The organism is Pseudomonas sp. RIT288 (assembly GCF_000631985.1).
Taxonomy (GTDB): domain Bacteria; phylum Pseudomonadota; class Gammaproteobacteria; order Pseudomonadales; family Pseudomonadaceae; genus Aquipseudomonas.
Genome location: NZ_JFYN01000011.1, coordinates 57,672 through 145,342 on the forward strand (window position 1 = coordinate 57,672; position 87,671 = coordinate 145,342).

The window sequence follows — 87,671 nt, forward strand, 5'->3', positions numbered from 1 at the left end:
AGCATGGATGAAAAAGCCCTCAGTGGTCATGAAAGTGTCGGCATTATGCCCCAAGGTGTAACAGCTTGTGCCTTGCCCGAGGCGGCCATTTCGTTATTTTTTTTACAGGCGGTCGGCCACCGAGCCCAGAGAGTCGGGCAATTGACCGCTTAAACTGGTAAAGTGCCGGCCGTTATTACTTAAGAGGATTGTTCCAATGGCGACTAACCGTTCCCAGCGTCTGCGCAAAAAACTGTGCGTTGATGAATTTCAAGAGCTGGGTTTCGAACTGAACCTGGACTTCAAAGAAGACTTGTCCGAAGAAGCCATTGACGCTTTCCTCGAAGCATTCATCAAAGAAGCCATGGAAGCCAACGGTCTGGGTTATGTTGGCGGCGATGACTTCGGTCTGGTTTGCCTGCAGAAGCGTGGCTCGGTCAACGAAGAGCAGCGCGCTGCCGTTGAAGCCTGGCTGAAAAACCGTAGCGAACTGACCGGCATGACCGTCAGCCCGCTGCTGGACGTCTGGTATCCGGAAAAGCCGATCAACGCGGCCAAGTGATACTGAAAAAAAACGGCGACCTGAGGGTCGCCGTTTTTTTTTGGAAGATCAAAAGATCGTCCGAACGCGGCCCGAACCTGCGGCAGCTCCTACATGGGAATGGTGTACACCTGTAGGAGCTGCCGAAGGCTGCGATCTTTTGCTTTAAGCTTTACGCCAATTCAGAATCAGCAACGTCAAAACCCCCGCGACAATCCCCCAGAACGCCGACCCAATGGAAAACAGCGTCAACCCCGACGCCGTGACCATAAAAGTGATCAGCGCCGCCTCGCGTTCCTTCACCTCGGTCATGGCAATGCTCAGGCCGTTGATGATCGAGCCGAACAGTGCCAGCGCGGCAATCGACAGCACCAGCTCTTTCGGCAGCGCGGCAAACAGCGCCGCCAATGTGGCGCCGAACACCCCGGCGATCCCGTAAAAAATCCCGCACCAGACTGCGGCGGTGTAGCGTTTGTTGCGATCCTCATGGGCGTGCGGCCCGGTACAGATCGCTGCACTGATTGCTGCGAGGTTGATGCCGTGGGAGCCGAATGGCGCCAGCAACAGCGAGGCGATGCCGGTGCTGGTGATCAGCGGTGAGGCCGGGACGTTGTAGCCGTCAGCGCGCAGCACGGCGATGCCGGGCATGTTCTGCGAGGTCATCGCCACCACGAACAGCGGAATGCCGATGCTGATGGTCGCGGCCAGCGAGAAGTGCGGGGTGGTCCACACCGGCGTCGCCACTTCCAGATGGAAACCGCTGAAATCCAGCAGGCCCATGAAGCCCGAGAGTGCGGTGCCGATCAGCAATGCGGCGAGCACCGCGTAACGCGGCGACAGGCGCTTGACCAGCAGATAAGTGAAGAACATCCCCAATACCAGACCGGTGCGGTGTTGCGCGGCGACGAAGATTTCGCTGCCGATCTTGAACAGAATCCCCGCCAGCAATGCCGCCGCCAGCGATGCCGGAATCTTTTTCACCAAGCGTTCGAAACTGCCGGTCAGCCCACAAATGGTCACCAGCACCGCGCAGGTGATGTAGGCGCCGATGGCCTCGCCATAGCTGACGCCACCGAGGCTGGTGATCAGCAGGGCTGCACCCGGTGTCGACCAGGCAATGGTGATCGGTGTGCGATAGCGCAGCGACAAGCCGATCGAGCACACCGCCATGCCGATCGAGATCGCCCAGATCCACGAGGAAATCTGCCCGCTGCTCAGGCCCGCCGCTTGCCCGGCCTGGAACATCAGCACCAGCGAACTGGTGTAGCCGGTCATCATCGCGATGAAACCGGCGACGATTGCCGAAGGCGAGGTGTCGGCGAGGGGGCGCAGGCGGGTGTAAGTGGCGTCGTTCATGACGGCGGTGTTCCTTATACAGATGGAGATCCCCGCAATTACGCTGAACCCTGTGTAGGAGCTGCCGAAGGCTGCGATCTCTTGATCTTGCTGCTAAAAATCAAAGTCAAAAGATCGCAGCCTTCGGCAGCTCCTACATAAGAGCAGTTGTGCGCAAAGGCGGATTCTGTGATCAAGCCTAAACTCAATCGTAACGGATCGTTGCAATACAGCCGTGGTCACAAACAGCCATACAGTCGTGTTGCCACCATCCATTGTGTACAATCGCGCTGTTTTTTACGCGATACTTGCCAGCGACCTACTGTGCCGTATTACAGTCACGGTCTATTCGCCGCAGTTCTCCCGACTCGAGTGCCCATGAACGAACAGTTGCAACCCCTCAAGAAACAACCGCGAGCAGGCAAAGCCGGCCGCAGCGGAACCCAGGACGATATTGTCTACGCGCATATCTTCGAGGCCATCCTCGAACAGCGTCTGGCGCCCGGTACAAAATTGAGCGAAGAAGCGCTGGGGGAAATCTTCGGGGTCAGCCGCACCATCATTCGCCGCGCACTGTCGCGTCTGGCCCATGAAGGCGTGGTGCTGTTGCGGCCGAACCGTGGCGCCGTCGTCGCCAGCCCGAGCGTTGAAGAAGCGCGTCAGGTGTTCATGGCCCGTCGTCTGGTGGAGCGCGCGATCACCGAACTGGCCGTGCAGCACGCCACTGCCGAGCAGATCGCCGAATTGCGTCAGATGGTCAACGACGAGCGCGACAGCTTCTCCCGTGGCGATCGCGGTGCCGGTATCCGTCTGTCGGGCGAATTCCATCTGAAACTGGCCGAAGCGGCGAAAAACGCGCCACTGATCAGCTTCCAGCGCAGCCTGGTCTCGCAGACTTCGCTGATCATCGCCCAGTATGAAAGCGGCAACCGCTCGCATTGTTCCTACGACGAGCACACCCAGTTGATCGACGCCATCGAAGCGCGCAACGGTGAACTGGCGGTGGACCTGATGATGCACCACATGGATCACATCGACAGCAAGCTCAACCTCGATGAGGAAAGTGCTTCGGATGATCTGCATGCGGTGTTCTCGCATTTGTTGCAGACCAAGAAGCCTGGGCGCCCGGCGGCCAAGCTTTAAAAGATCGCAGCCTGCGGCAGCTCCTACAGGGACGTGCGATCCAATGTAGGAGCTGCCGCAGGCTGCGATCTTTTGATCTTCCTGACAGGCAACAAAAATCCCCCAGGCTGAAAGGCTCTGGGGGATTTTTTATGCCTTGGGAAAACTCAGCGCTGATGCACCAAGGCCCCCGCCGCATAAGTCTGCTGCACCGTGCGGTCATCGCCCAGCGTCATCAGCACAAACAACGTTTCAGCAATGTTATTGGCCTGCTTCAGGCGATAGCTCAGCAGCGGTGTAGCGTTGTAATCCAGCACCAGGAAGTCCGCATCGGAACCCGGTTGCAGGTTGCCGATCTTCTCTTCCAGACGCAGTGCCCGCGCACCGCCGAGGGTCGCCAGGTACAGCGACTTGAACGGACTCAGGCGCGCACCCTGCAACTGCATGACTTTGTAGGCTTCGTTCAGCGTTTGCAGCAGCGAGAAACTGGTGCCGCCACCGACGTCCGTGCCGAGGCCGACGTTGAGCTTGTGCTTCTCGGCCATCGGCAGGTTGAACAGGCCGCTGCCGAGGAAGAAGTTCGAGGTCGGGCAGAACGAGATCGCCGAGCCGGTTTCCGCCAGCCGCGCACATTCGTCGTCACAGAGGTGCACGCCGTGGGCGAACACCGAACGCTCGCCGAGCAGCTTGTAGTGATCGTAAACGTCCAGGTATCCCTTGCGCTCCGGGAACAGTTCCTTGACCCACTCGATTTCCTTGAGGTTCTCGCTGATGTGGGTCTGCATGTACAGATCCGGGTATTCGGTCAGCAGTTGGCCGGCGAGGGTCAGTTGCTCCGGGGTGCTGGTCGGGGCGAAGCGTGGGGTGACGGCGTAGTGCAAACGACCCTTGCCATGCCAGCGTTCGATCAGCGCCTTGCTCTCGACGTAGCTCGATTCGGCGGTGTCGGTCAGGTAGTCCGGGGCGTTGCGGTCCATCATCACCTTGCCGGCGATCATCCGCAGGTCGAGCTTCTCGGCGGCTTCGAAGAACGAGTTCACCGATTGCGGGTGCACGCTACCGAACACCAGCGCGGTGGTGGTGCCGTTGCGCAGCAGTTCCTTGATGAAGATATCGGCTACATCGTCGGCGTGGGCCTTGTCACCGAACTGGCTTTCGCACGGGAAGGTGTAGGTGTTGAGCCAGTCCAGCAGTTGCTCGCCGTAGGCCCCGACCATGCCGGTTTGCGGCAGGTGGATGTGGGTGTCGATGAAGCCCGGGGTGATCAGCGCGTCTTGATAGTGGGTGATCTCGATGTCCGCCGGCAGGGTCGGCAGCAGTTCACTGGCGTGGCCGAGGGCGCTGATCTTGCCGCCATCGACCACCAGCAGGCCGTCCTCGAAATATTCGTAGGAGGCTTCGATCCCGACTTCGGCGGGGTCGGCGATGCTGTGCAGGATGGCGGCGCGGTAGGCTTTGCGAGTCAGAGGCATGAGGGTTCTCTAATCAGTTTGAGGCTTTGAGTTTGGCGGCCTGACTGCGCCGGGAAACCGGCAGCAGTCTGGCAATCGGTTCGGCGCTGGCGCTGTGCTGGCCGAAATTGGCGTTATAGGTGGCGATGATTTCGCCGGCGATGGAGATGGCGATTTCCACAGGCAGTTTGCCTTTGACTTCGCCGATGCCCATCGGACAGCGCATGCGTTGCACGACGCCGCTGTCGAAACCGCGATCACGCAGGCGATGTTCGAACTTGGCGCGTTTGGTCTTCGAGCCGATCAGGCCGAAGTAGGCGAAGTCGTTGCGCTTGAGGATCGCGGCAGTGAGTTCCAGGTCGAGCTGATGGTTGTGGGTCATGACGATGCAGTAGCTGCCGGCAGGCAGGTCGTCGATTTCATCCACAGGCTCTTCGGCGACGATTTTACGCACGCCGTGGGGGATGTGTTCGGGGAATTCCTCGTCCCGCGAATCGATCCAGCGCACCCGGCACGGCAGGCTGGCGAGCAGCGGCACCAGCGCGCGACCGACATGCCCGGCGCCGAACACCGCGATCTGCGCCTGCACCTGGCCCATCGGTTCGAACAGCAGCACGGTGGCGCCGCCGCAGCACTGGCCGAGGCTGGCGCCGAGGCTGAAGCGCTCCAGATGAGTGTCCTGCCTGCCGCTGGCGAGCATCTCGCGGGCGATCTGCATGGCTTTGTATTCCAGATGCCCGCCACCGATGGTGTCGAAGGTCTGTCTGGCGCTGACGACCATCTTCGAGCCGGCATTGCGCGGGGTCGAGCCGAGTTCTTCGATGATCGTCACCAAAACACAGGGTTCGCCCTGATTCTGCAGGTCGGCGAGGGCGTCGATCCAGTTGTACATATTCACCTCGACATTTGTCGTTGTCTGTTCGGGCCTCTTCGCGAGCAGGCTCGCTCCCACAAGGGAATGCATTCCAAAGGTGGGAGCGAGCCTGCTCGCGAAGGCCGCGCCTCGGTCTAGAGCGGAGCCAGCTCAGTTTCAGCTTCGACTGCTTTCACAGTCTTGAGCTGGCGCATCTGCTCACACCCCCACAGCACCCGCTCCGGGGTCGCCGGCGCATCGATCTGCGGTTGATGCTTATAGTCACCGAGGCTCGCCACCGCGTCCTTGATCGCGCACCACGCGGCAATCCCGAGCATGAACGGCGGCTCACCCACAGCCTTGGAATGGAACACCGTGTCTTCCGGGTTCTTGCGGTTTTCCACCAGTTTCACCCGCAGGTCCAGCGGCATGTCCGCCACGGCCGGGATCTTGTAGCTGGCCGGGCCGTTGGTCATCAGCTTGCCCTTGTTGTTCCAGACCAGCTCTTCCATGGTCAGCCAGCCCATGCCCTGGACGAAACCGCCCTCGACCTGACCAATGTCGATCGCCGGGTTCAGCGAGGCGCCGACGTCGTGGAGGATGTCGGTACGCAGCATCTTGTACTCGCCGGTCAGGGTGTCGACGATCACTTCGCAACACGCCGCGCCGAAGGCGAAGTAGTAGAACGGCCGACCACGGGCCTGGCTGCGGTCGTAGTAGATTTTCGGGGTCTTGTAGAAGCCGGTGCTCGACAGCGAGACCTGATTGAAATACGCCAGCTGGATCAGCGCTTCGAAGGTCATGATGTGGTCACGCACGCGCACATGACCGTTGTGGAATTCCACGTCTTCTTCGCTGACCTTGTGGTGCCGCGCGGCGAATTCCACCAGACGCTGCTTGATGATCTCGGCGGCGTTCTGCGCGGCCTTGCCGTTGAGGTCAGCACCGCTGGAAGCCGCAGTCGGCGAAGTGTTCGGCACCTTGTCGGTGTTGGTCGCGGTGATCTGTACCCGATCCATTTCCACCTGGAACACTTCGGCCACCACCTGCGCGACCTTGGTGTTAAGGCCTTGGCCCATTTCGGTGCCGCCGTGGTTCAGGTGGATGCTGCCGTCGGTGTAGACGTGGATCAGCGCGCCAGCCTGGTTCAAGAAGCTGGCGGTGAAGGAAATGCCGAATTTCACCGGGGTCAGCGCCAGGCCTTTTTTCAGGATCGGGCTGTTGGCGTTGTAGCGGCGGATCGCTTCGCGGCGCTCGGCGTACTGGCTGCTGTCTTCCAGTTCGGCGGTCATCTCTTCGAGCATGTTGTGCTCGACGGTCTGGTAGTAGTGGGTGACGTTGCGCTCGGTCTTGCCGTAGTAGTTGGCCTTGCGCACCGCCAGCGGATCGAGGTTGAGGTGACGGGCAATCGCGTCCATCACTTCTTCGATGGCGACCATCCCTTGCGGGCCGCCGAAGCCACGGTAGGCGGTGTTCGACGCGGTGTTGGTCTTGCAGCGGTGGCCGTTGATGGTCGCGTCACCGAGGTAGTACGAGTTGTCCGAGTGAAACATCGCCCGGTCGACAATCGAAGCTGACAGGTCCGGCGAGCAGCCGCAGTTGCCGGCCAGGTCCATGGCGATGCCGTGCAGACGCCCGGTGCTGTCGAAGCCGACGTCGTACTCGACATAGAACGGGTGGCGCTTGCCGGTCATCAGCATGTCTTCGACCCGTGGCAGACGCATCTTGGTCGGCTGGCCGGTGAGGTGCGCGATCACCGCGCACAGGCACGCCGGGCTGGCGGCCTGGGTTTCCTTGCCGCCGAAACCACCGCCCATGCGGCGCATGTCGACGACGATCTTGTTCATCGACACGTCGAGCACTTCGGCCACCAGTTTCTGCACTTCGGTGGGGTTCTGCGTCGAGCAGTAGACGATCATGCCGCCGTCTTCGGTGGGCATCACCGAGGAGATCTGCGTCTCCAGATAAAAGTGTTCCTGGCCGCCGATGTGCAGCGTGCCTTGAATGCGATGTTCAGCGGAGGCCAATGCCGAAGCCGAATCGCCACGCTGATGGGTGTGGCTGTCGAGCACGAAGTGGCGTTTGCGCAAGGCTTCGACCACATCCAGCACCGGCTCGAGATCTTCATATTCGATGATCGCCGCCATCGCCGCTTTGCGTGCGGTTTCCAGGTCTTTCGCGGCCACGGCCAGCACCGGTTGCCCGACGAATTGCACGTCATCAATCGCCAGCAGCGGATCGCCCGGCAGCAGCGGACCGATGTCTTTCAGGCCCGGCACGTCTTCGTGGGTGATCGCAATGCGCACGCCTTCGAAGGCGTAGCAGGGGCTGGTGTCGATGCGGACGATTTTCGCGTGGGCGCGGTCCGACAGTCGTGCGTAAACGTGCAACTGATTGGGAAATTCCAGCCGATCATCGATGTACTGCGCTTCACCGGACACATGCTTGGCGGCGCTGTCGTGTTTGACGCTGCGGCCGACGCCGGTGGTCAGGTCCTTGGCGAACAGTTCCGCCAATTCGGCTTGAGTCTTCTCTACGGCGTGATGGTTAGACATAAGCGGTCACCCGAGTCTCGATGTGCGGTGTTTGCAGTTCGATGAAGTATTTGCGCAGCAGGTTCTGTGCGCTGAGCAGGCGGTATTCCTTGCTGGCGCGGAAGTCCGAGAGCGGCGTGAAGTCTTCGGCCAGCGCAGCGCAGGCGCGTTCGATCACGGCGTTGTTGAACGGCTGACCGAGCAGCACGGCTTCGCAATGGGCGGCGCGTTTCGGAATTGCGGCCATCCCGCCGAAAGCCATGCGCGCGTCACTGATCACGCCGTTTTCCACGCGCAGATTGAATGCGGCACAGACGGCGGAGATGTCATCGTCCAGACGCTTGGAGACTTTGTAGGCGCGGAAACGCTGCTCGGCGGTGGCACGCGGGACGATAATCTTCTCGATGAACTCGCTTTCCTGGCGGGCAGTGACCTTGTAGTCGATGAAATAGTCTTCCAGGTTCAGGGTGCGCCGGGTTTCACCCTTGCACAACACCACCTGCGCACCGAGAGCGATCAGCAGCGGGGGCGAGTCACCGATGGGCGAGGCGTTGCCGATGTTGCCGCCGAGGGTGCCCTGGTTGCGGATCTGCAGCGAGGCGAAGCGGTGCAGCAGTTCGCCGAAGTCCGGGTACTCGGCAGTCAGCGCTTCGTAGCAGTCGGAGAGGGCGGTGGCGGCGCCAATTTCGATACGGTCATCGAAGCTTTCGATGCGCTTCATTTCGGCGACGTTGCCGACGTAGATCATCACCGGCAGGGTACGGTGAAACTGGGTGACTTCCAGCGCCAGATCGGTGCCGCCGGCCAGCAGCCGCGCTTGCGGGTAAGCGTCATACAGATCGGCCAGATCGGCGACGGTCAGCGGCACCAGGCAGCGCTTGTCGCCACTGTTGAGTTCACCGATATCGGTCGGGGCGATGGCTTTGAGGCGGGCGATGGTCTCGGCTTCGCGGGCATCGAACTGGTCCGGCTGTTTGCCACAGCAGGATTGTTCGGCGGCGGCGAGGATCGGCCGGTAGCCGGTGCAGCGGCAGAGGTTGCCGGCCAGCGCTTCATGCGCCTTGGCCTGATCCGGTGCATCGCTGTTCTTTTGCAGGGCAAACAGCGACATGACGAAGCCGGGGGTGCAGAAGCCGCACTGCGAGCCGTGGCACTCGACCATGGCTTTCTGCACGCTGTGCAGTTCGCCCTTGTGCTTGAGGTCTTCGACGCTGATCAGTTGTTTGCCGTGCAGCGACGAAACAAAGGTCAGGCACGAGTTGAGGCTGCGATAGCGAATGTGTTCGCGGCCGGCGTCATCCGTTTGCAACTCGCCGACCACCACGGTGCAGGCGCCGCAGTCGCCGCTGGCGCAACCTTCTTTGGTGCCGGATTTGCCCACATGTTCGCGCAGGTAATTGAGCACGGTCAGATTCGGGTCCAGGGCGTGCTCGCTACGGAGTTCCTGGTTAAGTAAAAACTGGATCACGGAAGGCCTCGCAGACTCATTATTGTTGTTAACCGACTTGAGCCGAATTTAGCAGGTCTGACTTTTCGGTCAATGGTTTTCTGACTTAAAGGTCAGGAAAAACGGTTTTGTCGATTAACGCGTGCTCTATTGAGTATTGACCCTGAGCGGATCCACTGCTTTTTTGCTTGAATCGTGCCAAAAAGCGCCGTGCGGGCACTCCGCCATGCACCTGCATTTGCGCTACACTGCGCCGCTTGTGCAGATCGAAGAGTTTGAAGGACAACCATGACGTTCAAGGCGCCGGACAGCCTCGCCGAGCAAATCGCTCACCACCTCGCCGAACGCATCATTCGCGGCGAAATGAAGCCGGGAGAGCGCATTCAGGAACAGAAGGTCACGCTGGCCCTCAATGTCAGCCGCGGATCAGTCCGCGAAGCCCTGCTGATCCTCGAACGCCGCCACCTGATCGCGATCCTGCCGCGGCGTGGCGCCCATGTCACCGAACTCACCGCGCACAAGGTGCAGAGCCTGTGCACGCTGATGAGCGAGCTGTACATCCTGCTCGGCAATGCGGTCGCCAACGGTTGGCAGACCCAGGCCGACATGGCGACGTTCGTACAGATTCAGCAGCGTCTGACCGCCAGCTATGAGCGTCAGGACATCCGCACCTTCGTCGACGACAGCTTCGCCGTGATGCGCGCTGCGTACCCGTTTGCCAACAACCCGTACCTGCAAGAGACCGTCGAGAACCTGCAGCCGGCCATGAGCCGTGCGTATTTCCTCGCCCTCGAACAGCGCAAGGCCGAAATGAGCGAGTTCCTCGAACTGTTCGAACGCCTGCTGGCCGCTGTGCTCGCCCGTGATTTGCCGCAGATCCGCATCGTGCTGACGGCTTACGCCCAGCGCAGCTGCGATCTGGTGGTCTCCGCCCTGACGGTTGCCTGAGCGTGCGGCTAAAGTGCATCAAACTGGCGGGGTTCAAGTCCTTCGTCGACCCGACCACGGTGAACTTTCCCAGTAACATGGCGGCGGTCGTCGGGCCGAACGGTTGCGGCAAGTCGAACATTATTGACGCCGTACGCTGGGTGATGGGCGAGAGTTCGGCGAAGAACCTGCGTGGCGAGTCGATGACCGACGTCATCTTCAACGGCTCGACCAGCCGCAAACCGGTGAGCCAGGCGAGCATCGAACTGGTGTTCGACAACTCCGACGGCACCCTGGTGGGCGAGTACGCGGCTTACGCCGAGATCTCCATTCGCCGCAAAGTCACCCGCGACAGCCAGAACAGCTATTTCCTCAACGGCGCCAAATGCCGCCGTCGAGACATCACTGACATCTTCCTCGGCACCGGCCTCGGCCCGCGCAGCTACTCGATCATCGAGCAGGGGATGATCTCCAAGCTGATCGAAGCCAAACCGGAAGACTTGCGCAACTTCATCGAAGAAGCGGCGGGCATCTCCAAGTACAAGGAGCGCCGGCGCGAGACCGAAAACCGCATCCGCCGCACCCACGAAAACCTGGCGCGCCTGACCGACCTGCGTGAAGAGCTCGAGCGCCAGCTCGAACGCTTGCACCGGCAGGCCGAGTCCGCCAAGAAGTATCAGGAATACAAGAGTGAAGAGCGCCAGCTCAAGGCGCAACTGTCGGCCCTGCGCTGGCAGGATCTGAACGATCAGGTCGGCCAGCGCGAGTCGATCATCGGCAATCAGGAAGTCAGTTTCGAAGCGCTGGTCGCCGAGCAGCGCAATGCCGATGCGGCCATCGAACGCCTGCGCGACGGGCACCACGAACTGTCCGAGCGCTTCAATCTGGTGCAGGGCCGCTTCTATTCGGTCGGCGGCGACATCGCCCGGGTCGAGCAGAGTATCCAGCACGGCCAGCAGCGTTTGCGTCAGTTGCAGGACGATCTGAAAGAAGCCGAGCGCGCGCGTCTGGAAACCGAATCACACCTGGGCCACGACCGCACGCTGCTGCTGACCCTCGGCGAAGAGCTGGACATGCTCATCCCCGAGCAGGAAGTCACCAGCGCCGCCGCCGAAGAAGCCGCCGCCGCGCTGGAAGATTCCGAAAGCGTCATGCACGGCTGGCAGGAGCAGTGGGACACCTTCAACCTGACCGCCGCCGAACCCCGGCGCCAGGCCGAAGTGCAGCAGTCGCGGATCCAGCAGCTGGAAACCAGCATGGAGCGTCTGGCCGATCGGCAAAAGCGTCTCGCCGAAGAGCGCGATCTGCTTTCCGCCGACCCGGAAGACGCGGCGATCATGGCGCTCAACGAGCAGCTCGCCGAATCCGAAGCGACCCTCGAAGACTTGCAGACCAGCGAAGAAGCGCAGGTCGAAAAACTTGAACAGCTGCGTCAGGAATTGCAGCAGGCACTGACCGCGCAGCAGCAGGCGCAGGGCGATTTGCAGCGCCTCAACGGGCGACTGGCCTCGCTGGAAGCCTTGCAGCAGGCTGCGCTCGATCCGGGCACCGGCACCGCCGAATGGCTGAAGGAACACAACCTCGCCGAGCGTCCGCGTCTCGCCGAAGGCCTGAAGGTAGAGGCCGGTTGGGAGCTGGCGGTGGAAACCGTGCTCGGCGCCGACCTGCAAGCGGTGTTGGTGGATGACTTCAGCGGTTTCGATCTGTCCGGGTTCACCCAAGGTGATCTGCGCCTGCTCAGCCCCGCCAGCGACGGCGTGCGCGTGGCGGGCAGCCTGCTGGATAAAGTCGAGGCGCAGATCGATCTGTCGCCATGGCTCGGTCAGGTCAAGCCGGTCGACAGCCTTGAGCAGGCCTTGGCCTTGCGCGGCCAGTTGAGTGCCGGGCAGAGCCTGATCAGCCGCGACGGTTACTGGGTCGGTCGACACTTTCTGCGCGTACGTCGCGCCAGTGAAGCCGAGAGCGGCATGCTCGCCCGTGGCCAGGAAATCGAGACGCTGCAGGCCGAGCGCGAAGAGCGCGAAGCCACGGTCGAAGCCATGGAAACCCGTCTGCAGACCCTGCGTGCGCAACAGCGGCAGCAGGAAAACGGCCGCGAACATTTGCGTCGTTTGCTGCAGGACGAAGCCCGTTCCCAAGGTGAATTGAAAGCCCAGTTGTCTGCCGGTAAAGCCAAGGCCGAACAACTGACGCTGCGCCGCACCCGCCTCGATGAGGAACTGATCGAACTCGGCGAGCAGCGCGAACTGGAACACGAACAGGTCGGCGAAGCGCGCATGCAGTTGCAGGAAGCGCTCGATGCCATGGCGCTGGACACCGAGCAGCGCGAATTACTGCTGGCTCAGCGTGACAGCCTGCGCGAACGCCTCGATCGCGTGCGTCAGGAAGCCCGTCAGCACAAGGATCACGCCCATCAACTGGCGGTGCGTCTTGGTTCGTTGCGTGCGCAACACGATTCTACGCGTCAGGCGTTGGAACGTCTGGAGATGCAGGCCGAGCGTCTGACCGAAAAACGCGAACAGTTGAGTCTGAATCTGGAGGAGGGCGAGGCACCGCTGGAAGAACTACGCCTGAAACTCGAAGAGCTGCTCGACAAGCGCATGACCGTCGACGAAGAGCTGAAGACTGCGCAGATCGCGCTGGAAGACGCCGATCGCGAACTGCGCGAGGCGGAAAAGCGCCGGACCCAGGCCGAGCAGCAATCGCAACTGATTCGTGGCCAGCTCGAACAGCAGCGCATGGAATGGCAAGCGCTGACCGTGCGGCGCAAGGCGTTGCAGGATCAATTGCTCGAAGACGGCTACGATCTCAATGGCGTGCTCGCGACATTGACCCCCGAGGCCAGTGAACGCGCCGCCGAAGAAGAACTCGAACGGATCAATGCGCGGATTCAGCGCCTGGGTGCGATCAACCTCGCGGCCATCGACGAATACACGCAACAATCCGAGCGTAAACGTTATCTGGATGCGCAGGACGCCGATCTGGTCGAAGCATTGGAGACCCTGGAAAACGTCATTCGCAAGATCGACAAGGAAACCCGTAACCGCTTCAAAGATACCTTTGATCAGATCAATGGTGGATTACAGGCGCTTTTCCCGAAAGTTTTCGGTGGTGGCAGCGCGTATTTGGAACTGACGGGCGAAGATCTACTCGATACAGGGGTGACGATCATGGCGCGGCCGCCAGGAAAGAAGAACAGCACCATCCATTTGCTCTCCGGCGGGGAAAAAGCCCTGACTGCGCTGGCACTGGTTTTTGCGATCTTCAAATTGAATCCGGCGCCGTTCTGCATGCTCGATGAAGTTGACGCGCCACTGGATGACGCTAACGTTGGACGCTACGCACGATTGGTTAAAGAGATGTCGCAGACCGTGCAGTTCATCTATATCACTCACAACAAGATCGCCATGGAAATGGCCGATCAACTGATGGGCGTGACGATGCACGAGCCGGGTTGTTCGCGACTGGTTGCAGTGGATGTCGAGGAGGCGATGGCGATGGTGGACGCCTAAAGGCGCTGCTGTGAGCGACGAGCTTTGAGCTACAAGCTAGAAGCTTATGGCTTGAAGCCTGAGCGAAGCGAGCCACAATTTGCGCAGCGATTTCGACAGACGGTGTAAAGTTGTCTTTGGTCGTGCTAGTTTAATGTCAATTTTTCGTATACGTGGGCAAAACGCCTGTCAGAACATAGAGTTGGCGCCACGTTTTAAAGCGGTTTGCACAATGTAAACCCCTTATTTTTCAGCATTTTTTATAGAGGCACGGGATTACATGGAAATCGGTCTGCGCGAGTGGCTGATCGTCATCGGCATCATTGTGATAGCCGGTATTCTTTTCGATGGCTGGCGCCGTATGCGCGGCGGCAAGGGAAAACTGAAATTCCGTCTTGACCGAAGTCTGTCCAACTTGCCGGACGAGGACACCAGCGCTGAGCTGTTGGGCCCGGCCCGCGTGCTGGATACGCATAAAGAGCCACAACTGGACGAACACGATCTGCCGTCGGTGAGCATGCCGGCCCGCGAAGCACGCGAGCCTCGCGAATCCGGTTCGAAACGTGGCAAGCGCGGCAGCAATGGTCCGGCCCAGGGCGACTTGAACCTCGATCTGGACCTGGACGGCGGCCCGAGCTTCAGCAGTCGTGATGATGACTTCGTCGACGACAGCAAGCCTGCGCCAGCGGTGGCTGACAAGGATCAGCCGCAAGCCGAAGAAGTCCTGGTGATCAGCGTGATCTGCCGCGACGCCGCCGGCTTCAAAGGCCCGGCCCTGTTGCAGAACATTCTCGAAAGCGGTCTGCGTTTCGGCGAGATGGATATTTTCCACCGCCACGAAAGCATGGCCGGCAACGGTGAGGTGCTGTTCTCCATGGCCAATGCGGTCAAGCCGGGCATTTTCGATCTGGACGACATCGACCATTTCAGCACCCCGGCGGTGAGCTTCTTCCTCGGCTTGCCAGGCCCGCGTCATCCGAAGCAGGCCTTCGACGTGATGGTGGCGGCGGCGCGCAAGCTGTCGCAGGAACTGAACGGCGAGCTGAAAGACGACCAGCGCAGCGTGCTGACCGCGCAGACCATCGAGCACTACCGTCAGCGCATCGTCGAATTCGAACGCCGCGCCCTGACCCAGAAGCGCTAAGGCCAAGATCAAAAGATCGCAGCCTTCGGCAGCTCCTACAGAGGAACGCGATCCCTGTAGGAGCTGTCGAGTGCAACGAGGCTGCGATCTTTGAATGATGAAACTGGAGCAGCCTCGGCTGCTCTTTTGCTTTATGAGAGAACACCCATGACCGCCGCCAAAAACCGCATTCTAGAGCTGCGCGCTGAACTCGATCAGCACAACTACCGTTATCACGTCCTCGACGAGCCGAGCATTCCGGACGCCGAGTACGACCGGTTGTTCCACGAGCTCAAGGCGCTGGAAGCGGCCAATCCGGAATTGATCACCAGCGACTCGCCGACCCAGCGCGTCGGCAGTGTGGCGCTGACCGCGTTCACCCAGGTGCGTCACGAAGTGCCGATGCTCAGCCTCGGCAATGCCTTCGAAGAAACCGACATGCGCGAGTTTGATCGCCGGGTGACCGAAGGTCTGGATCTGCCGGCTGGTGATCTGTTCGGTGGCGGCGCGGCGGTGGAATACAGCTGCGAGCCGAAACTCGATGGCCTGGCGGTCAGCCTGCTGTATCAGGACGGTGTGCTGGTGCGCGGCGCCACCCGTGGCGATGGCACCACCGGTGAAGACATCAGCGTCAACGTGCGCACCGTGCGCAACATCCCGTTGAAGCTGCATGGCACCGGCTGGCCGGCGACCCTCGAAGTGCGCGGTGAAGTGTTCATGTCCAAGGCCGGTTTCGAGCGCCTCAACGCCTCGCAACTGGAAGTCGGCGGCAAGACCTTCGCCAACCCGCGCAACGCCGCTGCCGGCAGCCTGCGTCAGCTGGATTCGAAGATCACCGCCAATCGCCCGCTGGAATTCTGCTGCTACGGCATCGGTCAGGTCTCCCACGATATTTCCGACACTCACATCGGCAACCTCAAGCAATTGCAGACGTGGGGCATGCCGATCAGCCACGAGCTGAAACTGGCCAAAGGCATCGGCGAGTGCCTGGATTACTACCGCGACATTGGTTTACGCCGTAACGCGCTGGCCTACGAAATCGACGGTGTGGTGTTCAAGGTCAACAGCATCGCCGATCAGCGCGAGCTGGGCTTCCGTGCCCGCGAACCGCGCTGGGCGATTGCGCACAAATTCCCGGCCATGGAAGAACTCACCGAGCTGCTAGACGTGGAGTTCCAGGTCGGTCGCACGGGCGCCGTCACCCCGGTGGCGCGGCTGAAACCGGTCAAGGTCGCGGGCGTCACCGTGGCCAATGCCACCCTGCACAACATGGACGAAGTGGCGCGCCTGGGCCTGATGATCGGCGACACCGTGATCATCCGTCGCGCCGGTGACGTGATCCCGCAGGTGGTGCAAGTGGTCACCGAACGCCGCCCCGAGAATGCGCGTCCTGTAGCGATTCCAGAGAATTGCCCGGTCTGCGGCTCCCATGTCGAGCGCACGCAACTGGTCAAGCGCAGCAAGGGCAAGGAAACCATCAGCGAAGGTGCGGTGTACCGCTGCGTTGGTCGTCTGGCCTGCGGTGCGCAACTGAAGCAGGCGATCATTCACTTCGTCTCGCGTCGGGCGATGGACATCGAAGGCCTTGGCGACAAGAGCGTCGAGCAACTGGTCGATGAAGGTCTGGTCAGTTCGCCGGCCGATTTGTACGCGCTGAAGTTCGACGACATTGTTGATCTGGAGGGCTTTGCCGAGGTCTCCAGCAACAAGCTGCTGGCGGCCATCGAAGACAGCAAGCAACCGGGACTGGCGCGGTTCATTTATGCGCTGGGCATTCCCGATGTCGGCGAGGAAACGGCCAAGGTGTTGGCGCGCTCGCTCGGTTCGCTGGAGCGCGTACAGCAGGCTTTGCCGCAAGTGCTGACCTACCTGCCGGACATCGGCCTGGAAGTAGCCCACGAGATTCACAGCTTCTTTGAAGATGCGCACAACCAGCAAGTGATCACCGAGTTGTTGGGGCATGGCCTGCAGATTCAGGATCAACGCGAGCTGGGCGCCGAGTTCGCCGCCAGCACCACGCTTGGCGGTCTGCTCGACAAGCTGCACATTCCCTTTGTCGGCCCGGGCGGCGCGCAGAAACTGGCGGACAAATTCGGTTCGCTGGACGCGGTGATGAATGCCGACTGGCTGGACATGCGTCAGGCGCTACCGGAGAAACAGGCCAATTCGGTGCGCGAGTTTTTTGCTGTGCCCGAGCATCGGCAGATCGCCGAGGCCGCCGAGAAACAGCTGCGTGTTTTCGGCATGCACTGGCTGAGCGAGAAGAAAGTCGTCGAAGGCCTGCCGCTGTCCGGCGAAACCTGGGTGCTGACGGGCAAGGTCGAGTTGATGAGTCGTGATGTCGCTAAAGAGCATCTGGAAAGCCTTGGCGCCAAAGTCGCCGGCTCGGTATCGGCGAAAACTCATTGCGTGGTCGCAGGGCCCGGTGCCGGTTCGAAACTGACCAAGGCCAATGAGCTGGGCGTGAAGGTGATGGATGAAGAGGCGTTTATCGCTTTCCTGAAGGGACACCGCTTGTCCGTTTAAGAGCAAAAGATCGCAGCCTGCGGAAGCTCCTACAGGATTAGTGTTTTGCCACATTGATCCCCTGTAGGAGCTGCCGCAGGCTGCGATCTTTTGCTTTTCCCCACACAAAGCGTGGGAACGATCAGCGCACGAGGATGATCTAGTCTTGGCAAGCCCCAGGGAGAGATCGCCATGTACCGCTTTTTCGAGCAGCTCAGTTCTCGCATCGTCGCGCCGTTCATGGGCGAGTCTTCACGCAACAGCAAAATCTGGCAGTGCCGCTGCGGCCAGTCGCTGTTCTTTCGCAACAGTCAGTGCCTGGCCTGCAACGCCGCGCTGGGTTATCAGCCCGAAGAAAGTCGCCTGACGTCGCTGCAGCCCGGGCCGCAGGACGGCAGCTGGACACTCGATGCCGATCCCGACGCCGGATTGTTTCGTCGCTGCGCCAACCTCGACACTCCCGCCGCGTGCAACTGGTTGCTGGCGGATAACGGCCGTGACAGCCTGTGCATCGCTTGCAGCCTCAATCGCACTATCCCCGATCTGTCGGTGCCGGAAAACCCCGAACGCTGGCGCAAAGTCGAGATCGCCAAGCGCCGGCTGGTCGCACAACTGATCACCCTCGGGCTGCCGGTCATCCCGAAAACCGTGGATGAGACCACCGGTCTGGCCTTCGACTTCATCGGCGTCGACCTTGAAGGCAACGCGCCGATGACCGGCCACGCCAACGGCCTGATCACCCTCGACATCAAGGAAGCCGACGACGTCCATCGCGAGCAGGTGCGGGCGGCGATGCATGAACCCTATCGCACGCTGCTCGGGCATTTCCGGCATGAGGTCGGGCATTATTATTGGGATCGTCTGATCGCCAATGGGCCGTGGCTTGAACCGTTCCGCAATCTGTTCGGCGACGAGCGCGCCAGTTACGCCGAAGCGCTCGACCGTCATTATCAACAGGGTGCACCACTGGACTGGCCGCAATACTACGTCAGCGCCTACGCGACCATGCACCCGTGGGAAGACTGGGCGGAAACCTGGGCGCATTACCTGCACATGATGGACGCAGTGGACACCGCGCTGGGTTTTGGCATGAGTGCGCGGGAAATGGATTTCGATTACCAGCCGTTTCCACCCAGCACTCTGTACGATCCGGAGCACCCCGGCGGCGCGGCGTTCCTGTCGTTCGTCAATGCGTGGATCGAGCTGGCGGGCATGCTCAACGAACTGTCACGCAGCATGGGCCAGCCGGATTTCTACCCGTTCGTGCTGCCGGCGGCGGCGATTGCCAAGCTGCACTTCATCCATCTGGTGATCCAGCAGGCGGGCGGCAAGGCGGACGAGGTGCTGACCCTGTAACAGCTGTCGCAGGCTGCGATCTTTTCGGGCACAGCGCATGTCCTTGAACCCGTTCATATTTTTTATCTGAAACCAACGGTTGTAACTTCATCTCAGATAGGTACAATGGCGCGGCTCGCCGACAGGTGAGTGTCGTTATGGTGACCCCATCGGTCCCCCCGCAACGATTACCCGTGAACCTGGTCAGATCCGGAAGGAAGCAGCCACAGCGGGAACATTGTGTGCCGGGGTGTGGCTGGTGGGGTTACCACCTTGACGAACAACCAACGCTTCAACAGAACTGCATGGGTTTCGCCCACTGCGGTTTTTTTATGCCCGCGATTTGGGCCTTCATGCCAGCCCTGTAGGAGCGAGCCTGCTCGCGAAGGCAGCCACCCCGATGCCTGTTCAGCCACCAAGGTTGAACAGTGGCATACTCCACCGTCTTGCTGCGCGCGTCGTTGACAAGTTCGCGCCCTGGCTACGAGGTTGTATGCACCCGGAACATCACGATTTATCCACCGCCGTGTACTTGCCCGTGACGGACGAGACTTGCGCGAGCCTGTTGCAGCCCGATGGCGCGAAAACCCTCGGCGAGCTGACGGATGCGCAACTGGCCGCCGTGCTGGTCATCCAGAATCTGGCCCAGGCCGCCGAAAAGGATCTCAGCGCCGCAGCGGCGGAGAAGGTGCTGGCGCGCCTGATCGCCTGGGCGGTCGATGGCGGGGCAGGGCTGCTGTCCGAGGCGCAACGGCTGTTCGACCCGCGCCAGTTGTATTTCGGCCTGAACGCCATCAGGGGATTGAACCTGCGATTGCTGTTGGCCGAAGAGGTGTCGGCGCAGGATTACCTGCTGCCCAGTGGCAAATGGGATGACGAGTTCAAGACGCGCCACCACGCGGTCAACAATCCGTTCAGCCAGCAGATGATCAGCCCCGCGCACCGCGAGCGCTGGCTCAGCGCCGCGCAGGACAAGCTGGTCAGAACCTTCCGCGCCAACCTCGATGAAGACCTGCACGTGCAAGGTTATGCCGGGATCGGCAAGAGCCACCTGGTCGGTGCCTTGACCGAGTGCCTGGACCCCGGGAAAACCCTGTTGCTGGCACGCACCCCGGAAAAACTTGCGACCCTGTGCCAGCGCATGGGCGCTGCCAGTGAGCGCAAGCCCGGCATCACCTTTGAGGTGTTCGCGCGCGGGCTGATTTATGGGCGCAAGCCACAGCCGGCAAGCGCCGCCGGCCGGGTCGCGAGCAAACAGAGTCTGGCGCAGGAACTGAACATCCTCGGCTTTCGCGAGCATGACGCGCAACGAACCCTGAACGTCTGCCTGGAAACTCTCGAGCGTTATTGCCACTCCCGGGATTACAGCCTGTCGGCGCATCATCTGCCGTATTTCAAGCTGTCCTTGTCCGGTCTTGAGTCCAAGGTGCTGCTGGAGTATTCAAGCCGCGTCTGGACTTACCTTGAGGCCAACCCGGCGTGGGGCCGGCAGAGCGGCTTCGAAGCGTTGTTGCTGATCAAGCGGGCAAGCCTTGCGGGCTGCGTGGTGCCGCCGCGTTATACCCACGTGCTGATCGACGAGAGCCAGGACATTCCCGCTTCGCTGCTGCAGATTATCGAGCGCGGCCGACAGGTGCTGATCACATTGGGCGATGAGTACCAGCACGCCGAGCGCGACCTGGTGAAAAGAAAGCGTGAAGTGCGCCAGAGCGATATCACCTACTCGGTGCGTTCGGGGCGCAATGTCGAGCGTCTGGTCAATCCGCTGATTTCCCGGCACTCGGAAAAGAGCAAAGTGCCCTTTGAAGGCGCGCGTGAGGCGGACGTCGGCATCGAGTTTTATCCGCAGGGCTTTGTCCCGCCGGAAGGCTGTGTGGTGTTGACGGCGTCACCGTGGGACACGATGAAGTGGGCGATGCAACTGCACGATGCCAATTGCCTGTTCTGCTTTGCCGACATGAAGGCGCAGCGCGATCTTGAGCACTTCATGACCAGCGCCATCGAGTTGTTCAAGGTCGATTACTACAGTTCCACGCACAGTGAGAAGGGGCCGCATCGCTATTTCAGCGACTTGCCCAAGTGGCAGCAGGTGCGCGATGCCAACCAGTTCGACGAAGCGTTTTTGTGGGTCGAGGCCGAGCTGGAGAAAGGCTTCAAGGTCGCTGATCTGACCCGGCTCAACCGGATGATCGGCGGCCCCGGCAAGAGCTGTCTGCTGATGCAGGCGCACGAGGCGGGCGGCATGGAGTTCGACCGGGTTCTGCTGACGCCCGAGCTGCTGACCAATGTGCAGTTCAAGGACGCCTACGCGTTCGATCAGCGGATCTGCGCCGTGTACATCGCCATCTCCCGCGCCCGGCAGCAGCTTTATCTGCCGTACGATGTGGTCGAATGGATCGAATTTCACGACTGCCAGAAATTCCGCGAGTCGCACGGCTACTGATCCCCCCTGTAGGAGTGAGCCTGCTCGCGATTGCTTCGGTTCAGTCAACATCGATGCCGACTGACATGACACTATCGCGAGCAGGCTTACTCCTACAGGGCGTTATGGGATGTCCTGGTCCCGATCCCGAGCCGAAATTTCCCCGCCAACAGCTGCTTGGCCAGATTAGACGAGGACACCGGATGCAATTTTGCCCTTGCTCCGCTAGCATTAGCCGCTTCAGCTTCCTTCGTTGCGACGGTTTTCGATGAGTTATCAGGTTCTTGCACGTAAATGGCGTCCGCGCTCGTTCCGCGAAATGGTCGGCCAGACCCATGTGCTCAAGGCTCTGATCAATGCCTTGGACAGCCAGCGGCTGCACCACGCGTACCTGTTCACCGGTACCCGCGGGGTCGGTAAGACCACCATTGCGCGGATCATTGCCAAATGCCTGAACTGTGAGACAGGTATCACTTCCAGCCCCTGCGGCGAGTGTTCGGTGTGCCGCGAGATCGATGAAGGCCGCTTCGTCGACCTGATCGAGATCGACGCCGCGAGCCGGACCAAGGTCGAGGACACCCGCGAGCTGCTCGACAACGTGCAGTACGCGCCGAGCCGCGGGCGCTTCAAGGTCTACCTGATCGACGAAGTGCACATGCTCTCCAGCCATTCCTTCAATGCGCTGCTGAAGACCCTCGAAGAGCCGCCGCCGTACGTCAAGTTCATCCTGGCGACCACCGACCCGCAGAAACTTCCGGCAACGATTTTGTCGCGCTGCCTGCAGTTCTCCCTGAAGAACATGACGCCCGAGCGCGTGGTCGAGCATTTGACTCACGTCCTCGGCGCCGAAAACGTGCCGTTCGAAGACGACGCGCTGTGGCTGCTGGGCCGCGCCGCCGATGGTTCGATGCGTGATGCCATGAGCCTGACCGATCAGGCCATCGCCTTCGGTGAAGGCAAGGTATTGGCCGCCGACGTGCGGGCGATGCTCGGCACGCTGGATCACGGCCAGGTCTTCGACGTGCTGCACGCCCTGATCGAAGGTGACGCCAAGGCGTTGCTCGAAGCCGTGCGCCACCTGGCCGAGCAAGGCCCGGACTGGAATGGCGTGCTCTCGGAAATTCTCAATGTGCTGCACCGTGTCGCCATCGCCCAGGCGTTGCCGGAAGGCGTCGATAACGGCCATGGCGACCGCGATCGGGTGTTGGCGCTGGCGCAGGCGCTGCCGGCCGAAGACGTGCAGTTCTATTACCAGATGGGCCTGATCGGTCGCCGCGACCTGCCGCTGGCGCCGGATCCCCGTGGCGGTTTCGAAATGGTCCTGCTGCGGATGCTGGCTTTCCGGCCCGCGGACACCGCGGACGCCCCGAGGCAACCGCTAAAGCCAGTGGGGATCAGCCAGGCCACAGTTGATTCCGCAAACTCAGTGGCTGCCGCGCCCAAGCCTGCGCCGGTAGTCGCTGCGGCTGTTGCGCCTGCACCGGTTGTTGCTCCAGCGCCAGCCCCGACTCCTGAGCCAGCCCCTGTGGTGGCCGCTGCACCGGCCCCTGCGCCAGAACCAGAGCCAGAGCCAGTCGCTGCCGAAGAAGTGGTTGACCTGCCGTGGAACGATCCGGTCGAGCCCGACCCCGAACCTGTGCAACAGCCGGCCGTCGAGCCGGTACTGGAAACCGCCAGCGAGCAGCCCGAGTTGCCGCCGATGCCGCTGCCGACCCCGGACAGCGTGGTGCCGGATGCGCCGGAGTGGGCAGCCGCGCCGATACCCGAGCCGTCGGTCGCCGACGTCGATGCCGCCACGCCGGGCATGGACCTCGACGACGAGCCGCCACTGGACGAAGACTACATCGAGCCGGACATGGATTCGGCCTACAGCTACCTCGACGACCTGGCCAGCGAACACACCGCCGAGCCGGCCCCGGAGCCCGAGCCGGAGCCTGCCGCCGCGCCGGCCACCGGTCTGGCGTTGCAATGGCTGGAGCTGTTCCCGCAATTGCCGATCTCCGGCATGACCGGCAGCATCGCCGCCAACTGCACGCTGATCGCGGTCGATGGCGACCACTGGCTGATGCACCTGGACCCGGCGCACAGCGCGCTGTTCAACGCCACGCAACAGCGGCGCCTGAACGATGCGTTGAACCAGTTCCACGGTCGCACGCTGACCCTGACCATCGAACTGATCAAGCCCGAACAGGAAACCCCGGCGCAGGCCGCGTCCCGTCGCCGGGCCAACCGTCAGCGCGAGGCGGAGGAGTCGATCCACGGCGATCCGTTCATCCAGCAGATGGTCCAGCAGTTCGGTGCGGTCGTGCGACACGATACTATTGAACCTGTCGACGCCTTGGTCGCCCAAGGCTAATAACTGAGGGCGTCCGGCCTCGCTGGCCGGGCGCTGTTTTGATCCAAGTACTTTTGAGGTGATTCCCATGATGAAAGGTGGCATGGCCGGCCTGATGAAGCAGGCGCAGCAGATGCAGGAAAAAATGGCCAAGATGCAGGAAGAGCTGGCCAACGCCGAAGTCACCGGCAAGGCCGGTGGCGATATGGTCACCGTGGTAATGACCGGTCGTCACGACGTGAAAAGCGTCAGCATCGACCCAAGCCTGGTTGAAGGCTTGAGCGAAGACGACAAGGAAATGCTCGAAGCCGTGGTCGCCGCCGCCGTCAACGACGCGGTGCGCAAGATCGAAGCCAACAGCCAGGAAAAAATGGGCAGCATGACCGCCGGCATGAACCTGCCAGCGGGTATGAAACTGCCATTCTGATTCGCCTTTGCGGGTTGGATGAGCTACACAAAATGCCAGGCATCGTGCCTGGCATTTTTGTTTCTGCCTCCTGGGCGTTCAGTATTCATTTGTGGCGAGGGAGCTTGCTCCCGCTCGGCGACGAAGTCGTCGTAAACCCTGAAAACCCGGTATACCTGAAAGAAAGCAGGGGGAGCGCTTCGCACTCCAGCGGGAGCAAGCTCCCTCGCCACAGGAGTCGAGTAGAAACATCGAACGCTGCGATGTCACCAAGGTCTGCTCCCTATATCCCCGAATTCATCATTCACAGGAGACGCTGACATGTCCGACCCTCTGACCCTCAACCAACGCTTTGTCCTCGCCTCGCGTCCGGTGGGCGCGCCGACTCCGGAAAACTTCCGTCTGGAGCGCGAAGCGTTGCCGGATCTCGAAGATGGCCAGGTGCTGCTCAAGACCCTGTACCTGTCGCTGGACCCGTACATGCGCGGACGCATGAGCGACGCGCCGTCCTACGCCGCGCCGGTGCAAATCGGCGAAGTGATGACCGGTGGCGCTGTCAGCCGTGTCGAGAGTTCCCGTCATCCTAAATTCCACCAGGGTGATCTGGTGGTCGGCCTCACCGGCTGGCAGAGCCACAGCATCAGCGACGGACGCAACATCATGCCGATCCCGTCCGGCCTGCCAAGCCCATCAATGGCGCTCGGTGTGCTGGGCATGCCGGGGATGACTGCGTACATGGGCCTGATCGACATCGGTCAGCCGAAAGAGGGCGAAACCCTGGTGGTCGCTGCGGCGTCCGGTGCCGTCGGCTCGGTGGTCGGTCAGGTAGCGAAAATCAAGGGCCTGCGCGCCGTCGGTGTGGCCGGTGGTGCCGACAAATGCAAATACGTGGTCGAGGAGCTGGGTTTCGATGCCTGCATCGATCACAAGGCACCGAACTTTGCCGAACAACTGGCCAAGGCCTGCCCGAACGGCATCGACATCTATTACGAAAACGTTGGCGGGCATGTGTTCGATGCCGTGGTGCCGTTGCTCAACCCCAAGGCGCGGATCCCGCTGTGCGGACTGATTGCCGGTTACAACGCCACTGAAGCGCCGCAAGGCCCGGATCGTCTGCCGATGCTGCAGCGTACGTTGCTGACCAAGCGTGTGCGGATTCAGGGCTTCATCGTCTTTGATGACTATGGCGACCGCCAGCCGGAATTCATCAGCCACATGGTGCCGTGGGTGCGCGACGGCAAGGTGAAATTCCGCGAAGACGTGGTGGAAGGCCTGGAGCAGGCACCCGAGGCGTTTATCGGTCTGCTGGAGGGGCGCAACTTCGGCAAACTGGTGGTGAAGGTTGCGCAGGACTGAGCATTTGACGCTGGCCAGAGGCGCGGGTATAAACCGCGTCTCGTTGTTTTGTCGGACTTTTTACCCATGAGCTTCAGCCCTTTGATTCGCCAACTGATCGACGCCCTGCGCACGTTGCCGGGCGTGGGTCAGAAAACCGCCCAGCGCATGGCGTTGCAGTTGCTCGAACGTGACCGCAGCGGCGGCACGCGCCTGGCCCAGGCCTTGAGCCAGGCCATGGAAGGGGTTGGCCACTGCCGCCAGTGCCGCACGCTGACCGAAGACGATCTGTGCCCGCAATGCGCCGACACGCGTCGCGACGACACGCTGCTGTGCGTGGTGGAAGGGCCGATGGACGTGTACGCGGTGGAGCAAACCGGTTTCCGTGGGCGCTACTTCGTGCTCAAGGGCCACCTGTCGCCGCTCGACGGTCTGGGGCCGGAAGCCATCGGTATTCCGCAGTTGATGGCGCGCATTGAAGAGGCGGGCACCTTTACTGAAGTCATCCTCGCCACCAACCCGACGGTGGAGGGGGAGGCGACCGCGCATTACATCGCTCAGCTGCTCAACAACAAAGGCCTGATCGCCTCGCGGATTGCCCATGGCGTACCGCTGGGTGGGGAGCTGGAGTTGGTGGATGGCGGGACGCTGGCGCATTCGTTTGCCGGGCGTAAACCGATTTCCCTCTGATCAAAGCAAAAGATCGCAGCCTGCGGCAGCTCCTACAGGGACGCATTCCAAATGCAGGAGCTGCCGCAGGCTGCGATCTTTTGCTCTTTTAAACTTCTGCATCTTGAAAACCAAGCAAGCGCTCGGTTAACGTCGGCCAACCCCTCAGTGGAGTTCGCCGATGCCTGCCTTCCAGGAATACTTCGACCCCAGCCACCAAATGGTCCGCGACAGCGTCAGACGTTTCGTCGAGCGCGAGATCCTGCCGGACATCGATGCGTGGGAAGAAGCCGAAGGCTTTCCCCGTGAGCTGTACCTGAAAGCCGGGGCGGCGGGGATTCTCGGCATCGGTTATCCCGAAGCGCTGGGTGGCAGCCACGAAGGTGATGTGTTCGCCAAAGTCGCCGCCAGCGAAGAACTGATGCGCTGCGGCTCCGGTGGTCTGGTTGCGGGCCTCGGTTCGCTGGATATCGGCCTGCCACCGATCGTCAAATGGGCAAGGCCCGAGGTGCGCGAGCGTGTCGTGCCACATGTGCTCAGCGGCGAGAAGATCAGCGCGTTGGCGATTACCGAGCCCGGCGGCGGATCCGATGTCGCCAACCTGCAGACCCGCGCCGTGCGTGACGGCGAGTTCTACCGGGTCAGCGGCAGCAAAACCTTCATCACCAGCGGCGTACGTGCCGATTTCTACACCGTCGCGGTGCGCACCGGAGCGCCGGGTTTCGGCGGCATCAGCCTGTTGCTGATCGAGAAGGGCGCCCCAGGCTTCACCGTAGGCCGCCAGCTGAAGAAAATGGGCTGGTGGGCCTCGGACACCGCTGAACTGTTCTTCGACGATTGCAGGGTGCCTGTGGGCAATCTGATCGGCGGCGAGAACATGGGCTTCGCCTGCATCATGGGCAATTTCCAGAGTGAACGACTGGCGCTGGCGCTGATGGCCAACATGACCTCGCACCTGGCGCTGGAACAAGCCCTGAACTGGGCGCGCGAGCGTGAGGCGTTCGGCAAACCGATCGGCAAGTTTCAGGTGATCAAACATCGGCTGGCCGAGATGGCCACGGCGCTGGAAGTATCGCGCGAATTCACCTACCGCCAGGCGGCGAAGATGGCGGCGGGGCAGAGCGTGATCAAGGAGATTTCCATGGCCAAGAACTTTGCCACGGACACCTCGGACCGGATCACCAGCGAAGCGGTGCAGATTCTTGGCGGCCTGGGTTACATGCGCGAAAGCCTGGTCGAGCGGCTGTATCGGGATAACCGCATTCTGTCGATCGGCGGCGGGACGCGGGAGGTGATGAACGAGATCATCAGCAAGCAGATGGGGCTTTAAAAGCAAAAGAACGCAGCCTTCGGCAGCTCCTGCAGGGAAACGCACATCCCTTGTAGGTGCTGCCGAAGGCTGCGATCTCTTGATCTGTACTATTTATCCGTCAGCGCAAACTGCGTCAGACAGAAAGTAGGGATGCCCATGTCCTCAAGACGCTGCGAACCCCCCAGCTCCGGCAGATCAATGATCGCCGCCGCCTCATGCACCCGCGCACCCATGCGGCGGATCAGGTTGGCCGCGGCGATCAGCGTGCCGCCGGTGGCAATCAGGTCATCGAACATCACCACCGAGTCGCCTTCACACAGGCTGTCGGCGTGCACTTCGAGGAACGCTTCACCGTACTCGGTCGCGTAACCTTCGGCCAACACATCCGCCGGCAGTTTGCCCTGCTTGCGGAACAGTACCAGCGGTTTGTTCAACTGGTAGGCCAGCACCGAACCGATCAGGAAACCGCGCGCATCCATCGCGCCGATGTGGGTGAAGTCGGCTTCCACATAACGGTGGGCGAAGCTGTCCATCACCAGGCGCAGGGCCTTGGGCGACTGGAACAGCGGGGTGATGTCGCGAAAGATCACGCCCGGTTTCGGGAAGTCGATCACGGGGCGGATCAGGGATTTGATGTCGAAGGAGTCGAAGACCATCGTCGAGGTGTCCTTGGCAGGGCTGCAAACGGCGCAGTATACCCGCGGCTGAAACGCTTCGCTCAACCGCGGATCGAGATCAGCCCTCGAGGGAGCCGCCGGCCAGGGCGCAGAGCTGGATCGGGTCGAGGATGTGGATCTCTTTGCCCTCGGCGGCGATCAGTTCGTTCTGCTGGAAGCGGGTGAATACCCGCGACACGGTTTCCACCGCCAGGCCCAGGTAATTGCCGATTTCGTTGCGCGACATGCTCAGGCGGAACTGGTTGGCCGAGAACCCGCGAGCGCGGAAGCGGGCCGACAGGTTGACCAGGAACGTGGCGATGCGCTCGTCGGCGGTTTTTTTCGACAGCAGCAGCATCATTTGCTGGTCGTCGCGAATCTCGCGGCTCATCACCCGCATCAACTGGCGGCGCAGCTGCGGCAGTTGCAGGGCCAGTTCGTCGAGGCGTTCGAAAGGAATTTCGCAGACCGAGGTGGTTTCCAGGGCCTGAGCCGACACCGGGTGTTTTTCGGTGTCCATGCCGGACAGGCCGACCAGCTCGCTCGGCAGGTGGAAACCGGTCAGTTGTTCTTCGCCGCTGTCGCTCAGGCTGAAGGTCTTCAGGGCGCCGGAGCGTACTGCATAAACGGAATCGAAGGTGTCGCCCTGGCGGAACAGGAACTCACCCTTTTTCAACGGGCGGCCACGTTTAACGATTTCGTCCAGCGCATCCATGTCTTCCAGATTCAGAGAAAGTGGCAGGCAGAGAGGGGCCAGGCTGCAATCCTTGCAATGGGCCTGGTTGTGAGCGCGCAGTTTGACTGGCTCGGACATTTCTTAAATCCTTGTGGGAAAACACACATAAGACGTAAGGGTAACCCACGGGGGGACATTCAGGCCAGCCTATGGCGAGTTTGTCCCGCAGGCGTAAAGCCGCAGAGCAAGTGGCCGATAAAGGGGTATCACCACGCATGCAAGGAATCGCTTCGATGGCCGTCATTGACACGCTGAACCCCGGTAACAGCGGCGTTGCGTCTGTGCCGAGCACCGCCAGGACAGGGACCGACAGCGAGCAGAATGCCGCCTCTGCGCCGTTGGCAACCCCGACCTTGGTCGAAGGCGTCAAAGTGTCGCTGTCCGGCGCCTCCATCGAAAAATCCTTCAGTGTCGGTGGCGAGAACAGCGACATCGAAGACAGCGGCTTGCCCGAGAACGTCCAGCAGTTGCTGAAGATGATCCGCAAACTGCAAAAAGAGATCGCCGAGAAAAAAGCCCGGATGGCGGCGGTCATGTCCGACAGAACCCTGACCAATGAAGCCAAGGTCAATATGCTCGCCGCGCTGCACGGTGCCATCGCTGCGCTGAATACCGGGCTGATCAGCGCCAATCTGGCCCTGTCCAAAGTCATGGATCAGTCCGGTCTCACCTCCGAGCAGAACCTCAAACTCGGCTCACTGCTGACGAAGAACTAGATCACCCGCGAAAAACGCTGGCGGTTCTGCTGCTCCAGATAGGCGTCGAACACCATGCACACCGAGCGCACCAGCAGGCGTCCGGCCGGCAACACTTCGATGCGCTCGCGTTCCAGCTTGATCAGCCCATCGTTGGCCATGCCTTGCAGTTGCGGCCACAGCGCGCCGAAATAGCCCTGAAAATCGATGTTGAACGCTTGCTCGATTTCGGCGAATTCCAGGCTGAAATTGCAGATCAGTTGCTGGATCACCGCGCGGCGCAGGCGATCGTCGGCATTGCACACCAGGCCACGGCTGGTCGCCAGTTGCGCGGCGGCGAGGGTGTTCTGGTACTGGTTCAGATCGCTGTTGTTCTGACAGTAGAGATCGCCGATCTGGCTGATCGCCGACACTCCCAGACCGATCAGATCGCAATGACCGTGGGTGGTGTAGCCCTGGAAATTGCGTTGCAGGGTCTGTTCTTCCTGGGCAATCGCCAGCTCATCGTCGGGCAGTGCGAAGTGATCCATGCCGATGTAGCGGTAGCCGGCGGCGGTCAGTTGTTCGATGGTGCGCTGGAGCATCTCGAGTTTTTGCGCAGGGCTCGGCAGCTCGTGGCTGTTGATCCGCCGCTGCGGCATGAAACGCTCTGGCAGGTGTGCATAGTTGAACACCGAGAGCCGGTCCGGTTGCAGGCTGATGACTTCCTCGACGGTGCGCGCGAAGTTTTCCGGGGTCTGCTTTGGCAGACCATAGATCAGGTCGATGTTGATCGAGCGAAACTGCAGGGTGCGTGCCGCATCGATCACCGCGCGGGTTTCTTCCAGGCTCTGCAGGCGATTGACCGCCCGTTGTACCGCCGGATCAAGGTCTTGCAGGCCGATGCTGACCCGATTGAAGCCGAGTTCGCGCAGCAGGCCCATGGTCGACCAGTCGGCCTCGCGCGGGTCGATCTCGATGCCGTAGTCACCGGAATCGTCATCCAGCAGATTGAAGTGTTTGCGCAGGTGCGCCATCAACTGCCGCAGTTCGTCGTGGCTGAGGAAGGTCGGGGTGCCGCCGCCGAAGTGCAGCTGCTCGACTTTCTGCGCCGGCTCCAGGTGACAGGCGATCAACTGGATTTCCTGCTCCAGCCGTTGCAGATACGGCTGTGCGCGCCCGCGATCCTTGGTGATGACCTTGTTGCAGGCGCAGTAGTAACAAATGTTCGCGCAGAACGGCACGTGCACGTACAGCGACAAAGGGCGCAACGCCTTGCGGCTGTCGCGCAGGGCGTGGAACAGGTCGAAGGTGCCGACCTGACTGTTGAATTGCACGGCGGTCGGATACGAGGTGTAGCGCGGCCCCGCCAGGTCGTAGCGGCGGATCAGATCAGTGTCCCAACGAATGGCGTCGAGCATGCGGGCATTCCCCCGGATAGGCTGGCAGTGTGGCGAGTCTATCGGGGTGCGGCGACGGGGCTGTTGATTTGCATCAACGGCGGATTGGTAGTGACTGCTTTTGTGGCGAGGGAGCTTGCTCCCGCTGGACTGCGCAGCAGGCCCCTGGTTTTGCTGTCAAATCGGGAGGGGGCGCTTCGCACCCCAGCGGGAGCAAGCTCCCTCGCCACAGTTTCAGTGACCCATCAACCAATGTTGGTGAGGGCCGGGAAGCGTCCAGATCCCGAACACAATCACCAACAACCCCCCGGCCATGCGCACGCTGCGTTTGCGCAGCAACGCCGTCACCCGCTCGGCCGCCAGCCCTGTCGCCAGCAGCACCGGCCAGGTCCCCAGCCCGAACGCCAGCATCAACAGCGCACTGTCCAACGCATTGCCCTGGCTCGCCGACCACAGCAGCGTGCTGTAAACCAGTCCGCACGGCAGCCAGCCCCACAGCGCACCGAGTAATAACGCGCGGGGCAGTGTCGACACCGGCAGCAAGCGATTGGCCACTGGCTGAATGTAACGCCACAAACCGCGACCAAGGCTTTCGATGCGGGTCAGGCCGCTCCACCAACCGGCCAGATACAGGCCCATGGCGATCAGCAGCAACCCGGCGAGGATGCGCATGAGCATCGCCGCCGGACTGTTCGCCACCGCCCAACCGGCCAGGCCGATCAGCAAACCTGCCGTCGCGTAACTGAGGATGCGTCCGAGGTTGTACGCCAGCAGCAGACGAAAGCGTCGGCTGCGCTGCTCCTTGGGAATCGCCAGGGTCAGCGCGCCCATCAGCCCGCCGCACATGCCCAGGCAATGCCCGCCACCGAGCAGGCCGAGGATCAGTGCCGAGACCAGCAGTGGCGCCAGCTCAAGCATGGGGTGGCGCCTTGTCCTGCGGTTTGTCGGATTTGGCTTCGTCCACGGCGGCGGTGTGGTTCGGGTCCTGATCGTCGAACAGGATGCTATGGGCCGGGCCGTCGAGGTCGTCGTACTGCCCGCTGTCCACCGCCCAGAAGAAGATGTACACGGCGATGGCCACGATCAGCAGGGCGGCCGGGATCATCACGTAAAGAGCTGGCATCGGTACTCCAGGCCCGCGCGGCTCAGGCCGGCAACGGGCGGGTTTCTGAACGGGGGCCGGCGACCGGCGCGCTCGGCAGGCGAGTCAGGCGCAGGGCGTTGAGCACCACGGTCAACGAACTGATCGACATGCCGACCGCGGCCCACACCGGGGTGATCCAGCCGAGGGCGGCGAACGGCAACATGAGGCCATTGTACAGCGCCGCCCACAGCAGGTTCTCGATGATTACCCGACGGGTTCTGCGCGCCAAGGTAAAGGCTTGCACCAGCGCGTCGAGGCGGTTGGACAGCAGCACCGCATCGGCACTGGTTTTCGCCAGATCGGTGGCCGACCCCATGGCCACGCTGATATCGGCAGCGGCCAGCACCGGCACATCGTTCACGCCATCGCCGAGCATCAACACCTTGCGTCCTTCTTGATGCAACTGTTGCAGCACCTGCAATTTGTCGTCCGGGCGCAGACCGCCACGTGCCTCGTCGATGCCCAGTTCGGCGGCGACACTGGCGACCATCGGCGAGCTGTCGCCGGACAGCAGCAGTGTGCGCCAGCCACGGGCCTTGCAGGCGGCGAGCAGGGCGGGCGCATCGTCGCGCAGGCGGTCGTCGAGAACGAACCACGCCAACGCTGCCGAGTCATCGCCGAGCAGCAGCCACTGGCCCGGTTCATCCGGCATCGCGGGCAGCGGCGAACCGCTGAGGGCACAGACAAACTCCGCCTGACCGATGCGCAAGCGCTGCGTGCCGACCCGTCCTTCGAGGCCGAGTCCCGGCGTGCTGTGCACTTCGTCAGCAGCCAGTGGCGCGCGACCGAAGGCGCGGGCAATCGGGTGTTCCGAACGATTTTCGAGGGCGGCGGCAAGGCTCAGGTACTGGTCGCTGTTCAACGTGCCCAGTGGGCGGATCGAACGCAAAACCAGCCGCCCCTCGGTGAGGGTGCCGGTCTTGTCGAAGATCACCGTGTCGATCTGGTTCAGGCCTTCCAGCACATGGCCGCGCGTCAGCAACAGGCCGAGTTTGTGCAGCGTGCCAGTGGCAGCGGTCAACGCCGTCGGGGTCGCCAGCGACAGCGCGCAAGGGCAGGTCGCGACCAGCATCGCCAGGACGATCCAGAATGCCCGCGACGCATCCAGCTGCCACCACAACAGGCCGATGGCCGCCGCCGCAATCAGCGACAACAGCAGAAACCATTGCGCGGCGCGGTCGGCGATTTCTGCCAGTCGCGGCTTCTCGGCCTGGGCGCGATCGAGCAGGCGGACGATGGCCGACAGGCGCGTGTCCTGACCCAGCGCCAGTACCTCGACGGTGAGCGCGCCCTCGACGTTCAGCGTACCGGCGGTGACCGCATCGCCCAGCGTGCGCGGTTGTGGCAGGTATTCGCCGGTCAGCAGCGATTCGTCGATGCTTGACTGGCCGTCGAGGATCTTGCCATCCGCCGGCAGGATCGAACCCGGTTGCACCAGCACCCGGTCGCCCAGGCGCAGTTCGCTGAGCAGGATGCGTTCGCTCTGGCCATTGGCGTCGAGGCGCAGGCATGAGGCCGGCAACAGGTTCACAAGCTGCGCGGTGGCAGCGGCGGTGCGTTCGCGGGCACGGCGTTCCAGATAGCGCCCGGCGAGCAGGAACAGCGCAAACATCCCGACCGCATCGAAATACAGCTCGCCGACGCCGGTGATCGAGGTCCAGATCCCGGCGATGTAGGCGCTGCCGATGGCTAAAGACACCGAGACGTCCATGGTCAGGTGGCGGGTGCGCAAGTCACGCATGGCGCCTTTGAAGAACGGCGCGCAGCTGTAAAACACGATCGGTGTGGTGAGGAACAGCGCGACCCAGCGCAGGATAGTGTGCAGTTCGGGGCTGAGGTCGATGTTGAATTCCGGCCAGGTGGCCATGGTCGCCATCATCGCCTGGAACCACAGCAATCCGGCGACGCCGAGCTGGCGCAGGGCCTGACGGTTTTCACTGGCCAGTTGCTCGCTGGCGCGGTCGGCCTGATACGGATGGGCGGCGTAACCGATGTGGCGCAGCTCGGCGAGGATCTGACTCAGCGGCAACTGCCCGTCGGCCCACTGCACATGCAGGCGATGGTTGGACAGATTCAGCCGCGCCTCGGACACTGCCGGCAGGGTGCGCAAGTGTTTCTCGATCAGCCAGCCGCAGGCGGCGCAACTGATGCCTTCCATGAGCAGGGTGGTTTCGGCGAGTTCGCCCTCGTGACGGACGAAGGGTTTTTGCACGTCGGCGCGGTCGTACAGCACCAGTTCATCGGTCAATTGCACCGGCAAGGCTTCGGGGTTGGCCGAGGCTTCGCTGCGATGCTGGTAATAGCTTTCCAGGCCACCGGCAACGATGGCTTCGGCCACGGCCTGGCAGCCGGGGCAGCAGAACTCGCGGGACTCCCCGAGCACGACGGCGGTGAAGCGACTGCCCGACGGGACGGGCAGGGCGCAGTGGTAGCAGGGGAGTGGGGTGGTCATCGAATATTCGCTAATACTGCTGAATCAACACCATCCCTGTAGGAGCTGCCGCAGGCTGCGATCTTTTGATTTTGTTTTTTTAGAGCAAGATCAAAAGATCGCAGCCTGCGGCAGCTACTACAGGGTTCGGTTTACTTCTTCAGGTCTTCGGCGCCCTGCAGCGGTTCGTCACCGAGCAGCAGATCCTTGTCGTGGCTGACCTGTTCTTCTTCGAACATGCGCCACACGTGGTCGTCCTGAGTGCCCAGCAATTCGACAAAACGCCGGCCTTCGACCTTGTCGCCCAACTGGCCGATGTAACGGCCGGCTTCGGTTTCGCTGCGGGTCAGGACGATCTTGCGATCCTTCTCCGGTTGGGTCGGCGAGATCAGGTTCAGTTCCAGGGTTTTCGGCTGGCTGTCACCGCTCAGGCGCAGGTCGACTTCGCCGGTGAGCTCATCCAGATGCACGCTGGCGCGCATCTTCAGATCCTGCGCCAGCAGCTCGCGATCCAGTGAGCGGTTGATGCCTTTGCCGGCCTCGTAGTAGTTGTCGTTGACCAGGTTGTCCGGGTTGTTCACCGCAATGGTCACCATCGACAGGGTCAAGGTCACCGAACAGGCCAGAATCCCGATGATGATCCATGGCCAAAGGTGCTTGTACCAAGGGCTGGCGGCGTTTGCTGCGGGCATGTTCAGTTCTCTCAACGGGTTTGTGGGCCGATGAATCGGCTCTTGGCTTCAACGTGGACGCTGTCGTCGTCGGCGTCCTTGAGGATGAATTTCACCTCGTTGGTGCTCGACGGCAATTGTTCCGGAGCGCTCGACAGTTCCACCGGCATGCTGAAGATTTCGCCGGCCGGCACCTTGATCTCGCGTTTGCCTTGCAGGCGCAGATCCGGCAGGCCGGCGGCTTCCAGCACGTAGGTGTGGTCGCGCTGATCCTTGTTCATGATCTTCAGGCTGTAGACGTTTTCGATTCTGCCTTCGGCGTTCTCGCGGTATAGCACGCGGTCTTTACTGACGTCGAAACCGACCAGCGAACGCATGAAGAACGCTGTCACCAGCAGGCTGATCATCGCCAGCAGCACCACTGCATAGCCGATCAGGCGCGGCCGCAGTTTATGGGTTTTCTGGCCGGACAGGTTGTGTTCGGTGGTGTAGCTGATGAGGCCGCGCGGGTAGTCCATCTTGTCCATGATTGCGTCGCAGGCGTCGATGCACGCGGCGCAACCGATGCACTCGATCTGCAGACCGTCACGGATGTCGATACCGGTCGGGCACACCTGAACGCACATGGTGCAATCGATGCAATCGCCCAGACCCATGGCCTTGTAATCGACACCTTTCTTGCGCGGGCCACGGCTTTCGCCGCGACGCGGGTCGTAGGAAACGATCAGGGTGTCCTTGTCGAACATCACGCTCTGGAAACGTGCGTACGGGCACATGTAGATGCACACCTGCTCGCGCAGCCAGCCGGCGTTGCCGTAGGTGGCGAGGGTGAAGAAACCGACCCAGAAATACGACCAGCCATCGGCCTGACCAGTGAAGAACTCGAACACCAGTTCGCGGATTGGCGAGAAGTAGCCGACGAAGGTCATGCCGGTGACGAAGCCAATCAGCAGCCATAGCGAATGCTTGGCGAGCTTGCGCAGGAACTTGTTGCCGCTCATCGGCGCTTTATCGAGCTTGATGCGCTGGTTGCGGTCGCCTTCGGTGACCTTCTCGCACCACATGAAAATCCACGTCCACACGCTTTGCGGGCAGGTGTAGCCGCACCAGACGCGGCCGGCGTAAACGGTGATGAAGAACAGACCGAACGCCGCAATGATCAGCAGCCCCGACAGCAGAATGAAGTCCTGCGGCCAGAAGGTCGCACCAAAGATGAAGAACTTGCGTTCCGGCAGGTTCCACCACACCGCCTGATGCCCGCCCCAGTTCAGCCAGACCGTACCGAAATACAGCAGGAACAGCGCGGCGCCGCCGATCATCCGCAGATTGCGAAACAGGCCGGTGAAGGCACGGGTATAGATTTTTTCTCGAGAGGCGTAAAGATCGACGCTGTTGTTCGCGTTTTTGCTCGGTGGTGTGACGTCGTGTACCGGAATCTGGTTGCTCATCATTGCATCCCACGGCAGTGGACAAATGCCTCGGTCGATACGTGCCGACCGCGGTCAGAAAGGGGTGTCGCAGTGGCGCAATGATACGCCTGTCGCTCTAACTCAAGGGTGCGACCTTTGGTCGCGTTGGGGAAAAAGCATTATTGGTGTAGCGAATGCAGTAAAGCCTGATGCAGATCAATTGACTTGTTGAGTATGGACGGTTTTGGGGTGGCGGCTAATTCATTGTTCCCACGGGTTGATCAGGGCGACGCCGCTCGAACGGAAATCACTGACATTGCGCGTGACCACCGTGAGTCCATGCACCAGGGCCGTGGCAGCGATCAACGCATCGCTTTCATTGGCCTGGTCGGGCACATGCAGGCTGGCACAACGCAGTGCCACCGCGGCATCGACCGGCAGGATTCGGGCTTCGAATGCCGGCATGACGTGACGCGTCAGCCAACTGCGCAACAGCTTTCCTTGAACAGGATCACGCCGTTCCATTCGCAGTACTCCGGTTTCCAGTTCTTTCAAAGTAATGGCGGAGATGTACAGGCGTGGGGCGATGATGCCTTTGGCCCAACTGACCACATTGGCATCGGCTTGCGGCTTGCGAAGTTCGGAAATCACATTGGTGTCGAGTAAATACATCAGGACAGATCCACGGGACGATGAATGATGACTGCGCGCTCGGTTTCGAAATCGATGTCGGCAGCCTCCGGCATGACCAACAGATCGACAATGCTCGTGTTTGCGCCACTCAGTTTCTGATATTCCTCAATGCTCAACAGGACATGAGAGGCCTTGCCACGGTCGGTGATGATCACTGGACCCAGACGCGCAGCCTTTTTGGCGCTGCTGGTGTCCTGATTGAATTCACGGCTGGAGATGGTGGTGATTGCCATCATGGTTGACCTCTCGCAATACAGATGTAGCAACGTTACTACTTCGCCTTGGGGGCGGCAATCGAGGAAGACAGAACTCAGCCGTCCGTTGGTCGGTCCGTGGCTGGCATTAGTCGAGCCACCCTCGCACAAGGCGCAGGCCGGATCGGGTTGATTCAGACGTGGCTTCAAGACTCAGGGAAGCCTGCCGCCTAGTCTCTCGAGACTGTCGGTATTTCTGTGGGGGTTTGTGGTGCTCTTGGAATCGGGTTGCAACGGATTACCGAGTGTTACGGCAATGGATTTCACGGGGTTTTCCGATGATTCGATTGGCTGATCAGATTCAGTAAGAGGCTGATCAACCGGGAGACGGGTCTTGTGGTGATTCAACATGGAGGCTTCATCCTTGAAGTGGCTCCGATGCCGATCATCGGGCTGCGGAAGACCCTACAGAGCATGGTGGATCGAGTCCATCAGGCATGTGTCTCAAGGTATGAAACGCAAGGGTGTCGCCCATAAAAAAGCCCCCGCCAGAGCACTGGCGGGGGCTTTATTTTGCGTCAGGCGTTGGCCTTACCGGGTCTCGGCTTCCGGCGCTTTTTCACCGTGGGACAGGCTGTAGACGTACGCTGCCAGCAGGTGCACCTTGTCGTTGCCTTGCAGTTGTTCCTGCGCAGGCATCTGGCCCTGACGGCCGTAACGGATGGTCTGCTGCAGTTGTGCGAAGCTCGAACCGTAGATGAACGCGGCCGGGTGGGTCAGGTCAGGCGCGCCCATGGCCGGGGTGCCTTTGCCTGATGGACCGTGGCAGGCCACGCAGTTGGCGGCGAACAGTTTCTGGCCGTTGGCCGGGTCAGCCTTGGTGCCTTCCGGCAGTTTGCGGCCATCAAGTTGAGTCACCACGAAAGCTGCGACGTCGGCTACGCCTTGTTCGCCAATGACTTCGGCCCAGGCCGGCATCACTGCGTGACGGCCGCCCATGATGGTGGTCTTGATGGTTTCCGGCTCGCCGCCCCAGCGCCAGTCGGCGTCGGTCAGGTTCGGGAAGCCGTAGGCACCCTTGGCGTCGGAACCGTGGCAGACCGAGCAGTTGGAGGCGAACAGACGGCCACCCATCTTCAGCGCTTGCGGATCCTTGGCGACTTCCTCGATCGGCATCGCCGCGAACTTGGCGAAGATCGGACCGAACCTGGCGTCCGAGCGGGCCATTTCCTTTTCCCATTCGTGCACGCCGGTCCAGCCGGTCTGGCCGTTGGCGAACGCGGTCTGCTTGTCGGTATCAAGGTAGTTGTAGCCCGGCAGCAGGCCTTTCCAGTTGCCCAGGCCCGGGTACAGCACCAGATAACCGAGGGCAAACACAATGGTGCCCACGAACAGCATGAACCACCATTTCGGCAGTGGGTTGTCGTACTCCTCGATCCCGTCGAAGGAGTGGCCCACCGTCTCTTCCGTCTGCTCGCTGCGCTGGCCCTTGCGGGTCGACAGCAGCAGCCAGGTCAGGGAAAAGATCGTACCGAGACTGAGGACTGTGACGTACAGACTCCAGAATGTAGTCATTCTTTGTTACTCCTAGAAGCTTGCTCGACGTGCTTGATGGCTTCGGGATCATCCGCAAAAGGCAGCAAGGTTGCGTCTTCAAACTCCGACTTGCGCTTGGGGCTGAATACCCATAACGCCAAACCGATGAAGGCCACCATCACGACAACGGTGCCCAGGCCGCGAATCATCCCGATATCCATGAAGAATCACCGTTTGCTTTTGATGATGGTGCCCAGGCCCTGAAGGTAGGCCACCAGCGCGTCCATTTCGGTTTTGCCCTTCACGGCATCTTTTGCACCGGCGATGTCTTCGTCGGTGTAAGGGACGCCGAGCGTGCGCAACACTTCCATTTTCTTGGCCGTGTCTTTGCCGTCGAGCTTGTTTTCCACGAGGAACGGGTAAGCCGGCATTTTCGACTCAGGCACCACGTTGCGCGGGTTGTACAGGTGCGCACGCTGCCAGTCATCGGAGTAACGACCGCCCACGCGAGCCAGGTCCGGACCGGTACGTTTGGAACCCCACAGGAACGGGTGGTCCCAGACGCTTTCACCTGCGACCGAGTAGTGGCCGTAGCGTTCGGTTTCAGCGCGGAACGGACGGATCATCTGCGAGTGGCAGCCGACACAACCGTTGGCGATGTAGACGTCGCGGCCCTCCAGTTCCAGTGCCGAACGCGGCTTCATGCCCTCAACCGGCTTGTTGGTGACGTCCTGGAAGAACAGCGGAACGATCTGGGTCAGGCCGCCAATGCTGACGGCGATGACCATGAAGAAGGCCAGCAGGCCAATATTCTTCTCGACAGCTTCATGCTTCATCAGTGAGCTCCAACGACAGCGATCTGGGCGGCGGCTTCGGCTTCAGCCGGGTTCGAGGCGCGCACGGTGCGCCAGACGTTGTAAGCCATCAGGAACATGCCGCTGGCGAAGAAAGCACCGCCCAGGGCACGGACGATGTAGCCCGGGTGGCTGGCTTGCAGCGCTTCGACGAACGAGTAGGTGAGGGTGCCGTCATCGTTGATTGCACGCCACATCAGGCCCTGAGTGATGCCGTTGACCCACATCGAGGCGATGTACAGCACGGTGCCGATGGTCGCGAGCCAGAAGTGCGCGTTGATCAGGCCGACGCTGTGCATCTGCGCACGGCCGAACAGTTTCGGGATCATGTGGTAGATCGCGCCGATCGAAATCATCGCCACCCAGCCCAGCGCGCCGGCGTGTACGTGGCCGATGGTCCAGTCGGTGTAGTGCGAGAGCGAGTTGACGGTCTTGATCGCCATCATCGGACCCTCAAAGGTCGACATGCCGTAGAACGCCAGCGACACCACGAGGAAGCGCAGGATCGGGTCGGTGCGCAGCTTATGCCAGGCGCCCGACAGGGTCATCATGCCGTTGATCATGCCGCCCCAGCTTGGCGCCAGCAGGATGATCGACATCGCCATGCCCAGCGACTGTGCCCAATCCGGCAGTGCGGTGTAGTGCAGGTGGTGCGGGCCGGCCCAGATGTACAGGGTGATCAGTGCCCAGAAGTGCACGATCGACAGGCGATAGGAGTAGATCGGACGTTCGGCCTGTTTCGGCACGAAGTAGTACATCATCCCGAGGAAGCCGGTGGTCAGGAAGAAACCCACGGCGTTGTGGCCGTACCACCACTGGATCATCGCGTCGGTCGCGCCCGAGTAGGCAGAGTAGGACTTGAAGAAACTCACCGGCAAGGAGGCGTGGTTGACGATGTGCAGCATTGCGGTCACGACGATGAAGGCGCCGTAGAACCAGTTGCCGACATAGATGTGCTTGGTCTTGCGCTTGGTGATGGTGCCAAAGAACACCAGCCCGTAGGAGACCCAGACAATGGCCAGCAGAATGGCGAGCGGCCATTCCAGTTCGGCGTATTCCTTGGTGGTGGTGTAACCCAGCGGCAAGGTAATGATTGCGCCGACGATAACCGCTTGCCAGCCCCAGAAGGTGAAGGCGGCGAGGCTGTCGGAGATCAGTCGCGTCTGGCAGGTTCGCTGCACGACATAGTAGGAAGTGGCAAACAGTGCACAACCACCGAAGGCGAAAATCACCAGGTTTGTGTGCAACGGGCGCAGGCGTCCAAAGCTCGTCCACGGCAGACCGAAGTTCAACTCCGGCCAGACCAGTTGCGAGGCGATGAAGACACCGAGCCCCATGCCAAGGATCCCCCAGACCACCGTCATGATGGCGAACTGGCGGACTACCTTATAGTTATAAGCAGTCGGACTGATTGCTGTGCTCATTCTAAGGTTCCACGGTTTGGGTGTTTTATTAGGATTAAAATCGGCCGCAAGTATGCAGAGAGCAGGGGGTCATTGCAACGCGCCATGACCTGGGTCAATGCTTTCCAACGCTGATTCTGCGGCCTTTCCATACGCCGCGTAAGGTCAAAATTGGCCTCGGACAAAATGTCGCAGCGGACGAAAAAAGCGAGGGGATCAGGTCGCTTGTAACGGGGTGTGTTCAAACGCTCAGTTCGGGTGACGGACGGTAAATGGCACGACAGCCGGTATCTACCGGCGTTTGCGGCCACATCAGTCAGCCGGTTCGCAGAACACAGCAGTCAGCGTTGACCTGGAACCAGCACAAGCCAGTCCGCATCGAGCAAGCGTAGACCCGAATCCGGGGAACCGAAAGGAGAGGGTGTGACGGGGTGCGACAATGCGTCGCAAAGGGGCGGGGTGCTGCCGCACCGAGAACGGCGCGGCATATTTGTGTGCAATGCTTACTGTTTGTTGTCTTCAGTAATCAGTTTTTCTGTATTCAGTCCGTGCGAAAGGCTGTACACATAAGCGGCCAGTAATTGCACTTTATCGTTGCCCAGCAGTTCGTTCTGTGCCGGCATGTGGCCCTGGCGACCGTGGCGAATGGTCTGCTCAAGCTGCGTCAGACTCGTGCCATAGATAAATCCGGCCGGGTGCGTCAGATTCGGCGCCCCCATGGCTTCAGTGCCGTGGCCGGTTGCCCCATGACAGGCTACGCAGGTGGTGCTGAACGCTTGCTGTCCGGCTTGCAGGTCAGCCTTGCTGTCTGCTGGCAGCGGCAGGCCGGCCAGTTCGCGACGCACATACGCCGCGACGTTCTTCACCCCGGCTTCGCCCAGCACTTCGCCCCAGGCCGGCATCGCCGCCATCCGGCCACCCATGATGGTGGTCTTGATGGTTTCGGCATCGCCGCCCCAGCGCCAGTCCTTGTCGGCCAGGTTAGGGAAGCCGAAAGCGCCCTTGGCGTCGGAACCGTGGCACACCGAGCAGTTGGACGCGAACAGCCGGCCACCCATTTTCAGCGCCTGCGGATCCTTCGCCACTTCTTCCACCGGCATGGCGGCAAACTTGGCGAAGATCGGCCCGAACTTCGCGTCAGCCTTGTTCATTTCCTTTTCCCATTCGTGGACGCCGGTCCAGCCGTCCTCGTAGCCGGGCAGAACGCCTTTCCAGTTGCCCAGGCCCGGATACAGGATCAGATAGCCCACGGAAAACACCAGCGTGCCGGCGAACAGCATGAACCACCACTGCGGCAGCGGGTTGTCGTACTCCTCGATGCCGTCGAAACTGTGGCCCATGGTCTGGTCGACGCTGCCCTTGGTCTCGCCCCGGCGGGTGCCGATCAGCAGCCAGGTCAGGCCGATCAGGCTGCCGATGGTCAGTACGCAGATCCACGTACTCCAGAAGGTGGTCATGGCCGGGTACTCCTTGGTTCAGATGCTGGGGTAATGTCGGGTTGCGGCTCGTCGGCGAACGGCAGCAGGCGCGCTTCGGCGAACTCCGGGGTGCGCTTGCGGTTGAACACCCAGATCGTCAGGCCGACGAACGCGACGAACACCACGACGGTGCCGAGGCCGCGAATCAGCCCTGCACTTATTTCAAAGCCCATTTCAGTGACCATGGCTCACCTCTTGCTCTTGATCGCAGTGCCAAGCACTTGCAGGTAGGAGACGAGAGCGTCCATTTCGGTCTTGCCCTTGAGGCTGGCGACCGCGCCGCTGATGTCGTCGTCGGTGTACGGCACGCCGAGGGTGCGCATGGTCTTGAGCTTGGTTTCGGTGTGGCTGCTGTCGACCGCTTGCGTCACCAGCCACGGGTAGGCCGGCATCTTCGACTCAGGCACGACGTTGCGCGGGTTGTACAAGTGCGCGCGGTGCCAGTCATCCGAGTAACGCGCGCCGACCCGGGCGAGGTCCGGCCCGGTACGTTTCGAGCCCCACAGAAACGGGTGATCCCAGACGCTTTCACCGGCTACCGAGTAGTGCCCGTAGCGCTCGGTTTCGGCGCGGAACGGACGGATCATCTGCGAGTGGCAACCGACGCAGCCTTCGCGGATGTAGATGTCGCGGCCTTCCAGTTGCAGCGCGGTGTAAGGCTTCATGCCTTCCACCGGTTTGTTGGTGACGTCCTGGAAGAACAGCGGGACGATCTGGGTCAGGCCGCCGATGCTCACGGCGAACACCATCAGCAGCATCAGCAGGCCGACGTTCTTTTCAATCGTTTCGTGTTTCATGGCGGACTCCTCAGGCCATCTGCGCGGCAGCAACGACGTCAGCAGGCTGCGAGGCCCGCACGGTGCGCCAGGTGTTGTAAGCCATCAGGAACATGCCGCTGAGGAAGATCGCCCCACCCACCAGACGCACGATGAAGCCTGGGTGGCTGGCCACCAGGGTTTCGACGAAGGAGTAGGTCAGCGTGCCGTCCTCGTTGACTGCGCGCCACATCAGGCCCTGGGCGATGCCGTTGACCCACATCGAGGCGATGTAGAGCACGGTGCCAATGGTCGCGAGCCAGAAGTGCGCGTTGATCAGGCCGATGCTGTGCATCTGCTCTTTGCCGAAGACTTTCGGGATCATGTGGTACAGGGCGCCGATCGAGATCATCGCCACCCAGCCGAGAGCGCCGGCATGTACGTGGCCGATGGTCCAGTCGGTGTAGTGGGAGAGGGCGTTGACGGTCTTGATCGCCATCATCGGACCTTCGAAGGTCGACATGCCGTAGAACGCCAGTGAGACCACGAGGAAACGCAGGATCGGGTCGCTGCGCAGCTTATGCCAGGCGCCCGAGAGGGTCATCATGCCGTTGATCATGCCGCCCCAGCTCGGTGCCAGCAGAATCAGCGACATCACCATGCCCAGCGACTGTGCCCAGTCCGGCAGCGCGGTGTAGTGCAGGTGGTGCGGGCCGGCCCAGATGTACAGGGTGATCAGTGCCCAGAAGTGCACGATCGACAGGCGATACGAATACACCGGACGCTCGGCCTGTTTCGGCACGAAGTAATACATCATCCCGAGGAAACCGGCGGTGAGGAAAAAGCCTACGGCGTTGTGGCCGTACCACCATTGCACCATCGCATCGGTCGCACCGGCGTACACCGAGTAGGACTTGGTGAAGCTCACCGGCAACTCAAGGTTGTTGACGATGTGCAGAATCGCCACGGTGATGATGAACGCGCCGAAGAACCAGTTGCCGACGTAGATGTGCTTGGTCTTGCGCTGCATGATCGTGCCGAAGAACACGATGGCGTAGGCGACCCAGACGATGGTGATCAGGATGTCGATCGGCCATTCCAGTTCGGCGTATTCCTTGGAGCTGGTGTAACCCAGTGGCAGGCTGATCGCCGCCAGCAGGATCACCAGTTGCCAGCCCCAGAAGCAGAACGCGGCGATTTTCGGCGCGAACAATTGCGTCTGGCAGGTGCGCTGCACCGAGTAGAACGAACTGGCGAACAGCGCGCAGCCACCGAACGCGAAGATCACCGCGTTGGTGTGCAACGGGCGGAGACGGCCGAAACTGGTCCAGGGCAAATTGAAGTTGAGTTCCGGCCAGACCAATTGGGCCGCGAGAAAAACCCCGAGCCCCATGCCGACGATGCCCCACACCACCGTCATAATGGCGAATTGGCGGACCACCTTGTAGTTGTAGGCGGTACTGATAGAAGTGTTCATGGTTCCCCATCCACGGTTCAGCCGAAGTGAGCGCGCGCAGAAAACGCCGCGAATCCTTCGTCTGGAGTTATAGGCAGACTAAAAGCGAGGCAAGCATGGACAAACAGCACAAGGCCAGTATTGACGGGGATCAATGGGCGCAGTGCGTGCGTGATCATGGGTGGCTTTGGGATGCGGCTGTTGGCGAGGCTTCGGCGACGCTGATCCTGGCTCATGGTGCGGGCGCGCCGATGGACAGTGACTGGATGAACGATACGGCTGGGCGCCTTGCCGGGCTTGGTATCAACGTGTTGCGGTTTGAGTTTCCTTACATGGCGCAGCGGCGTATCGACGGTGGCAAGCGTCCGCCTGATCCGGCGCCGAAACTGCTTGAATGCTGGCGTGAGGTTTATGGCTTGGTGCGACTTCATGTCGCTGGGGTTTTGGCGATTGGCGGCAAGTCCATGGGCGGGCGGATGGCCAGTCTTTTGGCTGACGAGTTGGGCGCTGATGCGTTGGTTTGCCTGGGTTATCCGTTTTATGCGGTGGGGAAACCGGAAAAGCCTCGGGTTGAGCATCTGGTTTCTTTGCGGACTCGGACGTTGATTGTTCAGGGGGAGCGGGATGCGCTGGGTAATCGGGACGCTGTCGAGGCTTACGATCTATCGCCGAATATTGAGGTGTTCTGGTTGGCCTCTGGGGATCATGATTTGAAGCCGTTGAAGGTTTCCGGGTTTACGCATTCGGAGCATTTGGATTCGGCGGTGGAGAAGGTTGCCGGGTTTCTTCGTTGAGGTTTGGTTGGGGGGGTATATCCGTTGCTGTGGTAACGGCGACTTAGGGTTCCGCCCTTACGGCGGGTCACCTTTTCCAAACGCCGAAAAGGTAACCCAAAAGGCTTGCTTCTGCGTTCGGCCCGCTCGCTGGGGCTCGGGGTTCCTTCGCTGCGGGATCCATCCGGGCGCATCGCCTCCGGTTTGCTTCGCTGCACCTCCTCTCGCTGTGTTTGGCTGCGCCAAACGGTCGCTGCGCTCCCACCCCCGGATGAATCCCTCCACTCAGCCTTCCGACGTCGCCCGTGGATCAAGATCAAAAGCCGCAGCCGAGCTTGCGCTCATCCTGTGTAGGAGCTGCCGAAGGCTGCGATCTTTTGATCTTGATCTTGTGGGAGCAGGCCTGCCAGCGATGGCGGCCTACGACCCGACCATTCCCTTACTGATGCACCCGACCCAACTGTAGGAGTGAGCCTGCTCGCGATGGCGCCCTGACATCTAACTAATTCCTGACAGAATGCACTCAATTCATTGTGGGAGCTGGCTTGCCAGCGATGGCGGCATTACAGCCGACCAATTCCTTACTGATGCGCCGGGTCCAAATGTGGGAGCGAGCCTGCTCGCGAAAGCTGTCTGACAGACACCATAAAAAAACAGGCCGTTTGCGGACTTTTCTGTCGGTAAACGCAATCCTGCAGGTTTGTTTAAATCACACAACCCGTTACGCCACCGGACCTACAACGCCTTGCGCCGTTGCCTACGCGTACGCCAGAATCCGCCGGCTTACACGGCTATGGGCCGGGCGATATCGTTTCCCTGTCACTGAAAATCAGTGATCGGGTTTGGTAGCCCGTCTGTAATAGCTGTATGGCAACACCTATACAGTCCCTTTTTTGGGGCTCGGTTTTATGGTGGTCATGCGTGGGGCTCATTCGTGAGCGCCGGGTTCCTATTGCAGCCGGTCTACCAACCCGCGTATGGCCGCCACCCATCGTTTGGTAGCGTGGGTGATGGCTCCTTGAAATCTGCGATAGGAGTTACATCTATGTTCAAAGCCACGCCCAACCCACCAGAAACCGATCCAGCCCCTCACGACCCAGAGCTTGAGTCCCAGAAGACAAAAGACGCCGCCGACCGCGCACTCGACTATTACCTCGGCCCCGATATCCCGAAGTACTTCCCACCCAAGGCCCGCCCCATCTACATGGTCGATCCCACGCTCGATGACGAAACACTGCTCGTCGAAGCCAGTGAATCACTGTCATCAGCCAACGCCATGGCCGGCAATATCGCCAACTCGGTGAAAGGCCCGGAGCGCAAACCGCTGCTGGCGCTGCAACAGGTGATTATGTTGAACGAGCTGCTAGTGAATCGACTGTTGGATAAGCTGCGGTTGCCTCAATAATTTTGCTGGCCGTTATGGCCTCATCGCGAGCAGGCTCACTCCTACAGGGAATCGTGGTCGGACAAATAATCTGTCGTCACCGCATAACCAATGTAGGAGTGAGCCTGCTCGCGATTGCGGTCTGCCAGGCACCATCAGTTTCAGACTGGCAATAAAAAACCCGGACGCTTTCGCCATCCGGGCTTTCAAGATCAAAAGATCGTCCGAACGCGGCCCGAGCCTTCGGCAGCTCCTGCAGGTGATCGGTGTAGGAGCTGCCGCAGGCTGCGATCTTTTGCTTTTAGCGGTTAAACCGCTCCACCAACGAGTATTGCGTGTTGGCAGTCTTGGTCAGCTCTTCACTCAGCAGCGCCGAGTTATGCGCTTGCTCGGACGTCTGGTCCGCCAGTTCCGAAATGTTGCTGATGTTGCGGCTGATCTCCTCAGCCACCGCACTTTGCTCTTCGGTCGCTGCAGCGATCTGGGTGGTCATGTCGGTGATGTTGGCCACCGCTTCGCTGATGCCGACCAGTGCCTGATCCGCTTCCAGAACCCGCGCCACACCTTCTTCCGCCTGGCGATGCCCGGCTTCCATGGTTTGCACGGCGCTGCTCGCAGTCTGCTGCAGCTTGGCGATCAGGGCATGGATCTGTCCGGTGGATTCGCTGGTGCGTTGCGCCAGTTGACGGACTTCGTCAGCCACTACGGCAAAGCCACGGCCCATCTCGCCGGCACGTGCGGCTTCGATGGCGGCGTTGAGCGCGAGCAGGTTGGTCTGGTCGGCGATGCCTTTGATCACGTCGACCACGCCGCCGATTTCGTCGCTGTCCTTGGCCAGTTGCGTGACGGTCAGGCCGGTTTCGCCGACCACCACCGACAGACGCTGGATGGCTTCGCGGGTTTCCCCGGCGATGTCGCGGCCGCGACCGGTCAGGCGGTTGGCTTCCTGCGTCGCGTCAGCGGTGCGCTGCACGTGGCTGGCGACTTCCTGAGTGGTGGCGGCCATCTGGTTGACGGCGGTGGCGACCTGTTCGGTTTCCACGCGCTGACGCTCCAGACCGCTGGAGCTGTTGTGCGCCAGGGTGTCGGACTGCTTGGCCTGATCGGTCAGGTGCTCGGCAGTGTCCTGCAGACGGGTCAGGCAGGTTTTCAGACGCGCTTCCTGGCTGAGGATCGACATTTCCAGACGCGCCTGCGCGCCACGGCTGTCGGTGTACATCTGCGCGATCAGCGGGTCGGAGGTGGTCTGCTCGGCCAGGCGCAGCAGGCGCTTGAGCCCGCGTTGCTGCCATTGCAGGCCCATCAGGCCCAGCGGCACCGACAGGACGGCAGCGAGGGCGAAGCCCCATTGCGAGTTCAGGGTTGCGCCGATCACGAAGCTCAACTGGCTGACCAGAATGAATGGCAGCCAGTCTTGCAGCACCGGCAGCCATTTGTCGCTGGAAGGAATCGCCGACTTGCCTTGGTTGATGCGTTGGTAGAGCGCTTCGGCACGGCGGATCTGTTCGGCGGTGGGTTTGATCCGCACCGACTCGTAACCGACCACCTGATTGCCGTCGAACACCGGTGTCACGTAGGCGTTCACCCAGTAGTGGTCACCGGATTTGCAGCGGTTCTTGACAATGCCCATCCATGGCAAGCCTTGTTTCAATGTGCCCCACATGTGCGAAAACACTGCAGCCGGAACGTCGGGGTGACGAACCAGGTTGTGCGGCGCACGGATCAGCTCTTCACGCGAAAACCCGCTGATTTCGACGAAAGCGTCGTTGCAGTAAGTGATCACGCCTTTAGCGTCGGTTGTGGAAATCAACCGCTGCTGAGCCGGGAAAGTCCGTTCGCGTTGTGTAATGGGCTGGTTATTACGCATGGTTTTTCAATCCGCAAGGCTTTGAAAGGTTGTCGGCGCTGTCACGAAATTATTGAAGTTTTTTTTCAGATATAAGTACGGCGTCGCAAAACCGCTCTTGCTTCAACCGGCCAGCATCGGATAGGTGAACAGCGCAAAATGCAGCAGGTTCAGCCCGAAGTGCGTGGCGATCGCCGCCGCAAGGCCACCAAAACGGTAGGCCAGACCATAGCCGACACCTGCCAGACCCGCCAGCAGCACCCAGTGCCATCCAGCGCCCAGATGTGCGAGGGCAAAGATCAGCGACGCCAGCAGCAGAGCGAGGTTGTCGCCGTGGGGCAGGTGCTTGAACAGCCGGCTCAAGCCGCCCTGTATATAGCCGCGAAACAGCGCTTCCTCGACCAGCGTCACCAACAGCAGATTGTTCAGCAGCCACAGCCACGCCTGATCGGGCCACTTCGGCGCCCAGGCAATCATGCCGAACAACAGCGCACCGCCCAGCGCCAGGACGGCGCTCAACGTCAGGGCGAGGACGCTGGCGTACACCGTCGGACGCAGCGAGCGTGCCGCGACAATCCACGGGCAGACGAGCAACAGCCAGAAGCCGAGCAAGGGTTTGTCCAGATTCAGATACATCGCGAACGGCACGGCGTCGTCGGTGAAACGCAGCGGGGCGATGGCCCGGCCATTGTCGAACCCCGGTAACCAGTGCAGCGCCAGCGACAGGGCGAGGAAGATAAACAGCGCGTGCCCCAGCAACCGCGCCACCGGCACCTGCTGCTGGCGCACGGCGAAACCGGCCACCAGCAACAGTCCGAAGGAGATCAGCGCGAGCCAGCCGAGTTGGCCAAAGCTCAAGGCCAATCCATAACCGAGGCTGAGAAGTGCCAGATAGAGCCATGGCAACGCCTTCATCGAAAGTCCTTGTGCAGAATTTTGTGGAAGGGCTTTCTACACGGGTGAGGGCGTCGGGACAAGTAAAGGTGTGGCGGGAAACGGTGACACGCCGCAATCCTCCCTGTAGGAGCTGCCGCAGGCTGCGATCTTCTGACTTTGGCTTTTCAAGATCAAAAGATCGCAGCCTGCGGCAGCTCCTACAGGGTTTTGTATTTGGCGGAGGATCAGCGCAGGTCGAGTTTCGCCGCCGCGCGCTCGGTGATTTCCGTGCGCAGTTTCAACGACGGCGCTGCACGCAGGCGGGCCTCGTCGATGACAGCACTCGACGCCGTCTGCGGGCTGCCCGACTCAAACGGCGGCGCCGGAGCATACTCAAGTTGCAACTGAATCAACTGCGCCGCCTCGGCTCCCACCAGTTCGGCGGCCAGCACCAGCGCAAAGTCGATGCCTGCGGTAATCCCGCCACCGGTAAACAGATTGCCGTCGCGCACCACCCGATCCTGCACCGCAATCGCGCCGAGCTTCGGCAGCAGTTCGTGATAGGCCCAGTGGGTGGTCGCGCGTTTGCCTTTCAGCAGACCCGCCGCGCCCAGCACCAGCGAACCGGTGCACACCGACGTCACATATCTGGCCTGCGCCGCCTGACGCTTGATGAACGCCAGCGTCTGCTCATCCTCCATCAGCGGCCCGACCCCGGCGCCACCGGGAATACAGAGCACATCCAGATCCGGGCAGTCCTCGAAGGTGGTGGTCGGTTTCAGCAGCAGGCCGGTGCTGGCGGTGACCGGCACCAGATCCTTCCAGATCAGATGCACCTGCACGTCCGGCAGCGAGGCCAACACGTCATAGGGACCGGTCAGGTCGAGTTGCTGCACCTGCGGAAACAACAGAAAACCGATCTGCAACGCCATGGTTTTTTCTCCATTTGAGGGGTGGACGGCTTCACTGTAGGCGCGTAGGTTCTGGCGTATACGCCAATAACCCCACGAATTACGCCAAATGCCCAAAGCCATTCACGTTCTCGCGTTCGCCAACATGCAGATCCTCGACGTCACCGGCCCGCTGCAAGTGTTCGCCTCGGCCAACGACATCGCCCGCCAGCGCGGCTTGCCGGTACCGTATGCGCCGTCGGTGATTGCCAGTGAAGGCGGCGCGGTGATGTCGTCGGCGGGGCTGGCGGTGCTCGCCGAACCGTTGCCGCAGCAGGCCAGCGATACCTTGATCATCGCCGGTGGCTGGGGCATTTACCCGGCAGCGGAAGACGTGCCGCTGGTGGACTGGGTGCGCGAGCATGCGGCGAAATGCCGACGCGTGGCCTCGGTCTGCACCGGCGCTTTCCTGTTGGCGGCCAGCGGCTGGCTCGACGGACGTCGCGTGGTCACCCACTGGACCCGTTGCGAACAACTGGCGCAGCAGCACCCGAAGTTGCAGGTCGAAGCCAACCCGATTTTCATCAATGACGGCCTGGTCTGGACCTCGGCGGGCGTCACCGCCGGCATCGATCTGGCCCTGGCGATGGTCGAGGAAGATCTGGGCCGCGACATCGCCCTCGACGTCGCCCGGCATTTAGTGGTGTTTCTCAAACGTCCCGGCGGGCAATCGCAATTCAGCGTGACCCTGGCTCTGCAGAATCAGGGCAATCGCTTTGATGAACTGCACGCCTGGATCGCCGAAAACCTCACCTGCGACCTCGGCATCCCGACCCTGGCCGAACAGGCCGGCATGAGCGAACGCAGCTTCGTTCGCCACTACCGCGCCGACACCGGCCAGACCCCGGCCCGCGCCATCGAACTGATCCGCGTCGAAACCGCCCGCCGCTTGCTGAGTGACACCGGGCTGCCGGTGAAACGCATCGCCGCCAACTGCGGGTTTGGCAGTGAAGAAACATTGCGCCGCAGTTTTCTGCGCGCGATTGGCGTGACGCCGCAGGCATATCGGGAGCGGTTTTCGGTCAGTGCTGGAGCGGATACGGCGCGTTTATAGAGCCACCTGAGAGTTTTTAGAGTATCGATACTTGAAGCGATCACCATAAATCGATTTGAAAACCAATTCATAGTCCACCCGCTCGTTGGCATATTTTTGCAGCATCAGGTTACTTAATGCGCATGTTTTGGGGGCTTTCGGATTGGCTTCAATAAGGCGTTCCTCGCTGCCTACTTGGAAAGCGTCGTTCGGGCGCGGGCCACCGATTAAAAAACACAGTGGATCCAGCCCAAGGGCGTTGACGGCAGAGAAGAACTTTCCGTACGGATGATCCGCGACTGCTTTTCCGTCCACGTACACTTCAAGGCTTTCAACAAAAGCGTTACCCATACCGTTGTTAAAGGCGTAGATGCCCCACTGGTCTTTGTTCCCGTTGTTGGAAAAGTACGAAGTGATTCGCGGCTCTATCGAGACGTGGTTATGTTTGATCTGGGCTTGTCCCTGCCAGATGGTTGCCCCTAGTGCTAGTGCAGCAACCGTAAGGGCGAGCTTGTCCATGTATGTTTTTGTCACACAGTAATCCGTAGCCGATAAGTTGAAAGGTACAAAAACACTCGTATGAATCAGACCTGCCTACAAAATGTGCGCTTTCTATGACTCGGCTTCCGCCACCTGATTGAAATACTTCGTCCGATCCGGCGTAAACGTCACCCGCATCTTCGTCCGCGAGCAGGTCAGTGAACGCTCTTCACCCAGGTCAATATCCAGATCCTCGCCACGCAACCCCTGCCACTGCGCCAGGTATTTCAGCGAGCCGTATTTCTCGTTTTTCTTCAGGCTGCGGCTCACGCCACCTTTCCAGCCGAGCACCGGCAGTTCGCCGGCGAGGCATTGGTGGGCGAGGTCGGGGAAGCGGGTGGCGCGCTGGCGGCCGATTTCCCAGCATTTGATCAGGCCTTTGTCGGCGGCTTCCCAGAGTTGGGTGCGAGTAAGGCCGCTGCGCAGGGGCGTGGCGATGGGGCGGTGGACGTGCTGGGTCATTCTGGTTCCTTGAATTCGGGTTTTATTGGACAGCTCCGCTGTGCCCGTTGCGGTGGATGGTAGGGGGGGATGTAACAGCTGGCAACAGGGTATTTCAGGGTGTAAGTGCAGGTTGCGGGGGAGGGATTGGGCGGGGATTGTTTAGACGAAGTAGGGGCTGAATGACCTGGCGTGTGGCGAGGGAGCTTGCTCCCGCTCGGCTGCGAAGCAGGCGCAAAGCCAGACAATACGGTTCTTCTGGAGAAATGATGGCGCAGGGATTGGGGCCGCTTCGCGACCCGGCGGGAGCAAGCTCCCTCGCCACAGAAGTTCACCAACGTTTATTTTTGTGTAGGAAATCGTCCTGCAAAACCCGAGTTGAAGGGATATTTCCGACAGAGTGCGGCGAATTTACGGCTGCCAAACACTCTTTTCCCCACTCAAACGCCGATCAAGAAAACTCGCCGCACTGATCAGCGCCAGATGCGTCAGCGCTTGCGGGGTGTTGCCCAGATGGCGGCCCTTGCTGTCGAACTCTTCGGCATACAGGCCCAGCGGGTTCGCGTAGCGCAGCAGTTGTTCGAACTCCAGGTGGGCCTTTTCCACCTGACCGGCCCGGGCCAGACATTCGACGTACCAGAACGAGCAGGCGGCAAAGGCGCCTTCGGTGCCGGCCAAACCGTCGATGTTGGCGTCATCGTTGCGGTAGCGGTAAACCATGCCGTCGCGCACCAAGTGTTTTTCGATCGCTTCAAGGGTCGACAGCCAGCGTGGATCCTTGGCGCTGACGAAGCGCACCAGCGGCATCAGCAGCATCGAACCGTCGAGCGCAGTGCCGCCCTTGTACTGGACGAAATGCCCGCGCTCTTCGTCCCAGAAGTTGTCCCAGATGTCGGCGTAGATCGCCTGCCGGGTCTGATCCCACTGGACGAACGGCGCCGGCAGCGAGCGTTTCGAGGCCAGGCGGATGGCCCGGTCAAGCGCCACCCAGCACATCAACCGCGAGTGCAGGAAGTGATGCTGCTCACCGCGCATTTCCCAAATGCCTACATCGGTGGTCTGCCAGGTCTCACACACCTGATCGACCACTTCGCGCACGTGTTTCCAGCCTTGGTGGGAAATCGCGTCGCCGTATTTATTGACCAGGTACACCGCGTCCATCAGTTCGCCGAAGATATCGAGCTGAATCTGATCGTACGCGCCATTGCCGATGCGCACCGGTTGCGCGCCGCCATGGCCGGAGAGGTGAGAAAGTTCGGTTTCCGGCAGTTGTTGACGGCCGTCGATCGCATAGAGGATGTTGAGTTTGGTTGAATGTCCCTGACAATCGCTGACCCGCCCACGCAGCCAGCCCATGTAGGCGTTGGCCTCGTCAACAAAACCCAGGCGCATGAACGCGTAGACGGTGAACGAGGCGTCGCGGATCCAGGTGTAGCGATAGTCCCAGTTGCGCTCGCCGCCGGGGGTTTCCGGCAGGCCGAAGGTGGCGGCGGCGAGGATCGCGCCGTGCTTGCGCGAGGTCAGCAGCTTGAGCGCGAGGGCCGAACGATTGACCATCTCCCGCCAGCGTCCACGGTAGTTGGACTGGCCGATCCAGTCGCGCCAGAACTTCAACGTGCGCTCCAGGCACATTTTGGCGCCGTCATCCCTGAAGCGCGGATCGTCGGCGCCACCGAGGACAAATTCGGCGTGCTGATCCTGTTTCAAACTGAAGGAAGCAATGGCCGATTCGCCATCGATGCGCAGCGCCTGATCCGCCACCAGCCGCAGTGACGGCTGGTCCTCGGCGCTGAAAATCACCGATTGGTCATCCATCTGCGCCCGGGTGTTGGCACGCGCGTAGTCATGCCGCACCGCGCAGCGCATGTGAAACGTCGCTTCACCGCTGACCACCCGCACCCGGCGCATCAGCAGCGGCAAATCATCGACACTGTCGCCGATCGGCAGCAGGTCGGTGATTTCCACCACGGCCTGTTCGCTGAGCCAGCGCGTCTGCAAAACATTGGTGTCCGGCAGGTAGATCTGTTCGCGCCGGGCGTCGGGCAAGTCCGGGGCAAGCTGGAAAATCCCCGCCTCGGGCGTGTCGAGCAGCGAACAGAAGATCGACGGGCTGTCGAATTCCGGCCAGCAGAAAAAATCCACGCTGCCCTTGTCGTTGACCAGTGCGGCACTGCGCAGGTCGCCGATGATGCCGTGGGCGTCGATCGGGCTTTGTCGTTCAGGATGATGCTCAGCCATTGCCACGAAACTCCGGATAAAGACTCATGCCGCCGTCGATGAACAGGGTGGTGCCGACGATGTAGTCGGCGGCGTCGGAAGCGAGAAACACCACCGCGTTGGCGATGTCCTCGACATCGCCGATGCGACCGTAGGGGATCAGCTCCAGCAGCTTTTCGCCGGCGGCGCCTTCGGTGGCGTCCTGATTGATTGCCGTGCGAATCGCCCCCGGCGCGATGCCGTTGATGCGGATGCGCTGATGGCTGACTTCCTGGGCGAGGGTCTGCATCAACTGATCGACGCCGCCCTTGGACGCCGCATAGTTGACGTGCCCGGCCCACGGAATGCGTTGATGCACCGAACTCATGTGAATGATCTTGCCGGCCGCGCGGGACACGCCTTCACGCACCCCTTGTCGGTTGAAAATCCGCAGCGCGGCGCGAGCGCAGAGGAACTGGCCGGTGAGGTTGACGCCGATCACCGTGTTCCAGTCATCCAGGGTCATGTCCACCGCCGGCGCATCTTTTTGCAGGCCGGAGTTGGCCAGCAGAATGTCCAGCGCACCAAAGGCGTCGAGGGTCTCGGCGAACAGCCGTTCGACTTCGTCTTCCTTTGAAATATCGGCGCCGATGGCCAGTGCCTGACCGCCGTCGGCGATGATTTGTCGCGCCAGCGCTTCGGCAGGTTCGGCCTGACGGTTGTAATTGATAACGACGGCTGCGCCGGCAGCGGCCAGCGCTTTGGCGGCGGCGTGGCCGATGCCGGAGCTGGCGCCGGTGACCAGTGCCACTTGGCGGGCGAGGGATATTTGCATGCAGGGTCGCGCCTTGAGTGAGGGCCTATTTAGCTGACTGGTCGCAAGCGGAGAGAGTTCAGAGCAAAGAGCAAAAGATCGCAGCCTTCGGCAGCTCCTACATGGAAATGCGTTCACCTGTAGGCGCTGCGGCACGCTGCGATCTTTTGCTCTTCCGGGCCTTCACATTCCACCAACAATTGCATGCTTCCACGCTCATCAACCTTTATGGCAACTTGGCGGCCCCTGATGAGGCTGTACCCATGGCAAACCCCTATCGCGAATTATTCACCGCCCCCGGCGCCCGTGCTTTTGTACTGGCCGGGATGATCGCGCGCATGCCGATTTCCATGACCGGCATCGGCGTGATCACCATGCTCTCGCAACTCAAGGGCGGGTACGCACTGGCCGGTGCGGTGGCGGCGACGTTTGCCCTGGCCACGGCGTTTTGTGCGCCGCAGGTCTCGCGGCTGGTGGATCGTTTCGGCCAGGGCAAGGTGCTGCCGTTGTCGGCATTGATCGGTGGCGGGGCGCTGTTGATGTTGTTGCTGTGCACGCGTTTGCAGGCGCCGACCTGGACGCTGTTCATCTTCGCCGCGCTGGCCGGGTGCATGCCGAGCATGTCGGCGATGGTGCGCGCACGCTGGACCGAGATCTATCGCGGCCAGCCGCAATTACAGACTGCCTACGCGCTGGAATCGGTGCTCGATGAAGTCTGTTTCATCGTCGGCCCGCCGCTGTCAGTGGGTTTGTGCGTGGTGGCGTTTCCCGAGGCCGGGCCGTTGGCCGCGCTGCTGGCGCTGGCGATCGGGGTGACGGCGTTTGTTGCCCAGCGCAGCACCGAGCCGGCGGTGCACCCGCAGGAGTCGCAGCATCAGGGTTCGATCATTCGCTCGACCGACGTGCAATGGCTGCTGGCGTTGATGCTCGCGATGGGCGTCATCGTCGGTGTGATCGATGTGGTCAGCGTCGCCTTCGCCCAGCAGCAGGGCCAGCCGGCGGCGGCGAGCATCGTGTTGTCGGTGTATGCGGTCGGCTCGTGTCTGGCCGGTATCGCGTTTGGCGCGATGCGTTCGAAACTGCCGTTGCCGCGGCTGTTTCTCTACGGCGGGGTGGCGACGGCGGTGACCACACTGCCATTGCTGCTGGCGAGCAATATTTTCGGTTTGTCGTTGGCGGTGTTTGTCGCCGGGTTGTTCTTCTCGCCGACGCTGATTGTGGCGATGGCGCTGATCGAGCGCATCGTGCCGCCGGCCAAACTCACCGAAGGCCTGACGTGGCTGGTGACGGGGCTGAGCATCGGCGTGGCGATTGGCGCGGCCGGCTCGGGCGCTCTGGTGGATGCGTTTGGCGCACGCAGCGGATTCTGGCTGGCGATTGTGGCGGGGGCGGTGGTGTTGGCGTCGGCGTTTCAGAGTTATCGGCACCTGAAATAACCCGGCATTGATGAGCGGTTGTGGTGAGGGAGCTTGCTCCCGCTCGATTGCGCAGCAATCGCAAACCAGTCGGCCCGATTTCAGAAATCATTGAGACTCAGAGCTTGGGATCGCTCCGCAGTCCAGCGGGAGCAAGCTCCCTCGCCACAGTTATCGATACCTTCAGGAGTTTGGTGGTGTCGGTTACCAACCCCGGCCCGAATTCACCCAGAAATTCACCGACAGTGATGTCGACACCGATTCCACCTGATGGAACCAGCCCTCTGGCAAAAACAGCAGATCTCCGGCCTCCAGCGTCACGCGCAGGAATGTCACATCGCGTGCTGCAGGAAAGCGCTCGTAGTCCGGCGCATCGGGGTTGAAGTCGCAACCATCCAGGCCACCCTTCGGCGCCGTCGACCAGGTGCCCAGTGCTTCGCGGTGATGCGGGGCGGCGAGGGTGAACTGCTTCTGGCCCCAGACCTGCGCGAACAAGTTGTCGGTGTCGTCGCGGTGCAGCGGCGTCAGCGTACCTTTGGGGCCGATCCAGATGCGTGGCGGGATGAACAGCGACGCATCGAAGTAGGGCGGGTACTTGATCTGCTGCAGCAATTGCGCCGGCAGGATGTTGTTGCCCATGTAGGCCGGCGGTTCGCCGTCAGCCCGTTTGACCGCCGGTTGGTCCAGCGAGGCAATGAACTCGGCCATCGACGTCGAGCGGAAATCACGTTCGGTGGAAAAGGTCTTCTTCACGTAATCGCCGTGGCGGGTGATGCCCTGCAGTTCGGCGAAATGCACCAGCGATTCTTCACGACTGAGCTTGAACAGCGGCCAGTCGTGCAGGGCATTGCTGATCACTACCGGGATGCCGTTGGGCAAATACTTGCTTTTGAATTCGCTGACCGACAATTCATTGCGCGGAAGACGCTCGATGCGGGTCTGGATCGGCAGGCCGGCGGTGAGTTGTTCACTGAAGCGTGGCGGCGTCGGGTAGCGCTTGTTCATGTCGACCTTTTGCGCCACTGCACCACCGTGCATCGCGTGCTCGATGATCTGCGGCAGCAGCGTCGCCAGGCCCATGTTGCCGCCGATTTTCAGGCGCCCGCTGGCGAACAGTTCTTCGACATTGACCCGGCCGCCCATGATCCCGAGAAAATCGCTCTCGGCCACTTCAATGGTCACGTCGGGGCTGGGGTGGCGTCCGGGCGCGGTGCGGCTGCTGGCCTTGACCTCCGACCAGTAGGCCTGCTGCGGGCCAAACACGAATTGAAAAACGCCTTCGATGCCGACGGCACCGGCGTTGGCGAACAACTTGCCCAGGATGCTCTGCAGGTCCACGGTGAATCCTCATTATTGGTTTTGGCCTGAACAGTTAACGAGCGCCCGTTGGCGCAATTTACCGGCGCGCGACTAATTTGCCGGGCGGGTAATCCGTTTCTCTCTACAGACAAATTTTTCGAGGAAAGCCGGGTGAACAAGCTGACCCTGCTGTGCCTGCCGTACTCCGGCGCCAGCGCCATGGTCTACAGCCGCTGGCGGCCAAAACTGCCGCAATGGCTGCAACTGCAACCGGTGGAACTGCCGGGGCGCGGCGCACGTTTCGACGAGCCGCTGCACACGGATATGCGTGCGCTGGCGATGCAGCTGGCCAAGGAATTGCGGCCGAATCTCAAGGCGCCGTATGCGTTGTTCGGCCATAGTCTGGGCGCGCTGCTGGCCTGCGAAATCGCCCATGCACTGCGCCTATTGGGCTGCCCGGAACCAGTGGCGCTGTTTGCCTCGGGCACGGCGGCGCCGACGATGCGCGCCGATTACGATCGCGGTTTTGCCGAGCCGAAAACCGACGCCGAGCTGATCGATCAGTTGCGCACACTCAACGGCACCCGCGAAGAAGTGCTGGCCAATGCCGAGCTGATGAGCCTGACCCTGCCGATCCTGCGCGCCGACTTTCTGCTCTGCGGCAAATTCGAGCCGTTGCAGCGGCCGTTGCTCAACTGCCCGGTGCACGTTCTGGGCGGCAAGGCGGATCGTGCGACCACCGAACAACTGATCGGCTGGAGCAAGGAAACCCGTGGCAGCTTTTCGGTGGACATGCTCGCCGGCGGGCACTTCTTTATTCATGAGCATGAAGCCAAAGTGCTCAAGGTGATCAAGGATCAGCTGGAAGGGCATCATCGCCGGCACAGCCTGATGGCCGTCGTGTAAACCGATTCTGCGGATTCATCCGAGACCCTGTGGGAGCGAGCCTGCTCGCGATAGCGATAGATCAGTTACTGCAACATTGACTGACAGGTCGCTATCGCGAGCAGGCTCGCTCCCACAGGGTTTTGTCTGTCTGACAGTTGTTCTCATTCGCTAATTTTTCCGGTCTGCATTCGTTTTATAGGGACGACGTGCCTTTGTGCTTCCTGCCTACTGATCCGGATGCTGAGAAATGAATGCTGAAGACTCCTTGAAACTTGCTCGCCGGTTTATCGGGTTGCCCCTGGAAAAGCGCCAGATGTTCCTCGCGGCCCTGCACAAGGAGGGCGTGGATTTCGCGCGGTTCCCGATACCGGCCGGCATCGCAGCCGAGGATCGTCAGGCGCTGTCTTACGCGCAGCGACGCATGTGGTTCCTCTGGCAACTCGATCCGCAGAGCGGCGCCTACAACCTGCCCGGTGCGGTGCGGCTCAACGGGCGGCTGAACCTGGCGGCACTGGAGCAAGCCTTCGCCAGCCTGGTGGAACGCCACGAAACCCTGCGTACGGTGTTCCAGCGCCAGGCCGATGACAGCCTGCTGCAGGTGCCGGCCACGGCGCCGCTGCTGATTAACCGGGAAGACTTCAGTGCGCTGCCGGCCGGTGAGCGCGAGCAGGCGGTGATCCGCGCCGCCGAACAGCAGTCGGTGTTGCCATTTGATCTGGCGGTCGGCCCGTTGCTGCGAGTGACCTTGCTCAAGCTTGCCGAGCAGGAACACGTGCTGCTGCTGACCCTGCATCACATCGTGTCCGATGGCTGGTCGATGAACGTGTTGATCGACGAATTCATCCGTTGCTACGACGCGTTCGACGCCGGTCAGGCGCCGCAATTGCCGCCACTGCCGATTCAGTACAGCGACTATGCGCTGTGGCAACGTCGCTGGCTGGAAGCCGGTGAGCAGGCGCGCCAGCTCGACTATTGGCAGGCACAACTGGGCGACGAACACCCGGTGCTGGAGTTGCCACTGGATCATTCGCGCCCGGCGATGCCGAGCTATCGCGGTACCCGTTACGAATTCGCGGTCGACGGCCAATTGGCCGAGCAACTGCGCAGCACTGCGCAACAGCATCAGGTCACTGTGTTCATGTTCCTGCTCGGCGCTTTCAATGCGCTGCTGCACCGTTACACCGGGCAGACCGACCTGCGCGTCGGTGTGCCGATCGCCAACCGCAATCGCGGCGAGATCGAAGGGCTGATCGGCTTCTTCGTCAACACTCAGGTGCTGCGCACGCAGTTGCACGGTCAGACTCGGGTCGATGAACTGCTGCGAGCGATCAAGGAAACCGCGCTCGGTGCCCAGGCGCATCAGGATCTGCCGTTCGAGCAACTGGTCGAAGCGCTGAAGCTGGAACGCAGCCTCAGCCATACGCCGCTGTTCCAGGTGATGTACAACCATCAGCCGCACGTGGCCGATATCGCCACCATCAGCACCGCATCCGGCCTGTTGCTCGACAGTCTCGACTGGCAGAGTCGCACCACCCAGTTCGACCTGACGCTGGACACTTGGGAGAAGGGCGGCAAGTTGCACGCCGCACTGACCTACGCCAGCGACCTGTTCGATGCACCGACCATCGAACGCATGGCGCGGCACTGGCTGCGCTTGCTGACGGCGATGGTCGCCGATCCGTCGCAGCGTATCGGTGAGTTGCCGCTGCTGGAGGCTGACGAGCAGCGCACGCTGGTGCACGACTGGAACAACGTCCACGCGCAGTACCCGAGCGACACACCGATTCATCAACTGATCGAAGCGCAGGTCGCGCGCACACCGCAGGCACCGGCGCTGGTATTCGGCGAACAGACGCTGAGTTACGCCGAACTGGATGGCCGGGCCAATCGCCTGGCGCATCTGCTGCGCGAACAGGGTGTGCAGGCGGACAGCCTGGTCGGCGTCTGCGCCCTGCGTTCGGTGGAAATGGTCGTCGCGCTGCTGGCGATTCTCAAGGCTGGCGGCGCCTACGTGCCGCTGGATCCGGAGTACCCGCAGGAGCGCCTGGCCTACATGATCGAGGACAGCGGCATCACCTTGCTGCTGACGCAACAAGCGTTGCTGGCAACGCTGCCGACTGACGGCGTAAACGTCATCACCCTGGATCAGCCGGGGCTGCTCGACCGCTACAGCGATAGCCGTTCCGACGTCAGTGTCGATCCGCTGAACCTGGCCTACGTGATTTACACCTCGGGTTCCACCGGCAAGCCAAAGGGCGCCGGCAACAGCCACGCGGCGCTGGTCAACCGTCTGTGCTGGATGCAGGAAGCCTATGCGCTGCACGCCAGTGATTCGGTGCTGCAGAAAACCCCGTTCAGTTTCGACGTATCGGTGTGGGAGTTCTTCTGGCCGCTGCTGACCGGCGCGCGGCTGGTGGTGGCCGCGCCGGGCGCGCACCGTGATCCGCTGCAACTGATCGATAGCATCAACCGCCACGCCATCAGCACGCTGCACTTTGTGCCGTCGATGTTGCAGGCGTTCATCCACGAGGCCGGCGTGGAAAGCTGCAGCAGCCTCAAGCGGATTGTCTGCAGCGGTGAAGCGTTGCCGCTGGATGCGCAGCTGCAAGTCTTCGCCAAACTGCCGAACGCCAGCCTCTACAACTTGTACGGCCCGACCGAAGCGGCCATCGACGTCACCCACTGGACCTGTGTCGATGAAGGCGCAGACAGCGTGCCGATCGGCCGGCCGATCGCCAACCTGCGCACCCATGTCCTCGATGCCGAATTGCTGCCGGTACCAAGCGGTGTCGCCGGTGAGCTGTATCTGGGCGGCGCCGGGCTGGCGCGCAGTTACCACCAGCGCCCGGCGCTGACGGCCGAACGTTTTGTGCCGTGCCCGTTCCATGACGGCGCGCGCCTGTACCGCACCGGCGACCGTGTGCGGCAGCGTGCCGACGGCGTGATCGAATACCTCGGCCGTCTCGACCATCAGGTGAAGTTACGCGGTTTGCGCATCGAGTTGGGTGAAATCGAAACCCGCCTGATGCAGCACACGCTGGTGCGTGAGGCGGTGGTGCTGGTGCAGGGCGGTAAGCATCTGGTGGCTTATCTAGTCCTGGAAAACCCGCAGTCAGATGAGCAATGGCAGCAGGAGGTCAAGGCGTGGCTGCTCGGCAGCCTGCCGGAATTCATGGTGCCGACCTACCTGATCACCCTCGATAAATTGCCGGTCACCGCCAACGGCAAGCTCGACCGCAAGGCCTTGCCGCAACCGGATGCCGCGCCGCAACAGGCGTTCGTGGCGCCCCAGGACGCCATGCAGAAAGCCCTCGCGGCGATCTGGGAGGCTGTGCTCGGCCTTGAACGCGTTGGCCTCGAAGACAATTTCTTCGAGCTGGGCGGCGATTCGATCATCTCGATTCAAGTGGTCAGCCGTGCGCGGCAGGCCGGGATCCGTATCAGCCCGCGTGACCTGTTCCAGTACCAGACGGTGCGCAGTCTGGCGCTGGTCGCGAGCCACGATAATCTGTCCTCGGTGGATCAGGGGCCGGTGACCGGCGACGCCGTTCTCGGGCCGATCCAGCAAGATTTTTTCAGCCGCGCGATGCCGGTGCGCGAGCACTGGAACCAGTCGTTGCTGCTGACCCCGCGCGAGGCATTGAACGCGCAATGGCTCGATGCGGCACTGACGCACCTGATCAATCACCATGACGCCTTGCGCCTGCGCTTTGTCGAAGGCAGCGAAGGCTGGCAGCAAAGCCACGGCCCGTTGCTGACGGGCACTGAGCTGTGGCAACGCGACGCCGAATCTGCCGAACAGTTGCAGGCACTGTGCAACGAAGCTCAGCGCAGCCTCGACCTGCAAAACGGCCCGCTGCTGCGCGCGTTGCTGGTGACGATGGCCGACGGCTCGCAACGACTGGCACTGATCATTCATCACCTGGCGGTCGATGGCGTTTCCTGGCGGGTGCTGCTGGAAGATCTGCAGCAGGCTTACGAGCAACTCGCGGCGGGTGGCGGCATTCAGTTGCCGGCGAAGACCAGCGCGTTCCAGAGCTGGACTGCGCGTCTGGCGCAAGAAGCGTCGCGCTTCGATGACCAATTGAGCTATTGGAAAGCCCAGCATCAGGGCGCCAGGGATCTACCGTGCGACCGCCCGGATGGCAGCCTGCACAACCTGCATGGCGAAAAAATCGAATGGCGCCTCGACGCCGAGCGCACCCGTCGGTTGCTGCAACAGGCGCCCGCCGCGTATCGCACCCAGGTCAACGATCTGTTGCTTACCGCGCTGGCGCGCACCATCAGCCGCTGGAGCCAGCAGCCGGGCACGTTGATCGAACTGGAAGGGCATGGCCGCGAAGACCTGTTCGATGACATTGACCTGACCCGCACCGTGGGCTGGTTCACCAGCCTGTTCGCGCTCAACCTGACCGCCAGCGCTGATCTCGACGGCTCGATCAAGGCGATCAAGGAGCAACTGCGCGCGGTGCCGGACAAAGGTCTGGGTTACGGCGTGCTACGTCATTTGGCCGCGCCGTCGGTGCGCGCCGAACTGGCCGCGCTGCCGCAACCGCGCATCACTTTCAACTACCTGGGCCAGTTCGACCGCCAGTTCGACGAGGCGGCGCTGTTCGTGCCGGCTGTTGAAACCAGCGGCGTGGCGCAGGATCCGTCGGCGCCTCTGGGCAACTGGCTGACCGTGGAAGGTCAGGTGTATGGCGGCGAATTGTCGATGAGTTGGGGCTTCAGCCGCGAGATGTTCGACGTTGCCACGGTGCAGCAACTGGTCGATCAATACGCCATCGAGTTGCAGGCGCTGATCGAACACTGCTGCACGCTGCCAACCGCGCAAGCGACGCCGTCGGACTTCCCGCTGGCCCGCGTGACCCAGGCGCAACTGGATGCGCTGCCGGTGCCGGCCGGTCAGCTCGACGATGTCTATCCGCTGTCGCCGATGCAGCAGGGTTTGCTGTTCCATACCCTCTACGAGCAAGCGGCGGGTGAATACATCAATCAGTTGCGCGTGGATGTGCAAGGCGTTGACCCTGAGCGTTTCCGTGCCGCGTGGCAGGCTACCGTCGCTGCACAGGACATTCTGCGCAGCGGTTTCGTCTGGCAGGGCGAGCTGGCGCAACCGCTGCAGATCGTGCACAAACAGGTGCAGTTGCCATTCAGCATTCTCGACTGGCGCCAGCGCGACGATCAGCCGGCAGCCCTCGCGGCGCTGGCCGATGCCGAGCGTCAGCAAGGATTCGATCTGAGCCATGCACCGTTGCTGCGTCTGGTGCTGGTGCAGACCGCTGCCGAGCAATGGCACCTGATCTACACCCATCACCACATTCTGATGGATGGCTGGAGCAACTCGCAGTTGCTCGGCGAAGTGTTGCAGCGCTACAGCGGTCGCACCCCGGCCCATGGTGGCGGACGGTATCGCGATTACATCGCCTGGCTGCAGCGTCAGGACGCGCAACTCAGTCAGGACTTCTGGAGCGGCCAATTGGCTGCCCTGCAAGAGCCGACCCGACTGGCCCGCGCCGCCACCGGCGGCGAGCGCGACAGCGGCCACGGCGACCATTATCTGACCCTGGACGTGCCGCGCACCCAGGCGCTGGAAGCGTTTGCCCGGCAGCAGAAAGTCACCGTCAACACTCTGGTGCAAGCCGCGTGGCTGCTGTTGCTGCAGCGCTACACCGGTCACGAAGCGGTGGCGTTCGGTGCGACCGTGGCCGGGCGTCCGGCGGATTTGCCGGGCATCGAGCAGCAAGTCGGCCTGTTCATCAACACCTTGCCGGTGATCGGCGCGCCGCGCCCGGACCAAAGCGTTGGCCAGTGGCTGCAAGCGGTGCAGGCGCAGAACCTCAGCCTGCGCGACTTTGAACACACGCCGCTGGCGGACATCCAGCGCTGGGCCGGGCAGGGCGGTGAAGCGCTGTTCGACAACATTCTGGTGTTCGAAAACTACCCGGTCGCCCAGGCGCTGAGCCAGGCCGGGCAGGGTCTGACATTCGGTGATGTCGGCAACCTGGAGCAGACCCACTACGCCCTGAGCGTGGCGGTCACCCTCGGTCAGCAACTGGCGCTGCACTACAGCTTCGACCGCAGCCAGTTTGCCGGTGAGGTGATCGAAGGCATCAGTGCCCACCTGCTGCAATTGCTTGAACAGTTTGCGCTGTCGGCCGAACGCAACCTTGGCGAAATCGCTCTGGCCAGCGCGCAAGAGCACGCCCGCCAGCAAGCCGAAAACCATCCGCAGCCATACCCGGTGGACATCGCTGTGCATCAGCGCATTGCCGCGCTGGCGGTCGAGCGTCCGCAGCGCACCGCGGTGATCTTCAATGGTCAGCACTTCAGTTATGGCGAGATCGAGCAGCGTGCCAATCAACTGGCTCACGCGCTGATCGCCCGTGGTGTCGGCGCCGAGACTCGGGTGGGTGTGGCCCTGCCACGCAGCGAGGCGGTGATCGTCGCGCTGCTGGCGGTGCTCAAGGCCGGCGGTGCCTACGTGCCGCTGGACACCAGTTATCCGCGTGAACGCCTGGCCTATCTGATTGAGGATTCAGGGCTGGCGCTGCTGATCAGCGATTCATCGGTGTCGGCGCAGTTGCCGGTCGGCGAGTCGGTGCCGTTGCTGGAACTGGATCGTCTCGACCTGCGCGAGTTGCCGAGCACGGCGCCGCAGGTGCCAGTCGATCCGCACAACCTCGCGTACGTGATCTACACCTCCGGTTCCACCGGCAATCCGAAAGGCGTCAGCGTTGCCCACGGCCCATTGGCGATGCATTGCCAGGCCATCGGTCAGCGCTACGAAATGCGCGACAGCGACTGCGAATTCCACTTCATGTCGTTCGCCTTCGACGGCGCCCACGAACGCTGGCTGACCAGCCTGACCCACGGTGCTTCGCTGCTGATTCGCGACGACACATTGTGGACGCCGGAGCAGACCTACAACGCGATGATCGAACACGGCGTGAGCGTGGTCGCGTTCCCGCCGGTTTACTTGCAACAACTGGCCGAACACGCCGAGCGTGTCGGCAACCCGCCGAACGTGCGGATCTATTGCTTCGGCGGCGATGCGGTGCCGAATGCCAGTTTCGAACGGGTCAAACGCGCCCTCGATCCGGACTACATCATCAATGGCTACGGCCCGACCGAAACCGTGGTCACGCCGTTGATCTGGAAGGCTGGCCGTGAAGAGCCGTGCGGCGCTGCTTACGCACCGATCGGCAGCCGGATCGGCGACCGCAGCGCCTATGTGCTCGACGCCGATCTGAACCTGTTGCCACAAGGCATGGCCGGTGAGTTGTACCTCGGTGGTACCGGGTTGGCGCGGGGTTATCTGAACCGTCCGGGGCTGACCGCCGAGCGTTTTGTCGCCGACCCGTTCAGCGCCCATGGCGGCTTGCTCTATCGCACCGGTGACCTGGTGCGCCAGCGCGTCGACGGCACCTTTGACTATCTGGATCGCATCGACAATCAGGTGAAGATTCGCGGTTTCCGTATTGAACTGGGCGAAGTCGAAGCGGCGCTGCAAGCCCTCGACGGCGTGCGTGAAGCGGTGGTCGTGGCGCAGGAAGGCAGCGCCGGCAGTGGCAAGCGTCTGGTGGCCTACGTGGTCGGTGATTCAGCGAGTGCCGAGTTCACCGAAGACCTGCGCGCGCAGCTCAAGGCCAGCCTGCCGGCGCACATGGTGCCGGCGTATGTCCTGCGTCTTGAGCGCATGCCGCTGACGCCGAACGGCAAGCTCGATCGCAAGAACCTGCCAAAACCGGACGTCAGCCAACTGCAACAGACCTACCTCGCGCCACACACGGCGCTGGAGCAGCAACTGGCGGCGATCTGGCAAGACGTGCTCAAGCTTGAGCAGGTCGGCGTCAGCGATAACTTCTTCGAACTGGGCGGCGACTCGATCATCTCGATTCAAGTGGTCAGCCGGGCGCGGCAGGCCGGGATTCGCTTCAGCCCCAAAGACCTGTTCCAGCACCAGACCATTCAGGCCCTGGCCACGGTCGCGCAGACCGGCGAAGCCGTGCAGCCCATTGATCAGCTCGCGCAAACTGGCGAAACCGCGTTGCTGCCGATTCATCAGGCATTTTTTGCCGAGGCGATTCCCGACCGTCACCACTGGAACCAGGCGGTGATGCTCAAGCCGACGCAGGCGCTGGACGCTCAGGTACTTGAGCAAGCGCTGGATGCGTTGGTCGTTCAGCACGACAGTTTGCGTCTGGACTTTGTCGGGCAGGCTGCGGGTTGGTCGGCGCATTACCGCGACGTCGCCACGCAAGCGGGGGAAACCATCCTCTGGCAAGTCGAGGTCGCTGATCTCGCCGCCCTTGAAGCACTGGGCAACAAGGCCCAGCGCAGCCTGCAACTGAGCGGCGGTTCGCTGATCCGCGTGGTGCTGGCGAACCTGGCTGATGGCAGTCAGCGCCTGCTGCTGATCGTCCATCACCTGGTGGTCGATGGCGTGTCGTGGCGGATTCTGTTCGAAGACCTGCAACGTGCCTACCGGCAGATTCTCGCTGGCCACGCCGTGCAGTTGCCGGCCAAGACCAGTGCGCTCAAGGCCTGGGCGGCGGCGTTGCAGGACTACGCCAAAACCCCTGCGTTGCAGGCCGAGCTGGGCTTCTGGCAGCAGCAGTTGCAGGGCGCTTCGGCGGCTTTGCCTTATGACCGTCCGCAGGGGGGGCAGCAGCACGATCAGGCACTGACCCTGCGCAGCAAACTCGATCAGACCCTGACCCGTCAGCTGTTGCAGGAAGCGCCGGCGGCCTATCGCACCCAGGTCAACGACCTGTTGCTGACCGCACTGGCGCGGGTGCTGGTGCGCTGGACCGGTGACAACAATGCGTTGGTATTGCTTGAGGGCCATGGTCGCGAAGACCTGTTCGAACACATCGATCTGACCCGCACAGTAGGCTGGTTCACCAGCGTATTCCCGGCACGCCTGGCACCGGTCGCCGAACTCGGCGCATCGCTCAAGCAGATCAAGGAACAGCTGCGGGCGATCCCCCACAAAGGCATTGGTTTCGGCGCACTCGCGCGCCTCGGTGATGAGTCGGCGCGTGCCACCCTGCAAGCCTTGCCGGCGCCGCGCCTGACCTTCAACTACCTTGGCCAGTTCGACGGCAGCTTCGATGCTGCCAGCGATGCCCTGTTCGTGCCGACCAGCGAGTCCGGCGGCGCAGAGGTCAATCTGCAAGGGCCGCTGGGCAATCCGCTGGCGCTCAACAGCAAGGTCTTCGGCGGTGAGCTGGACCTGAGCTGGACCTACAGCGGCGCGATGTTCGACACCGCCACTATCCAGCGTCTGGCCGACGACTATCTGCAGGAACTGACTGCACTGATCGGCCACTGCTGCGACAGTGCCAACCGTGGCGTGACGCCGTCGGACTTCCCGCTGGCGCAACTGTCGCAAGAACAACTCGACGCACTGGTGCTCGAGCCGCAAGGCATCGACGACATCTATCCGCTGTCGCCGATGCAGCAGGGCATGCTGTTCCACACCTTGCTCGAACACGGCAATGGCGACTACATCAACCAGATGCGCCTGGACGTCGACGGTGTCGATCCGCAACGCTTCCGCGCAGCGTGGCAGGCCGCGGTGGATGCCCACGACATCCTGCGCAGCGGCTTTTTCTGGCAAGGCGATCTGCCGCAACCGGTGCAAGTGGTGCAGCGTCAGGTCGAGGTGCCATTCAGCGTGCTCGACTGGCACGGCAGGACTGATCTGGAGGCAGCGCTGCAGACTCTCGCTGATGAGGAGCGCGCCCTGGGTCTGGATCTGAGCTGTGCACCGCTGATGCGTCTGGTGCTGGTGCGCACCGCAGCCGATCGTTATCACCTGATCTACACCAACCATCACATCCTGATGGACGGCTGGAGCAGCGCGCAGTTGCTCGGCGAAGTGTTGCAGCATTACAGCGGCGAAGCGGTCGCCCGTGGCGCGGGTCGCTACCGCGATTACATCGCCTGGCTGCAACGTCAGGATGGCGCGGCGGCGCAAGCCTACTGGCGGGCAACGCTGGGCACTCTGCAGGAGCCGACACGCCTGGCCAATGCCATCGCGCGACCGCACGCCGGTTTGCCGAGCGTGGGTTATGGCGATTATTACCAGGTGCTGGACGCTGAGCTGAGCCAGCGCCTGGGCGAGTTTGCCCGGGCTGCAAAAGTCACCGTCAACACAGTGGTGCAAGCGGCCTGGCTGCTGTTGTTGCAGCGCTACACCGGCAAGGATTACGTGGCGTTCGGCGCCACCGTCGCCGGGCGTCCGGCGGATCTGCCGGGTGCCGAAACGCAGATCGGCCTGTTCATCAACACGCTGCCGGTGATCGCCGCGCCGTCCGCGCAGCAGAGCGTGGTTGCCTGGCTGCAAGCGGTGCAGGCGCAGAACCTCGCCTCGCGCGAGTTCGAACACACGCCGCTGGCGGACATTCAGCGCTGGGCCGGGCAGGGTGGTGACGCACTGTTCGACAGCCTGATGGTGTTCGAGAACTACCCGATCGGCGAAGCACTGGAGCGTGGTGCGCCGCAGGGTCTGCGCTTCGGCGCGGTGGCCAATCAGGAGCAGACCCACTATCCGCTGACCCTGCTGGTGAACATGGGCGCGCAACTGTCGGTGCATTTCAGTTATCAGCGCGACAGCTTCGCGGCGGCCAGCGTGGCGCAGTTGGGCGCGCATCTGCAGCGTCTGCTGAGCCAGATGGCGGATGGCGGCGAACGCACGCTCAGCGCGCTGAACCTGATCGAACATAACCCGCCGCTGAACAGCGATTTCGCCACCGAGCAGTGCATCCATCAAGCCATCGCCCATCAAGCGGCGGTGACCCCGGATGCCTTGGCGGTGACCTTCGCCCATACTCAACTGGCCTACGCCGAACTGGACGCGCAGGCCAATCGTCTGGCACACAAACTGGTAGAGCTAGGCGTCGGCCCGGAAGTGCGCGTCGGCGTGGCCATGCCGCGTTCGGAGCAATTGCTGATTGCCTTGCTGGCGGTGCTCAAGGCCGGCGGCGCCTATGTGCCGCTGGACCCGGATTACCCGGCGGATCGCGTGGCTTACATGCTGGAAGACAGTCGGGCGCGGGTGTTGCTCACCGAACAGGCGGTTGCCGCGACTCTGAGCCTGCCGGGCGATACGCAAGTGCTGCTGATGGATCAGCTGTCGCTGGGCGGCTATTCGACTGTTGCGCCACAGACTGCGGTGCAGCCGGACAACCTCGCCTACGTGATCTACACCTCCGGTTCCACCGGCAAACCAAAAGGCGTGGCGATTGCCCATCGCAACGTCATGGCGCTGATCGACTGGTCGGCCAAGGTCTACAGCCGCGACGACATTCAAGGCGTGCTGGCCTCGACTTCGGTGTGCTTCGACCTGTCGGTGTGGGAACTGTTTGTCACCCTGGCCAACGGCGGCTCGCTGATCATCGCCCGTAATGCACTGGAGTTGGCGCAACTGCCGGCTCGTGATCAGGTGCGCCTGATCAACACCGTGCCGTCGGCGATCGCCGCGCTGCAGCGTGCCGGGCAGATTCCGCCGAGCGTGCGCATCATCAATCTGGCGGGTGAACCGCTGAAACAAGCCTTGGTGGATACGCTGTATCAGCAATCGACGGTCGAGCACGTTTACGACCTGTACGGCCCGTCGGAAGACACCACTTATTCGACCTGGACCCGCCGCAGTGCTGGCGGTCAGGCGCGGATTGGGCGTGCGCTCGATTACAGCGCCAGCCATTTGCTGGATGCCGATCTGCACGCGGTTCCGCAAGGCGTTTCGGCCGAGCTGTACCTGTCCGGCGCCGGCATCACGCGCGGTTATCTGGGACGTGCGGCAATGACCGCCGAGCGCTTTGTGCCAAATCCTTTCGTCGGCAACGGCGAGCGCATGTACCGCACCGGTGACCTGATTCGTGAGCGCGAGGAGGGCGAGCTGGAGTACATGGGCCGGATCGACCATCAGGTGAAAATTCGTGGATTCCGCATCGAACTGGGGGAGATCGAGGCGCGATTGCTCGCGCAACCGGCAGTCGGCGAAGCGGCGGTGCTGGCCGTCGAAAGCGACACCGGCGCGCAACTGGTGGCGTATGTGGTCGCCCCGCAACTGGAGATGCACGACGGGGACGCGCAGCGCCAACTGCGCGAGGGACTAAAGACTGGCCTCAAGTCTTCGTTACCTGACTACATGATTCCCGCGCACCTGCTGTTCCTTGAGCAGTTGCCACTGACCCCCAACGGCAAACTCGACCGCAAGGCCCTGCCGGCGGTCGATGCCAGCCAGATGCAGGCCGCGTATGTCGCGCCGCACAGTGAGCTTGAGCAGCAGGTCGCGGCGATCTGGCAGCAAGTGCTCGAAGTGCAACGCATTGGTCTGAACGATCACTTCTTCGAACTCGGCGGGCACTCGCTGCTGGCGGTCAACGTGGTGTCGCGCATGGCCCTTGAACTGGGTCTGACGCTGACCCCGCAACTGTTATTCCAGCACCCCGTCCTGAGCGATTTTGTCGCTCGACTCGATACAGGAGGCGGGGCAATCAACGAACAGAAACTGAGCAAGCTGGAAGCCCTGCTTGACGATATGGAGGAAGTCTGATGGACAAGAGTGTTGCTTTGAGGGTAGCCAAGCGCTTTATCACTCTGCCGCTGGACAAACGTAAGCTGTACCTGGAAAAGATGCTCGAAGAGGGCGTCTCTCCGGCCAACCTGCCGATCCCGGAAACACGTTCCGGGTTTGCGGCGATTCCTCTGTCGTACGCTCAGGAACGTCAACTGTTCCTCTGGCAAATGGACCCGCACAGCACCGCGTATCACATCCCCAGCGCCCTGCGCCTCAAGGGTCGGCTGGATGTGGCCGCGCTGGAACGCAGCTTCAACGCAGTGGCGGCGCGTCACGAAAGCCTGCGCACCACTTTCGCCGAGCAGGGTGAAAGCTTTTGCCAGGTGATTCATCCGCAGCTGCCGCTGAGCATCAGCCTGACGGCATTGCCTGAGGGGCTCGACGCCACCGGGGAAGACGCGGCGATCAAGGCCTTCGTCGAAAGCGCAACCGCGCGCCCGTTCAATTTGCAGCAGGGCCCGCTGCTGCGGGTGGCGCTGCTGAAAGTGGCGGAAGACGACCACGTGCTGGTGCTGATCCAGCACCACATCATCTCCGATGGCTGGTCGATCAAAGTCCTGGTCAACGAGCTGATCCAGCATTACGCCGCCGACACCGCCGGGCAGCCGCTGAGCCTGCCGGAGCTGGAAATACAGTACGCTGACTACGCGATCTGGCAGCGGCACTGGCTGGAAGCGGGCGAGCGTGAGCGCCAGTTGGCCTACTGGGTCAAGACCCTGGGTGGCGAGCAGCCGGTGCTGGAGCTGCCGATCGATTTCCCGCGTCCGGCGCTGCAAAGCCTGCGCGGTGCGCGACTGGAGCTGAACCTGCCGGCAGACCTCGGTGACGCCCTCAAACAGCTGGCGCAGCGCGAAGGTGCGAGCCTGTTCATGTTGTTGCTGGCGTCGTTCCAGGCGTTGCTGCATCGCTACAGCGGTCAGGCGCAGATTCGCGTCGGGGTGCCGACCGCCAACCGCAACCGCGTCGAGACTGAAGGCCTGATCGGCTTCTTCGTCAACACGCAGGTGCTGAGTGCCGAGGTCAGCGGGCAGCTGCCGTTCAACCAGTTGCTGGCTCAGGTCAAGCAGGCGGCGATGGCCGCGCAGGCGCATCAGGATCTGCCGTTCGAGCAACTGATCGAAGCCCTGCAACCAGAGCGCAGCCTGAGCCACAGCCCGGTGTTCCAGGTGATGTTCAACCACCAGACCAGCCGTGATCAGGGGCGCAGCGCGGCGCAGTTGCCGCAGCTGAGTGTCGAGGATGTGCGGTGGGAAGGGCGCACCGCGCAGTTCGACCTGACGCTGAATACCTACGAGTCCAGCGACGGCTTTGCCGCCGAGCTGACCTACGCCACCGATCTGTTCAAAGCTGAAACCGTCGAGCGTCTGGCGCGTCACTGGCAGAACCTGCTACGCGGTATCGTCGCCGCACCGAGCCAGCGCGTTGGCGAATTGCCGTTGCTGGAAAGCGCCGAGCACGGCGTGCTGTTGCAGGACTGGTTGCGCATCGCCGACCGCAGCGCGCAAGCCGAATGCGTGCAGCAGGATTTCTCCCGGCGTGCGCAGCAAACACCGCAGGCCACCGCCCTGATCATCGGCGAAGACGTGCTGAGCTATGGCGAGCTGGAGGCTCGCTCCAGTCAGCTGGCGCACAAGCTGATCGAGGCCGGTGTCGGCCCGGATCAGCGGGTCGGCATCGCCGTCGAACGCAGTGTGGAAATGATCGTCGGCCTGCTGGCGATCCTCAAGGCTGGCGGTGCTTATGTGCCGCTGGACCCGGCGTATCCGCAGGATCGTCTGGCCTACATGATTGAGGACAGCGGTCTGCAATTGCTGCTGACCCAAAGCCATTTGCAGGCGCAACTGCCGATCCCGCCGGGCGTACAAACGCTGTTGCTCGATCAGCCGCACGAGTGGCTGGCGGCTTATCCACAGAGCGCGCCGGACGTTGCCGTCAATGGCGAGCACCTCGCCTACACGATCTACACCTCCGGTTCCACCGGAAAACCGAAAGGCGTGATGGTGCGCCACGCGGCGCTGAGCAACTTTGTCGCAAGCATGATCAAGCAGCCGGGTATCTGTGCCGGCGATCGCATGCTGTCGCTGACCACGTTCTCGTTCGATATTTTCGGCCTGGAAATCTACGGCCCGTTGCTGGCCGGCGCCTGTGTGGTGCTGACCGGCAAGGATGTGCATCAGGATCCGCAAGCGGTGCTCGAACTGATCGAGCGTCACGCCGTGACGGCGCTGCAAGCCACGCCCTCCACTTGGCGCATGCTGCTGGACAGCGAACACGCGCAGATCCTCACCGGTCGCACGTTCCTCTGCGGCGGTGAAGCACTGTCGCAGGAACTGGCGCAACGCATGCTGGCGCTGACGCCGAGGGTGTGGAACCTCTACGGCCCGACCGAAACCACCATCTGGTCGGCGCAACACGCCTTGAGTGCGGATAACAGCCGTCCATTCCTCGGCACGCCGATCGACAACACCGCGTTGTACATCCTCGGCAGCGACCTGGAGCTCAATCCGCTCGGCGCCCCGGGGGAACTGCTGATCGGCGGCGACGGCCTCGCTCGTGGTTACTTCCAGCGCCCGAGCCTGACTGCCGAACGTTTTGTCCCGGATCCATTCTCGAAAACCGGCGCGCGTCTGTACCGCACCGGCGACCTGACCCGCTATCGCGCCGAAGGCGTGATCGAGTACATCGGGCGAATCGACCATCAGGTGAAAATCCGTGGTTTCCGGATTGAACTCGGCGAAATCGAAGCGCGTTTGCTCGCCCTCGACAACGTGCGCGAAACCGTCGTAATCGCTCAGGATGGTCCGACCGGCCCGCAACTGGTCGGTTATGTGGTGCCGACCGCCGACGATATTGATGAAGTCGAACTGCGCGCCGCAGTGAAAGCCAGCCTCAAGGCCGAGCTGCCGGAATACATGGTGCCGGCGCACCTGTTGTTCCTCGCGCAGCTGCCGCTGACCCCGAACGGCAAAGTCGACCGCAAAGCCTTGCCGGCACCTGACGCCAGCCAGCTGCAATCGACTTACCTCGCGCCACAAACCGCCACTCAGCACAGCGTCGCCGAGATCTGGCAAGCGGTGCTCAAGCTTGATCGCGTGGGTCTGAGTGACAACTTCTTTGAACTGGGCGGCCACTCGTTGCTGGTCACGCAGGTGGTCTCGCGCGTCCGTCAGGCGCTGAACGTGCAGGTGCCGCTGCGCACTTTGTTCGAACACAGCTCGCTGGAAGACTTTGTCGCCGCGCTGGGTGTCGATCAGGCGCATCGGGAGCCGCCGATTGTTGCCTTGCCACGCCTGCAACCACTGGCGCTGTCCTATGCCCAGGAGCGTCAGTGGTTCCTCTGGCAACTGGAGCCGACCAGCACCGCTTATCACGTGCCGGCAGCCTTGCGTCTGCGCGGTGAACTGGATCTGCCGGCGTTGCAGCGCAGCTTCGACGCGCTGATCGAGCGCCATGAATCGCTGCGCACCTGTTTTGTCGAACAGCAGGGCCAGACCCTGCAAGTGATCCAGGCTCACGGCACGCTCGATCTGCAGGTGCAGAACGTGGCGGCGGATCTCGACGAGGCGGCGCTGCAAGCGCTGGTCGCCGCCGAAACCCTGCACCTGTTCAATCTGCAGCAAGGCCCGTTGCTGCGGGTAAAACTGCTGCGTCTGGCCGCCGATGACCACGCGCTGGTCATTACCCTGCATCACATCGTCTCCGATGGCTGGTCGGTGAATGTCATGGTCGATGAGCTGGTGGCGTTGTATGCCGCCTGCAGCCAGGGTCAGAGCGTGCAATTGCCGGCGCTGCCGGTGCAATACGCCGACTACGCCGTGTGGCAGAAACAGTGGATGGACGCCGGTGAACGCGAGCGTCAATTGAGCTACTGGACCGCACAACTCGGCGATGGTGATCAACCGCTGCTGGAGTTGCCGACCGACCGTCCACGCCCAGCCGAGCAGAGCTATCGCGGCGCCCGTCGCGATATCCCGCTAAGCGTCGAACTGGCCACCGCGCTCAAGCAACTGGCGCAGCGCGAGAACGTCACGCTGTTTGCGCTGTTGCTGGCGTCGTTCCAGACCTTGCTGCATCGCTACAGTGGTCAGGCCGATATCCGCGTCGGGGTGCCGGTGGCCAACCGCAACCGGGTCGAGACCGAAGGCCTGATCGGTTTCTTCGTCAACACCCAAGTACTGAAGGCTGAGTTCGACAGTCAGCAGACGTTCCGCAGCCTGCTGCAGCAAGTGAAAAACACCGTGCTCGGCGCGCAGGCGCATCAGGATCTGCCGTTCGAGCAATTGGTCGACGCACTGCAACCGGAACGCAGCCTCAGTCACAGCCCACTGTTCCAGGTGATGCACAACCACCAGAGCCAGGTGCGTCAGGCGCAGGGTGCCACGCGTCTGCCAAAACTGGCGATTGAAGGCTTGCCGTGGGCGTCCAGTACCGCGCAGTTCGACATGACCCTGAACACCTTTGAATCGAGCGACAACGTCTGGGCCGAGTTGACGTATGCCACCGACCTGTTCGACGTCGAGACCATCGAACGCCTGGCGCAACACTGGACCCATCTGCTGCAAGGCATCGTCGCCGACAGCACTCAGCGCATCGCCGAACTGCCGTTGCATGACGCTGCCGAACACGCGGCGACCTTGCGTCAGTGGAACCCGGCCATCCGCGATTTCCCGAGCGAGCAGTGCCTGCATCAACGGATCGAACAACAAGCCGCCCGCGCCCCGCAAGCGATTGCCGTGAGCTGTGCCGGGCAGTCCCTGAGCTACGGCGAGCTCAACAGTCGCGCCAACCAGTTGGCTCACAAGCTGATTGCCAGCGGTGTCGGCCCGGACGTGCGCGTCGGTCTGGCGGTGGAGCGCAGCCTCGACATGCTGGTCGGCCTGCTGGCGATTCTCAAGGCCGGCGGTGCCTATGTGCCGCTGGACCCGACGTATCCGGAAGAACGCCTGAGCTACATGATCGGCGACAGCGGCATCGCCTTGCTGCTGACCCAGAGCCATTTGCTGGGTCGTCTGCCGGTACCGGATTCGCTGCGCAGCCTGATGCTCGATCAGGAGCGTGATGGTCTGGAAGGCTACAGCGACAGCAATCCGCACGTGCGCATGAGCCCGGACAACCTGGCTTACGTGATCTACACCTCCGGTTCTACCGGTCAACCGAAGGGCACGTTGCTGGCCCATCGCAACGTACTGCGCCTGTTTGAGGCCACTGATGCGTGGTTCGATTTCGGCGCCACGGATGTCTGGAGCCTGTTCCATTCCTACGCTTTCGATTTCTCGGTGTGGGAGATTTTCGGGGCACTGCTGTACGGCGGCAAACTGGTGGTGGTGCCTTACGAGGTCAGCCGCTCGCCGGAAGATTTCTTCGCCTTGCTCTGCCATGAAGGCATCAGCGTGCTCAACCAGACGCCGTCGGCGTTCAAGCAATTGATGCAAGTGGCCTGCGCCCCGGAGCACGCGGCGCAAGCACTGGCGCTGCGTTACGTGGTGTTCGGCGGCGAGGCGCTGGAGGTCAAGAGCCTGCGTCCGTGGTTCGAGCGTTTCGGCGATCAGGCACCGCAACTGATCAACATGTACGGCATCACCGAAACCACCGTGCACGTGACCTACCGGCCGATTTCGCTGGCCGATTTGCAGCGTGACGCCAGCAGTCCGATCGGCGAACCGATTCCCGATCTGTCCTGGTACTTGCTCGACGGTGATCTGAACCCGGTCGCCAAAGGTTGCATCGGTGAGCTGTACGTCGGTCGTGCGGGCCTGGCTCGCGGTTACCTGAACCGTGCGGATCTGACCAGCCTGCGCTTCATTCCCGACCCGTTCGCCGCCGATGGTGGGCGCTTGTACCGTACCGGTGACCTGGCGCGCTACTGCGCCGACGGCGTGATCGAATACATCGGCCGGATCGACCATCAGGTGAAGATTCGCGGTTTCCGTATCGAACTCGGCGAGATCGAAGCGCAACTGCTGGAACAGGCGGCGGTGCGTCAGGCCGTGGTACTGGCGCAGCCGGGCCTCAGCGGTCAGCAACTGGTGGCGTATCTGGTGCCAGGCGACGCCGAGCTGCTCGACGCAAGCCCGGCCGAACAGGCGCTGTGGCGCGACAGCGTGCGCGCCGAACTCAAGGCCAATCTGCCGGATCACATGGTTCCGGCGCACCTGTTGCTGCTGGCGCAATTGCCGTTGACCGCCAACGGCAAACTCAACCGCAACGCCTTGCCGTCACCGGACGCCAGCCAGGCGCAGCAGACCTATCAGGCGCCGCAAAGCGCGATGGAGCAGGGTCTGGCCGCGATCTGGCAGGACGTGCTGAAGCTGCCGCAAGTCGGCATCCACGACAACTTCTTCGAATTGGGCGGCGACTCGATCATCTCGATTCAGGTGGTCAGCCGCGCCCGTCAGGCCGGCATTCGCCTCAATCCCAAAGATTTGTTCCAGCACCAGACCGTGCAGCGTCTGGCACTGGTCGCGCAGTGGGGTGACGACGAGTCGAGCATTGATCAGCAAGCCGCGAGCGGTGCAGCGTTGCTGCTGCCGATTCAGCAGCAGTTCTTCGCCGACGAGATTCCACAGCGTCATCATTGGAACCAGTCAGTGCTGCTGCAACCGCGGCAGGCGCTGGACGCTGAAAAAGTCGAGCAAGTGTTGCGCGCACTGGTGGCCCATCACGATGCCTTGCGCCTGAGCTTCACTCAGCGCGATGGCGTGTGGCAGGCCGAGCACCGTGCGGTCGAAGCGCTGCCGCAGAACCTGCTCTGGCAGGAACACGTCGCTGATGCCGCGGCCCTTGAAGCCTTGGGTAATCGCGCCCAGCGCAGCCTCGATCTGCAACACGGGCCGTTGCTGCGAGCGGTGCTGGCGAATCTGGCTGATGGCACTCAGCGTTTGCAGTTGGTGATTCATCACCTGGCGGTGGACGGCGTGTCGTGGCGGATTCTGCTGGAAGACCTGCATAACGCTTATCAGCAATTGCTTAATGATCAGCCGTTGAGCCTGCCGTCCCGGACCAGCGCGTTCAAGGACTGGGGCGAGCATTTGCAGCGTTACGCCAACAGCCCGGCGTTGCAGGCCGAACTGGATTATTGGCAGGCTTGCCTGAGCGATGTGAGTAGCGATCTGCCGTGCAAACGCATTGACGCCAGCCAGGACAATCGTCTGGCCCTGACCGTGCAGACCCGGCTCGGTGCCGAGCTGACGCGGCAACTGCTGCAAGAGGCCCCGGCGGCGTACCGCACGCAGGTCAACGATCTGTTGCTGACGGCATTGGCGCGGGTCATTGGTCGCTGGAGCGGGCAGGCGTCGACGCTGATCCAGCTCGAAGGTCATGGTCGCGAAGAACTGTTCGACGGTGTCGATCTGACCCGCACGGTGGGCTGGTTCACCAGCCTGTTCCCAGTGCGCCTGACGCCGGCAGATACGCTTGACGAGTCGATCAAGCTGATCAAGGAACAACTGCGCTCGATCCCCAACAAGGGCATCGGTTTCGGCGCCTTGCGTCACCTCGGTGATGCCCGCGCGCAACAGCGCCTGCAGGCCTTGCCGAGCCCGCGCATCACCTTCAACTACCTCGGGCAGTTCGACGGCAGTTTCGCTGGCGACGAGGCTGCGCTGTTCGTGCCGTCGCCGGACAACGCCGGTCTCGATCAGAGCCCGGAGGCGCCGCTGGGCAACTGGTTGACCCTCAACGGTCAAGTGTATGGCGGTGAGCTGCGGGTGGGCTGGACGTTCAGCCGCGAGCGTTTCGACAGCGCGGTGATCGAAGCCCTGGCGGAAGATTACGCCGCAGAACTCGCGGCGTTGATCGGCCATTGCCTGACCCCGGGCGTCGAAGGCCTGACCCCGTCGGACTTCCCGCTGGCCGGCCTGACGCAGGCGCAGCTCGATCAGTTCCCGCTGGCGCCGCGCCAGGTCGCCGATGTGTATCCGCTGTCGGCGATGCAGCAGGGCATGTTGTTCCACAGCCTCTACGAGCAGGCCACCGGCGATTACATCAACCAGGTCCGGCTCGATGTCGAAGGCCTCGATCCGCAACGCTTCCAGCAAGCCTGGCAAGCGGCGGTGGACAACCACGACATCCTGCGCAGCAGCTTTGTCTGGCAGGGTCAACTGGCGCGTCCGGTGCAGGTGGTGCACAAGCAACTGAACATGCCGTTCCGCGTCCTCGACTGGCGTGATCGTGACGATTGTCAGAGTGATCTGAATGCACTGGCGGCGGCCGAACAGGCGCAAGGTTTCGACCTGAGCCAGGGGCCGCTGTTGCGCATGGTCGTGGTGCGTCTGGACGAGCAGCGCTGCCACTTGATCTACACCAACCACCACATTCTGATGGACGGCTGGAGCAACTCGCAGTTGCTCGGCGAAGTCCTGCAGCGTTACAGCGGGGTTGCCCAGCCGCCACTGGCCGGTCGTTACCGCGATTACATCGAATGGCTGCAGCGCCAGGACGTGCAGGCCAGCGAGCGTTACTGGACTGCGCAACTGGCTGACCTGCAAGCGCCGACCTTGCTGGCGCAAGCGTTGCAGGCGCAGCGCGGCGATGCACCGTGCGACGGTCATGGTGAACATTTCTGCGTGCTCGACGCTGAGCAGACGCGGCGTCTGGGCGAGTTCGCGCGCCAGCAGAAAGTCACCCTCAACACGCTGATTCAGGCGGCATGGCTGCTGCTGTTGCAGCGCCTGACCGGCCAGCCGTGTGTGGCGTTCGGCGCCACGGTGGCGGGGCGTCCGGCTGAACTCAAAGGCGTCGAGCAGCAGATCGGTCTGTTCATCAACACCTTGCCGGTCATCGCCAGTCCGCACTCGCCATCGAGCGTTGGCGAATGGTTGCAGAGCGTGCAGGCGCAGAACCTGGCCTTGCGTGAGCATGAACACACCCCGCTGTTCGATATTCAGCGCTGGGCCGAGCGCAACGGTGAGGCGCTGTTCGACAACATTCTGGTGTTCGAGAACTACCCGGTGTCCGAGGCGCTGGCGCAGGGCGCACCACAAGAACTGCGCTTCGGCGAAATCCACAATCATGAGCAGACCAACTATCCGCTGACGCTGCTGGTGCACTTGAGCGACGAGTTGTCGATGCACTTCAGCTACCAGTGCGAAAGCTTTGCCGCGCACAGCGTGGTGCAACTGGCTGGGTATCTGCAGCGCCTGCTCGGGCAGATGAGCGAGTCGGGGGAGCGTTCGCTCAGCGAGCTGAACCTGATCGAACATACCCCGCCGCTGAACAGCGATTTCGCCACCGAGCAGTGCATCCATCAAGCCATCGCCCATCAAGCGGCGGTGACCCCGGATGCCTTGGCGGTGACCTTCGCCCATACGCAACTGACCTACGCCGAACTGGACGCGCAGGCCAATCGTCTGGCACACAAACTGGTAGAGCTAGGCGTCGGCCCGGAAGTGCGCGTCGGCGTGGCCATGCCGCGTTCGGAGCAATTGCTGATTGCCTTGCTGGCGGTGCTCAAGGCCGGCGGCGCCTATGTGCCGCTGGACCCGGACTATCCGGCGGATCGCGTGGCTTACATGCTCGAAGACAGTCGGGCGCGGGTGTTGCTCACCGAACAGGCGGTTGCCGCGACTCTGAGCCTGCCGGGCGATACGCAAGTGCTGCTGATGGATCAGCTGTCGCTGGGCGGCTATTCGACTGTTGCGCCACAGACTGCGGTGCAGCCGGACAACCTCGCCTACGTGATCTACACCTCCGGTTCCACCGGCAAACCAAAAGGCGTGGCGATTGCCCATCGCAACGTCATGGCGCTGATCGACTGGTCGGCCAAGGTCTACAGCCGCGATGACATCCAAGGCGTGCTGGCCTCGACTTCGGTGTGCTTCGACCTGTCGGTGTGGGAGCTGTTCGTCACCCTGGCCAACGGCGGCTCGCTGATCATCGTCCGTAATGCACTGGAGTTGGCGCAACTGCCGGCTCGTGATCAGGTGCGCCTGATCAACACCGTGCCGTCGGCGATCGCCGCGCTGCAGCGTGCCGGGCAGATTCCGCCGAGCGTGCGCATCATTAATCTGGCGGGTGAACCGCTGAAACAAGCCTTGGTGGATACGCTGTATCAGCAATCGACGGTCGAGCACGTTTACGACCTGTACGGCCCGTCGGAAGACACCACGTATTCGACATGGACCCGCCGCAGTGCTGGCGGTCAGGCGCGGATCGGACGGGCGCTCGATTACAGCGCCAGCCATTTGCTGGATGCCGATCTGCACGCGGTTCCGCAAGGCGTTTCGGCCGAGCTGTACCTGTCCGGCGCCGGCATCACGCGCGGTTATCTGGGGCGTGCGGCGATGACCGCCGAGCGCTTTGTGCCGAATCCTTTCGTCGGCAACGGCGAGCGCATGTACCGCACCGGTGACCTGATTCGTGAGCGCGAGGAGGGCGAGCTGGAGTACATGGGTCGGATCGACCATCAGGTGAAAATTCGCGGCTTGCGTATCGAGTTGGGCGAAATCGAAGCACGCCTGCTGGCGCATGCCGCCGTGCGAGAAGCGGTGGTCGTGGCCAGCGAAGTGTCGGGCAGTCAGCAACTGATTGCCTATCTGGTGCCGAGTGATCCGGCGATCATCGACGCCAGCGCCGAACAACAGGCAGCGCTGCAGCAAACCCTCGGCAACTGGCTGAGCGCAACCCTGCCGGATTACATGGTGCCGAGCCACCGCCTGTGGCTGGCGCAGCTGCCGCTGACCCCCAACGGCAAGATCGACCGCAAGCGCCTGCCAGCACTGGAACTGAGTGCCGCGCAGTTGCATGTCGAGCCGGAGAATGCCACCGAGCAGGCGTTGGTGGAGATCTGGAAAGAGGTACTGGGCCTTGAGCAGGTCAGCACCCACGACAGTTTCTTTGCCTTGGGCGGTGACTCGATCATCTCGATTCAAGTGGTCAGCCGCGCCCGTCAGCAAGGGCTGGAGTTGAGCCCGAAAGACCTGTTCCAACAACCGACCATTCAGCAACTGGCCCTGTGCGTGCAGTCCGCCGGAGGTCGCGAGGCGCCGGAGCCGGCGCTGATCGACCTGCCGCTGCACGGCTTGAGCGAGGCGCAAGTCGCGCAACTGCCACTGCCAGCCGGGCAACTGGACGGGCTCTATCGCTTGTCGCCGATGCAGCAGGGCATGCTGTTCCTCGGATTGAATTCGCCGGAAGCGGATCTCTACGTCAACCAGTTGAGCGTTCCGGTGCAGGGCCTTGAGCCGTTGCGTCTGCAAGCCGCGTGGGAAACCGTCAGCCGTCGCCACGACATTCTGCGCACCGGTTTCCTCTGGCAGGACATGGCCGAGCCGCTGCAATTCGTGCTCGCCGATCCGCAGTTGCCGTTCAGTCTGCTCGACTGGCGTGAGCAGGATCATTCGGCCGAAGCCTTGCAAGGTCTGGCGGATGCCGAGCGGGCCAAGGGCTTCGACCTTGACCAGCCGCCGCTGCAACGGCTGACGCTGGTACAAGTCAGCGAGCACAGCTATCAGTTGATCTGGACTTACCATCACATTCTGATCGACGGCTGGAGCAGTTCGCAGTTGATCGGTGAGGTGCTGAGCCAGTATTCCGCACGACCACTGGCCGACGCGGTGCCGTACCGCGGTTACATCAACTGGCTGCAACAGCAGGACGCGAATGCCAGCGAAGGCTTTTGGCGTCAGCACCTGAGCCTGCTTGACGAGCCGACCTATCTGGCGGACGCGGTGACGCGCACCGGCAGCGGTCGCGGTCACCAGGCGCTGTACAGCCGTTTGGGCGCAACCCGCACCGAACAGTTGAAAGCCTTTGCCCAGTCGCAGCAGGTCACCCTCAACACCTTGGTGCAGGGCGCGTGGCTGGTGCTGCTCAGCCGTTACAGCGGCCAGCGTTGTGTGGCGTTCGGCGCGACGGTGGCGGGGCGTCCGGCAAGCCTGCCGGCCTCGGAATCGATCCTCGGCCTGTTCATCAACACCTTGCCGGTGATCAAGGACGTGCCGGCCGAGCAGGCCGTGGGCGCCTGGTTGCGCGAATTGCAGGACTTCAACCTGGAACTGCGCGAGCGCGAGTACACCCCGTTGACCGACGTCCAGCGTTGGGGCGGGCGTGCCGGGCAGTCGCTGTTCGACAGCATCATCGTGTTCGAGAACCACCCGATCGATCAGGCGCTGCGCGAGTGGCGCGATGATTCGCTGAAGTTTGGCGAGATCAATAACTCGGGCCTGACCAACTTCCCGATGGACCTGATGGTCACCCTCGAAGAAGGGTTGGTGATCGAGTACATGTTCCTGCGCGAACATTTTGATCTGGCGACCGTGGAAGGCATCCGCAGCAACATGGAAGGCCTGCTCATGGCATTGGTTCAGGACGCCGGGCAGGCGCTGGGACGCATCGGTCTGCCGACCGGGCGAGTCTCGCCCGCGCCGCACGTTGTCGCGCAACCGCAGACCATGCTGGTGCACCAGCGCATTGCCGGGTGGGCCGCGCAACGTGCCGAACAAACCGCAGTGATCTTCAATGAGCAAGCCTTCAGCTACGGTCAGATCGAAGCGCGGGCCAATCGTCTGGCGCATGCGTTGATCGCCGAAGGTGTCGGTCCGGAAGTGCGGGTCGGTGTGGCCCTGCCACGCAGCGAAAACATGATCGTCGCGCTGTTGGCGGTGCTCAAGGCCGGTGGCGCCTATGTGCCGCTGGACGCGACTTATCCGCGCGAGCGCTTGAGTTATCTGATGCACGATTCGGGCATCGCCTTGCTGCTCAGCGATTCGAGTCTGCGTCAGGTGCTGCCGACCCAGGCCAACCTGCATGTGCTGGAACTCGATCAGCTGGATCTGCGCACTCAGCCGCAGTCGGCGCCGCAAGTGGCGGTGCAGCCGGGCAACCTGGCCTACGTGATCTACACCTCCGGTTCCACCGGTCAACCGAAAGGTGTCGGCGTGGCGCACGGGCCGCTGGCGATGCACTGCCAGGCGATCGGCCAGCGTTACGAAATGAGCGCGGCCGATTGCGAGTTGCACTTCATGTCGTTCGCCTTCGACGGCGCGCATGAAAGGTGGCTGACCACCCTGACGCACGGCGCCCGTTTGCTGATTCGCGACGACAGCCTCTGGACGGCCGAACAGACCTACGACGCCCTGCATCAGCATGGCGTGACCGTGGCCGCGTTCCCGCCGGTGTACCTGCAGCAATTGGCCGAACACGCCGAGCAGCACGGCAATCCGCCGCCGGTACGGATCTACTGCTTTGGCGGGGATGCGGTGCCGGTGGCGAGTTTCGAACTGGCCAAACGCGCACTGCAACCGCAGTACATCATCAACGGCTATGGCCCGACTGAAACGGTGGTCACGCCGCTGATCTGGAAGGCCGCGGTCGACGATCAGTGCGGCGCGGCCTATGCGCCGATCGGCAGCGTGGTCGGCGAGCGCAGCGGTTATGTGCTCGACAGCGATCTCAACCCGCTGCCGGCCGGCATTGCCGGTGAGTTGTACCTGGGTGGTGCGTTGGCGCGCGGTTATCTGGGGCGTGCCGGCGGCACTGCCGAACGTTTCGTTGCCAACCCGTTCAGTGCCGATGGCAGTCGCCTGTACCGCACCGGCGACCTGGTGCGCCAGCGTGCCGACGGCACCGTCGACTACCTCGGGCGGATCGATCATCAGGTGAAGATCCGTGGGTTCCGCATCGAGCTGGGTGAAATCGAAGCGCGCCTCAAGCAGCAGCCGGGCGTGCGTGACGCCGCCGTGGTGGCCCGCGAGGGTCTCAGCGGCAAGCAACTGCTCGGCTATGTACTGGCCGCTGCCGAGACGCCGGCCGACGGCTTGGGCGAACGTCTGCGCGAGCAACTCAAGGCCAGCCTGCCGGATTACATGGTGCCGGCGCACCTGATGGTGCTTGAGCGCATGCCGCTGACGCCGAACGGCAAACTCGACCGCAAGGCCCTGCCGAATCCGGACGCCGAACAGCGCCTTGCCTACGTCGAGCCGCGCACCGAGCTGGAAAAAGCCCTGGCGAAGATCTGGCAGGAGGTGCTGAAAATCGAACGGGTCGGGCTCACCGACAATTTCTTCGAACTGGGTGGCGATTCGATCCTCAGCCTGCAAGTGGTGGCCCGCAGCCGCGTGCTCAAGGCTCAGGGGCTGAGCCTGAAACTGCGCGATCTGATGCAGAAGCCGAGCATCGGCGAACTGGTAGCGAGTGTTCAGGGCACGGCGGAAAAAGCCTCCGGGTTGCTGGCGATGAACGCCGAGGTCAAGGGCGTGGCGCCGCTGTTCTGCCTCCACGCCGGTTTCGGCACGGTGTTCGACTACGAGCCACTGGCGCGGCGCTTGAGCGGTCAACGTCAGGTGTTGGCGATTCAGTCGCGGATGCTGCTGGATCCGACGTTCAACGACACCTCGTTGCACGAGATGGCGAGTGATTACCTGGCGCAGATTCGCCAGAAACAGCCGCACGGGCCGTACCACCTGTTGGGCTGGTCGCTGGGCGGTACGCTGGCGATGTTGATCGCCGCGCAACTGGAACAGGCCGGGCAACAGGTCAAGTTTGTCGGGCTGGTCGACAGCTTCGTGCCGTCGGCGGCGGTCGATGCCGGGGCTGTCGATGACTGGCAAACCGACCTGCGCGATTTCCTGCAAGTGACGCTGCCGGACGCCGCACCGGGCCTGTCCATCGACGGTGAAGAAACACCGCACAATCTGCGTGCGCTGTTCAAGCGTGCCATGAGTGCCGAGCGCGGGGCGTCGACCTACGTAGCGCTGGGTGCCGAAGAACTGGCGCATGTGTTCAGCGTGGCGCGCCGGCTCAAGCAGTTGTCGCTCAAGCTTGATTGCTGTGCGCCGCTGAGCGTCAACCCGATGTGCTGGTGGACCCTGGGTCGCGAAGCCGAGGCACTGGAGCTGGCGGCGCAACTCGGCCAGCCGGGCATGGGCGGCGAATGGCTGGATTGCGGGCACTTCCAGATCCCGCGCGATGAAACTTTCCTGTCCGAGGCTGAAGAAATGCTCGGCCAGATCGTTGAATCAGTAGTCATGTCCTGAACCCTGCTGTGAAACCCAAGTAAAACCGATCGGGCGCTGATGGCGCCCGATCGGTTTGGAGATTTGAATGTCATTGAATCCTGATATCGCCGCATTTCTGCAACTGGTCGGCAACGGCCGGGCCAGTGGCAAACGCGTCGGCATGCATGAGTTGAGCCCGACCGAGGCCCGTGAACAATTCGATCAGTCGTCGTTGCTGATGGACGCCGGCGGTGAAGAACTGGCCGTGGTGGATGAGCTGCAATTGCCGGTGCGTGACGGTGCACTGTTGAACGCACGGATCTACAGCAATCATCCGTTGCAGGCGGGCGCCGGACGTCCGGCACTGTTGTATTTCCATGGTGGCGGCTATGTGGTCGGCAGCCTCGACTCGCATGATTCGCTGTGCCGCGCGCTGGCCTCGCTGGCCGATTGTGTGGTGCTGTCGGTGGCGTATCGACTGGCACCGGAACATCGCTTCCCGACAGCGGCCGATGATGCCCGCGATGCCTGGGACTGGCTGGTGGCGAGTGCGGCTGATCTGGGCATCGATACCGCGCGGTTGGCGATTGCCGGTGACAGCGTCGGTGGCAGCCTGGCCACGGTGCTGGCTGCGCAACTGACGGATGCCGTTGTGCAGCCGCGCTTGCAGGTGCTGATTTATCCGGTCACTGATGCCAGTCGCAGCACGCCTTCCATCGAGCAGTTCGGGGAAGGGTATCTGCTGGAGAAGGCTTCGCTGCAATGGTTCTACGAGCACTATCAGCGTGATGCCAGCGATCGTCTTGATCCACGTTTCTCGCCGTTGCTCGGCGAAGTCCCGGCCGATGTCGCGCCGGTGTTGATGGTGTTGGCCGAGTGCGATCCGCTGCACGATGAGGGGGTAGCTTATGCCCGGCATTTGCAGGCGGCGGGGGTTGCTGTGGATTTGCAGGTGTACGTGGGCATGACCCATGACTTCATGCGTATGGGGGCGATTGTTGATGAGGCTGAAGAGGCGCTGGGGTTGATTGCTGGGCGCTTGGTAGAGGTGTTTGCTTTGGCTTGACGGGGTGGGAGGG

Annotated in this window: 53 protein-coding genes and 1 other RNA gene; 23 read left to right on the plus strand and 31 right to left on the minus strand. The window is 62.0% G+C overall.

Annotated features, from left to right (window positions below; genetic code table 11):
* Nucleotides 1-196 precede the first annotated feature (196 nt).
* A complete protein-coding gene (locus tag BW33_RS11400; RefSeq protein ID WP_003223308.1) occupies nt 197-541 on the plus strand; it encodes a YggL family protein in 345 nt (114 codons plus the stop codon).
* Between the two features lie 144 nt (nt 542-685).
* Here the strand turns inward: BW33_RS11400 and BW33_RS11405 are convergent, their stop codons facing one another.
* A complete protein-coding gene (locus BW33_RS11405; protein ID WP_047599062.1) occupies nt 686-1,876 on the minus strand; it encodes a benzoate/H(+) symporter BenE family transporter in 1,191 nt (396 codons plus the stop codon).
* A 357-nt stretch (nt 1,877-2,233) separates the two neighbouring features.
* Between BW33_RS11405 and BW33_RS11410 the strand changes: the two genes are divergently transcribed.
* Nucleotides 2,234-2,998 carry a GntR family transcriptional regulator gene (locus BW33_RS11410; RefSeq protein WP_007961054.1) on the plus strand — a complete coding sequence of 255 codons (765 nt, stop codon included), beginning with the start codon at nt 2,234-2,236 and terminating at the stop codon, nt 2,996-2,998.
* A 146-nt stretch (nt 2,999-3,144) separates the two neighbouring features.
* On the opposite strand, the gene guaD is transcribed toward BW33_RS11410, so the two are convergent.
* From guaD to xdhA, 4 genes are all read right to left on the minus strand, one after another.
* A complete protein-coding gene (gene guaD, locus BW33_RS11415; protein WP_047599063.1) occupies nt 3,145-4,449 on the minus strand; it encodes a guanine deaminase in 1,305 nt (434 codons plus the stop codon).
* A 13-nt stretch (nt 4,450-4,462) separates the two neighbouring features.
* Nucleotides 4,463-5,320 carry a xanthine dehydrogenase accessory protein XdhC gene (gene xdhC / locus BW33_RS11420; RefSeq protein ID WP_047599064.1) on the minus strand — a complete coding sequence of 286 codons (858 nt, stop codon included), beginning with the start codon at nt 5,318-5,320 and terminating at the stop codon, nt 4,463-4,465.
* Nucleotides 5,321-5,436: 116 nt separating this feature from the next.
* Nucleotides 5,437-7,836: a xanthine dehydrogenase molybdopterin binding subunit gene (gene xdhB, locus BW33_RS11425; RefSeq protein ID WP_047599065.1), complete on the minus strand. Its 2,400-nt coding sequence runs from the start codon at nt 7,834-7,836 to the stop codon at nt 5,437-5,439.
* Entirely contained in the window at nt 7,829-9,283 is a 1,455-nt protein-coding gene (xdhA, locus tag BW33_RS11430; protein ID WP_047599066.1) for a xanthine dehydrogenase small subunit, read from the minus strand. The genes xdhB and xdhA overlap by 8 nt, the downstream gene beginning before the upstream one ends.
* A 267-nt stretch (nt 9,284-9,550) precedes the next feature.
* On the opposite strand from xdhA, the gene BW33_RS11435 reads away from it, so the two are divergent.
* The 12 genes from BW33_RS11435 to BW33_RS11485 all read left to right on the plus strand — a co-directional run bounded on the left by BW33_RS11435 (nt 9,551) and on the right by BW33_RS11485 (nt 27,140).
* Nucleotides 9,551-10,210 (plus strand): GntR family transcriptional regulator, encoded by a 660-nt coding sequence (locus tag BW33_RS11435; RefSeq protein WP_047599067.1) that lies wholly within the window; start codon nt 9,551-9,553, stop codon nt 10,208-10,210.
* A 2-nt stretch (nt 10,211-10,212) separates the two neighbouring features.
* Nucleotides 10,213-13,701, plus strand: a complete 3,489-nt coding sequence (gene smc / locus BW33_RS11440) for a chromosome segregation protein SMC (protein ID WP_047599068.1) — start codon at nt 10,213-10,215, stop codon at nt 13,699-13,701.
* Nucleotides 13,702-13,960: 259 nt separating this feature from the next.
* Nucleotides 13,961-14,824 (plus strand): cell division protein ZipA, encoded by an 864-nt coding sequence (zipA, locus tag BW33_RS11445; protein ID WP_027613270.1) that lies wholly within the window; start codon nt 13,961-13,963, stop codon nt 14,822-14,824.
* Between the two features lie 147 nt (nt 14,825-14,971).
* Nucleotides 14,972-17,329, plus strand: a complete 2,358-nt coding sequence (gene ligA / locus BW33_RS11450; RefSeq protein WP_047599071.1) for an NAD-dependent DNA ligase LigA — start codon at nt 14,972-14,974, stop codon at nt 17,327-17,329.
* Nucleotides 17,330-17,500: 171 nt separating this feature from the next.
* A complete protein-coding gene (locus tag BW33_RS11455; protein ID WP_047599073.1) occupies nt 17,501-18,664 on the plus strand; it encodes a zinc-binding metallopeptidase family protein in 1,164 nt (387 codons plus the stop codon).
* 147 nt (nt 18,665-18,811) lie between these two features.
* An RNA gene (gene ffs, locus BW33_RS28450) (signal recognition particle sRNA small type) lies at nt 18,812-18,908 on the plus strand.
* Between the two features lie 228 nt (nt 18,909-19,136).
* Nucleotides 19,137-21,086, plus strand: coding sequence for a hypothetical protein (locus BW33_RS11460; protein ID WP_047599074.1), 1,950 nt, complete (start codon nt 19,137-19,139; stop codon nt 21,084-21,086).
* A 247-nt stretch (nt 21,087-21,333) separates the two neighbouring features.
* The gene (gene dnaX / locus BW33_RS11465) at nt 21,334-23,421 is read left to right on the plus strand and encodes a DNA polymerase III subunit gamma/tau (protein WP_047599075.1); all 2,088 of its coding nucleotides are present in this window, start codon (nt 21,334-21,336) and stop codon (nt 23,419-23,421) included.
* 67 nt (nt 23,422-23,488) lie between these two features.
* Nucleotides 23,489-23,827: a YbaB/EbfC family nucleoid-associated protein gene (locus tag BW33_RS11470; protein ID WP_003223337.1), complete on the plus strand. Its 339-nt coding sequence runs from the start codon at nt 23,489-23,491 to the stop codon at nt 23,825-23,827.
* Between the two features lie 300 nt (nt 23,828-24,127).
* A complete protein-coding gene (locus tag BW33_RS11475) occupies nt 24,128-25,162 on the plus strand; it encodes an NADP-dependent oxidoreductase (RefSeq protein WP_047599076.1) in 1,035 nt (344 codons plus the stop codon).
* A gap of 66 nt (nt 25,163-25,228) precedes the next feature.
* Entirely contained in the window at nt 25,229-25,831 is a 603-nt protein-coding gene (gene recR / locus BW33_RS11480) for a recombination mediator RecR (protein WP_047599078.1), read from the plus strand.
* A gap of 160 nt (nt 25,832-25,991) precedes the next feature.
* Nucleotides 25,992-27,140: an acyl-CoA dehydrogenase family protein gene (locus BW33_RS11485; RefSeq protein ID WP_047599080.1), complete on the plus strand. Its 1,149-nt coding sequence runs from the start codon at nt 25,992-25,994 to the stop codon at nt 27,138-27,140.
* Nucleotides 27,141-27,229: 89 nt separating this feature from the next.
* Here the strand turns inward: BW33_RS11485 and BW33_RS11490 are convergent, their stop codons facing one another.
* Nucleotides 27,230-27,778, minus strand: coding sequence for an adenine phosphoribosyltransferase (locus BW33_RS11490; RefSeq protein ID WP_003223345.1), 549 nt, complete (start codon nt 27,776-27,778; stop codon nt 27,230-27,232).
* Between the two features lie 79 nt (nt 27,779-27,857).
* Nucleotides 27,858-28,592 (minus strand): fumarate/nitrate reduction transcriptional regulator Fnr, encoded by a 735-nt coding sequence (gene fnr / locus BW33_RS11495; RefSeq protein WP_003223347.1) that lies wholly within the window; start codon nt 28,590-28,592, stop codon nt 27,858-27,860.
* A gap of 155 nt (nt 28,593-28,747) precedes the next feature.
* Between fnr and BW33_RS11500 the strand changes: the two genes are divergently transcribed.
* A complete protein-coding gene (locus BW33_RS11500) occupies nt 28,748-29,230 on the plus strand; it encodes a hypothetical protein (protein ID WP_047599082.1) in 483 nt (160 codons plus the stop codon).
* Here the strand turns inward: BW33_RS11500 and hemN are convergent.
* The 16 genes from hemN to ccoN (BW33_RS11580) all read right to left on the minus strand — a co-directional run bounded on the left by hemN (nt 29,227) and on the right by ccoN (BW33_RS11580) (nt 44,633).
* The gene (gene hemN / locus BW33_RS11505) at nt 29,227-30,609 is read right to left on the minus strand and encodes an oxygen-independent coproporphyrinogen III oxidase (protein ID WP_047599083.1); all 1,383 of its coding nucleotides are present in this window, start codon (nt 30,607-30,609) and stop codon (nt 29,227-29,229) included. The genes BW33_RS11500 and hemN overlap by 4 nt on opposite strands.
* Before the next feature lie 213 nt (nt 30,610-30,822).
* Entirely contained in the window at nt 30,823-31,506 is a 684-nt protein-coding gene (locus BW33_RS11510; protein ID WP_047599084.1) for a sulfite exporter TauE/SafE family protein, read from the minus strand.
* On the minus strand, nt 31,499-31,711 hold the full coding sequence (gene ccoS, locus BW33_RS11515; protein ID WP_025110359.1) for a cbb3-type cytochrome oxidase assembly protein CcoS: 213 nt from the start codon (nt 31,709-31,711) through the stop codon (nt 31,499-31,501). The genes BW33_RS11510 and ccoS overlap by 8 nt, the downstream gene beginning before the upstream one ends.
* 22 nt (nt 31,712-31,733) lie before the next feature.
* Complete coding sequence (locus tag BW33_RS11520; protein ID WP_047599086.1) at nt 31,734-34,184, minus strand: heavy metal translocating P-type ATPase; 2,451 nt, start codon at nt 34,182-34,184, stop codon at nt 31,734-31,736.
* A gap of 131 nt (nt 34,185-34,315) precedes the next feature.
* Nucleotides 34,316-34,855 (minus strand): FixH family protein, encoded by a 540-nt coding sequence (locus BW33_RS11525; protein ID WP_047599087.1) that lies wholly within the window; start codon nt 34,853-34,855, stop codon nt 34,316-34,318.
* A gap of 11 nt (nt 34,856-34,866) precedes the next feature.
* Nucleotides 34,867-36,282: a cytochrome c oxidase accessory protein CcoG gene (gene ccoG, locus BW33_RS11530; RefSeq protein WP_027613255.1), complete on the minus strand. Its 1,416-nt coding sequence runs from the start codon at nt 36,280-36,282 to the stop codon at nt 34,867-34,869.
* A gap of 222 nt (nt 36,283-36,504) precedes the next feature.
* On the minus strand, nt 36,505-36,915 hold the full coding sequence (locus BW33_RS11535) for a type II toxin-antitoxin system VapC family toxin (RefSeq protein ID WP_047599089.1): 411 nt from the start codon (nt 36,913-36,915) through the stop codon (nt 36,505-36,507).
* Entirely contained in the window at nt 36,915-37,169 is a 255-nt protein-coding gene (locus BW33_RS11540; RefSeq protein ID WP_047599120.1) for a type II toxin-antitoxin system Phd/YefM family antitoxin, read from the minus strand. Before BW33_RS11540 ends, BW33_RS11535 begins: the two co-directional genes overlap by 1 nt.
* Before the next feature lie 552 nt (nt 37,170-37,721).
* Nucleotides 37,722-38,705 carry a cytochrome-c oxidase, cbb3-type subunit III gene (ccoP, locus tag BW33_RS11545; protein WP_047599091.1) on the minus strand — a complete coding sequence of 328 codons (984 nt, stop codon included), beginning with the start codon at nt 38,703-38,705 and terminating at the stop codon, nt 37,722-37,724.
* The gene (locus BW33_RS11550; protein WP_003175465.1) at nt 38,702-38,887 is read right to left on the minus strand and encodes a CcoQ/FixQ family Cbb3-type cytochrome c oxidase assembly chaperone; all 186 of its coding nucleotides are present in this window, start codon (nt 38,885-38,887) and stop codon (nt 38,702-38,704) included. The genes ccoP (BW33_RS11545) and BW33_RS11550 overlap by 4 nt, the downstream gene beginning before the upstream one ends.
* Before the next feature lie 6 nt (nt 38,888-38,893).
* Nucleotides 38,894-39,502 carry a cytochrome-c oxidase, cbb3-type subunit II gene (gene ccoO, locus BW33_RS11555; RefSeq protein WP_024164411.1) on the minus strand — a complete coding sequence of 203 codons (609 nt, stop codon included), beginning with the start codon at nt 39,500-39,502 and terminating at the stop codon, nt 38,894-38,896.
* The gene (ccoN, locus tag BW33_RS11560; RefSeq protein ID WP_047599094.1) at nt 39,502-40,944 is read right to left on the minus strand and encodes a cytochrome-c oxidase, cbb3-type subunit I; all 1,443 of its coding nucleotides are present in this window, start codon (nt 40,942-40,944) and stop codon (nt 39,502-39,504) included. The genes ccoO (BW33_RS11555) and ccoN (BW33_RS11560) overlap by 1 nt, the downstream gene beginning before the upstream one ends.
* Nucleotides 40,945-41,426: 482 nt before the next feature.
* Entirely contained in the window at nt 41,427-42,380 is a 954-nt protein-coding gene (gene ccoP / locus BW33_RS11565) for a cytochrome-c oxidase, cbb3-type subunit III (RefSeq protein ID WP_047599095.1), read from the minus strand.
* Nucleotides 42,377-42,574 (minus strand): cbb3-type cytochrome oxidase subunit 3, encoded by a 198-nt coding sequence (locus BW33_RS11570; protein ID WP_047599122.1) that lies wholly within the window; start codon nt 42,572-42,574, stop codon nt 42,377-42,379. The genes ccoP (BW33_RS11565) and BW33_RS11570 overlap by 4 nt, the downstream gene beginning before the upstream one ends.
* A gap of 15 nt (nt 42,575-42,589) precedes the next feature.
* A complete protein-coding gene (gene ccoO / locus BW33_RS11575) occupies nt 42,590-43,198 on the minus strand; it encodes a cytochrome-c oxidase, cbb3-type subunit II (RefSeq protein WP_003223389.1) in 609 nt (202 codons plus the stop codon).
* A gap of 10 nt (nt 43,199-43,208) precedes the next feature.
* A complete protein-coding gene (gene ccoN, locus BW33_RS11580) occupies nt 43,209-44,633 on the minus strand; it encodes a cytochrome-c oxidase, cbb3-type subunit I (protein WP_041067879.1) in 1,425 nt (474 codons plus the stop codon).
* Nucleotides 44,634-44,728: 95 nt separating this feature from the next.
* Between ccoN (BW33_RS11580) and BW33_RS11585 the strand changes: the two genes are divergently transcribed.
* Together BW33_RS11585 and BW33_RS11590 are read left to right on the plus strand one after the other, a co-directional pair.
* Nucleotides 44,729-45,406 (plus strand): alpha/beta family hydrolase, encoded by a 678-nt coding sequence (locus tag BW33_RS11585; RefSeq protein ID WP_047599097.1) that lies wholly within the window; start codon nt 44,729-44,731, stop codon nt 45,404-45,406.
* 1,024 nt (nt 45,407-46,430) lie between these two features.
* Nucleotides 46,431-46,790 carry a DUF6124 family protein gene (locus BW33_RS11590; RefSeq protein WP_047599098.1) on the plus strand — a complete coding sequence of 120 codons (360 nt, stop codon included), beginning with the start codon at nt 46,431-46,433 and terminating at the stop codon, nt 46,788-46,790.
* A gap of 280 nt (nt 46,791-47,070) precedes the next feature.
* On the opposite strand, the gene BW33_RS11595 is transcribed toward BW33_RS11590, so the two are convergent.
* The 3 genes from BW33_RS11595 to inhA form a co-directional block, all read right to left on the minus strand.
* Nucleotides 47,071-48,636, minus strand: a complete 1,566-nt coding sequence (locus tag BW33_RS11595; RefSeq protein WP_047599099.1) for a methyl-accepting chemotaxis protein — start codon at nt 48,634-48,636, stop codon at nt 47,071-47,073.
* A 102-nt stretch (nt 48,637-48,738) separates the two neighbouring features.
* The gene (locus BW33_RS11600; protein WP_047599101.1) at nt 48,739-49,530 is read right to left on the minus strand and encodes a CPBP family intramembrane glutamic endopeptidase; all 792 of its coding nucleotides are present in this window, start codon (nt 49,528-49,530) and stop codon (nt 48,739-48,741) included.
* Nucleotides 49,531-49,736: 206 nt separating this feature from the next.
* Nucleotides 49,737-50,423: an isonitrile hydratase gene (gene inhA, locus BW33_RS11605; protein WP_047599103.1), complete on the minus strand. Its 687-nt coding sequence runs from the start codon at nt 50,421-50,423 to the stop codon at nt 49,737-49,739.
* An 88-nt stretch (nt 50,424-50,511) separates the two neighbouring features.
* On the opposite strand from inhA, the gene BW33_RS11610 reads away from it, so the two are divergent.
* Nucleotides 50,512-51,495 (plus strand): GlxA family transcriptional regulator, encoded by a 984-nt coding sequence (locus BW33_RS11610; protein WP_047599104.1) that lies wholly within the window; start codon nt 50,512-50,514, stop codon nt 51,493-51,495.
* Here the strand turns inward: BW33_RS11610 and BW33_RS11615 are convergent.
* The 4 genes from BW33_RS11615 to BW33_RS11630 form a co-directional block, all read right to left on the minus strand.
* Nucleotides 51,490-51,993, minus strand: coding sequence for a hypothetical protein (locus BW33_RS11615; RefSeq protein WP_052032710.1), 504 nt, complete (start codon nt 51,991-51,993; stop codon nt 51,490-51,492). The genes BW33_RS11610 and BW33_RS11615 overlap by 6 nt on opposite strands.
* A gap of 93 nt (nt 51,994-52,086) precedes the next feature.
* Nucleotides 52,087-52,476 carry a hypothetical protein gene (locus tag BW33_RS11620; RefSeq protein ID WP_047599106.1) on the minus strand — a complete coding sequence of 130 codons (390 nt, stop codon included), beginning with the start codon at nt 52,474-52,476 and terminating at the stop codon, nt 52,087-52,089.
* Between the two features lie 390 nt (nt 52,477-52,866).
* Nucleotides 52,867-54,693: a glycoside hydrolase family 15 protein gene (locus tag BW33_RS11625; protein WP_047599107.1), complete on the minus strand. Its 1,827-nt coding sequence runs from the start codon at nt 54,691-54,693 to the stop codon at nt 52,867-52,869.
* On the minus strand, nt 54,686-55,486 hold the full coding sequence (locus BW33_RS11630; protein ID WP_047599109.1) for a glucose 1-dehydrogenase: 801 nt from the start codon (nt 55,484-55,486) through the stop codon (nt 54,686-54,688). The genes BW33_RS11625 and BW33_RS11630 overlap by 8 nt, the downstream gene beginning before the upstream one ends.
* Before the next feature lie 242 nt (nt 55,487-55,728).
* Between BW33_RS11630 and BW33_RS11635 the strand changes: the two genes are divergently transcribed.
* Nucleotides 55,729-56,901, plus strand: a complete 1,173-nt coding sequence (locus BW33_RS11635) for an MFS transporter (RefSeq protein ID WP_047599111.1) — start codon at nt 55,729-55,731, stop codon at nt 56,899-56,901.
* A gap of 183 nt (nt 56,902-57,084) precedes the next feature.
* Here the strand turns inward: BW33_RS11635 and BW33_RS11640 are convergent, their stop codons facing one another.
* On the minus strand, nt 57,085-58,218 hold the full coding sequence (locus tag BW33_RS11640) for a cupin-like domain-containing protein (protein WP_047599112.1): 1,134 nt from the start codon (nt 58,216-58,218) through the stop codon (nt 57,085-57,087).
* A gap of 132 nt (nt 58,219-58,350) precedes the next feature.
* On the opposite strand from BW33_RS11640, the gene BW33_RS11645 reads away from it, so the two are divergent.
* The 4 genes from BW33_RS11645 to BW33_RS11660 all read left to right on the plus strand — a co-directional run bounded on the left by BW33_RS11645 (nt 58,351) and on the right by BW33_RS11660 (nt 87,658).
* On the plus strand, nt 58,351-59,085 hold the full coding sequence (locus BW33_RS11645) for a thioesterase II family protein (RefSeq protein WP_047599114.1): 735 nt from the start codon (nt 58,351-58,353) through the stop codon (nt 59,083-59,085).
* Nucleotides 59,086-59,314: 229 nt separating this feature from the next.
* The gene (locus BW33_RS11650) at nt 59,315-71,635 is read left to right on the plus strand and encodes a non-ribosomal peptide synthetase (RefSeq protein ID WP_047599115.1); all 12,321 of its coding nucleotides are present in this window, start codon (nt 59,315-59,317) and stop codon (nt 71,633-71,635) included.
* On the plus strand, nt 71,635-86,631 hold the full coding sequence (locus BW33_RS11655) for a non-ribosomal peptide synthase/polyketide synthase (protein ID WP_047599116.1): 14,997 nt from the start codon (nt 71,635-71,637) through the stop codon (nt 86,629-86,631). Before BW33_RS11650 ends, BW33_RS11655 begins: the two co-directional genes overlap by 1 nt.
* Before the next feature lie 67 nt (nt 86,632-86,698).
* On the plus strand, nt 86,699-87,658 hold the full coding sequence (locus BW33_RS11660; RefSeq protein ID WP_047599117.1) for an alpha/beta hydrolase: 960 nt from the start codon (nt 86,699-86,701) through the stop codon (nt 87,656-87,658).
* Nucleotides 87,659-87,671: the final 13 nt, after the last annotated feature.

Bases quoted from the DNA above. Each gene is read 5' to 3' on its own strand.
- BW33_RS11400 (WP_003223308.1), top strand. From the start codon at position 197: ATGGCGACTAACCGTTCCCAGCGTCTGCGCAAAAAACTGTGCGTTGAT.
- BW33_RS11405 (WP_047599062.1), bottom strand. From the start codon at position 1,876: ATGAACGACGCCACTTACACCCGCCTGCGCCCCCTCGCCGACACCTCG.
- BW33_RS11410 (WP_007961054.1), top strand. From the start codon at position 2,234: ATGAACGAACAGTTGCAACCCCTCAAGAAACAACCGCGAGCAGGCAAA.
- guaD (WP_047599063.1), bottom strand. From the start codon at position 4,449: ATGCCTCTGACTCGCAAAGCCTACCGCGCCGCCATCCTGCACAGCATC.
- xdhC (WP_047599064.1), bottom strand. From the start codon at position 5,320: ATGTACAACTGGATCGACGCCCTCGCCGACCTGCAGAATCAGGGCGAA.
- xdhB (WP_047599065.1), bottom strand. From the start codon at position 7,836: ATGTCTAACCATCACGCCGTAGAGAAGACTCAAGCCGAATTGGCGGAA.
- BW33_RS11435 (WP_047599067.1), top strand. From the start codon at position 9,551: ATGACGTTCAAGGCGCCGGACAGCCTCGCCGAGCAAATCGCTCACCAC.
- zipA (WP_027613270.1), top strand. From the start codon at position 13,961: ATGGAAATCGGTCTGCGCGAGTGGCTGATCGTCATCGGCATCATTGTG.
- ligA (WP_047599071.1), top strand. From the start codon at position 14,972: ATGACCGCCGCCAAAAACCGCATTCTAGAGCTGCGCGCTGAACTCGAT.
- BW33_RS11455 (WP_047599073.1), top strand. From the start codon at position 17,501: ATGTACCGCTTTTTCGAGCAGCTCAGTTCTCGCATCGTCGCGCCGTTC.
- BW33_RS11460 (WP_047599074.1), top strand. From the start codon at position 19,137: ATGCACCCGGAACATCACGATTTATCCACCGCCGTGTACTTGCCCGTG.
- dnaX (WP_047599075.1), top strand. From the start codon at position 21,334: ATGAGTTATCAGGTTCTTGCACGTAAATGGCGTCCGCGCTCGTTCCGC.
- BW33_RS11470 (WP_003223337.1), top strand. From the start codon at position 23,489: ATGATGAAAGGTGGCATGGCCGGCCTGATGAAGCAGGCGCAGCAGATG.
- BW33_RS11475 (WP_047599076.1), top strand. From the start codon at position 24,128: ATGTCCGACCCTCTGACCCTCAACCAACGCTTTGTCCTCGCCTCGCGT.
- recR (WP_047599078.1), top strand. From the start codon at position 25,229: ATGAGCTTCAGCCCTTTGATTCGCCAACTGATCGACGCCCTGCGCACG.
- BW33_RS11485 (WP_047599080.1), top strand. From the start codon at position 25,992: ATGCCTGCCTTCCAGGAATACTTCGACCCCAGCCACCAAATGGTCCGC.
- BW33_RS11490 (WP_003223345.1), bottom strand. From the start codon at position 27,778: ATGGTCTTCGACTCCTTCGACATCAAATCCCTGATCCGCCCCGTGATC.
- fnr (WP_003223347.1), bottom strand. From the start codon at position 28,592: ATGTCCGAGCCAGTCAAACTGCGCGCTCACAACCAGGCCCATTGCAAG.
- BW33_RS11500 (WP_047599082.1), top strand. From the start codon at position 28,748: ATGGCCGTCATTGACACGCTGAACCCCGGTAACAGCGGCGTTGCGTCT.
- hemN (WP_047599083.1), bottom strand. From the start codon at position 30,609: ATGCTCGACGCCATTCGTTGGGACACTGATCTGATCCGCCGCTACGAC.
- BW33_RS11510 (WP_047599084.1), bottom strand. From the start codon at position 31,506: ATGCTTGAGCTGGCGCCACTGCTGGTCTCGGCACTGATCCTCGGCCTG.
- ccoS (WP_025110359.1), bottom strand. From the start codon at position 31,711: ATGCCAGCTCTTTACGTGATGATCCCGGCCGCCCTGCTGATCGTGGCC.
- BW33_RS11520 (WP_047599086.1), bottom strand. From the start codon at position 34,184: ATGACCACCCCACTCCCCTGCTACCACTGCGCCCTGCCCGTCCCGTCG.
- BW33_RS11525 (WP_047599087.1), bottom strand. From the start codon at position 34,855: ATGCCCGCAGCAAACGCCGCCAGCCCTTGGTACAAGCACCTTTGGCCA.
- ccoG (WP_027613255.1), bottom strand. From the start codon at position 36,282: ATGAGCAACCAGATTCCGGTACACGACGTCACACCACCGAGCAAAAAC.
- BW33_RS11535 (WP_047599089.1), bottom strand. From the start codon at position 36,915: ATGTATTTACTCGACACCAATGTGATTTCCGAACTTCGCAAGCCGCAA.
- BW33_RS11540 (WP_047599120.1), bottom strand. From the start codon at position 37,169: ATGGCAATCACCACCATCTCCAGCCGTGAATTCAATCAGGACACCAGC.
- ccoP (WP_047599091.1), bottom strand. From the start codon at position 38,705: ATGACTACATTCTGGAGTCTGTACGTCACAGTCCTCAGTCTCGGTACG.
- BW33_RS11550 (WP_003175465.1), bottom strand. From the start codon at position 38,887: ATGGATATCGGGATGATTCGCGGCCTGGGCACCGTTGTCGTGATGGTG.
- ccoO (WP_024164411.1), bottom strand. From the start codon at position 39,502: ATGAAGCATGAAGCTGTCGAGAAGAATATTGGCCTGCTGGCCTTCTTC.
- ccoN (WP_047599094.1), bottom strand. From the start codon at position 40,944: ATGAGCACAGCAATCAGTCCGACTGCTTATAACTATAAGGTAGTCCGC.
- ccoP (WP_047599095.1), bottom strand. From the start codon at position 42,380: ATGACCACCTTCTGGAGTACGTGGATCTGCGTACTGACCATCGGCAGC.
- BW33_RS11570 (WP_047599122.1), bottom strand. From the start codon at position 42,574: ATGGGCTTTGAAATAAGTGCAGGGCTGATTCGCGGCCTCGGCACCGTC.
- ccoO (WP_003223389.1), bottom strand. From the start codon at position 43,198: ATGAAACACGAAACGATTGAAAAGAACGTCGGCCTGCTGATGCTGCTG.
- ccoN (WP_041067879.1), bottom strand. From the start codon at position 44,633: ATGAACACTTCTATCAGTACCGCCTACAACTACAAGGTGGTCCGCCAA.
- BW33_RS11585 (WP_047599097.1), top strand. From the start codon at position 44,729: ATGGACAAACAGCACAAGGCCAGTATTGACGGGGATCAATGGGCGCAG.
- BW33_RS11590 (WP_047599098.1), top strand. From the start codon at position 46,431: ATGTTCAAAGCCACGCCCAACCCACCAGAAACCGATCCAGCCCCTCAC.
- BW33_RS11595 (WP_047599099.1), bottom strand. From the start codon at position 48,636: ATGCGTAATAACCAGCCCATTACACAACGCGAACGGACTTTCCCGGCT.
- BW33_RS11600 (WP_047599101.1), bottom strand. From the start codon at position 49,530: ATGAAGGCGTTGCCATGGCTCTATCTGGCACTTCTCAGCCTCGGTTAT.
- inhA (WP_047599103.1), bottom strand. From the start codon at position 50,423: ATGGCGTTGCAGATCGGTTTTCTGTTGTTTCCGCAGGTGCAGCAACTC.
- BW33_RS11610 (WP_047599104.1), top strand. From the start codon at position 50,512: ATGCCCAAAGCCATTCACGTTCTCGCGTTCGCCAACATGCAGATCCTC.
- BW33_RS11615 (WP_052032710.1), bottom strand. From the start codon at position 51,993: ATGGACAAGCTCGCCCTTACGGTTGCTGCACTAGCACTAGGGGCAACC.
- BW33_RS11620 (WP_047599106.1), bottom strand. From the start codon at position 52,476: ATGACCCAGCACGTCCACCGCCCCATCGCCACGCCCCTGCGCAGCGGC.
- BW33_RS11625 (WP_047599107.1), bottom strand. From the start codon at position 54,693: ATGGCTGAGCATCATCCTGAACGACAAAGCCCGATCGACGCCCACGGC.
- BW33_RS11630 (WP_047599109.1), bottom strand. From the start codon at position 55,486: ATGCAAATATCCCTCGCCCGCCAAGTGGCACTGGTCACCGGCGCCAGC.
- BW33_RS11635 (WP_047599111.1), top strand. From the start codon at position 55,729: ATGGCAAACCCCTATCGCGAATTATTCACCGCCCCCGGCGCCCGTGCT.
- BW33_RS11650 (WP_047599115.1), top strand. From the start codon at position 59,315: ATGAATGCTGAAGACTCCTTGAAACTTGCTCGCCGGTTTATCGGGTTG.
- BW33_RS11655 (WP_047599116.1), top strand. From the start codon at position 71,635: ATGGACAAGAGTGTTGCTTTGAGGGTAGCCAAGCGCTTTATCACTCTG.
- BW33_RS11660 (WP_047599117.1), top strand. From the start codon at position 86,699: ATGTCATTGAATCCTGATATCGCCGCATTTCTGCAACTGGTCGGCAAC.